Source organism: Maribacter sp. UBA3344, assembly GCF_002362375.1.
In the GTDB taxonomy this organism is placed as follows: domain Bacteria; phylum Bacteroidota; class Bacteroidia; order Flavobacteriales; family Flavobacteriaceae; genus Maribacter; species Maribacter dokdonensis.
In genome coordinates this window covers 57,672-140,058 of sequence record NZ_DERI01000011.1, presented here as the reverse complement: position 1 = coordinate 140,058, position 82,387 = coordinate 57,672, and the positions used below count along the sequence as shown (strand labels likewise).

Annotated in this window: 82 protein-coding genes and 3 tRNA genes (1 of these 85 running past the window's edge); 40 read left to right on the top strand and 45 right to left on the bottom strand. The window is 35.3% G+C overall.

Annotation, left to right across the window (positions count from 1 at the left end; all coding sequences use genetic code 11):
• The 5 genes from B2Z27_RS08250 to B2Z27_RS08230 form a co-directional block, all read right to left on the bottom strand.
• The coding region (locus B2Z27_RS08250; protein ID WP_286813309.1) for a DnaJ domain-containing protein at positions 1–215 on the bottom strand (215 nt) is incomplete at its 3' end.
• Between the two features lie 9 nt (positions 216–224).
• Positions 225–788, bottom strand: a complete 564-nt coding sequence (locus tag B2Z27_RS08245; protein WP_058103578.1) for a nucleotide exchange factor GrpE — start codon at positions 786–788, stop codon at positions 225–227.
• A gap of 137 nt (positions 789–925) precedes the next feature.
• The gene (locus tag B2Z27_RS08240) at positions 926–1,888 is read right to left on the bottom strand and encodes a TIGR01777 family oxidoreductase (protein WP_286813308.1); all 963 of its coding nucleotides are present in this window, start codon (positions 1,886–1,888) and stop codon (positions 926–928) included.
• 113 nt (positions 1,889–2,001) lie between these two features.
• A complete protein-coding gene (gene mnmD, locus B2Z27_RS08235) occupies positions 2,002–2,664 on the bottom strand; it encodes a tRNA (5-methylaminomethyl-2-thiouridine)(34)-methyltransferase MnmD (RefSeq protein ID WP_286813306.1) in 663 nt (220 codons plus the stop codon).
• On the bottom strand, positions 2,665–3,144 hold the full coding sequence (locus B2Z27_RS08230; RefSeq protein ID WP_286813305.1) for a DUF4920 domain-containing protein: 480 nt from the start codon (positions 3,142–3,144) through the stop codon (positions 2,665–2,667). It lies immediately after the preceding gene.
• Between the two features lie 108 nt (positions 3,145–3,252).
• Here B2Z27_RS08230 and B2Z27_RS08225 point away from each other — a divergent pair, with 108 nt between their 5' ends.
• Positions 3,253–4,323, top strand: coding sequence for a branched-chain amino acid aminotransferase (locus B2Z27_RS08225; RefSeq protein ID WP_286813303.1), 1,071 nt, complete (start codon positions 3,253–3,255; stop codon positions 4,321–4,323).
• Positions 4,324–4,365: 42 nt separating this feature from the next.
• Here the strand turns inward: B2Z27_RS08225 and B2Z27_RS08220 are convergent, their stop codons facing one another.
• Positions 4,366–4,752 (bottom strand): nucleoside triphosphate pyrophosphohydrolase family protein, encoded by a 387-nt coding sequence (locus B2Z27_RS08220; protein WP_286813301.1) that lies wholly within the window; start codon positions 4,750–4,752, stop codon positions 4,366–4,368.
• Positions 4,753–5,302: 550 nt separating this feature from the next.
• Between B2Z27_RS08220 and crcB the strand changes: the two genes are divergently transcribed.
• From crcB to B2Z27_RS08195, 4 genes are all read left to right on the top strand, one after another.
• On the top strand, positions 5,303–5,674 hold the full coding sequence (crcB, locus tag B2Z27_RS08210) for a fluoride efflux transporter CrcB (protein ID WP_286813299.1): 372 nt from the start codon (positions 5,303–5,305) through the stop codon (positions 5,672–5,674).
• A 291-nt stretch (positions 5,675–5,965) separates the two neighbouring features.
• Positions 5,966–6,304 carry a P-II family nitrogen regulator gene (locus tag B2Z27_RS08205; protein WP_058104293.1) on the top strand — a complete coding sequence of 113 codons (339 nt, stop codon included), beginning with the start codon at positions 5,966–5,968 and terminating at the stop codon, positions 6,302–6,304.
• Between the two features lie 30 nt (positions 6,305–6,334).
• On the top strand, positions 6,335–7,573 hold the full coding sequence (locus B2Z27_RS08200) for an ammonium transporter (RefSeq protein WP_074672620.1): 1,239 nt from the start codon (positions 6,335–6,337) through the stop codon (positions 7,571–7,573).
• A 100-nt stretch (positions 7,574–7,673) separates the two neighbouring features.
• Complete coding sequence (locus tag B2Z27_RS08195) at positions 7,674–8,720, top strand: outer membrane beta-barrel protein (RefSeq protein WP_286813298.1); 1,047 nt, start codon at positions 7,674–7,676, stop codon at positions 8,718–8,720.
• Positions 8,721–8,803: 83 nt separating this feature from the next.
• Here B2Z27_RS08195 and B2Z27_RS08190 read toward each other — a convergent pair whose 3' ends face one another.
• On the bottom strand, positions 8,804–9,454 hold the full coding sequence (locus B2Z27_RS08190; RefSeq protein WP_339631823.1) for a DUF1684 domain-containing protein: 651 nt from the start codon (positions 9,452–9,454) through the stop codon (positions 8,804–8,806).
• 81 nt (positions 9,455–9,535) lie between these two features.
• Here B2Z27_RS08190 and B2Z27_RS08185 point away from each other — a divergent pair, with 81 nt between their 5' ends.
• Complete coding sequence (locus tag B2Z27_RS08185) at positions 9,536–10,276, top strand: DJ-1/PfpI family protein (RefSeq protein WP_286813297.1); 741 nt, start codon at positions 9,536–9,538, stop codon at positions 10,274–10,276.
• On the opposite strand, the gene B2Z27_RS08180 is transcribed toward B2Z27_RS08185, so the two are convergent.
• Together B2Z27_RS08180 and B2Z27_RS08175 are read right to left on the bottom strand one after the other, a co-directional pair.
• Complete coding sequence (locus B2Z27_RS08180) at positions 10,263–11,675, bottom strand: alpha/beta hydrolase (protein WP_286813296.1); 1,413 nt, start codon at positions 11,673–11,675, stop codon at positions 10,263–10,265. The two genes, B2Z27_RS08185 and B2Z27_RS08180, sit on opposite strands and share 14 nt — an antisense overlap.
• Positions 11,676–11,804: 129 nt before the next feature.
• Positions 11,805–12,254: an Lrp/AsnC family transcriptional regulator gene (locus B2Z27_RS08175; protein ID WP_058103590.1), complete on the bottom strand. Its 450-nt coding sequence runs from the start codon at positions 12,252–12,254 to the stop codon at positions 11,805–11,807.
• A gap of 118 nt (positions 12,255–12,372) precedes the next feature.
• Here B2Z27_RS08175 and B2Z27_RS08170 point away from each other — a divergent pair, with 118 nt between their 5' ends.
• The 3 genes from B2Z27_RS08170 to B2Z27_RS08160 all read left to right on the top strand — a co-directional run bounded on the left by B2Z27_RS08170 (position 12,373) and on the right by B2Z27_RS08160 (position 14,450).
• Positions 12,373–12,762 carry a hypothetical protein gene (locus B2Z27_RS08170; protein WP_058103591.1) on the top strand — a complete coding sequence of 130 codons (390 nt, stop codon included), beginning with the start codon at positions 12,373–12,375 and terminating at the stop codon, positions 12,760–12,762.
• An 85-nt stretch (positions 12,763–12,847) separates the two neighbouring features.
• A complete protein-coding gene (gene purU / locus B2Z27_RS08165; protein WP_286813295.1) occupies positions 12,848–13,699 on the top strand; it encodes a formyltetrahydrofolate deformylase in 852 nt (283 codons plus the stop codon).
• Between the two features lie 34 nt (positions 13,700–13,733).
• Complete coding sequence (locus B2Z27_RS08160; RefSeq protein WP_058103593.1) at positions 13,734–14,450, top strand: DUF4197 domain-containing protein; 717 nt, start codon at positions 13,734–13,736, stop codon at positions 14,448–14,450.
• 194 nt (positions 14,451–14,644) lie between these two features.
• Here the strand turns inward: B2Z27_RS08160 and B2Z27_RS08155 are convergent, their stop codons facing one another.
• Positions 14,645–15,433 (bottom strand): alpha/beta fold hydrolase, encoded by a 789-nt coding sequence (locus tag B2Z27_RS08155; RefSeq protein WP_286813294.1) that lies wholly within the window; start codon positions 15,431–15,433, stop codon positions 14,645–14,647.
• A 223-nt stretch (positions 15,434–15,656) separates the two neighbouring features.
• On the opposite strand from B2Z27_RS08155, the gene B2Z27_RS08150 reads away from it, so the two are divergent.
• On the top strand, positions 15,657–15,848 hold the full coding sequence (locus tag B2Z27_RS08150; RefSeq protein WP_058103594.1) for a hypothetical protein: 192 nt from the start codon (positions 15,657–15,659) through the stop codon (positions 15,846–15,848).
• On the opposite strand, the gene pyrF is transcribed toward B2Z27_RS08150, so the two are convergent.
• The 6 genes from pyrF to B2Z27_RS08120 all read right to left on the bottom strand — a co-directional run bounded on the left by pyrF (position 15,840) and on the right by B2Z27_RS08120 (position 22,882).
• A complete protein-coding gene (gene pyrF / locus B2Z27_RS08145) occupies positions 15,840–16,661 on the bottom strand; it encodes an orotidine-5'-phosphate decarboxylase (protein WP_286813293.1) in 822 nt (273 codons plus the stop codon). The genes B2Z27_RS08150 and pyrF overlap by 9 nt on opposite strands.
• 3 nt (positions 16,662–16,664) lie before the next feature.
• Positions 16,665–17,741, bottom strand: coding sequence for a peptide chain release factor 1 (gene prfA / locus B2Z27_RS08140; protein ID WP_058103596.1), 1,077 nt, complete (start codon positions 17,739–17,741; stop codon positions 16,665–16,667).
• Positions 17,742–17,850: 109 nt separating this feature from the next.
• Complete coding sequence (locus B2Z27_RS08135; protein WP_074672605.1) at positions 17,851–18,807, bottom strand: FAD:protein FMN transferase; 957 nt, start codon at positions 18,805–18,807, stop codon at positions 17,851–17,853.
• Between the two features lie 117 nt (positions 18,808–18,924).
• A complete protein-coding gene (locus B2Z27_RS08130; protein WP_058103598.1) occupies positions 18,925–19,368 on the bottom strand; it encodes a ubiquinol-cytochrome c reductase iron-sulfur subunit in 444 nt (147 codons plus the stop codon).
• Between the two features lie 52 nt (positions 19,369–19,420).
• Entirely contained in the window at positions 19,421–20,599 is a 1,179-nt protein-coding gene (locus B2Z27_RS08125) for an AIR synthase related protein (RefSeq protein ID WP_286813292.1), read from the bottom strand.
• A 96-nt stretch (positions 20,600–20,695) separates the two neighbouring features.
• Positions 20,696–22,882, bottom strand: coding sequence for a glutamine synthetase III (locus tag B2Z27_RS08120; protein WP_210706324.1), 2,187 nt, complete (start codon positions 22,880–22,882; stop codon positions 20,696–20,698).
• Positions 22,883–23,070: 188 nt separating this feature from the next.
• Between B2Z27_RS08120 and B2Z27_RS08115 the strand changes: the two genes are divergently transcribed.
• Positions 23,071–24,087 (top strand): glutamine synthetase beta-grasp domain-containing protein, encoded by a 1,017-nt coding sequence (locus tag B2Z27_RS08115; protein ID WP_058103600.1) that lies wholly within the window; start codon positions 23,071–23,073, stop codon positions 24,085–24,087.
• 82 nt (positions 24,088–24,169) lie between these two features.
• Here the strand turns inward: B2Z27_RS08115 and B2Z27_RS08110 are convergent, their stop codons facing one another.
• The gene (locus tag B2Z27_RS08110; protein WP_215996349.1) at positions 24,170–25,108 is read right to left on the bottom strand and encodes a calcium/sodium antiporter; all 939 of its coding nucleotides are present in this window, start codon (positions 25,106–25,108) and stop codon (positions 24,170–24,172) included.
• A gap of 149 nt (positions 25,109–25,257) precedes the next feature.
• Between B2Z27_RS08110 and B2Z27_RS08105 the strand changes: the two genes are divergently transcribed.
• The 3 genes from B2Z27_RS08105 to B2Z27_RS08095 all read left to right on the top strand — a co-directional run bounded on the left by B2Z27_RS08105 (position 25,258) and on the right by B2Z27_RS08095 (position 27,753).
• Positions 25,258–25,617 carry a BlaI/MecI/CopY family transcriptional regulator gene (locus tag B2Z27_RS08105; RefSeq protein WP_058103602.1) on the top strand — a complete coding sequence of 120 codons (360 nt, stop codon included), beginning with the start codon at positions 25,258–25,260 and terminating at the stop codon, positions 25,615–25,617.
• Between the two features lie 433 nt (positions 25,618–26,050).
• Positions 26,051–27,097, top strand: coding sequence for a M56 family metallopeptidase (locus B2Z27_RS08100; protein ID WP_286813436.1), 1,047 nt, complete (start codon positions 26,051–26,053; stop codon positions 27,095–27,097).
• A gap of 503 nt (positions 27,098–27,600) precedes the next feature.
• Complete coding sequence (locus B2Z27_RS08095; protein ID WP_058103604.1) at positions 27,601–27,753, top strand: hypothetical protein; 153 nt, start codon at positions 27,601–27,603, stop codon at positions 27,751–27,753.
• On the opposite strand, the gene B2Z27_RS08090 is transcribed toward B2Z27_RS08095, so the two are convergent.
• Positions 27,750–28,262, bottom strand: coding sequence for an adenine phosphoribosyltransferase (locus tag B2Z27_RS08090; protein WP_286813290.1), 513 nt, complete (start codon positions 28,260–28,262; stop codon positions 27,750–27,752). The two genes, B2Z27_RS08095 and B2Z27_RS08090, sit on opposite strands and share 4 nt — an antisense overlap.
• Before the next feature lie 75 nt (positions 28,263–28,337).
• On the opposite strand from B2Z27_RS08090, the gene B2Z27_RS08085 reads away from it, so the two are divergent.
• A tRNA-Arg gene (locus B2Z27_RS08085) sits at positions 28,338–28,411 on the top strand.
• 31 nt (positions 28,412–28,442) lie between these two features.
• Here the strand turns inward: B2Z27_RS08085 and B2Z27_RS08080 are convergent.
• Complete coding sequence (locus B2Z27_RS08080) at positions 28,443–29,666, bottom strand: glycoside hydrolase family 88 protein (RefSeq protein WP_286813289.1); 1,224 nt, start codon at positions 29,664–29,666, stop codon at positions 28,443–28,445.
• A 234-nt stretch (positions 29,667–29,900) separates the two neighbouring features.
• Here B2Z27_RS08080 and B2Z27_RS08075 point away from each other — a divergent pair, with 234 nt between their 5' ends.
• The 3 genes from B2Z27_RS08075 to uxuA are packed head-to-tail and all read left to right on the top strand — an operon-like array spanning position 29,901 to position 33,864.
• Positions 29,901–31,289: a 3-keto-disaccharide hydrolase gene (locus B2Z27_RS08075; protein WP_286813288.1), complete on the top strand. Its 1,389-nt coding sequence runs from the start codon at positions 29,901–29,903 to the stop codon at positions 31,287–31,289.
• A gap of 5 nt (positions 31,290–31,294) precedes the next feature.
• Complete coding sequence (locus B2Z27_RS08070; protein WP_286813287.1) at positions 31,295–32,650, top strand: Gfo/Idh/MocA family protein; 1,356 nt, start codon at positions 31,295–31,297, stop codon at positions 32,648–32,650.
• 35 nt (positions 32,651–32,685) lie between these two features.
• Complete coding sequence (gene uxuA / locus B2Z27_RS08065; RefSeq protein ID WP_286813286.1) at positions 32,686–33,864, top strand: mannonate dehydratase; 1,179 nt, start codon at positions 32,686–32,688, stop codon at positions 33,862–33,864.
• A 2-nt stretch (positions 33,865–33,866) separates the two neighbouring features.
• Here the strand turns inward: uxuA and B2Z27_RS08060 are convergent, their stop codons facing one another.
• The gene (locus tag B2Z27_RS08060; RefSeq protein ID WP_286813285.1) at positions 33,867–36,104 is read right to left on the bottom strand and encodes a DUF7133 domain-containing protein; all 2,238 of its coding nucleotides are present in this window, start codon (positions 36,102–36,104) and stop codon (positions 33,867–33,869) included.
• A 60-nt stretch (positions 36,105–36,164) separates the two neighbouring features.
• The gene (locus B2Z27_RS08055; RefSeq protein ID WP_286813284.1) at positions 36,165–36,983 is read right to left on the bottom strand and encodes an SDR family oxidoreductase; all 819 of its coding nucleotides are present in this window, start codon (positions 36,981–36,983) and stop codon (positions 36,165–36,167) included.
• A gap of 392 nt (positions 36,984–37,375) precedes the next feature.
• Here B2Z27_RS08055 and B2Z27_RS08050 point away from each other — a divergent pair, with 392 nt between their 5' ends.
• Positions 37,376–38,206: a DMT family transporter gene (locus B2Z27_RS08050; protein ID WP_286813283.1), complete on the top strand. Its 831-nt coding sequence runs from the start codon at positions 37,376–37,378 to the stop codon at positions 38,204–38,206.
• A gap of 59 nt (positions 38,207–38,265) precedes the next feature.
• Here B2Z27_RS08050 and B2Z27_RS08045 read toward each other — a convergent pair whose 3' ends face one another.
• A complete protein-coding gene (locus B2Z27_RS08045; RefSeq protein WP_286813282.1) occupies positions 38,266–38,457 on the bottom strand; it encodes a hypothetical protein in 192 nt (63 codons plus the stop codon).
• A gap of 275 nt (positions 38,458–38,732) precedes the next feature.
• Here B2Z27_RS08045 and B2Z27_RS08040 point away from each other — a divergent pair, with 275 nt between their 5' ends.
• The 8 genes from B2Z27_RS08040 (at position 38,733) to B2Z27_RS08005 (ending at position 46,036) form a co-directional block, all read left to right on the top strand.
• Entirely contained in the window at positions 38,733–39,269 is a 537-nt protein-coding gene (locus tag B2Z27_RS08040) for a lipid-binding SYLF domain-containing protein (RefSeq protein ID WP_286813281.1), read from the top strand.
• Positions 39,270–39,745: 476 nt separating this feature from the next.
• Positions 39,746–40,900, top strand: coding sequence for a hypothetical protein (locus tag B2Z27_RS08035; protein WP_286813280.1), 1,155 nt, complete (start codon positions 39,746–39,748; stop codon positions 40,898–40,900).
• 79 nt (positions 40,901–40,979) lie between these two features.
• Entirely contained in the window at positions 40,980–41,504 is a 525-nt protein-coding gene (locus B2Z27_RS08030; RefSeq protein ID WP_286813279.1) for a hypothetical protein, read from the top strand.
• Between the two features lie 14 nt (positions 41,505–41,518).
• Positions 41,519–41,917 (top strand): curli-like amyloid fiber formation chaperone CsgH, encoded by a 399-nt coding sequence (gene csgH / locus B2Z27_RS08025; protein ID WP_286813278.1) that lies wholly within the window; start codon positions 41,519–41,521, stop codon positions 41,915–41,917.
• An 8-nt stretch (positions 41,918–41,925) separates the two neighbouring features.
• Entirely contained in the window at positions 41,926–42,696 is a 771-nt protein-coding gene (locus B2Z27_RS08020; protein ID WP_286813276.1) for a CsgE family curli-type amyloid fiber assembly protein, read from the top strand.
• 2 nt (positions 42,697–42,698) lie between these two features.
• Positions 42,699–43,097: a curli production assembly/transport component CsgF gene (locus B2Z27_RS08015; RefSeq protein WP_286813275.1), complete on the top strand. Its 399-nt coding sequence runs from the start codon at positions 42,699–42,701 to the stop codon at positions 43,095–43,097.
• A 10-nt stretch (positions 43,098–43,107) separates the two neighbouring features.
• Complete coding sequence (locus B2Z27_RS08010; protein ID WP_286813274.1) at positions 43,108–44,487, top strand: CsgG/HfaB family protein; 1,380 nt, start codon at positions 43,108–43,110, stop codon at positions 44,485–44,487.
• Between the two features lie 19 nt (positions 44,488–44,506).
• On the top strand, positions 44,507–46,036 hold the full coding sequence (locus B2Z27_RS08005) for a carboxypeptidase-like regulatory domain-containing protein (RefSeq protein ID WP_286813273.1): 1,530 nt from the start codon (positions 44,507–44,509) through the stop codon (positions 46,034–46,036).
• Between the two features lie 67 nt (positions 46,037–46,103).
• Here B2Z27_RS08005 and B2Z27_RS08000 read toward each other — a convergent pair whose 3' ends face one another.
• The 3 genes from B2Z27_RS08000 to B2Z27_RS07990 all read right to left on the bottom strand — a co-directional run bounded on the left by B2Z27_RS08000 (position 46,104) and on the right by B2Z27_RS07990 (position 49,756).
• A complete protein-coding gene (locus B2Z27_RS08000; protein ID WP_286813272.1) occupies positions 46,104–46,922 on the bottom strand; it encodes an SDR family oxidoreductase in 819 nt (272 codons plus the stop codon).
• Positions 46,923–47,066: 144 nt separating this feature from the next.
• A complete protein-coding gene (locus tag B2Z27_RS07995) occupies positions 47,067–48,686 on the bottom strand; it encodes a sodium:solute symporter (protein WP_286813271.1) in 1,620 nt (539 codons plus the stop codon).
• An 8-nt stretch (positions 48,687–48,694) separates the two neighbouring features.
• Positions 48,695–49,756: an aldose epimerase family protein gene (locus B2Z27_RS07990; RefSeq protein ID WP_339631852.1), complete on the bottom strand. Its 1,062-nt coding sequence runs from the start codon at positions 49,754–49,756 to the stop codon at positions 48,695–48,697.
• 470 nt (positions 49,757–50,226) lie between these two features.
• Between B2Z27_RS07990 and B2Z27_RS07985 the strand changes: the two genes are divergently transcribed.
• Together B2Z27_RS07985 and B2Z27_RS07980 are read left to right on the top strand one after the other, a co-directional pair.
• Entirely contained in the window at positions 50,227–50,919 is a 693-nt protein-coding gene (locus B2Z27_RS07985) for an NUDIX hydrolase (protein ID WP_215996379.1), read from the top strand.
• Between the two features lie 74 nt (positions 50,920–50,993).
• On the top strand, positions 50,994–52,013 hold the full coding sequence (locus B2Z27_RS07980) for a LacI family DNA-binding transcriptional regulator (protein ID WP_286813269.1): 1,020 nt from the start codon (positions 50,994–50,996) through the stop codon (positions 52,011–52,013).
• Positions 52,014–52,092: 79 nt separating this feature from the next.
• Here the strand turns inward: B2Z27_RS07980 and B2Z27_RS07975 are convergent, their stop codons facing one another.
• From B2Z27_RS07975 to uxaC, 4 genes are read right to left on the bottom strand one after another with little or no spacing between them, the layout of a single operon-like run.
• Entirely contained in the window at positions 52,093–53,388 is a 1,296-nt protein-coding gene (locus B2Z27_RS07975; protein WP_058104300.1) for a TRAP transporter large permease, read from the bottom strand.
• A complete protein-coding gene (locus B2Z27_RS07970) occupies positions 53,388–53,846 on the bottom strand; it encodes a TRAP transporter small permease (protein ID WP_058103630.1) in 459 nt (152 codons plus the stop codon). Before B2Z27_RS07970 ends, B2Z27_RS07975 begins: the two co-directional genes overlap by 1 nt.
• A gap of 6 nt (positions 53,847–53,852) precedes the next feature.
• Complete coding sequence (locus B2Z27_RS07965; protein WP_286813267.1) at positions 53,853–54,830, bottom strand: TRAP transporter substrate-binding protein; 978 nt, start codon at positions 54,828–54,830, stop codon at positions 53,853–53,855.
• Positions 54,831–54,872: 42 nt separating this feature from the next.
• A complete protein-coding gene (uxaC, locus tag B2Z27_RS07960) occupies positions 54,873–56,279 on the bottom strand; it encodes a glucuronate isomerase (RefSeq protein WP_286813266.1) in 1,407 nt (468 codons plus the stop codon).
• A gap of 468 nt (positions 56,280–56,747) precedes the next feature.
• On the opposite strand from uxaC, the gene B2Z27_RS07955 reads away from it, so the two are divergent.
• Positions 56,748–56,969 carry a hypothetical protein gene (locus B2Z27_RS07955; protein WP_058104301.1) on the top strand — a complete coding sequence of 74 codons (222 nt, stop codon included), beginning with the start codon at positions 56,748–56,750 and terminating at the stop codon, positions 56,967–56,969.
• A gap of 119 nt (positions 56,970–57,088) precedes the next feature.
• On the opposite strand, the gene B2Z27_RS07950 is transcribed toward B2Z27_RS07955, so the two are convergent.
• From B2Z27_RS07950 to B2Z27_RS07930, 5 genes are read right to left on the bottom strand one after another with little or no spacing between them, the layout of a single operon-like run.
• Positions 57,089–57,364, bottom strand: a complete 276-nt coding sequence (locus tag B2Z27_RS07950) for an ATP-dependent Clp protease adaptor ClpS (RefSeq protein ID WP_027064640.1) — start codon at positions 57,362–57,364, stop codon at positions 57,089–57,091.
• Positions 57,365–57,385: 21 nt separating this feature from the next.
• Entirely contained in the window at positions 57,386–58,222 is an 837-nt protein-coding gene (gene prmA / locus B2Z27_RS07945) for a 50S ribosomal protein L11 methyltransferase (RefSeq protein WP_286813265.1), read from the bottom strand.
• Positions 58,223–58,237: 15 nt separating this feature from the next.
• Complete coding sequence (tpiA, locus tag B2Z27_RS07940; protein ID WP_286813264.1) at positions 58,238–58,987, bottom strand: triose-phosphate isomerase; 750 nt, start codon at positions 58,985–58,987, stop codon at positions 58,238–58,240.
• Positions 58,988–59,022: 35 nt separating this feature from the next.
• Positions 59,023–60,120, bottom strand: a complete 1,098-nt coding sequence (locus B2Z27_RS07935) for a BT_3928 family protein (protein WP_286813263.1) — start codon at positions 60,118–60,120, stop codon at positions 59,023–59,025.
• A gap of 8 nt (positions 60,121–60,128) precedes the next feature.
• A complete protein-coding gene (locus tag B2Z27_RS07930; protein ID WP_058103636.1) occupies positions 60,129–60,677 on the bottom strand; it encodes a DUF1599 domain-containing protein in 549 nt (182 codons plus the stop codon).
• A gap of 103 nt (positions 60,678–60,780) precedes the next feature.
• Between B2Z27_RS07930 and folP the strand changes: the two genes are divergently transcribed.
• From folP to B2Z27_RS07915, 3 genes are read left to right on the top strand one after another with little or no spacing between them, the layout of a single operon-like run.
• Positions 60,781–61,605, top strand: coding sequence for a dihydropteroate synthase (folP, locus tag B2Z27_RS07925; protein WP_286813262.1), 825 nt, complete (start codon positions 60,781–60,783; stop codon positions 61,603–61,605).
• A gap of 39 nt (positions 61,606–61,644) precedes the next feature.
• Positions 61,645–62,433 carry a diadenylate cyclase gene (locus B2Z27_RS07920; protein ID WP_058103638.1) on the top strand — a complete coding sequence of 263 codons (789 nt, stop codon included), beginning with the start codon at positions 61,645–61,647 and terminating at the stop codon, positions 62,431–62,433.
• Entirely contained in the window at positions 62,430–63,227 is a 798-nt protein-coding gene (locus tag B2Z27_RS07915; RefSeq protein ID WP_286813261.1) for a DUF3667 domain-containing protein, read from the top strand. The genes B2Z27_RS07920 and B2Z27_RS07915 overlap by 4 nt, the downstream gene beginning before the upstream one ends.
• On the opposite strand, the gene B2Z27_RS07910 is transcribed toward B2Z27_RS07915, so the two are convergent.
• On the bottom strand, positions 63,228–64,994 hold the full coding sequence (locus B2Z27_RS07910; protein WP_058103640.1) for an ABC transporter ATP-binding protein: 1,767 nt from the start codon (positions 64,992–64,994) through the stop codon (positions 63,228–63,230).
• The gene (truA, locus tag B2Z27_RS07905; protein ID WP_286813260.1) at positions 64,987–65,736 is read right to left on the bottom strand and encodes a tRNA pseudouridine(38-40) synthase TruA; all 750 of its coding nucleotides are present in this window, start codon (positions 65,734–65,736) and stop codon (positions 64,987–64,989) included. Before truA ends, B2Z27_RS07910 begins: the two co-directional genes overlap by 8 nt.
• 146 nt (positions 65,737–65,882) lie before the next feature.
• On the opposite strand from truA, the gene B2Z27_RS07900 reads away from it, so the two are divergent.
• A complete protein-coding gene (locus tag B2Z27_RS07900) occupies positions 65,883–66,377 on the top strand; it encodes a metallophosphoesterase family protein (RefSeq protein WP_286813259.1) in 495 nt (164 codons plus the stop codon).
• A gap of 42 nt (positions 66,378–66,419) precedes the next feature.
• Here the strand turns inward: B2Z27_RS07900 and B2Z27_RS07895 are convergent, their stop codons facing one another.
• The 3 genes from B2Z27_RS07895 to B2Z27_RS07885 form a co-directional block, all read right to left on the bottom strand.
• A complete protein-coding gene (locus B2Z27_RS07895) occupies positions 66,420–67,280 on the bottom strand; it encodes a hypothetical protein (protein ID WP_071341507.1) in 861 nt (286 codons plus the stop codon).
• A gap of 119 nt (positions 67,281–67,399) precedes the next feature.
• Positions 67,400–67,897 (bottom strand): hypothetical protein, encoded by a 498-nt coding sequence (locus tag B2Z27_RS07890; RefSeq protein WP_058103644.1) that lies wholly within the window; start codon positions 67,895–67,897, stop codon positions 67,400–67,402.
• Between the two features lie 243 nt (positions 67,898–68,140).
• Positions 68,141–68,551: a DUF4293 domain-containing protein gene (locus B2Z27_RS07885; RefSeq protein WP_286813258.1), complete on the bottom strand. Its 411-nt coding sequence runs from the start codon at positions 68,549–68,551 to the stop codon at positions 68,141–68,143.
• A 202-nt stretch (positions 68,552–68,753) separates the two neighbouring features.
• Between B2Z27_RS07885 and rho the strand changes: the two genes are divergently transcribed.
• Both rho and B2Z27_RS07875 read left to right on the top strand, forming a co-directional pair.
• Positions 68,754–70,388, top strand: coding sequence for a transcription termination factor Rho (gene rho, locus B2Z27_RS07880; RefSeq protein ID WP_071341506.1), 1,635 nt, complete (start codon positions 68,754–68,756; stop codon positions 70,386–70,388).
• 203 nt (positions 70,389–70,591) lie between these two features.
• The gene (locus B2Z27_RS07875) at positions 70,592–71,296 is read left to right on the top strand and encodes a hypothetical protein (RefSeq protein WP_215996388.1); all 705 of its coding nucleotides are present in this window, start codon (positions 70,592–70,594) and stop codon (positions 71,294–71,296) included.
• A gap of 786 nt (positions 71,297–72,082) precedes the next feature.
• Here the strand turns inward: B2Z27_RS07875 and rpsT are convergent.
• From rpsT to proS, 4 genes are all read right to left on the bottom strand, one after another.
• Positions 72,083–72,334 (bottom strand): 30S ribosomal protein S20, encoded by a 252-nt coding sequence (gene rpsT / locus B2Z27_RS07870; RefSeq protein ID WP_036152561.1) that lies wholly within the window; start codon positions 72,332–72,334, stop codon positions 72,083–72,085.
• A 47-nt stretch (positions 72,335–72,381) separates the two neighbouring features.
• A tRNA-Glu gene (locus tag B2Z27_RS07865) sits at positions 72,382–72,453 on the bottom strand.
• A gap of 43 nt (positions 72,454–72,496) precedes the next feature.
• A tRNA-Glu gene (locus B2Z27_RS07860) sits at positions 72,497–72,568 on the bottom strand.
• A 78-nt stretch (positions 72,569–72,646) separates the two neighbouring features.
• On the bottom strand, positions 72,647–74,122 hold the full coding sequence (gene proS, locus B2Z27_RS07855) for a proline--tRNA ligase (protein WP_286813257.1): 1,476 nt from the start codon (positions 74,120–74,122) through the stop codon (positions 72,647–72,649).
• Between the two features lie 96 nt (positions 74,123–74,218).
• On the opposite strand from proS, the gene B2Z27_RS07850 reads away from it, so the two are divergent.
• Both B2Z27_RS07850 and B2Z27_RS07845 read left to right on the top strand, forming a co-directional pair.
• The gene (locus B2Z27_RS07850) at positions 74,219–75,538 is read left to right on the top strand and encodes a hypothetical protein (RefSeq protein WP_286813256.1); all 1,320 of its coding nucleotides are present in this window, start codon (positions 74,219–74,221) and stop codon (positions 75,536–75,538) included.
• A gap of 32 nt (positions 75,539–75,570) precedes the next feature.
• Positions 75,571–77,076 carry an OmpP1/FadL family transporter gene (locus tag B2Z27_RS07845; protein ID WP_286813255.1) on the top strand — a complete coding sequence of 502 codons (1,506 nt, stop codon included), beginning with the start codon at positions 75,571–75,573 and terminating at the stop codon, positions 77,074–77,076.
• 146 nt (positions 77,077–77,222) lie between these two features.
• Here the strand turns inward: B2Z27_RS07845 and B2Z27_RS07840 are convergent, their stop codons facing one another.
• Positions 77,223–78,659: a T9SS type B sorting domain-containing protein gene (locus B2Z27_RS07840; RefSeq protein WP_286813254.1), complete on the bottom strand. Its 1,437-nt coding sequence runs from the start codon at positions 78,657–78,659 to the stop codon at positions 77,223–77,225.
• 125 nt (positions 78,660–78,784) lie between these two features.
• Positions 78,785–80,587 (bottom strand): T9SS type B sorting domain-containing protein, encoded by a 1,803-nt coding sequence (locus B2Z27_RS07835; protein WP_286813253.1) that lies wholly within the window; start codon positions 80,585–80,587, stop codon positions 78,785–78,787.
• Positions 80,588–80,721: 134 nt separating this feature from the next.
• On the opposite strand from B2Z27_RS07835, the gene folE reads away from it, so the two are divergent.
• Both folE and cysS read left to right on the top strand, forming a co-directional pair.
• Positions 80,722–81,402 (top strand): GTP cyclohydrolase I FolE, encoded by a 681-nt coding sequence (folE, locus tag B2Z27_RS07830; RefSeq protein WP_058103653.1) that lies wholly within the window; start codon positions 80,722–80,724, stop codon positions 81,400–81,402.
• Between the two features lie 14 nt (positions 81,403–81,416).
• Positions 81,417–82,387, top strand: partial view of a cysteine--tRNA ligase gene (gene cysS, locus B2Z27_RS07825; RefSeq protein WP_099189388.1) — the 5' portion only. It continues 508 nt past the right edge of the window; 971 of the gene's 1,479 nt are visible here — the first part of the coding sequence; it begins with the start codon at positions 81,417–81,419; the stop codon falls past the right edge of the window.

The window sequence follows — 82,387 nt, the reverse complement described above, 5'->3', positions numbered from 1 at the left end:
GCTGCATGACCAAATTGATCATAACGCGCTTTCTTATCTGCATCGCTAAGCACTTCATAAGCTTCGGCAGATTTTTTAAACTTCTCTTCGGCAGAACTGTCACCAGGATTTTTATCCGGGTGATACTGTAATGCTTTTTTACGATAAGCTTTCTTTATCTCTGCAGCAGTAGCGTTTTTACTAATGCCCAATACTTCATAATAATCTTCCTTCATTCCAATTATTTAATTTCCTACTACTACTTTTGGATGCCTAATAATACGGTCACCTAACTTAAACCCTTTTTCGATGACGTCAATAACCTTTCCTTTCATCTTTTTGTCCGGAGCAGGTATTTGAGTAATGGCCTCGTGAATCTCTGCATCAAAAACATCACCTGCATTAACTTCAACCATCTCTAAACCTTTAGCTTTCAAGGTCTCTCTAAACTTGACATTTATTAACTCTACTCCTTTGAAAACCTCTTTATCGTCAGATTTAGCCAACTCTTTCATAGCTCTATCAAAATCATCCAACACAGGTAATAATGAAACTATAACTTCTTGACCTGCCGTTTTAAAAAGCTCCATACGCTCTTTAGAAGTACGTCTTTTATAATTTTCAAATTCAGCAAATAATCTTAAAAACTTATCCTTTTCTTTTGCAAGTTCTTCACTTAGCGTCTCTTCAACAGACTTTTCTTCCTCCACATTTTCCTTTTCATCTCCTGCCTTTTGTTCTTGTGTTTCGCCCTCTAAAAGCTCATCTTCCAAGAATTCTTCGTCCAAAGTGTTTTCTTTATCACTCATAATTAATTGTAATTTAAATCGCTGTTTAAAAGCAGGCAAAAGTACTGCCAATTCTTTAAAAATGTCAAAATGTCACAAAAGAATAAAAAAAAATCCGCCAAAAGCGGATTATCCATCTAGGTAAGAAACTATTTTATTTAAGAAACAAATTGCTTTGTCACATTACTTTTATCATCTACACACTTAGTACCACTATCATATATTGCACCTAGTGCTTGACATATATTCACATAATTAAACACAAAACCTTCTTCTTCAATTTTTTTACTACTAACCCGCTGACTAGCGAATAATATATATGCCATTTTACCTAACACGGTGTACATTACAAACTTGGGCACATTTGGCATAAACAAAGGTTGATCCAAAGCCTTTGCTATTTCTTTGATCATCTTGGCATTAGTAACCGGGTTGGGTGCCACTCCGTTATATACACCCTTTAACCTATACTTTATAATATGTATAAAAATACCTGCCAAATCTGCAACATGAATCCAAGACTGCCACTGCTCTCCTGTTCCAAATGCGGAACCTACATAATATTTAACCGGTTTTGCCATTTCTGGCAATGCACCGCCATCTTTAGACAACACCAAACCAATTCTAACTTTAGCAACCGTTAGTCCAAGAGATTTAAATTCGTTTGCCTTTTTCTCCCAAAGGCTAACCACTTCTCCTAAAAAACTATCATCAACATTAGTATTATCTTCTGTATAATAATGACTTAAAGAATCTTGATAAATACCTATAGCGGATGCGGACACCAAGAATTTTACCGTATGGCCTTCACGCTCCAATAATGTTTTCCTAAGAAGTTCTAAGGTATTGACCCTACTGTCAATAATTTCTTTCTTATAACTATTTGTCCACCTTTTAGAGATACTTGACCCTGCTAAATTGATAATGGTAGAAACACCATCTAAGCAGTTGGCATCTATTTCACCAGTAGTAGGATCCCAGAAATAACCTTGATAGTTTTGTTTTGAAACAATTTTATTTTTTCGAGTAGTTAGGTAATTAACGGCATAACCTTTTTCATGGCATTGAGATACCAACTCGCTACCTACTAAACCCGTTGCACCTGTAATCAATACTTTCATGGAATAAAGATATTGCTTTTGATGCTCGCTGATATGCAATTTAATTTCGATTTAACATAAATGCAGAACCTATTGAATTTAAAGGCGTTAAAGTTTTACTAACACCATATAAATTATTGTTTTTTTGCCCTTAACATTTCTCTTTTGCCAGGAGGTCCAGGTAACCTTTCTACCAAAAAACCAACTTCAAGCATGGCTCTTCTTACACTGCCTTTTGCTGCATATGTAACCAAATAACCACCACTTTTCATTGCTTTGAACATAATTTCAAAGATTTCAACCGTCCATAGTTCCGGCTGTACCCTAGCTCCAAATGCATCAAAATAAACCAAATCAAAAGCATTGCTTTTACTAATATCCTTGAAGAATTTTTGTTCCTTTATTAGGCTGAAGTCTGCGGTTACCTCAACCAACTTTTCCCATGGAGATGTGTGCATTGTAGCAAATTCATCTTTCAAGGAATTTGCTTTCAACTGGTCTAAATAGTTTAGCTGGCCAAGTTCATCTTTAGAAACAGGATACGCCTCTACACCAGTATAATTAATCTTTAGGTTTCTTTTTTTGAATTCAATTAAAGTAATCAGTGCATTTAAACCGGTACCAAATCCAATTTCCAAAATATCTACCGTTGTATTTTCAAATAAGTCTAAGCCAGAGTGTATAAATACATGATAAGCCTCTTGAATAGCACCGTGTTTTGAATGATACTGTTCTTGCCAATCTTTTATTTGAATGGTCGTAGAACCATCAGCCGTTGTAATAATTTCCCTTTTCAATTAATTTGGAACTAATACTCCAGAAGCCTCAAAACTGTAAGTTCTTTTTGGAGATGTTATTTGTGCTATCTCTTGAGCCGTTTTTCCGCCATCTTTAGCATAATGTCTTTGATCATCAACACTCATTTCCTCAACAAATGCCTTACCATTCAAAACCACTTCCTTTTCTAAAATATCAGCTGGCATAAAAAAACCGTAATCTTTAAAACGTACCATAGCTTGGTTTCCATCAGGCAGTTCAACGGTCATCCAACAGCCTTTAACTTTACACACTTCTTTTACCTTGGTTTTAAATTGTAGCTGTAAAGAATCTGAAATAGGCATGGTGGCAAATTGCCTCATAACTTCATCTTTTTTACTCAATGTAGTGACAGTAAACTCTTCACCGTAAAACTTTGAAGAAGTATTTGCATCATTTTGTTGTCCAAAACATGAAAAAATGCCAAATAAAAAGACAAGTAATATGTTAAATCCTTTCATAAATCTCAAAAATGTTGATATCCCTGCAAAACTGATCAATTTTAAAGAAAAAAAGAAGTGCTACTATGGATATTTGTTTAATTTTAATCAACTAAAGTTACGTATTTCATGAGTATTGCAACGAAAGATATCATAGTAGAAAAAGTTAAAACTTCAAAAATTGACCAAGTTGATTTTGACAATTTAACCTTTGGTTCTGTATTTACGGACCATATGTTGGTCTGCACATATAAGAACGGAGCATGGGAAACACCTACAATAACTCCATACCAACCTATAACACTTGACCCTTCTTCTAAAATTTTCCATTACGGACAATCTATATTCGAAGGTATGAAAGCATATAAGGACAAAAATGACGATGTCTTTTTATTTAGACCGTTAGACAACTTTAAACGCTTAAATATTTCTGCAGAGAGAATGTGCATACCGCAGATTCCCGAAGACTATTTCATGGAAGGTTTAACTACACTGTTAAACTTGGATAAAGAATTTATACCAACAAAAGAAGGAGGTTCTTTATACATTAGACCTTTTATGTTCGCTTCTGGCAACGGGTTTCATGCTTCCCCTGCAAATGAATATAAGTTTATTATTGCCTGTGCTCCTTCTGGCGCATATTTTTCAGGTAAAGTAAAAGTTCTTATCGAAGAAAAATATTCAAGATCAGCTAATGGAGGTGTTGGTTTCGCAAAAGCAGGTGGTAACTATGCAGGGCAATTTTACCCAACCCAATTGGCTATTGAAAAAGGATACAATCAGGTAATCTGGACAGATGACACCACTCACGAATATATAGAAGAGGCTGGTGCAATGAATATTTTCATTAGAATTAACGACACTTTATTGACCGCACCTACAAGTGATCGTATTTTAGATGGTATAACCAGAAAGAGTATTTTAGAAATTGCCAAAAACCAAGGTATAAAGATCGAGGTAAGAAAAATTACTGTAAAAGAAGTTGTTGAAGCAGCTAAAGACGGTTCATTAAAAGAAATGTTCGGTGCAGGTACTGCTGCAGTAATATCACCAATTGCTGGATTTGGGTTTAGAGATACAGATTATGATCTACCAGAATTAGATAATAGTTATGGTCAGCAATTAAAGAAAATCATTACTGATATCCAGTACAACAAGTCTGAGGACAAGTTTGGATGGCGTTTTAAAGTGAAAGCTTAAAAAATTAATTCACAATAAAAAGGGGGCAAATTGCCCCCTTTTTTATTTACTCAATATTTCATTAATATTAGGTTTAAAATAGTTAGGGCCTTTTAAAACCTTACCATCTTCCCGGTAAATTGGCTTACCATCTTCACCCAACTTACTCATATTACTACGCTGTATTTCATTGAACACCTCTTCAATTTTGTATTGCATGCCATGTTCTAGAATTGTACCACACAATATGTACAACATATCTCCTAGAGCGTCGGCAACTTCTACCAAATCATTATTTTGGGCAGCCTCTAAATACTCCTTATTCTCTTCGTCCATTAAATTAAAGCGCAACATATTCTTGGCTGGTCCTAAATCAGCAATCATTTTCTCAGAAACACCTAGACCAAAAGAATTATGAAATTCCTTTACTGCATTGATTTTGTTTTTCATTTTTATTTTACCGTTTTAGGTTAGCTTTGCGTAAAAATATAAAATATGTTTAGCACCGGACAAATCATTTTTGCAATCGCTTTTGCCGTGGTTTTTACGATCATAATCATTATTTCTTACAAAAAAGACCTTGATTTTCATCGTAAAAATTTTAAAGGTGTTAAATGGATTGGCATATCCTTTGCACTTTTCTTGATTTTACTACTATTTATAAAGTTTTTCCTAAAGGAATAGTTAATTTTTTTCCTACACCACAAAAATTAACGTTTTCACAACAAAACGGTCAATATCCTCGTTTAATATACCAAATACCGTAATTTTGCGTTATTCATCTATAAAGGTGTAATAAATTATGATGACATTTCTTACAATTTTTTTAGTATTAGTAGGTATTAACGTTGCCTTAGTTGTAGTTAGCTTAATAAGTGTTTCTCAAAAAACGAAAACTTCTTCTCAAAAGCTATCCAAACAACCAACTTCTGTTATTTACCCATTAGATTTACTTACAACCAGCTACAAGAAAGCCGTTTAGTTTTTACCTTTATAAGGTATGAAACAATTTATACTGGTTTTTTTAGGTGGGGGGTTCGGTAGTATATTAAGATATATTATATCTAAAAACCTTAACGCCTACTATTCAAATTTCTATTTAGGTACTTTTCTTGTCAACGTAATTGGTTGTCTAATAATAGGTATACTAATAGGACTCTCCTTAAAGAACAATTACATTTCTGAAAATCAGACTTTATTATTAGCCACCGGATTTTGCGGAGGCTTTACCACTTTCTCTACATTTGCTTTAGAAAGCAATATCCTTTTAAAAGAATCTTCTCTACTTCAAACTTCATTATATATGGGGTTTAGTGTCGTTATTGGTGTCTTAGCCATCTCATTAGGTCTTTGGATTTGCAAAATGTTATAGAATTAACATTCACTAAGCACTATTTTATTTTTGTTCATTTTTTTAGGTATTTGCTCATTTTTTAAACAATCGTTAGATAATCTCTCGTTTTTCTGACGATTATTCTACGCACAGGTTAATTTCATCAATTCCATTTCTAGATATTGTCAAAATATTTAACCATAAATAACATTACCCTAAAATTTATGGGGTATATATTAAGATACTCGTAAAAATTAAGCATGAACCCCTAATATTTTTAGGGTAACAATGTTTTTAACATATATTTGGCAATATCAAAAACTTATTCAAATGAAAAAAATCGAGGCAATTATTAGAAAATCAAAGTTTGACGATGTCAAAGAAGCGTTGCACAGTATTGAAGTAAATTTCTTCAGTTACTGGGATGTAACAGGTGTAGGTAATGAAAAAGAAGGTCACGTTTACCGTGGCATCTCTTACAGCACTACTGATATACAACGCAGGTACCTAACCATTGTAGTATCAGATGACTTTCTTGAAAAAACAGTTAATAAAATACTAGAGGCAGCTTACTCCGGTAATGTAGGTGACGGTAAAATATTTGTATCTGAAGTCCTTCAAGCATATAGAATAAGAACTAAAGAAGACGGTTTAGCCGGTATTAACTAAATAAAATAACTAACTAAAAAACTAAACGAAATGGACGCAGGATTATTTACAGCAAATAACGTATGGATGATGTTGGCTACCGCATTGGTATTCTTCATGCATACAGGTTTTGCCTTTTTAGAAATTGGCTTAACAAGACAAAAGAACACAATCAACATATTATTTAAGAACATATTCATTATTACAGGTGGTTTACTTCTTTATTATGCATGGGGATTCAATTTAATGTACCCAGGTTTTGAAGATGGAGATATGGGCTTATTAAAATTTGCAGGTTTTGGTATTGGTGCCCCTGAAGGCGGTATGACACCTGACTATGCAGATGGCGGCTACACGTGGTGGACAGATTTTCTTTTCCAAGGAATGTTCGCAGCAACAGCGGCTACTATTGTATCTGGTGCAGTAGCAGAACGTATGAAAATTGGAGCTTTCATGATATTTACAGTAATCTATGTTGGTTTGGTATACCCTATAGTAGGTGCTTGGAAATGGGGAGGCGGATTCTTGGATTCTTGGGGATTCTATGATTTTGCAGGTTCTACATTAGTACACTCAGTTGGTGGATGGGCAGCTTTAGTTGCAATATACCTTTTAGGTTCTAGAATTGGAAAATTCGGTAAAGATGGTAAGCCAAACGCTATACCGGGTCACAGCATACCAATGGCTACCGCAGGTGTATTGATATTATGGTTAGGATGGTTTGGGTTTAACGGTGGTTCAGTATTATCCGCAGATCCAGAATTGACATCTTTAGTATTGGTTACTACAAGTTTGGCTGCAGCCGCTGGTGGATTTGGAGCAATGATTACCTCTACTATTCTTTATAAGAACTTAGATTTAACTATGTTCTTAAACGGTATTCTTGGTGGATTGGTAGGTATTACCGCAGGAGCGGATTTAATGTCACCAAATGAAGCTGTAATCATTGGATTCATTGCCGGTATTATCATTGTTGGTGGTGTTGCCTTGGTAGACAAATTAAAATTAGATGACCCTGTAGGTGCTGTAGCAGTTCACTTGATCTGTGGTATCTGGGGAACATTGGTTGTAGGTATCTTCGGTAGCATGGCTAGTGGAGCTCAGTTCATGACACAATTATACGGTGTATTGATCGTAGGTGGGTTCTGTATAGTCACCTCTGGTATTATCTTAGGAGTACTTAAAGCAACAATTGGTCTTAGAGTTTCTAAAGAAGAAGAAGTTGAAGGTTTAGATCTTCATGAGCACGGAATGGATGCTTATGCTGATTTCAGAATGAACCAACACTAAAAAAATACGGAGCGTTTTGCAGAACGCTCCGTTACATAACCTTTTCAATAAATAAATTTCTCAAAATTAATTCATCCCATTAGGGATTAAATCAAAACTTATGAAAACGATTATAAATACAAAGTACGTAAAAAATATTTTCGCATCAGGTCTTATGCTTTTTGCAGCTGCCGGCGTTTTAGCTCAAGAAGAGCAAGAAGAGAAAAAATTCACTTTAAGCGGATCTATAGATGCTTACTGGAGAACAGCTTTTAAAGATGGCGGAGATGCAACCACGGCTACAGAAACTTCTTTTGCCAACCAAACAGGTTTTGCTTTAGGGATGGCAAATATCGTAGGTAGTTATGATATGGAAAATACCGGTGTGGTAGTAGATTTAGTTTTTGGACCTAGAGGAACAGAAGCTACTTTTGAGAACGATGTTTTAAACGGCGTAATAAACCAAGCATATGCTTACTGGAATGTATCTGACAAAGTAACACTTACCGCTGGTCGTTGGAATACATTTTTAGGTTACGAAGTAATAGCACCTGCTGCCAACTTTAACTATAGTGTTTCTTACTTATTTTCAAATGGACCATTTTCTCACTTAGGTGTAAAGGCTGATATAGCCTTATCCGATGATGTTAGCTTAATGTTATCCGTTTCTAATCCATGGGATGTTAACGATACAAGTAGTACAGGAGAGTATGCTTATGGAGCTCAATTAGGAGTTTCTGGACAGTATCTTAATTTATATTATGACAATGGCACTAGTGGTGGTCTAGGATTTGAAATAGATTATACTGGTGGATTTGATCTTTCTGAAGATTTTTTCTTTGGAATAAATGCGGCTTACAATGATAATTCAGAAACAGGAACTGGTTTTTACGGAGCAGCGATTTACCCACAACTAACCACTTCAGATAATTTTGCTATCGGCTTAAGAGGTGAATATATTGCATTTAGTGATGACTTACTAGATGATGATGTTCCCGTACTTGGTTTAACTCTTACAGGAAGCTACACAAAAGATAATTTGATTATTAAGCCAGAAATTAGATTGGATAGTTTTGGTAACGACTTTGAGCCGTTCATAGAGAGTGACGGCATTGGAACAACTAATAGCCTATCTACTTTTGCAGTAGCAGCTATCTACTCTTTCTAAGTTGTTGATATAATTAATGGTTGATTTTATAGTTTAAGTTTTAAAACCTCGGCAATACCTGCCGAGGTTTTTTATTTTCTCCATTAATGTTCAAAGGCTTTCACCCCTACTTTAATTTCTGTATCCAAATTATTGACCTTAGGCACAATTGGACAACTAAATTTTTTATTATAAGCGCAATAAGGATTATAGGCTTTATTGAAGTTCAAAATTATCTTATTTCCTTTAGGTATTCTTAAATCTAAATACCTACCACCGCCATACGTTTCTTCTCCGTTTGTATTATCTGTAAAAGGCAAAAACAAATAATCTTCATATTCGGCTTGCGTTATTAGCTCCGGCGATTGATAAATTTCCAATTCATGATCTTTTCCATTCAAGGTAAATTTAGCAATACCGTAAACCACCTCCGTTGATTCTCTACCTGTTGTTGTTGGCATTGAAAATGGTAAAGCTTCTGGCGTTCTTACAAGCTCCGCTTCTACTATGTAGTTGGTATCTGGCTCAAAAAATTCTAAAGACTCAAAATCAATTCTAAATCTATCGGGCAAAGGTGAAGATTCAGGATTTTTAAACTCAGCGTTCAGCTCTTCTTGAAACAGCAAAATATCAGCTAGCTTATCTGACTTTGTTATTGATTCAATGTTAGGTTTGGCATCATGATACTTTTTTTCTTGTCCGCAAGAAACCATTACACACAAAATCAATACTGCAATACTTATTCTCATATCCATTCATTTACATTTCAAAAATACAATATATTCATTGTAAGTTTTTCACATATAATCGTACTTTAGAAATCGAAAACAATTCATATGAAACTTAAATACCTTCTTATTCTTTTACCATTTATACTAGTTAGCTGCAATCAAAAGAAAGCTAAAAAAGAAACCACAGTGGTTAAAGAAACAAGACAATTACCAAAGCTAGAACCCAGTAATTATAATGTTGCTTTTCTAATAATGAACGGAACGTTCAATACTGAATTTACAGCCCCATTCGATATATTTCAACATACAAAATTTAGAAAAGGCATAAAGGCCATGAACACATTTACCGTAGCAAATACTTTAGAACCCATAACCACTTTTGAAGGTGTTCGCATTTTACCCGATTTTGACTACACAAAAGATGATTTACCTAAAATAGATATATTGGTAGTACCTAGTGCGGAACATTCTATGGATAGTGACTTAAAAGATGAAGTCATGATCAACTTTATTAAACAAATAGACAAGAGCGCGCTATATATGACCAGTCATTGTGACGGCGCCTTTCCCTTGGCAAAAGCTGGTATTTTAGATTCGGTAGCTTCAACAACTTTTCCCAGTGATATTGAAAATTACAAAGCCATGTTTCCTAATTTAGACATAAAGGACAATGTATTATTTGTTCATGACGGAAAATACATTACTTCTGCAGGAGGCGCAAAAAGTTTTGAAGCCGCTTTATATTTATGTGAAATACTATACGGAAAACATATTGCCAAATCATTGGCAAAAGGTCTGGTCATAGATTGGAAATTGGAAGATGTACCTCACATTACCGTTCAATAACATCATATCTGGCACCTTTTAAATATTTTTCAACCATTTCATTGAATTCCGGCATAATCCTGAACAATGCAGTGTGTTCCAAAGAATATAACCCGCTTTTATCCGTATAACCATTTTTAAGCAACTCTTCTAAGTAAAATAAGGCTGTACCGTAATCTTCCATTTTTGAACTAATTGAGATTACCTCTAAGTAAGCATTATAATCTTTTGGCGAAGTAATGGTCTTTAACATGTGTAATAAATTTAGTGCTTCATAATCTACCACATCTTCAGCTTCAATAAAATCAATATTATCTGACACCAGAGCATTAATATACCCTCTTAACCTACTTGACATTTGCCGCTCATATAAATTAGGACTTTTATCCAATTTATTTAATTCTTGCATTTGATAATTCCACCACCCAAGATTTGCATAATTATAGGTGATAATATCTTCTTCCAAATAGTAGTTATAATCTTCTTTTGTAAAAGATTCTTTCAAAAAATAACTGTTTTGACTTCTATTCGCCTGTCTATAATTAGAACTTCTTCTTAAAGTTTTCTGCGTAGCTTTTAGCGTATCTAAAACTACTAATGGATTAAAAATCTTTTCCATATCTAACAATTGATATGTAGCTAAAAGGGGTTTTTGTTTGGAAATGTTGGAATTTGCCAGAGTCAAGAATCGATCATACGAAGAAGCCACCAAACTGCTATCCTTTTCCAAATGACCTTTTGCCATACTAGTAAGCGTCAACATTCTAAATGCATTAGCAATTAAGTCACCTTCTGGCAGCATACGGTCTCCATCAAAGACTATTAATTCATTAGGAAACTTTAATTTATTGAGCAATTCCCTGCTATTCAACATCTCGGTAAAATTATAATCCTCCCTATTCACAAGCCCTACGAATTGAAAAGGTTGCTTTGGATTTAAAATCTCAACATTACCAACCGACGCACCTATAGAAATTACTCCATTGATATTACGTACAAATGTTGGCAAAATTGAAGCGAACATTGCACTACTACCAAAACCTGCAGTATACATACGATTTTTAGCTAAAGGGATGGTACTGATCACTGAATTGAACATTCTATTCGCAATTAAAACATTTTCAGAAATGGAAAGCGAATCACTTATATTATCTGAACTAGCCAAAACATAGCCTTCTTGCTCAGCTGCACCCAGCAACATTGAAACGGCAGCCTTACCCTTACCCTTTAAATCCATTACAAAGGCAACTGGCCAGGCTTTATTTACCTCAAAATTTGAAGGCAAATAGAGAGAGAAGGTTTCATTGACCGAATCATTAACAACTAAATTTTCTGAAATAGCACCTCTTAAAAGCCTTAATTCTTGAGAAAATATTGCCGTAGAGGTTAAAACGAACGTAAGAAGTAGTAATTTTTTCATTATTTAATTTCTATCAAAAATCTAGCCAAAATATCTTAGAACCATTAATCACTAACTAATTTACCAATGATCACCAATTCCAAAATTAAATATCCATTAATAAATTAATAAAAGAGATTAAGATATTTATCATTTAACTTTATGCATTGGGGCATTAGAAATTACTTGAGAAAGAACAATATGAGTCCTTGTTTCACCATATTGAATTAATTGGTCGATAAACTTTTCTAGGTGAAACTGATCTTTTAAAACAACTTCCATAACAATATTTTCGTTTCCGGTAATTCTGTAGCAATTAATAACCTCTTGCAAAGTAGGTACAACAGCTAAAAAAGGCTTCAATTTCCCCATAAATGCCCTTAGGGTTATAATCGCCTTTAATTGATGTCCGGTTAACGCGTGAGACACTGTAGCCTTATATCCATGTATGATACCAAGGTCCTCCATCTTCTTTACGCGCTCCGCCACTGCCGGTGCCGTGAGCCCAACCGTACGACCAATATTTGCAAATGATTCCCTTGCATTATCCTGCAATTGTTTTAGTATTTTCCAATTAAGCTCGTCTATCTTTGGATTCAAAAGAATATAGTTTTAATTATTTACTATCAAAGGTAAATTTACAAATTACATTTAAAATCGATAGAAAATAATCAAATAACTAACGTAATTTTATATAACACTAACAATACCCCACACAATGGCATATAGAAGTTTAAAACATTTGCCTATTTATAGAAAAGCACTGGAACTCTGCACCATGAGTAGAGAGATTGCGTCATATGTATCTTTCAACAAAGATTTGGTGCGCCTTTATGAATCAAAGAGCTTAAGAGACATCATGGCTAATTCTATTTTGACAGATGCCATTCTCATACCTCAAAAAATTGCACAAGTTGAATATTCTAATTGCAATAATGAACGTAAAGAAACCATTTCTTACATAAATATCATTATAAGAAACATCAACTCTTACTGTATGGGATTGGAAAAACATGGAGTAAAGGAGACTGAGTACATCAATCTATTAAGAAAAGAGATCAAAAGTTTTAGAAAATCGTACAAGGCTTGGAAAGCTGACCACCTATAATTATCCTAAAATTTATTTCTACAACATAATAAAATTACCACTTTAAGGATTATGGGCTATTTTTGACATTTAAAATAGCATATAATTGAAAGCAACTATATTAGTCCATTGTCCTGATCAAGCAGGTATCATAAGTACCGTAACTGGTTTTATCCATAGCAATAAAGGCAACATCGTATACCTTGATCAGCATGTTGATAAGCCTGCCAACGTATTTTTTATGCGTACGGTTGTTGAATTCCAAAATGACTTTTCAGATTTGGAACATTTTATAACGTTATTCCAAAATGAGTTAGCTATTAGTTACAATATGGAATGGAGTCTACATACCGATGACAAATTACCCAGGATGGCCATTTTCGTATCTAAATACAACCATTGTCTTTATGACCTATTAAGTAGATACCAATCTGGTGAGCTAGCCGTTGAGATTCCCTTTATACTCAGTAACCATAACGATTTAAGGTATATTGCAGAACAGTTTAGCATACCGTTCTATCACGTACCCTTTACTAAAGCCAATAGAGTTACGGCAGAGCAGGAGCAAATTGCAATACTTGAAAAACACGATGTAGATTTTATCGTTTTAGCTAGATACATGCAAATAGTCAGTGGCAACTTAATAGACAAATACCCTAACAAAATAATTAATATACACCATTCTTTCTTACCTGCCTTTGCCGGTGCTAAACCCTATCATGCAGCATTTAAAAGAGGTGTGAAAATTATCGGTGCCACCAGTCACTACGTAACTGAAGAATTGGATGCCGGACCAATTATTGAGCAAGATGTTACTACGGTAACCCATTCTCACACAATAGAAGACTTTATCACAAAAGGTAGAGACCTTGAGAAGATTGTACTTTCTAGAGGAGTAAAATTGCATATTGCACGCAAAACAATGGTCTACAACAATAAAACGGTCATATTCTCGTAAGTACTAAAGTAAAACCTATACAAATAATACAATAATGATTAAAAAAATTAGTTTGGCCTTTTGCATGATGCTCGCAATTTCATGCAATGAATTACAGCAAGTAGTAAATCAATTACCTACATCTACAGACACTGCTTTGAGCAATGAAACCATAGCAAATGGTCTAAAAGAAGCTTTAGATCAAGGTATAGAAAAACAGGTAAGCAAGTTAACCGCTACTGACGGTTTTTATAAAAATGAATTGGTCAAAATTCTATTACCAGAAGACCTACAAAAGGTAGATAAAACTTTACGCGATATAGGTTTAGGCAATTTGGCAGACGAAGGCTTAAAGGTTTTGAACCGTGCTGCCGAAGATGCTGTTGCAGAAGCTACACCTATTTTCGTAAATGCTGTAAAAGACATGTCGTTCGCAGACGCAAAAAATATTCTTCTTGGCGAAAACAATGCTGCTACTACTTATTTGGAAACAAAAACGAATACAGAGCTATATGCTAAATTCAATCCTGTAATCAACGAATCTTTTCAAAAAGTAGGTGCAGATAAAATTTGGAGTTCTATAATCACCAAATACAATTCAATCCCATTGACCAACAATGTAAACCCAGATTTAACAGATTATGTTACACAGGAGGCTTTATCAGGAGTTTATAAAATGATTGCTGTAGAGGAAGAAGAAATTAGAACAAAGTTCTCTTCAAGAACTACAGATGTCCTTAAAAAAGTATTTGCACTTCAAGATAAAAAATAGATTTTCAACAACTTAAACAATAACTCAAAAATATATGCGTTAAAATTAAACAAAAGAATATTAAAGCATTCATTTTCAATTTTTTGAGTTAGTTATTTTTTGAGTTAGTTAGTTAGCAAAAACCGGTGGGAGCATCGGTTTTTTTTATTTTAACACTTAAAGACGACATCTTTGTAAATCAATGTTAAAGCACTTTAGATTGTTTTTTGACCGCCCAAATATGCAATTACCTTCTCATTAAAAAATACTGGTCGTTCCACATTTACAACATGACCACAGTCTTCAACCACCACCAATTGCGAACTTTTATGCAAAGAAACAATTTTTCGAATGCTGGGAAGAAATAAATAATCTTCTTCTCCCATGACATATAATGTAGGTATGTTGATATCTGCAGACCTAAAAAAGCTTAATAATGGATTAATTTCCGAGGTTAGCTTAAACCATCTTATAAACTCTTTTTGATATAGCTTTTTTGCCTCACGTACAAAAAGCGACCTAGACTCCTTATGATTTTTATTTGGCATTATAATAAAAGCAAAGAACTTGTATAACCATAGATAAGGCACGATCGATTTAAATATGATACCAAGTTTTATCAATATTTGAGATCTAAGGTTCAATTTCATTATAGCACCGCCCATAACCATACTTTCTACCCGATCAGGATGGTTTTCCGCTAAATTCCGTATTAGAATAGTACCTAATGATATCCCTACAAAATGAGATTTTTCTATACCTTCTTGATCAATAACCTCAACAATATCGTTAGTAATAACATCAAAGGTGTACTTTTCATTAAAAACATTTTTTAAACTAGACTTAGAATTCCCATGCCCTCTTAAATCTAATAGCAATACGTTATAGTGTTTCTTAAATTCTCGTATTTGTTTGAACCATATTGAAGAACTACCTCCTGCGCCATGCACAAATGTCACCCATTCAGTAGCTGTTTTATGATGATACGTAATATAATGAAGCACAGGTTTGTATTTAAAAAAAGTTGTAATGTACAATGTATATATAGTTTTTCACAATCTGTTTAAGATTTTAAAAAATCACTTATAAAGGGCTATCTTTTAAATTATCACAGGTGTATTTGTTAAAAAAAAGACATATTACCTATAAATTAGATGTACAGCTACACATACACACATCCAAAACCTGAATCTGAACGTATATTTGTAAGAAACTAAAACCAGGATTATGGAAAAGCAATATTGCAAGGTAGGGACAGTAACACCAATGGAAGCTAATACAGACATTATAAGCTTATTGGAGTATCAATATCAGATGTTTTTAGACAAAGCTTCTAACATGCAAACCAATACCCAGTTGGGAGAATTTTTTGAATCTAAAGCCCAGAAAATCAAAAAAACTTTAGAAGACCTAGTTTAGTCTTTGGAGCTCTATTTTCATAGCTTCTTGTAACTCTTTAGCTTTTTTTCTAGCAGCATCTGCAAAATCCTCCTGGTCAGATGCATAGATAATTCCGCGTGAAGAATTAATAAGTAGTCCAACATCTTTTGTCATACCATATTCACAAACATCTACTAAACTACCGCCTTGGGCACCAACTCCAGGCACCAATAAGAAGCTATTAGGTATTATTTGACGAATTTCCTTCAGATATTCAGCCTTTGTGGCACCCACAACGTACATTAAATTCTCTGCCCCTCTGTAGGTAGTAGAAACCGATAATACCTCTTTATATAGCTCTCTATCTCCAATCTTTTTAGTTTGAAAATCAAAAGCACCACCATTTGACGTTAAAGCAAGTAAGATGGTATGTTTATCCTTGAACTCCAAAAAAGGTTCAACCGAATCTTTGCCCATATAAGGAGCAATTGTGATGGAATCAAAATTTAAATCTTCAAAAAATGCCTTCGCATATCTTGTAGACGTATTACCTATATCACCACGTTTAGCATCTGCAATGGTGAAAATTTCAGGATAATTCTTATTTAGATACTTTATCGTTTTTCGCAATGCAGACCACCCCTGTACGCCATACGCTTCATAAAATGCTATGTTAGGTTTATAAGCCACACATAAATCATGTGTGGCATCAATAATTGCTTTGTTAAACTCAAAAATAGAATCTTCTTCCTCCAACAAAAAAGGTGGAATTTTCTCTAAGTCGGTATCTAAACCTATACACAAAAAGGATTGTTTTTTATGAATTTGGGCAACCAATTCTTGGGTAGTCATATCTTAAAATATCTCAGAGGCTTCCCTCAATTTTTCGGTATTTTCTACAAAACTCAATTCATCTATTATTTTTTGGATATCTCCATCTATAATATTAGACAAATCATACAAGGTTAGACCAATACGATGATCGGTAACCCTACCTTGCGGGTAATTGTAAGTTCTAATTTTTGCAGAACGGTCACCACTACTTACTTGAGAGTTTCGCTTTGCAGCATCTTCTTCTTGTTTTTTTGCCAATTCTAAATCATATAACCTAGAACGCAAAACCCTAAAAGCTTTGTCCTTATTCTTGTGCTGCGATTTTTGATCCTGACATTGAGCCACTAAACCCGTTGGTATATGCGTTAAACGCACCGCAGAGTATGTAGTGTTTACAGATTGACCACCAGGACCTGACGAGCAGAAAAAATCTATACGTACATCTTTAGGATCTATTTGTACGTCAAAATCTTCAGCTTCGGGCAAAACCATAACCGTAGCGGCGCTGGTATGCACCCTACCCTGGGTTTCTGTCTGTGGCACCCTCTGTACACGGTGAACACCGGCTTCAAACTTTAAAGTTCCGTATACATCGGTACCAGATACTTCAAACTGAATTTCCTTATAACCACCACTAGTACCTTCACTAAGGTCAATTACATTTGTTTTCCAACCTCTACCCTCACAGTATTTAGTATACATTCTAAAAAGGTCACCAGCAAAGATACTAGCCTCATCACCACCAGTTCCTGCCCTGATTTCTACTACGACATCCTTAGCATCTTCAGGATCTTTTGGTATCAACATCAGTTTAATATCCTCTTCCAGCTTTGGCAGAGCCCCTTTGGCCTCTTCCATTTGCATCTTGGCCATTTCAAGCATTTCTTCATCACTACCATCGGCAATGATTTCCTCAGCTTCGGCAATATTATTGGTAAGCTCAAGATATTCTTCTCGCTTATCCATTAAGTCTTTAAGATCTTTATATTCTTTAGTAAGCTTTACATATTTATCTTGATCAGATATAATATTAGGTTGAATTATAAGGTCGGAAACCTCATCAAAACGTTGTTTTACTATGTTTAATTTTTCTATCATATGCTTACTTCACTTGTATGGCAAATTTACAATAAAATTACAGACACTTTAAAGTGATTATCGTGGGAAGAAATAATTAAAAAACGAGCACCTTGGTTTTTTGAAATACTTAGTTTAGCAGAATGCCATTACTTTTGTGCATTTTATTGGCGCTATCCACAATAATAACCTCTGTATCTCCAAGTTGATTTATAAGAGCCAAACCTGCATCTAGTCCCATTACAAAGATGGATGTTGCCAAGGCATCTGATAACTCCGCACTTTTTGCAAATACCGATACACTGTTGATACCCGTAGCGGGAAAACCTGTTTTAGGATCTAAAATATGGGTGTATTTTTTATTGCCGGACATGATAAAATTACCGTCACTGGCCGTTGTTGCCACAGATGACTCAAGAATTGGAATCCATGATGCAATACCACCTTTTAAATCTGGATTCATAACCCCGATCAACCATTTATCACCTGTAACTTTGGTACCCCAAGTGGTAATATCACCATTTAAATTTATAATACCGGCCTTAACATCTTTTGACACCAATAAAGCCTTTGCCTTATCTGCAGCAAACCCCTTTCCAATACCACCAAAAGAAATTTTCATTCCTTTCTTCTTTAAAAAAACAGTTTGATCCTTATTGTTCAAAACAATATTCTTATACCCTATTCTAGATTGCACCGCCTCTACGTTTGCCTTAGAAGGTAAAGACTGCATTGAACCATCTAATTTCCATACATCTTTAAGTGCAGTGAATGTTATATCAAATGCACCGTTGGTAATTTCAGAAATTTGAATAGACCGCTCTATGAGCTTGTATAGTTCCCAACTTACGTGAACCGGCTTAATACCGGCATTTCTATTAATCAAACTTGTTTCAGAGTCCTGGTCCCAGGAAGAGATCAACTTCTCAATTCTTTGAACTTCGGCCAAAGCTTCCTGTATATAAATGTAACCCAACTCCTCATCTACCGAAACTACCGTAATGTCAAAATCACCGCCCATTACCTCGTAAGACTTCTTTACGGTAACGTACTTTTTATCTTGACCATACGAAATGTAGGTCAACATAACTATTAATAAGGCACTGATATACTTCACTTACTTTCTCTAGTTGGGGGTCAATTTTATCATCAAAGAATAATAAGTTAGGTTGGTGTTGTTGGTTTTAGAATTATAGTTTGATCATTACTCAAAAACTCGTAAAATATCACCTTCAAGTGAAGTATTGTATATTTTTAAGGCTCTTGAAGTACTGTTAGGAATTTCATTTAAAGGAGTACCGGTCTGAGAAAACTTTGATCCGTGCACATCACAGTAAAAAATACCACCTTCTTGATTTACAAATCTTACCTGATCATATTGCTCATGACTGCAGATTTGCGTAGCGGCAACAAATTCACCTTCAAGATTTCTAACTACAACAACAAGATTTTTTAAAATAAATCCGCCATTATTTGCCAATTTAGCAGCCTCAGAAGAAGTAAGATCAATAGTGAAATCTACATTGGTTGGTGGCGTAACAATATCTCCTTCAACTTCATTGTCCTTGGAACAACTGCCCAAGCAAGGAAACGTTATTGCAAATGCAGCACCCGCACCCAGAGTTCGTAAAAATTCTTTTCTTTCCATAGCAAGATAGGTTTATACAAAAAGAACGATTTATTTACATTAATCGTATGTTCTAATACACAAAGGTGCCGTACTTACTGGAAATTGTTAATTTTTTAGAATCCGATGCCTCTACCTTACCTATAATTTTAGCATTTACGCCAAAACTCTTCGACATTTCAATAATATCACCTGCGATATCTTCAGGAAGATAAATCTCTAATCTATGACCACAATTGAAAACCTTATACATCTCTTTCCAATCTGTACCAGACTGTTCTTGAATTAATTGAAAAAGAGGTGGCACTTCAAATAAGTTATCCTTGATAATATGAAGCTCATCTACAAAATGAAGAATTTTGGTCTGTGCCCCACCGCTACAATGAATCATACCATGAATTTGCTCAGGGCTATATGTAGAAAGTATTTTTTTTACGATCGGTGCATATGTCCTTGTTGGTGACAACACTAATTTACCGGCATTAATTGGAGAATTCTCAACATCATCCGTTAATTTCACCTTTCCTGAATACACCAAATCTTCTGGCACCTCAGCGTCAAAGCTCTCAGGGAATTTTTCTGCCAAATAATTAGAGAACACATCATGGCGTGCAGAGGTGAGTCCGTTACTTCCCATACCGCCATTATACTCTTTCTCGTATGTTGCTTGACCAAAAGATTCTAGACCTACAATAACATCGCCTGCCTTAATATTGGCATTATCGATCACCTCACTTCTTTTCAATCTAGCAGTAACCGTAGAATCTACAATAATTGTTCTTACCAAATCCCCAACATCGGCAGTTTCACCACCGGTAGAATGAATAGTGATACCAAACTCACCCAAGTCGTTTATCAACTCTTCCGTTCCATTGATTATAGCTGAAAGCACCTCACCCGGAATCTTATTTTTATTTCTGCCAATAGTAGATGAAAGCATAATATTGTCAGTAGCCCCAACACAGATTAAATCATCTATGTTCATGATCAAGGCATCTTGCGCAATACCTTTCCAAACGGAAATATCTCCCGTTTCTTTCCAGTACATATATGCCAACGACGACTTTGTACCCGCCCCATCTGCATGCATGATCAAGCAATACTCTTTGTCTCCTGTCAAATAATCAGGAACTATTTTACAGAAAGCCTTAGGAAAAAGACCTTTATCAATATTCTTTATAGCATTGTGCACGTCTTCTTTAGAAGCTGACACGCCCCGTTGCTGATATCTTTCATTGCTAGGTGTTGACATAACTAAAATTTGAAACAAAAATAAGGGAATCATTAAAACTGCAACCTTAGTTCAGCTTAATAATTCCCCATTTTTTTTAATAATTAAAGACTAGGCTTATTCAATGAACAACAATTCCCTATACTTGGTCAATGGCCATAAGGTATTGTCCATTAATTTTTCCAACTTATCACTATGTGATCTAATTTCAGAAAAATATGGTTTTACATCAAAGCAATATGACTTTGCCTTCTTTTTTGTGTCTTTTAGAGCATTTGCCTTCTTTCTTGCATCTGCCATGGCATCAACCATTTTCTTAATGCTTACTACATGCTCTGCAATTTCTTCTATCATGGTCAATTGCCCTTCAGTGAATTTTTTATGTGCCGCTCCATAAATTTCCTTAAGTCCAGACACATTTTTAATCAGCTTATTTTGATATTCCAATGCTGACGGTAAAATATACCCGTAAACCAATTCATTATACACCCTACCCTCTATCTGTAGGTGCATAATATAATTCTCCAGATCCACTTCTTGGCGGGCGCCCACTTCAACCTCACTCATTACATCCATAGATTCAAAAAGTGCAATACTGTCTTTTGATGTCAAGACCTCTAGAGCTTCGGGAGTATTTTTATTGTTACTTAATTTTCTTCGTTTAGCTTCGTTTTCCCATTCAACACTATAGCCATCACCGTCAAAACGAATTCGTTTGGATGTTTTTATATATTCACGTAGTACATTAAAAACAGCTTCGTCTTTTTTAAGATTTTTCTTGTCTACCAGTGCATCTACCTCTTTCTTAAAATCTTTTAATTGCTTTGCAACAATGGTATTTAAAATGGTCATTGGCTTGGCACAATTGGTCTTGGAACCAACGCCACGCATTTCAAATTTATTACCTGTAAATGCAAAAGGTGAAGTTCTGTTTCGATCGGTATTATCCATCAATATTTCTGGAATTTTACCTACTACGTTCAGCTTAAGCTCTGTTTTTTCCTCTGGAGACAATTTTCCTTTGGATACCCCTTCAAGCTCATCTAAAACATTACTTAATTGAGTACCTACAAAAATTGAAAATATTGCTGGTGGAGCTTCGTTTGCCCCCAGCCTATGATCATTACTTGCCGAAGCTATTGAAGAACGCAAAAGTTCTTCATAAGTATCTACCGCTTTAATGGTGTTAATAAAAAAGGTCAAAAACTGTAAGTTCTTCATTGGTGTAGAACCAGGACTAAGAAGATTTACCCCGGTATTGGTCTGTAGAGACCAGTTGTTATGCTTACCCGACCCATTGATCCCAGCAAATGGCTTTTCATGGAACAGCACTTTAAAATGATGTTTATCCGCAATCTTATCCATCACATCCATCAATAGAAGATTATGGTCAATTGCCAAGTTTGCTTCTTCAAAAACAGGAGCCAGTTCAAACTGATTTGGGGCAACTTCATTGTGCCTGGTCTTTACAGGTATACCCAATTTTGTACATTCTTTTTCCAAATCACTCATAAAACTCAGCACACGACTAGGTATAACCCCAAAATAATGATCATCTAATTGTTGTCCTTTTGCAGGAGTTTCGCCCACCAAAGTACGACCGGTCATCATAATATCCGGTCTAGAATGGGCAAGAGCTTTATCGATCAAAAAATATTCTTGCTCCCAACCTAAAGTTGCGTTGACCTTGGTAACGGTTTTATCAAAATATTTAGCCACTGCGGTTGCCGCTTCATCCACTGCACCCAATGCTCTTAACAATGGAGCTTTATTATCTAAAGCTTCACCCGTATAAGAAACAAATATTGTAGGTATACATAAAGTAGTACCATATATGAATGCGGGTGAAGATGGGTCCCAAGCCGTGTAGCCCCTAGCCTCAAAAGTATTTCTAATGCCCCCACTTGGAAAACTAGATGCATCTGGTTCTTGCTGCACCAATTGACCACCACCAAACTTCTCTAAAGCCGTACCATCTGGCATAAGATCAAAGAAGGCATCATGTTTCTCTGCAGTTGAACCGGTTAAAGGCTGAAACCAGTGGGTATAATGAGTAGCTCCCATTGAAATTGCCCAACCCTTTATGGCCTCTGCGACCTGATCTGCAATTTTTCGGTCGATCTTAGAACCAGAATCCATAGCACCTTTCAATCCTTCAAAAGCATCTTTGGTTAGGTATTGCAACATCTTTTTTTCATTGAACACATTGATACCGAACAAGTCAGACCTTCTTCCATTTTCCTGAATAGCGATGGCATTTCTATTTTGACTTTCTTTTATTGCTGTAAATCTTGAGGACATCATACCTAAATTCATTATTAATTTCACAAAATTACGTTCTATAAATATAAATATGATAAAATACCCGACAAAAATTAGGGGTGGATAGAAATAAATTTAATTTTTACAGATTTACCCCCTTAAAAATTCATACAGATTGATAAAAAACATATTTTTGTTTGTAACTTATTTTAAATTATAACGAGCACATTATGAGCAAAACAAAATTAGAATACATCTGGTTAGATGGATATTTTCCAACCCAAAACATGAGAAGCAAGACCAAAGTGGTTAATGACTTTGGTGGTAAATTAGAAGATTGCCCAATGTGGTCTTTTGATGGAAGTTCAACGCGCCAGGCCGAAGGTGGTTCTTCTGACTGTTTGCTTAAACCAGTTGCAATCTACCCTGATCCAGCAAGAAAGGACGGATACTTGGTAATGACAGAAGTACTTAATGCAGATGGTACGCCTCACGTTTCTAATGGTAGAGCTACTATTGATGATGACGATAATGATTTCTGGTTCGGATTTGAGCAAGAATATTTCATCATGGATACTGCTACTGAATTACCTTTAGGTTTCCCAAGAGGTGGTTACCCAGCTCCACAGGGAATGTACTACTGTTCAGTTGGTGGTAAAAACACGCACGGCAGACATATTGTAGAGGAGCACGCAGATCTTTGTATTGCTGCTGGTCTTAACTTTGAAGGTATTAACCAAGAAGTTGCTTGTGGTCAATGGGAGTTTCAATTGTTCGCTAAAGGTGCAAAATTAGCCGGTGATGAATTATGGGTAGCACGTTACTTATTGGACAGACTTACAGAGTCTTACGGATACTATATTGAATATCACCCAAAACCATTAGGTAAAGATATGGACTGGAACGGTTCTGGTATGCACGCAAACTTCTCTAACACTACGTTAAGAACTTGTGGAGACCAGGCAACTTACGAAAAAATATGTGAGGCATTTAGACCAGTAGTTAAAGAACATATCTCTGTATATGGTGAGTTTAACGATCAACGTTTAACAGGTTTACACGAAACTGCTGCTATTACAGATTTCAGCTTCGGTATTTCTGATAGAGGAGCTTCTATACGTATTCCTATCGCAACGGTAGAAAGCGGATGGAAAGGATGGTTAGAAGATAGAAGACCGGCATCTAATGGTGATCCATATAAAATTGCAGGTGTTATCGTTAAAACGGTAAAATCAGCTAAGGTTTAATACCAAATTAATTGTAGATTATATATTAAAAATGCCCTGAACATGTTCAGGGCGTTTTTTTTTGCTTTCTCCGAGTTAGAAACTATCCTATGGTAAAATAGACAAAAGCAAGATATACGCCTAAAAGTACTACTCCATCTCGCCAACCCAATCTCAATCCTTTAGGAATAAAAACCAAAGGAAGGACAAGAAAGGAAATACCCAACAACCAAAAAATGTCATTGGTCAACAATCCTTGATCCATAACGGAAATAGGCGTAATTATAGAAGTAATACCTAACACGGCCAAGAGGTTAAAAATATTGGAACCTATTAAATTCCCTAAGGAAATTGCTTTTTCTTTTTTGATAATAGCTATGATCGATGCCGCTAACTCAGGTATACTTGTACCTACAGAAACTATCGTAATTGCTATTACACGTTCACTAACTCCAAATGCTGTAGCCATACCTACTGCTCCACTGATTAGCAGCTCAGAACCGCCCCAAAGTGCCCCACCACCTAATCCTAAGAACAAGGCTGTCTTATAGGTTGGTAACATTACATCTGGCTCATCTTCCGCATCGATAACAGCAGGTTTTTGAAATCGTAATAAATACACCAAGAATACAAATAGGAAAATTACCATGACCACCCCTTCGTATTGCTGAAGAACTCCATCAAAATAGATAAAGAAAAAGAATAGTAAGGAAGCCAACATCATTACCGGCCAATCTGTAGTATAAAAGCTTTTGCTAACATCTATAGGTCCTAATAAAATAGTAATTGCAAGTACCAAACCTAAATTTGCGATATTAGATCCCACAACATTACCTAAGGCCAAATCAGGAAAACCATCTAAAGCTGCATTAATACTTACAATTAGCTCAGGTGCAGAGGTTGCGAAAGACACAACCGTCATACCTATTACTATTTTCGGAATTTTTAATTTTAACGATAGATCTACCGCCGCCTTCAGCAACCAATTACCTCCAGCTATCAACAAAACTAGTCCGGCAACAATAAATAAGAAATCTTGCATGTAAAGAATTTTAACAAATATAGATAGAACATTTTTTTGGACATATGATAATTGACATCAATTGAAAACTAAAAATTTCGTTAAATAACTATTTTTATAGTTGTATAACTAAAAAAATAGTTTAATTTGGATCTATCAAAAGATAGGCAATGGAAAAACTTACAAATAAGGAAGAAGAGATCATGAAAATTCTTTGGCGCTTAAAAAAAGCGTTTGTCAAGGAAATTATGCAAGAAATAACGGAAAATAAGCCACATTACAATACCCTCTCTACTATTGTAAGAAACCTGGAAGAAAAGAAATTCGTAGGATTTACTGCCTATGGAAAAACACATCAATACCATCCTATCATAACCAAAGAAGCCTACTACAAGGCATATGTAAATGAAGACATGGTTGAATATTTTGACAATTCTTACAAGAACATTGTTTCTTTCTTTGCCAAAGAAGAAAAAATATCGGTAGACGAATTAAAAGAAATTATCAACCTTATTGAAAATGGAAAATAGATGGAAGCTTTTTGTTACTATTTGCTAAAGTCCGGATTAGTACTTGGTCTATTTTTTCTTTGCTATCAATTTTTGTTAAGCAGGGAAACCTTTTATACATTCAATAGATCTTTTCTGCTGTTAGGTTTGTTTACTTCTGTATTCTTTCCATTAATCTATATTATAAATACCATTACCCTACCCGTACAACACATAAGTGAGGCCACAAACAACATCATCTTGCCAAATGAACAAAACAATTTTATTGGCAACTCCCCATTTAATATTGCCCTAGCAATTTATGGTATAGGAGCCAGCTTATTTTTAACGAAATTCCTACTTCAAATTTATAAGCTTAGAAAGTTAATACAAAACGGAAATAAGAAGCATATTGATAGCATTAGCCATATTGTCACAACAGATAATGTAACTCCTTTTTTCCTTCTTTAATGCTATTGTTTACAATCCTAGTTTACACGATAAAAGCGAACTTAAAAGCATTATTTCGCATGAAGTGGTCCATGCTCAACAAAAACATTCATATGATGTAATATTCATGGAGATTTTCTTAGCACTGCAATGGTTTAATCCTTTTGCATGGTATTATAGAATTGCAATAAAACAAAACTTAGAATTTCTAGCCGATACCGACAACACTGAAATAAAGCTCAATAAAAAAGATTACCAATACATACTGTTGAAACAGGCTGTTGGTCAGCAAAATTTATCAATCATAAATCCATTTTTTAATTCATTAATCAAAAAGCGAATAGTCATGATCAATCAACAAAAATCAAAAAAAGTAAATGCAATTAAAAGTTTATTCATTCTACCTATGCTTGCATTATTTCTCATCAGTTTTAATACCAAAGAGGTGTATACCACCAATGAAAAAAATATTTCTGACAATACTATAGAAATACTTATAGACAAGAATACTACGGATAATCAGCTGGTAAAAATCAAAAACGACTTGATCAAAGAAGGCTTTGATTTTTCTTTTACCACGGTAAGAAATAAAAATTCAGAGATTCAAAATATATCTATAGAGATAAATGGTGGAAACAAAAGCAAAGGTGAAGTCAGTAGTCGATTTAATTCAGCATCTGATAATGACACTATTGATAAAATTCATATCATTATAGATACCGATAAAAACAGCATATTTATTAGTCATGTAGATGTAGCCCATAAGGTTACTTCAGCTAAGAAAACTAGTAACAGTAATAATAATCAGCAAATTTCAATTTCCACATCTTCATCTGGCGAATATGATTTAAAAGTCTCTGAAGAAACCGATAATGGCTTCAAGTTCATATCTGGCAATGATAACAAAGAACCATTATTTTTTGTTGACGGAAAAAAATGGGAGTCGAAAGACGTATCAAATTTAGACCCGAGTAAAATTGCTTCAATGAATGTTATTAAAGGGCTAAGTGCTCAAGAGAAATATGGTGAAGATGGAAAAAACGGAGTTGTTGAAATTACACTGAAAAAGTAAAATCTGCGAATGCGTCTCTAATTAAAATCTAAAATCCGAAGAACTATTTACTTCGGATTTTTTTTGACACATAATGAAAGTATTCAAAATTTGAATTTTCATCTACTTTTTCGTCTACAAAATAATCTTTCGATTAAAACCGCCCCTTTATTTATTACAATTATAAATTAAATAACACTATATGTTAACAATTTAAATATATCATGTAGACATATTATTTAAATTTAAAACAACATCCATCATTTAACTTATAAATACATAGTCAATTGTATTAAATTAAGATCAAATTCTTGTTTAGGGAAATAGACTATAATATCTTGGTTGAACATTCAATAACCAACTAAATAATCAAAATCATGATAGCCTTAATTAAACTTATAATCATCTTTATTTTCAGCTTAATTATAAATATGGTATTCTTATAACCTGTAAGTTAAGATGTAAGCACAAGTGAGTTTTCTACCTTGTAGCATAATTATGTATTTTAGCATAAAACAGAAACCTTGAAAAATAAGTTCTATAAATTTATTGCCAAACTTAATAAAGCATTGCTACCATCTTATAGTAAACAACGACTAGATTTATCTAAGGCCAGTAAGTTACAGATGGCAATCATTGGTTGGCGCTATTTTATTACCACCAAAGCACTAGATTAATATTTAAGTAAAGATTTTGCCTCATAGTCCTCTATTTTAGAAATACCTTCAAGAAAGGTTATCTCTATCAAGAAATTACACTGTACAATAGTACCTCCAAGTTTTTCTACCAATTTGCATGCAGCACTTGCCGTACCACCTGTTGCAAGAACATCATCATGAATCAATACCATATCACCTTTCTGTATACTATCCGTATGAATTTCCAGAGTATCCGTACCATATTCTAAATCATAAGTTTCACTCAAGGTTGTAGAAGGTAATTTCCCTGGTTTACGAATTGGCACAAATCCTGCATTTAATCTACTTGCTAGCAATGGACCAAAAATAAACCCTCTACTCTCCATCCCTACTACCTTGTCAATCTTTTGACCGTTTACCAGTTGTACCAATGCCTCAGTAGTTTTATTGAGCATTTCCGGGCTCTGCAACAGCGGAGTTATGTCCTTAAAAATGATTCCGTCTTTTGGAAAATTAGGTACATCTCTTATAAAGCTTTTAAAATCCATTTAATATTCTCTTCTTAATTTTGTGGTAAATGTAAAAAGAAATATATTTGCACCCCGTTAAGGGAAACAAATAACGGCCTCGTGGCGCAACTGAATAGCGCATCTGATTACGGCTCAGAAGGTTACAGGTTTGAATCCTGTCGAGGTCACTACAAAAAGCTCCATTCTCATGGAGCTTTTTTATTTTTTGTTCTTAATCCTAAGCATCAATTCTAAAAAGTAGTAATCTGCGTAGTTGATAGACACATCTATCTCATCATTTTTAGGCCAATTGCCCGTACTATGTTTTAAGATAAAAGGAGCTTCTATTTCAGATGGCAAAAGATATGCTTCACTTTTTAAAGTTTTCAACACCTTTTTTGAATATTCCAAATAAGCTTTTTCATTAGTAAAATTTCCTAATTCTACCAATGCAGAAGCTACAATGGTTGCAGCGGAAACATCCTTAATAGTATTTGGTATACTTGGATCATTAAAATCCCAAAACGGAATTCCGTCCTCCGGTAAATTACTATGTTTTAAATAGAATTCCGCCGATTTCCTTGCCAACTCTAAATAAACCAGATTGCCTGTATATCTATAGCACATTGTAAAGCCATAGATACCCCACGCCTGCCCCCTAGCCCATGAAGAATTATCATTAAAACCTTGGTGCGTAACTTTATCTTTAACCCTACCGGTAACGGTATCATAGACTACAACGTGAAAACTGCTATTGTCTTCCCTAAAATGATTTTTTAAAGTGGTATTGGCATGCTGCACAGCAATTTTATGAAATGTGCTATCACCCGATATTTTAGTAGCCTCAAACAACAATTCTAGGTTCATCATATTATCAATAATGACGGGATACTCCCAAATATCCTTATTAAAATCCCATGAACGTATACTTCCTACTTTTTTATTAAACCTAGTGCTCAAAGTAGTTGCACTTTGTATTAAAACAGATTTATAATGGTCATTTTTTGTTACTTCAAAACCTTCTCCAAAACTACAATACATTTTAAACCCCATATCATGGGTACCATCATTATATTTTTCTTGTTCAATATAATCCGTTGACTCCATTGCCTTGGATTTAAAGGCTGTCTTACCGGTTAATTTATACAATTGCCAGAGATTACCTGGGTAGAACCCACTTGTCCAGTCTTTTGAAGCCACTTTGAAAACCTTTTTGGTTTTAGGGTCATAACTTCTTGGGATGGAAATGGAATCTACGGCATAATCTAAAAATTTCTGATATCGAATTTGCAGAAGAGAATCTGCCGATATACGTAGTATACCTTCTTTTTTGTGAGGTATTTCTTTGCAAGAAGTAACACTTACAATTAAGATAAGAATAATTAAATAGCGATATCCACTTAATGAAAAGTACAACTGTTTACAATAATTGTTTTTTCTCAATTTTAAAGTTTATAAAGGGTTAAACCTAAACTATGCATACGCATCATGAATCCATCATTTATCTGAAATCAAAATTTCTAAACCTTAAAAGAAATCCGCCCACTATTAATTTCTAAAATATACATAAATTAAATTGTTAATTATTTAATAATTGATGCAAAAAACAATATTTTTAATTTATGATATCGATTACATAATATATATTTCGCATTAAATCGCACAATTATACCAAAAATGAAAAATCACTTATTAAAAACCAAATTATTACTTGCGACAACAGCTACATTTCTAATTAGTTGCGCCGAAACTCCTAAAGACGATGCACCGTGGGTGGATCTTTTTGATGGAGAAACTTTAAAAGGATGGCATAAATTAGGAGGAGATGCAACCTATGCCGTTAAAGAAGGTGCCATAGTAGGAACCACAACCCACAACACTCCTAACACATTTTTAACTACCGATGAAATGTATAGCGATTTCATATTAGAATTAGACTATAAGGTAGATTCTACCATGAATTCGGGAATTCAAATTAGAAGTAATAGTATACCAACATATAGAGATGGAAGGGTACATGGATATCAAGTTGAAATAGACCCTTCTGAAAGAGCCTGGAGCGGTGGTATTTATGATGAATCAAGGCGTGGTTGGTTAAACCCTATGACCAATAATCCAGCTGCACAAAAAGCTTTTAAGCAAAACGACTGGAACCATTATAGAATTGAAGCTATAGGTGATACGATTAAAACTTGGGTAAATGACGTACCTGCCGCATATCTTATAGATGATAAAACCGCAAAAGGTTTTATATGCCTACAGGTGCATAGCATTAATAGAGATCAAAAAGCAGGAACAGATATTATTTGGAAAAATGTAAGAATTATAACCGATAGTGTTTCTAAATACTCAAGAAATTCTCCTTTAACTCCTATTATTACCAAAAATCAACTGACCATAGATGAAAAGAAAGACGGCTGGAAACTTCTCTGGGACGGAAAAACCACTGATGGTTGGAGAGGTGCCAAGTTAGAGGAATTCCCTGAAAAAGGATGGAAAATTGAAGATGGCGTTCTAAGCGTACTTTCTTCTGGTGGGGAAGAGTCTGCCGCAGGTGGTGATATTGTAACCAAAGAACTTTATGGAGATTTTGAATTGAAAGTTGATTTTAAATTAACCCCAGGAGCCAACAGTGGCATTAAATATTATGTTGACACTGAGATCAATAAAGGTGAAGGCTCTTCTATTGGCCTGGAATATCAAATATTGGATGACAACCTTCACCCCGATGCAAAAAAAGGAAACCATGAAGGCAGCAGAACTGTTAGCTCTCTTTACGATTTAATTCAAGCAGATGTAAACAAACCCATTAAACCTATAGGTGAATGGAATACAGCCTATATCATATCTAAAGACAACCATGTAGAACATTGGCTAAACGGGACCAAAGTTCTTGAATATGAAAGAAAAAGTGATGCATATAGAAAATTGGTTTCTGAAAGTAAATATGCCAAGTGGCCCAATTTCGGGGAATTGGATAAGGGTCAAATACTACTACAGGACCATGGAGATTTAGTATCGTTCAAAAATGTAAAAATCCGAGCTATAAATAATACAAAAGAATAAATACGATGAGTTCAAACAGAAGAAATTTTATTAAGAAAACAGCTTTGGGTGCAGTTGGGGCTACGATAGCCAGTGGTACCGCAAATGCGATGACAGCAAAGAGCTATTCTAAAATAATAGGTGCAAACGATAGAATTCATGTAGCTATTCAAGGTTTAGGTAGAAGGTATGGTGCCTATATACCTGCTATAGCACACAAAAAAAATAATGTTGAGCTTACCTATTTATGTGATGTAATGAAAAGTCAGCGAGACAAAGCTGCCACAGAAGTAGCCTCTAAAATTAGCAGCAAACCAAAATTGGAGAACGACATCAGAAAAATATTGGACGATAAAAATGTTGATGCCATATTTATGTCCACGCCAGATCATTGGCATGCACCAGGTGCCTGTATGGCAATGCAGGCCGGCAAACACGTTTATTTAGAAAAACCTTGTAGCCATAACCCGCGCGAAGGTGAGTTGGTGGTTGCCTATCAAAAGAAATTTGATAAAGTAGTGCAAATGGGCAACCAGCAAAGATCTGCCCTAGAATCTCAAGAAATTATAAGAGATATACACAACGGCGTTATTGGTGATGTTTATAAGGCAACCGCATTCTATATTAGTGCAAGAGGTCGTGTACCCCACCAAACCAAGGCAAACCCGCCAGAAGGTTTAGATTGGGAACTTTTTCAAGGACCGGCTCCAAGAAGAGCGTACACGGACAACACTTGGGATTATAATTGGCATTGGTACGGATGGGATTATGGTACCGCAGAAATGGGCAACAATGCCACCCATGAACTTGACATTGCAAGGTGGGCATTGGGTGTTACCTATCCGGAACACGTATCTGTAGATGCTGGCAAGTATCATTATAAAGATGATGGATGGGAAATGTATGACACAATGGAAGCAACTTTTAAATTCGCTGGAAACAAAACTATTAAGTGGGATGGAAATAGTAGAACCGGATATCATAAATTTGGCAATAAATATGGTAGAGGCACCATAGTTTCAGGTTCAGAAGGTACTGCATATATTGATCGCGGCGGTTATAAGTTATTTGACCAAAAAGGAAATTTCATTAAAGAAAACCTTTCTTCCGGTGAAGAAGCAGGTACTGCACTAGGTGGTGGTGGCGATATGTCAACTTTACACACTGTCAACTTCTTTGATGCCATTAGGGGAAAAGCCGAATTAACCTCTCCTATAGATGAGGGTGCTATTAGCCAAATGCTAACACATTATGCAAACATAGCTACTAGAATAGATGATTCATTTGAAGTTGATGAAGCTACAGGTCGTATTTTTAATAGAGAAGCCATGAAATTATGGTCTAGAACCTATGAGCCAGGTTGGGAAATAAAAGATGTGTAATTCTAATATATTATCTTAGAAACTTATTTAAAAGAATGGAACAAACATGGCGTTGGTACGGACCAAATGATCCAGTATCGTTATCAGATATAAAACAAGCAGGTGCAACAGGAATTGTTAGCGCATTACACCATATTCCCAACGGAGTTATATGGTCCGTAGATGAAATAATGAAGCGAAAAAACACTATTGAAGCTGCCGGCTTAACGTGGTCGGTCGTAGAAAGTGTTCCAATTCATGAGCAAATAAAGACTCAAAGAGGAGATTATATAACTTATTACGACAACTACAAACAAACTATTACCAATCTTGGACAATGTGGCATAGATACGGTTTGCTACAATTTTATGCCCGTTTTAGATTGGACACGTACCAATTTAGATTACGAAGTGGCAGATGGCTCTACCGCGCTTCGGTTTGAAGCTAATGCCTTTGCTGCCTTTGAATTATATCTGTTAAAAAGACCCGGAGCGGAAAACACCTATACCGAGACACAAAAAAATGCTGCCAAAGCCTATTTTCAAACGCTTTCAGAAGCGGACAAAAAAAAGCTTATCAGTAACATAATAGCCGGTTTACCTGGCGCTGAAGAAGGGTACACATTAAAAGAATTCAATGAAATTTTAGCAACCTATGATGCCATAGGGCCTAAAGAATTGAAAAAAAATCTATTTGATTTTTTATCTGAAATTATTCCGGTAGCCGAAGCATCGGGTATTCGTATGTGTATTCATCCAGACGACCCGCCTTTTCCTATCTTAGGTTTACCACGAGTGGTAAGTACGGAACAAGATATCGTTGATCTTTATAAAGCCGTAGACAGCCCTAATAACGGATTAACATTTTGTACAGGATCTTTTGGTGTGAGACCAGACAATGATTTACCGGGCATGGTAGACCGTTTAGGAGACCGAATTCACTTTATTCATTTACGTAGTACACAGCGCGATGCCGATGGTAATTTTCATGAAGCGAATCATTTAGAAGGTGATGTTGATATGTACTCGGTAATGAAAGCGTTGATCAATGAGCAAAATAAAAGAAAAGCCGCTGGTCGTAATGACACTAGAATGCCCTTACGCCCCGATCACGGCCATAAAATGTTAGACGACCTTAGAAAGAAAACCAATCCGGGGTATTCTGGCATTGGTAGACTTAGAGGTTTAGCGGAATTAAGAGGTTTGGAAATGGGAATTAGAAAAAGCTTAAAATAGTTCTATTTTTTATCTAAAGCTTGTAATTCCGGTTCGGTAAACTCCATCCCCGTAGAGGATTTTACGTTTCGCAACTCACTAATTCGCTTGTTGCTTAAACTTCTGGATCGATCAGAAAAAGCATTGGTTACATATGATATAATATTGGCAATATCTTGATCGCTTATAGATTCATTTCTAATAAGTCCGGGCATTGCCAAATTTATATCATAACGTTCTCCATTTACATGAACAGGACCTTCCAGCCCGTGTAATATAATCAATGCCAAACGCTCTGTATTCTTAACATGCTCAGATCCCATAAGTGGTGGTGCCAAACCATCTATACCTTTACCATCTGCACCGTGACACGAGGCGCAAATTTGAAAAAACATTTTAGATCCACTAGTACGCGTATCTTCACGTACTACTTCAAGTGTATAGATATCATTCTTCTTATCAGATTTTCTATTGGTAATGGCATTTTCAAGTTTACTGAGGAAAGGGGTGTTTTTGAGGTTGTTCTTTATGACCGAATCATTATATAAAACGGTATCTACCTTTTCCAACCCACTGATTGCAGCATCTATTACAGTGGTATTCATCTCCCTTCGCTTTAAGATTTTGGTCAACAAAGGCTGAAATCGATGATTATTAATTTTAACCCAGTGACCTAGAACATTGGCTAGGTATGCATCTAAACCTAATTCATTCCTATCTAAAGCACTCTTAAAAATATGACTTGCCTGTTCAATTGCCTTTTCTGAAATAAAATCCTTTGAAATCACCAAAGCATGAGAAGCTACATCACTATTACTTTCTTCAATAACACTTACAAGAAAATCGAAGGACAAGGCATTCCAGCCTTCCAAAACGTAAAGTGCATGTAGTTGACCTAAAGGATTCTTTTTGTTCAATGCAAGGTCTTTAACATCGTCAATAACCGTTTTCAGCTCCTTAAAGATTAAAAAATGCTGGGCACGATCACGAATCCATCCATTATCACTTTGTAGCAAAGAGACCAATTCACTAGCATTTAAGGAATCAAAATCCGTTAAACTATTACTAGTTGCATTATTATGAGATACCTTAAAAATCCTTCCGAAGTTAACAATGGTATCCAACTCTTTAGCCTTTGCTTTATCCCGTAGATACGGACTCATATATGCATGATGCCCAATCATACCTCTATGCATATCTACCACATACATGCTACCATTGGGACCGTTCTTTAAGCTTACCGGTCTAAACCCTTCATCTAAAGAGGTTATAAATTCCTTATTCTGCCAAACTTGTTCTGCTTTGGTAGCATCTCCCATAAAGTTTAAACGCAAACGCTTTATCAAATTCCCTTCAGGAATACATACGAAAACATTCTCGGAATAAGATTGAGTAAAGCTCCCTCCTCTATAAACCAATGGACTACAAGCTGCCGTAGCATTGACGAGTAAGCTATCTGCATTCAAAACTCCCTTTGCATACCCTCTATTTACAGACCCCGCAAAAGCAGGATACACCCTTTGATCATTGGTCAATAGTTTATCTACGCTAGCTTTAGGTGTATAATATGGGTTATCTATCAGCGTATTTGGCAACACATAATCTCCCAATAAAATTCTAGAATTATCATTATAGTAAAGTCGGCCAAAATTATCGTGGGTAATGCCCCATTGCCCTCTAAAGGTAGTGGGTTCTTTTTTCCAAACACCATCAATTCTTCGATATCTAAAATTGGACTTTGCATTATATATCCAATTATCAATATTCAGTTCCAATCCGTTTGGCTGATGTTCCGGGTTGCCTTCAACCGCATAAATTGAATCAACCATAACTTTGTTTACCGGCTTATCATTTTCAATATCCACAAACCATAAATATGGAGGTTCTACATACAGTAAACCACCATAAACGTGCGCCAAGGCCCGAGGCATTACCAAACTATCCATAAATATTTTAGAATGATCTGCGACACCGTCTTTATCCAAGTCTTCAAGAATAACAATACTGCCGGAAGGTTCCTCTTCACCAGACCCTTGAAGATCGTTCATATACCCAGGCATTTGCGCTACCCAAATTCTACCTTTAGCATCAAAATCTATGGCAACAGGAGCTTTGAGAAGTGGTTCTGCCGCCAAAACCTTTAAGTTGAAACCGTCCTCTACAACATATGAATCTAAAGACACTTCTGTTTCATCATAACCTGAATTACAAGAGATTAAAAGACAGAAGAAAACAAGTAAACTATAAAAAATTAAGCGCATGAAAATTAATGGTAAATTAGGTAATCGATTACAAGAATAGCCAAACTTTAAAAATTGCATTTACACTCCAGAAAAGGAAGTAAAGCCACCATCCACATCAAAAATACTACCGGTTACAAAACTAGATGCATCACTAAGCAAGTAATGAACCATACCATTTAACTCAGACGCATCGCCAAATCTACCCATTGGAGTATTTTTAATAATACTGTTACCTCTTTCGGTAAAAGAACCGTCCTCATTGGTCAATAGACGTCTATTTTGATTGCCTATAAAAAACCCTGGCGCAACGGCGTTTACCCTAATTTTATCTCCATGTTTGGAAGCCAGTTCATTGGCCATCCATTTGGTGAAAATATCCACTGCACTCTTGGCCATTGAATACCCAAGAACTCTAGAAATAGTTTGTTTTGCAGCCATTGAAGAAATATTAACAATTGAGCCATAGCGCTGCTCTACCATTAATTCACTTAAAATTACAGTTGGTATAACCGTACCGAATAAATTGATATCGACAACCTTTCTAGTATCACCCATAGAAATATCCCTAATTGTTTGGTCTGGCTTTAAGGTTGCTCCCGGAATATTACCGCCAGCTAGGTTTACTAGTCCGTCAAGATGTTTAAAATCAGCTTTTATTTTATTTTTCAGCTTAACAAGTTCAGACTCGTCCATGACATCGACCTTAAAAACGAATGTACTATTTGGTACCAGCGCATTCAGCTCGTTCTGCTTATCCTTTAATTTATCTTCTGATCTTCCTAACAATAAAACTTTAGCACCATTTTCAACTAAATATTGAGCAATGGATCCACCTAAGGTTCCTGTTCCACCTGAAAGTGCATAATTTTTATCTTTTAAGGATAATAATTCGTTCATTTTATCTGTATTTGTATAATTGAAATTAAGTTTTTATTATTCATCAGTACTAGCTACAATGTATCTGCATTCTACCGCCAAGTTAAGGGAATTATCAAAAACTTCCCTACCATTGTGGCTATTATAACAATTACCATAAAATAATTCTGTCAAATTTCAAGACCTTTAAAATTAAAACTTCCCTTAATTAATTTGAAGGACATTAAAATGTCAAGAAATGATCGGTTTTATTCTTAGTTTAATGAAGAAACTACTCTAATTCTATAGAACAACTTCTTTCAAGTATGTTATATTATCAAAGTGATAAAACTTTAATTAGAAATGTAATTATCAGCGTTTAACTAGAAGATTTCAAATACAGGCATTTACCTTTGTACTGATAATTTTGAACTGTGAAGAAGGCCATTTTGTTTATGATCATTAGTACGTTTTCATTTAGTTTAATGAACTCGTTCGTAAAATACCTAAGCCATTTTCCCACCTTTGAAATTGTATTCTTCAGAACCATTGGCTCTTTAATTTTAGGAACATCATACATAATAATCAAGAAAATCCCAATATTGGGTAACAATCGTAGGTTCATGATATTTAGAGCTCTTGCGGGATTAACCGCTATGAGCTTGTTTTTTATGTCTTTACAATATTTACCTGTTGGCACAGCAGTATCGTTAAGATATCTTGCACCTATTTATGCCGCTATTTTTGCAGTATTATTACTTAAAGAGAAACTAAAACCTATTCAGTGGTTGTTATTTCTTTTTGCTTTTGGCGGAGTTTTAGTCCTTAAAGGTTTTGACAACACTATTAATTCAACAGGTTTACTTTTGGTTTTGGCAGCGTCCGTATTTAGTGGTCTGGTTTATGTACTTATTAGAAAAATTGGAAACAATGACCACCCAATGGTCATTGTAAATTACTTTATGTTTACAGGTACCGTAATAGGCGGGTTGTTAAGTATAAACAATTGGATTACCCCAACAGGAATAGACTGGCTTTTATTATTAAGTTTAGGGATTTTTGGATTCTTTGGACAAGTTTTCATGACCAAAGCATTTCAAATTGCACAAACAAATTTAGTGGCACCATTAAAATATATTGAAGTTATCTTCACTATTATGGTTGGCATATTTTGGTTTGGAGATATTTATTCTATTTGGAGCCTTATAGGAATACTTATGATTATAGCTGCGCTGGTTGCAAATGTCATAATTGGCAAAAAATAGGCAATAAAAAAAGCTACAGATTATTCACCTGTAGCTTTGGTAATGGTCAGAAATTACAATTATTTTCTAGTTGTCTCTTGTTCAGCCAAGCTATTACTAACATCTTTAAGAGAGGATACAATTACTGTATTTACCTCTTCTTCAATTTCCTTAGCATTACTTATGTAATAAGCAGCTGATAAAAGTAATGCCAGAGCTATTAAAAGGTTAGCTATCATTTTAGAATCAAAAAAATATTCTTGCTTTTCCATTATTATCTCCTTTTAATATGTCATGAATATAAAACCAAAACTTTAAATTAACAAATATTTAAGAAATATTGAAAGCATTTAAAATGCTGTGCACAAATCATTTAGCTACTTCAAAATAAATAAAATCTCAATTTTTAACTTATAATTAACTGATTCACAAATATTTAACATGCATTTGAATCAATATTTATGTGGATAACAACAAACAATACCTGCCTTTCAAATTAACTTTGTGGTATAGAAACAATTCTAATTAATTTATAAAACTAGAACAGATGAAAATTTTAAAATCTATAACATTAGCAGCTATTTTATTTGTAGCCGTTGGAGTAAATGCACAAAGCAGTAAGGACAAAAAAGTAATTAAAGATGCCGAAAATGCAAAGGAAAAATTAATGACAATGGATGTTGGCTTAGACCAGTTCTTTAATAACTCTGCAGGATATGTAGTTTTTCCTAACGTTGGAAAAGGAGGTTTCATAATTGGTGGAGCATCGGGGAATGGTGTCGTATATGAAAATGGCGAAAAAGTTGGTATGGCCGACCTAAAAAAATTAAGTGTAGGTCTACAAGCAGGCGGACAAGCAATTACGGAAGTAATCTTTTTTGAAACCGCTGAAGATTTAGCCGAGTTTAAAGAAGGAGACTTTGAGTTTTCTGCTGAAGCTTCTGCAGTTGCACTTAAATCTGGTGTTGCTGTAAATGCAAAATACAGAGATGGTGTTGCCGTTTTTGCTTTACCAAAGGCCGGTTTAATGGCAGATGCATCTGTAGGTGGGCAAAAATTTGATTACAAGCCATTGATGAAATAATATTTCTTTCTTGAGAAAATTGAAAACCACCCATACTGGGTGGTTTTTTTGTTTTAAGTACGTTGACGACAGTTTTAACAATTTGACAATTATTTAAAATTATAATAACTTTAATTTATTATCCAATTTTAAGTCTAAATTTTATGATTTCAACAAAAAATCAATACAAATGTTGTTTATCTGTTAATCTTGCGTTTTATCGATTATTTTAACAAATAATCGTTGAAACCAATAAACTTGCTATCAGAATTGATAAGCAACTGAAATTTAAAATAATTAGTTAATTATTTTTTATTGCACGAGTTTATCCCCCGTAAAGCTTTCCCCCCGTACTTTTAAAATTACCTAATGACTTTTAGTTTCATCTAAAAAGGCATACCCCCCTTGCTTTATTAGTTTTTGTTTAATTCTTATTTCTACTAGTTAGAAATACCCACAAAGAGTTTAACCAATAATTAATATTAAAATCAAATTTTATGAAAAAAGTAGTCTTAAGTGCCATGGCACTAGCAATGGGGTCATTTGTAATGGCTCAGAACAACAACAGTAATGTTAGTCAAAATGGGGCCGACAACAACTCCAATGTTGAGCAACGAGGGCAAGATCAAAGAAGTGTAGTTAGAGTTTATGGTGATTTGAATAATACCAAAGTTCTTCAAAATGGTACATCTAACAATCAAGTAACTGAAGTAGCTGGTTTAAGTGCCACTTCAAATCGTACAAATGTTAATCAAAGAGGTACAACTAACAATGCAACTTTAGATATAGCAGGTGATGAAAACATCGTTAATGTAAATCAGAGAGGAACAGATAACAATAATGGTCCAAATTCTGGGCATATATGGTCTGGTGACCCTAATGCTGTAGAAATTTCTGGCAATAGTAACAGAGCAAATATTGATCAAAATGGTAATCTTAACGAAGGTTTTATTTTAACCGAGGGAGATAACAATAGAGCTGACATTGACCAACGAGGTAATGAAAATCTTTCTTACATAACCACAACAGGTACAGCGATAAATAATGTTGCAGAATCTTTCCAAGATGGGACATCTAACAGTTCCGAGATAAATCAAACTGCAACAGGAACATTCGCTGATTCCACACCTGATAGCAATACTGCATTCGTCAGTCAAATTGGTAGTACCAATACCAGTACAATTGAACAAACAAGATTTGATGCATATGCCAATGTTGATCAGGTGGGAAGTGATCACTTAAGTGATATTTCTCAAGAGTCTTTTGGGAACGATAGAGCAAATATTACCCAAAGAGGAATGACTCAAACTAGTTATGTTGTTCAAGTTTCTGGATTAGAAAATAGGGCAAATGTAAATCAATATGGACAAGATCACAGCAGTTTGGTAATTCAGAGTGGTGAGTATGATAGAGCCAATGTAACTCAAAGAGGATCTGCAAGTACAAGTACTATTGATCAAGATACATCAGGAGGTATAGCAAATGCTAGTGTAGCAAATGTAACTCAAACAGGAATGGGTCACTTAAGTGAAATCATTCAAAGAGGTACAGGTGCTCATAGAGCTAATGTAACTCAAACAGGAATGGGTCAAATAAGTAATATTAACCAAACTGGTATGGGGAATATTTCTAATATAACACAAGGAAATTAATCTCACCAAATAGTTTGTTAAAAGAATAGCTACGAAACAAGTTATTAAGTTTCGTAGCTGTTTTAAAACATATTTGCATATGAAAATTCGTCAATCATTGCCTATAATTTTAATATTTTCCTTTTTTAATTTAAGTCACGCTCAAGGCATTATTAAAAACAGATCTAACGACTTACAACTCATAGTAAACAATAGTCAATATTTAGATTACTTTTCAGAGCAATCTATTGAAGCCATGACTTCGTCTAATCATAAAATTTCAAATTCTGGAATTTTCATTCAGCAAATTGGTAACAACAATTACTCTGAAATATCCACGCAATCGACAGTAAGTGATGTTCAGTTAAATCAATTTGGTAATAACAACAATATTGATTTAAAACTAAAAGCTGAGATAATAGATTATTCTGTAACTCAGATGGGGAACAATAACACACTTATAGAATACAATACCTTTAATAACAAACAACTTTTAGAAAGAACTATTGAACAAAACGGCAATGGTCAAAATCTGGTTATTGAAGGAAGCAATAGCATAGTCGATAAAATGAGAATCACAATGGATAATGGTTCACAAAGTTTAATCATCAGAAATGTAAACTAAAATCTTAACCAACAATGCCCCAAAAATTATACGTTTTATCTCTGCTATTATTTTCATTGAATTTTGGTACCGCCCAAGAAAATGACAATATAACCACTGACATAAAACTTAGAACACAACAGAATAATTTGGTTTCAATTAGTGGGGTTTGCCATAACAACACTTCAGAAATTCAAAACTTGAACTACTCTTTAAATGTTCAAAAAATAAGTAATACAGGAAGCAAAAGTAATAACAGTCAAAGCGGAACTTTTACTATTAAACCTAATGAAATAAAAACACTATCTACTACAACCTTAAATTTTGAAGGAAAAGACCAAACCAGGGTTGTTTTAACCGTTTTCAACTCTATGAAAATTCAAGTAGCACAGCAACAAAAACTATTGACCATTAAGGACATTATTAAAAACTAACTATAGCATTGAATAAAAAATCCCTCATTTTCACAGTAGCATTTATTGCTCTACCGTTTTTACTACTAGCTCAGTTTAACAGGGAGGTGGAAGCACAAATAACTATTACCAATGAAAATGTACTAACAAACATCACCTTTTCCGCTTATAATAAAACAACCTTAAAGAAGAGTTTGAGTTATAAAGCCTTAATCACCAAAAACAAAAAATTAAACTCATCAATAACCCAATTTGAAGACGAACAATACTTTGTTATTGAACCTGGAGAACAAAAAAACATTAGTACTGCAAGTCTAGACCTTAGTCAGGGTGATCGCACAATTATCTTTATTTTAATTTATGAAGATGAAAAAGTTATAGGCAAAGACCGTATGGTAATCAATGGTTTTGAAGGAGAAGATGAAATGAAGCCCAAGGTAATTGGTAAGGAAAAATCCACCGAGCAACAAGAAAGTCAACAAGCGCAAGATATTGATTTACTTACCGGTTTAGTATTCGAGAATACCAAAACTAAACCTGGCAGAGATTTTTACCAAATGTTCTATTTAGCATATAACACTAATAACATAAAGGGCAATAAAATAGTAAAAGTTGATGAGGTACTGGCCATTGGGGGTAATACGCAGATTCAAATTTTTGCAGGAGATGACTTGGTCGTTCAATTCTTTTTAAACCCACGAAGTTCATATATCAAAGAAATGGTAGATCAATCCATAGCAAGGGTCAATTACTATTTTCAGCAAAATAAAGCCATTATGCAGAATACAATCCAATATTAATTATGAAGAATACCATATTTATAATACTATTTTTAGGTGTAGCAGGGTGTTGCTATTCACAACAATTTGTATATACTCCCAAAAATCCCAATTTTGGAGGAGAAACCTTTAATTATCAGTGGTTACTGAGTTCGGCAAATGCCCAAAATTCCTTTACAGCCGATAACAATTTTAATAATGACAGTTCTGAGTTAGAAGATTTTCAAGAGAGTCTAAATAGACAACTACTCAGCCAACTTACCCGTTCCGTATTCGATTCTGAACTTGGTGATGGACTTGAACCCGGAACTTTCAATGTGGGCAGTTTATTACTTGAAGTATTTGAATCTGGCGAAGGTCTTGTTATTAACATTTTAGATACTTCTACCGGTGAGCAAACACAAATTATCGTACCCAATTAACCAAACTTTCATGACATTAATGCGAAAATTCTATATCATAGCTTCACTTACTCTTTTAAGCAGTTGTGGAGCATATTACAACCAACCGGTTGCACCAAGTACCTCAAGAATTGGAGAGACCACAACAGAATCTGCTTCATTAAAAAATCTGCCCTTACCCAATGAACCAATAGTTGTAGGTGTTTATAATTTTAAAGATCAAACTGGCCAATATAAAAGTGTAGAAAACGCGAGTACCTTTAGTACAGCAGTACCACAAGGAGCTACCACAATGCTTATAAAAGCATTGGAAGATTCTAAATGGTTTACACCTATTGAAAGGGAAAACCTCTCAAACCTCTTGAACGAACGAAATATCATTAGGTCTACCAGGCAAGAATATACAGGTGATCAAAGCAACAAACCCAATTTACCTCCATTACTATATGCCGGTATTTTATTAGAAGGTGGCATAATTTCTTATGACACCAATATCATCACCGGTGGATATGGAGCCCGCTACTTTGGTGTTGGTGGATCTACTCAATACAGACAAGACAGAATTACAATTTACTTAAGGGCAGTATCTACCTCTAACGGTAAAATACTAAAAACAGTTTATGTATCTAAAACCATACTATCCCAAGCTATTGACGCTAGCCTTTTTAAGTATGTAAAATTTCAACGTTTATTGGAAGTTGAAACCGGAATCACCAAAAATGAACCTATTCAATTAGCTATACAAAATGCTATTGAAAACGCCGTGGAATCCTTAATTATAGAGGGCGTAGAAGATAATCTTTGGAGCACTGCAGAAGGAACGGTTAAAAATGATTCTTTAGTTTCAACATACAATTTAAGAAAGCAGGAAGAAGAATCAACACTTTTATATAATCGTACGCAAGCAAACGAAGTATTAAAATCTGGAATTAACGTAAAAGGGAATGCTCCAATATTCAACGGAGATTTTACCAATAAATCATTTGGTTTTGGGGGTGGCTTTCAATACAGTCATTACTTATCTCCAAAATTGGACATTGGTCTAAAGGGCGACTACTTTTATTTTAGGGGCGGTCAAGATTTTTATAAAGAATATATGAGCGGGAATGTAACCTTGGGTTACACTTTTCTTCCACTAGACAAATTAACACCATACATCTATGCTGGTGCTGGTGGTATTTTTGATATAAGATCACCAGATCCAAATCTTACTGAAGACAGTTCAGGAATTAACTTACAATATGGTCTTGCCCTCAAATACAACATAAACCCAAAGGTTTCCTTTTTTATTAGTGCTGAAAACAATCATACCACTAGTGATACCATTGATGACATTGTTAATGGAAAACGTGATGATTTCTATTACAATTTTAGCATAGGAATGGAATTTAGAATTGGAAAAAAACTTTAACAATCAAATTGCGCAACTGATGACTCATTTTAAGAACATATACTATTATACAGCACTTTGCTTCTCATTATTGTTTTTGTCATGTGAAGAAGACACTTTAGGGGACCAAACATTTGGATCACTAGATGGCAAAGTGGTTACCAATGGTGTTAACGCACCACTTGAAAATGTAAAAATTACTACCAACCCAGCTTCTACCACTGTATTTACTGATAGTGAAGGAAATTTTAAGATTGAAGACATATTAGTTGGCGACTATTCAGTACAAGCTGAAAAGGATAATTTTGAAACCTCTTTTGAAGCAGCCAGCATATTTATTGACAAGTCAACAACCATAATTTTTGAAATGGATAGTACATCATCATCAAATTTACAACCCTTAGTACCTGAGTTGTATTACCCGGCAGATCATCAAATAAAAGTTCCTGATCCTGTTGAATTTATATGGTCTTCGGCAAGTAATGATAATGATGATATCAACTATACCCTAGAACTACGAAACGGAAGTACAGGTGAAACTCAAATTTACAGTACCGTTACAGACACCACTTTAGTTGTTGAGAATTTGGCGATCGGTGCTACTTATTTTTGGCAGGTGACCGCAAGTGATAATATTACAACACCAGTACAAAGTAAAATCAGCAACTTTCAGTTAGAAGGTGTTGAATCTAATAGGTTTCTATTTGTAAGAAACATAAACGGAAATAATGTAATATTTTCAGGCGGCGAGCCAGTAGGTGTTAACGATCAAGATATTAATCAGAATGAAATTCAATTAACAACTGACAATTTAAACTCATATAGACCCAAAGCTAATAGATTAGCGGAAAAAGTTGCATTTATTAGAACTACTGGTGGTGAATCTCACTTGTTTACCATGAATTTAGATGGAACCAACCAAAAACAATTAACGCAAGAAATACCGATTGCCGGATTTAGACAAGATGAAATGGAGTACGCATGGCACAATAATGGCGGGTCAATTTATTATTCCAATTTCAATAGATTATATACCATTAACATTGATGGATCTGGAAATAGAATGGTGTATGAAGCTCTAAACGAAGAATTTATTACAGAAGTCGCTACCAATCCGGCAAATGAACAAATTGTATTAAAACTTAACAATTCTGATGGGTACAATGCGCAGTTGAGAATCGTAAACCCTAATTCCGGTCTTGGCACCCAAACCATATTAACAGGAATTACAGGTGCCCTAGGCGGAGTTGATTATTCTTTGGATGGAAATAAGATTTTATACACAAGAGATGTTTCAAATACGGAAAATGCACAATACCGTCAGCTAGATTCAAGAATTTTTGAGTATGACTTAACAACAAGTACGTCCACAGAATTAGATACACAAAAACCAACAGGGTTCAATAACCTAGATGCCAAATATGCACCAAATGGTGGTTATGTTATTTTCACATATACTTCCAACGACGGAATTTCAGAGAAAAGCATTGTTCGTAAACAGTTAGATGTTATTGATATTTTAGATAATGAAATTTTATTTACCAATGGATACATGCCCAATTGGGAATAATTAAAAAAATCTCATATCAATTAAATCAAAAAGCCAAGGAAATGTACTTGGCTTTTTGATCTATATGTTACCCATTAGCTGTAAAACCTGGATAACAGGTCATACCCCCATCGACGAAAATGGTAGTTCCGTTTATATATTCAGATTCATCTGATGCCAACCAGCTTGCTACACTTCCTATATCATCGGGCACTCCAATTTGCTTATAAGGTATTAATTTTAACATGCCATCTCTACCTTCTTGGGTACTCCATACGTCCTTATTGATATCTGTTTTAATAGCACCGGGTGCAATGGAGTTACAACGTATCTTATCCGGTCCGTATTCCTGACAAATAGTTTGCATTAGCATGACCAAACCACCTTTACTTGCTGCATAATTAGCATGACCGGCCCATGGTATTACTTCATGTACAGAACTCATATGAATTAATTTCCCCAATGAATTGGAAATATCAGGTCGCATTCCCCTTCTCTTAAATTCTATTATAGCCTCTTTTGCGCAAAGAAATTGACCGGTAAGGTTTACATCTATCACTCGCTGCCAATCAGATAATGGCATTTCATGCAATGGGTGATCTAATTGTAAACCAGCATTGGCTACACATACATCAACAGTACCAAATTTTGATATCGTTTTTTTAAACATACTCTGCACCTCATCCTCCTTGCTAACATCACATTTAACCACAATGGCATCACCACATTCAGAATTTTCACTGATCCAATGTGCAACCTCTTCAGCTTCCACTTTACTACTATGATAATTAACAACAATATTGGCTCCTTCCATTCCCATTGCTTTGGCAACCGCTTCACCAATACCATCACTAGAACCGGTGATGATACAGGTTTGTCCTACGAGTCTTTTATTTGGTTTTTGCATGTGTATTTTTTTTAGTGCTTTAAAATTAATTTTCTAAAAATCAATTCTTTATCTCTATTGCAATTATTTATAATGCACATCTATTTTTTAAAAAAAAGTGCCACCTAAAATAGGGGCCACTTTCTATACTAGTAAACCAAGTTGTTATTTTCCGTTGAAGAACACCATAATACCTATTACGATCAATACAATAGAAATAGAAACGGCAATATCGATCCAATTATAGCTATTCTTATTTTTATTCTTTTCTTCCTCGGTTATAGTACCAAATGTTAGGTTGACTATTTGCTCTTTATCAGGCGATTTCGTTAATAAACTAACTACTACCAAAAAGATTAAACAGAATAAAAAGAACCAAGCACCAAAAGTCAAGAAATTCATATCCCCCAGATAATATAATATCCCATCGGAATCAAAATTATCTTTAAGCAACTCTAACGCAATTCTAAAAAAGGCTACTAGAATCCCCATGATAAGGGTTGCAAAAGCTCCCGTAGCATTAATTCGCTTATAAAAAATCCCCAATAAGAACACAGCAGTAATGGGTGGTGCAATATAAGATTGTACACTTTGTAAGTATTCATATAACACTCCTGAAATATTTGCCATTATCGGAATCCAAATAATACCTATAATCACCACAAAAACAGTAGCTATTTGTCCTGTTCTCACCAGTTTTTTCTCTGGTGTATTAGGACGTAATTTCTTATATACATCAACTGTAAACAAGGTAGAACATGAATTAAATACCGAAGCCAAAGAACTCATTAAAGCTGCCAATAACCCTGCGGCCACAAGACCTCTAAGGCCTGATGGCAACAAATTACTCATTAACACCGGAAATGCTTCATCTGCACTCTCCCAATGTAATTCTCCTCGCATTTTCAACGTCAATGCAATAACTCCTGGTATCAAAAACAAAAAAACAGGTAATAATTTTAACAATGCTCCAAATATGGTACCTCTCCTTCCTTCTTTTATGTTCTTTGCCGTTAATGTGCGCTGTACAATATATTGGTCTGTACACCAATACCATATACCGACTATAGTACTTGTAATGAACAATGAAGGCCAAGGAAAATCCGGATCGGTCGCCGGTCTCCACATATTAAAATATTCTGGTCCCAAGGTTTCTACCATACTTCCCCATCCACCAACTTTATCTAACCCAATGAACGTTAATACAGCAGCGCCAACCACTAATAAAATTGCCTGTAACGTTTCTGTATATACCACTGCCCGCATACCGCCCAAAACAGTATAAAGTCCTGTTAATATGACCGTAGCTATGGCTCCCGTCCAAAAATCTATACCCAATAATGCAGAAACTACCACACCACCTGCATAAATGGTCACCGATATTTTTGTTAGCACATATGCAACAATAGAGAAAACAGATAATACCCATCTAGATCTAGCATCAAAACGTTTCTCTAAAAATTCTGGCATAGTAAACACGCCACTCCTAGCATAAAATGGTAAAAACACCCAACCCAGCATTAATACAACCCAGGCATGTATCTCATAAATAAGCAAGGGCAATTTATTACTTGCTCCCGTGCCAGCTAAACCGACGACATGTTCTGAGCCAATGTTTGATGCGAATATTGAAGCACCTACTACAAACCAGCCAACGTTTCTGCCGGCTAAAAAGTAATCTTCCGTATTATCTTCTTTTTTTCTGATTACCCATATGGCTACACCTACAAGTAATAAAAAGTAGAGTGAAATACTGATCCAATCTAAATGGTCTAACTGTTGCATGGTATGGTTTATTTAACTGTGAATTTGAAGGTGGTTTTTGTCAGGTATTTTTCTTCCGGAGTTAGTACTACAGAAGGAAAACTTGGTTGATTTGGTGCATCTGGAAAATGTTGGGTTTCAAAACAAAAGCCACTTCTTTTTGCGTAAAAACCCCCGTTTGGTCTTGGTAGCTTACCATCTAAAAAATTTCCTGTATAAAATTGCATACCTGGTTGATCCGTAATTACTTCAACACCTCTGCCCGATTCTGGGTGATATGCCTTTGCTACACGCCTATACCTTTTATCAGAATTGTTCAACACCCAGCAATGATCAAAACCACCACCTAAAGTAATTTGATTGTTGTTCATGTTTATAGCTTCACTCACCAATTTTGGTATTCTAAAATCGAACGGTGTACCATCCACAGCTGCCAACTCACCTGTAGGAATCAGCGAAGCATTCACTGGCACAAACTTGTCTGCATTGATATCCACAACATGATCAATTATAGGTTGAGAGAAATCGCCCGAAAGATTAAAATAGGAATGTTGTGTAAGGTTTACAATGGTAGTTTTATCTGTAGTTGCTTCGTATAAAACATCAAGACTGTTATCAGAATTAAGCGTGTAGGTGACCGTTGTTTTTAAATTACCGGGAAAACCCTCTTCCATATCTTTACTATAGTAACTAAGTTTTAAAGAAGCCGAGGTTTTATTTTCCTGAATATCTTCAACTTTCCAAACCACTTTATCAAAACCTACCACACCACCATGTAGACTATTTTCACCATTATTTTTTGCTAGTTGATATTCGTAATTGTTTAAGATGAATTTCCCTTTTGCAATACGATTTCCATATCTTCCAACAAGAGCTCCAAAATATGGGTTAGGTTTTTCGTACTGCTCCAAGTTTTTGAAACCTAAAACAACATTCTTAATATTTCCATCTTTATCAGGAGTTTCAACAGCTGTTATTCTTCCTCCAAAAGTTATAATGCTTACTTGAATTCCGTTCAAATTATACAGTTTGTATAACTCTACCTTCTCCTTATTTACCGTAACACCATAATTACTTTTTTTAATCCTCATTGAAATTTTATCATTTTGCCAAATCCCCTTAACATATTCCATGTTGAAATCTAAATATATTGTCAAAATAGCAATAATCAACACCAAATACTTAGATATATTAATCAATTTCATAATAATATGTGACAAATATTCATAAATTAATGAAAACGAACTTCTTACAATAATTAGGGAGACTTGTTTTTATTTTTTAAATCGAACTAATTTTAAATGATTCTAAATAAAAAAATACAAACATCAGATTAACATTTTCAGGTTTTATTCCAAAATTAGTTCTCCCTGCGTTTTTCACTTGCTCCCGTAATATTATCTAGATATAAAAAACCATTTGCAAGGCAAATTAAAGCCTTTAAAAAACAACTAACACATTTATTAATAGCCAACTATAGAAAAAACTATAGACCTTTTCTACCAAAAACGTGGTTCAGTTCAATTGAAACTCATTAATTTAGGTTCGCAAAAAATGAATAATGGTTTTGAATAATTATCGCAAAGAGGACAAAGTACTACTTGCTATAGATTGTATAATTTTTGGATTTTATCAAGAAGAATTAAAAATTTTGCTCGTTGAACGAGACTTTAAACCAGCTAAAGGAGAATGGTCACTTATTGGTGGTTTTCTTAAAATGCAAGAAAACCTAGAAGAAGCAGCTGCCCGTGTATTAAAGAACTTAACAGGCTTGAATAATGTATATATGGAACAGGTTCATTGTTATTCTAAAATAGACCGTGATCCGAAAGAAAGAACCATTTCGGTAACCTATTTTGCCCTTATAAATATAGAACACCATTGTAAAGAATTACTGAGGCAAAATCCGATTAAATGGTTTGACATAAAAGATATACCTACATTGATTTTTGACCATAATATTATGGTCAAAGAAGCATTGACTCTTTTAAGAAATAGAATAAGTTGTAAGCCTATTGGGTTTGAACTTTTACCAGAAAAATTTACGATGCGACAGCTCCAAAAGCTTTACGAAGCTATTTTGGATACCGAACTGGATAAGCGAAACTTCATTAACAAATTCAACTCATTGGATCTATTGACAAAGTTGAAAGAGAAAGATATGAGCTCCTCTAAAAAAGGTGCTTTTCTATTTGAATTCGATCAAAATAAATATCATAAAAAAGTAGAGAAAGGCTTTAGTTTTAAAATTTAAACACCCTTCTATTTTAAGACATTTTTGAGCACGGTAAGTTATTCAATCTTCGTAAATTTATCATACATTTTTCTATGAGCAAAAAGGCTACCATTTACGACATTGCAAAAGAATTGAACATTACCGCTGCAACGGTATCAAGGGCTTTGAACAATAATCCTAAAATAAGCGAAAAAACACGCAATCTTGTACTAGCTACCGCTACCAAATTAAACTACAAACAGAATAGGCTTGCATTAGCACTTAAAAGTGGTAAAAGTAAAAATGTTGGGGTCGTAGTACCTTTCATCAATAAAAATTTCTTTGCCTCTGTAATTCGTGGTATAGAAGATGAACTATATCCAAAAGGTTTTCATGTAATTATATCGCAAACCTATGAGGATAGAAACCGGGAGAAGAAAATTATACAGAACCTGTTAAATGCGCAGGTAGATGGTATATTATTATCTACATCTTTTACCGAGCAGAATAAAGATGAATTCAAGGAGACCGTTAAAAAAAGTACTCCTTTTATACTATTTGATAGGGTTTTAAGGTTCAATGAAATAAGCACTGTTACCATTGATGATTATCAAGGTGGTTTTGTTGCAACGGAGCATTTAATTACACAAGGCTGTAAAAAAATTGCGCACTTTGACGTTGACCAAAGTATTGAACTTTACCAACATAGATTTAAGGGATATAAAGATGCACTGGCAAAACATAACATACCCTTTAGAAAGGAATATGTAATTTCCTTGCAAAGTAATATGGAGGCAGGTAAAGATGCGGCAAAAACACTTATGAATTTACCAGAACCACCAGATGCCATATTTTCATCTACAGACAACGGATTGTTAGGTGCAGTCAAATACTTACAAAGTAAATCTATTAAAATACCAGAAGATTTAAGCGTTGTAGGTTTTAGTAACGAACCCTTTACGCAATTTATGGAACCATCAATTAGCTCTGTAGATCAGTCACCATTGGAAATGGGAAAAATGGCGGCAAAGGTCTTTTTAGAACAAATTGAAAATGATTCAAATGAAAAAGTTCAGAACAATGTGGTGCTGCCAGCAAAATTAATTGTCAGAAAATCATCCAGCAAAACATAAAGATTATTGGACTATTTCTCTAGAAGTATTCTTTTTAGCTTCAACAATACCCACATAATCAATAAGACCTTCTTTAATCCTACAAATCAAATAAACTTGGTAACCATAAGCTCAATTGTGGAATATAAGTGACCAAGAACAGTGCAATGATCATTGCAATAAACAAAGGCAATAATGGTTTAAACACTTTTTCAATAGTAGTTTTAGCCACACCTACTCCAACGAACAGTACCGAGCCTACGGGCGGTGTACATAAACCTATACAAAGGTTCAAAACCATAATAATACCGAAGTGAACGGGATCAAGTCCTAACTTGGTCACCACAGGTAAAAATATCGGTGTAAAGATCAGAACGGCGGGAGTCATATCCATAAAAATTCCCACAAAGAGCAATAGTAAGTTTATGATCAAAAGAATCACAATTTTATTCTCACTTAAGCTTAATAGTCCAGAGCTGATATCTTGCGGAATATTTTCATAGGACAAAGCCCATGACATGCACATAGATGAACCTATCAATAACATAACAATAGCCGTAGTGGCAGAAGAATCCAATAAAATCTGTGGTAGTTTAGGCAAGGTAATTTCCTTATATATAAAACCTAAAATTAAACTGTACAGCACGGCTATGGCGGAGGCTTCAGTAGCGGTAAAAATTCCCGTTACAATACCGCCAATTACTACCACAAGCATAAAAAGACTTGGCAAAGCATCTATGAATGTTTTACCTACTTGTTTAAAACTACTACGTTTACCTACCTTATATTTTTTCTTTTTTGCCCAAAAAGCTGCCACGATCATTAAAAAAAGCCCGGTCATAATTCCCGGAACGTATCCAGCCAAGAACAGGGCAGCTATAGATGCTCCCCCACTTGCCAATGAATAAACGATCAACACATTACTAGGCGGAATTATTAAACCAGTTGTAGCGGATGTAATATTGACCGCTGCGCCAAATTCTTTTGAATAGCCTTCTTTTTCCATTTCAGGTCCAAGTATACTACCCATTGCTGATGCAGAAGCCATAGCAGACCCTGCAATAGCACCCATTAACATTGCGGCTATGACATTTATTAAAGCTAAACCACCGGGAAAGGCACCAACTAAAGTTTTGGCAAAGGCGATAAGCCTATGGGCTATACCACCTTTATTCATAAGTTCGCCCGAAAGCACAAAAAACGGAATTGCCAAGAGGGCAAAACTATCAAGCCCCGTAGCCATCCGTTGAGATACCGTTGTAAATGCAGGCATTGCGGGTATACTTACCAGCATGGTCAACAATGAAGAAATAGCGATACTCCATGCTACCGGCGTACCAATGGATAGCAAACATATGAAGCTCAGCACTAGTACTAGAATAGGTAAATGCTCCATCATGATTTCATATTTTTAAGGTCAGAAATTTTGTAATACATAATCAGTAATCCGCTAATGGGAATTATGATATAAACCAATGCCAGAGGTACTTGCAATGCAGGTGATTGTTGCCCCAGTACATATGAGATGTAAACCAAACGAGACCCTCCGATCACAAAAGCGAACAATACAAATAGTATTACCAGAATGGTTACAATTATCTTTAACTTTTTCTGTGTTTTCTCATTTTGCCTAAGTGGTAAAATATCAATGGCAACATGAAGATTACGACCCGACACATATGCCGCACCTAGAACGCCGATCCATATCATTAAATAACGAGCAAGCTCATCTGTAAATGAACTGGGGTTACCGGTAACATATCTTGTAAAAACTTGCCATAGTACGTTAATTACCATAACCGACATAATCAGCACCAAGGTTTTGCCTAAAACGGCGTCTATTTTATTTCGCATAGCAGACTATTTTGTTTCTTGAATTTGTTTGATAAGCGGATATATATCCTGATCATCCTTATATCCTTCATAGATATCTTTTACCTTTTCCGAAAAAAGTGATTTATCTGGTCGAATAATTTCAACACCAGCTTTTTGAACTTCACGTAAAGCTTCCTCTTCTGCCTCTGCCCATAAAACACGCTGATATTTTACAGATTCTTTTACCGATGCACTCAACCATTTTTGCTCTTGCTCATTCAATTTATTCCATACATAAGTACCAATTAACAGAACATCTGGCAGCACCGTATGCTCATCTAATGAGTAGTACTTACAAACCTCATAATGCCTTGACAGGTAAAAACTAGGAGGATTATTCTCGGCGCCATCAACAACACCTTGTTGTAAAGAAGTATAAAGTTCACCCCAAGAAATAGGAGTTGGCGATCCCCCAAGAGCCTTGACCATGTTCACTGCCGTTGCACTTTCCATTACCCGTATTTTTTCACCCACCAGATCTTCTGGTTTTTCTATTGGCTTGTTCATGGTATAGAAACTGCGACTGCCGGCATCATAATAGCCCAAACCTTTTAACCAATATTGCTCCCCTTCGTTCAATAATTGCTCGCCTATAGGTCCATCAAGTACACTGAAAGAATGTTGACGATCTCTAAACAAAAAGGGAAGACCCAATACCTTCATTTTCGGTGCAAAATTCTCCAATACCCCTACAGAAACTTTTGTCATATCTAAGCTACCTATTTGCAAAAGCTCCAAACACTCTCTTTCCGTTCCTAATTGTTGACTAGGGTATATTTCAAGTTTAAGTTTACCACCGGAACGCTCCAAGAGATCTTCACCCATTTTAACCATTGCCTTATGTACCGAATGGCTTACATCTAAACCATGCCCCAGCCTTAACGTCTTTGCTTCATTCTGTATATCACAACCCAAAAAGGTAATGACCAAACTTAGTAGCGATAGCAATTGTATACTTTTCATTGTATGGTTTTAAACGGTTTAAAGGAACCAGATTATTAATATTTAAAATTTGAAGTACTCTTTAGCATTATAATAACTTATATCTTGAATGATTTTACCTACCAAATCAAAATCTTGAGGCAGCTCTCCCCTCTCCATTTCTTGACCAAATAGATTACAAACAATTCTTCTGAAATACTCATGTCTGGGATACGAAAGAAAACTACGGGAATCTGTCAACATACCAATAAAACAACTAATTAGCCCCATATTGGATAATGCATTGAGCTGCTTGGTCATTCCGTCTTTTTGATCCAGAAACCACCAACCAGAACCAAACTGCATTTTCCCCTTAACGGTACCATCATTATAATTACCGATCATAGTGGCCAGTACTTCATTATCCGCTGGATTAAGGTTATATAAAATGGTTTTGGTAAGCTTATCCTTAGAGTCCAATCTATTTAAAAATTTTGAAAGTGTCTCTGCCTGTGAATAGTCGCCTATAGAATCCCAACCAGTATCAGGACCAAGAATTCTAGTCATTCTAGCATTATTATTCCGTAACGCTCCAAGATGAAATTGCTGAATCCATCCACGGGAGTGATATTGCTCACACAAAAACAACAATATAGAAGTCTGAAATTTTTCAGACTCTTCTAATGTCAACTGTATTTTAGCCCTTCTTTTCTGAAAAATATCTTCTATTTCCGTATCGGTAAAATTTCTAAAAGGCACATGGCTTAAGCCATGATCCGATAAGGTACACCCATTAGCTTCAAAATAATCTAAACGCACGCTTAGCGCATCGCACAAAGATTTATAGGAATCGATGGACACATTACTTACTTCAGATAACTTATTAATATATTCCAGATAGTTTTCATTAAATATTACAATTGCTTTATCTGGTCTAAAAGCAGTGGACACTTTCACATTAAAACCGCTATTTTTAATTTTAACATGATGATCTAAACTATCAATTGGATCTTCTGTTGTACAAATAACCTCAACATTCATTTTGGTTATTAGATTATGACAACTGAAATCTGTTGTTTGCAGCTTTGAGGAAGCCTCATCAAAGATTTCACTAGCTGTATTCTCATTCAATAATATGTCAATATCAAAATAACGTTGCAGCTCAAGGTGAGTCCAATGGTACAACGGATTTCTTAAAGTGTAGGGAACGGTTCCGCCCCATTGGGTAAATTTCTCTTTTGCCGAGGCATCACCGGTGATATATTTTTCTTCAACACCAAAAGTTCGCATGGCACGCCATTTATAATGATCCCCATCTAACCAAATTTTAGTCAAGTTTTCAAATTGACGGTTATTGGCAATATCAATTGGTGGTAAATGACAATGGTAATCTATGATCGGCATTTGCGAAGCATAATCATGAAATAATCTTTGTGAAAATTTATTTTCTAATAAAAAATCTTCCTTAATAAATGACTTGCTAGCTACCAATGTTATACGTTTTACTTTTAGTTACATTGTCAAAAATAGAAGTTGATCAATACACTTAATTACCTCGTATTTCTAAATGAATACTTTCTTGGAATGCTCTAAATCTATAAATAACTCAATTTAATGCAATCGATTACAAAAATATATCTTTTTTTAAAGATTTAGCAAATATTTTCGTTTAAAAATAAGATAAGGATTTTTTAAAGCACAACTTATTAACTGATTCTTAATTTTTGAATTAATTACCCCAAATTATTCATATTTCGTCAACTAAAAAGTGATTATAAACTGTTGGTATTTTTCTTCTGTCATAAAAATTGCATTTCAACCCTGAAAAAAAGACGTTAAACTGACCATTTTCGTTAAATTGTTCATAAATACTATTATCTAATAGCCTCATAACTATATACAATCGACAAAGAATTGCGTAATTTGAATATTATGTTAACTTTGAAAAAAAAGCATCACATGGAGTTACTTGAAAAAGCTCAGGAATTTGAGAGTCGAAAAATGAGCAATATGTCCACTAGTGACCGAGTAGAAGCATCAAGAGAGGCAAAAGCACTTATCTTAAGCATCAACGAAGTTTATAAAGAAACTAAGGATCCTAGTTTAATGGACGTAATGAAAAGATTAACCGAGAAAAAGAAGAAGATTGAAAAAAGATTGAATGGCGTGCCATTGGTATAATTTCGATCTAAACTTATATTTTATTTATTTTTTAGATTAATCAATAAAAAGACCCCTTATAGAAATAAGGGGTCTTTTTACGTTTATTCATTTTAAACTTTCATTTTACCGAACTAAACTTAAGTAATTTCTGCACTAAGTCCTGCTTGTAGTAATTTTGAACATTGCGGTTTAAGTTCTTCATATTCTCCAGTTTTAACCGTGCATTTTCCTTTGTAATGTACAATTAAAGAACATTGCTCCGCCTGTTCAGGAGAATGTTCGCAAACTGAAATCAATGTATTTATTACATGATCAAATGTATTCACCTCATCATTAAAAAGAACGATTTCATTTTGCTGAACCGTCTCTTCTTCAAGGAGTAGTTCTTCGTAAATTTCTTCTTTTGTGCTCATATGAATCTCAATTAATACTAACTAATTTACATATTTTGCTGCAACCCAATTATTTCGTTCAAGGTTTTTTTCAAACTTTAACTCTAATTCGGTACATTTTTGCGAAATCATTTCTAAATCTTCGGTATAAAAACCACTTAATAATAAAACACCACCTTTATTTAAACATTTCGCATAGCTAGGTAAATCGGCCAACAAAATGTTTCTATTGATGTTCGCAATGATCAAATCATACTTTTTATCCTTTAGCAAAGTAACATCACCTTCATAAACCGATATAAAATCCATATTATTTCGTGCCACGTTTTCTTTAGCATTTAGATAGCACCAATTATCAATATCTATTGCATCAATATTCGTAGCGCCACGCATACCGGCCAAAAGGGCTAGAACCCCTGTACCACTACCCATGTCCAAAACGGTTTTATTCTCTACATCTAACTGTAAAATATGCTGTAACATCATGTGTGTAGTTTCATGATGCCCGGTTCCAAAACTCATTTTTGGCTCAATTACAATATCATAATCTACCTGAATCTTCTCATGAAAAGGTGCTCTGATCATGCACACATCATCTACGATAATGGGCTGAAAGTTTTGCTCCCACGTAGCGTTCCAGTTTTCTTGCGCAATCTCTTTATACTGGTAAGTTATCTCAAAATTGGAATTTCCAAAAATATAAATGTCATCCAAAATATCAGAAGACCAATCTGTTTTTTGAATATATGCCAAAACATCATCCTCTTCCTCTACAAAACTTTCAAAACCGGCTTCACCCAATTCTGCAATGAGAATGTCTGAAGCCGGTTCTTTTGGTTTTACCGTAAAACGGTATTCAATGTATACGATATCGCTCATTATAGTTTAGTAAACTTAAATAGCATTTATAATCGCTATGAAATCATCTGCTACCAAAGATGCCCCGCCTATTAAGCCACCATCAACATCTGGTTTAGAGAAAATTTCTTCCGCATTACCCGGTTTTACACTACCACCATAAAGAATGGTAACATTATTTGCAATGGTTGCATCAAATGCCTCAGAAATAGTTTTACGAATAAATGCGTGCATTTCTTGTGCTTGATCTGGAGAAGCCGTTTCACCTGTACCAATTGCCCAAACTGGCTCATAAGCCAAAACAATATTAGACCACGCAGATGGCTCTAAATTAAAAAGCACGTTTTTCAATTGGCTTTCTACCAATTTAAAATGGTTGCCTGATTTACGATCTTCTAGCTCTTCACCAAAACAGAACATTACGCGAATGCCTTTTTGTAAAGCTGTTATTACCTTTTTTGAGAGTATTGCATCACTTTCTGCAAAATAGGCTCTTCTTTCTGAGTGGCCAATTATGGCGGTATCAACACCAATATTCAATAACATATCTGCAGATATCTCACCTGTAAAAGCTCCACTTTCTGCAAAGTGCATGTTCTGCGCTATAACCTCAATCTTAGAGTTTTCTAAAGTACGCACGGCGCTTGCTAAATTCACATAGGTTGGTGCTACCATTACTTCTGCATTCGTATCTGGTAATTTTGCAGATAACTCAGCCAAAAGTGTTTCTGTTTCCGCCAAATTTTTGTTCATTTTCCAGTTACCTGCTACTATCTTTGCTCTCATATTTTTGTTTCTAGTTGTTCAGTTTCAGTTTATATTTATTCGAAAATCAAATTTTCTAAATCATTGTAATGTAATTTTTGCACTATGGTTCCTTTCTCCAATACTAAAACTCCCGGGTTAGATCTAACAATAGTTTTAAGTGTTGTTTCATCTGTAAAGTAAAAATCAAACGCCAGGTTGTTTTCTTTTTTCAACGCATCTGTTTGATCAGGACCGGAAGCAGACATACCTATAACTTTATAACCCGCTTTTAACGCCTTATCCGTCACAGCTTTTATTTCTTTGAAAACCTCAAGATTGGACTTACGCAAATCGTATGCTATGACCATTACCAATTTAGGCTCTTGCAATAATGATGCTGCAAAATCTTCTCCGTTTTGCTCTATAGTGAAATCATGAACAGGTGGCTCATACCCTGCTTGAATTTCTTCAGTTTCCACATCTATAAATTCCCCGTCTACCGTTGGGTAATCTCCGTTGGTGATATAAATTTCCTCATTGCCATTGACATTAAACTTCCATTTATATTCAAACACCGCTTTTGGAGCATCTGCAGGAGTGTTCATACCTTCCTCTATATTCTTGCCAATTTCATAGGGTCTAAAATCAATAACCGGTAAATGGTTCAACACATAATACACATACCCTACACAAGCAATAAAAGAAACGTATAGTACAGACATCAAGGTCTTAGAATTCACTAAAGGAGTTATATATTTTCTACCAACATATATAATTAAAATCAACACCAACAGTACCACGTCTTTTGTAAAAGACTCCCAAGGTGTCAATTTAATTGCGTCGCCAAAGCAACCGCAATCAGTTACTTTATTAAAATATGCAGAATAAAATGTAAGGAACGTGAAGAAAATTATCATTGCCAATAAGGTCCACACAGTAAGTTTACGTTTGTAGCCTAGAATTAGCATTACCCCAACCATTACCTCTACGATTACCACAAGTATAGAAATGGCCAATGCGAACGGAGTTAAAAAAGGAAGGTCCAATACACCTTGGCTGAAATACTCTTCTAGTTTAAATGAAAAACCAACGGGATCGTTCAGTTTTATAAATCCGCTAATAATAAAAAGTATTCCAACAAAAATTCTAACGACACCTACTAAATACTTCATTCTTAATTTTATTTTTCTGATTCTGAACCTAAATGTATTAATGCAAAGACCGCATAATTGATCATATCTTGATAATTGGCATCTATACCCTCACTAACCAATGTTTTACCTTTATTATCCTCTATTTGTTTTACGCGAAGTAATTTCTGTAAAATAAGATCTGTAAGTGAACTTACCCTCATATCTCTCCAAGCTTCTCCATAATCATGGTTCTTGTTCAACATAAGTTCTTTCGTAATTTTAATATGCTTGGCATATAACTCCACAGCCTCTTCAGTAGAAAGATCAGGCTGATCAGCTACACCTAATTCTAGCTGAATTAGTGCCATTACCGAGTAATTAATGATACCTATGAATTCTGAGCGTTCACCTTCATCGACCTTACGAACTTCATTTTCTTGAAGACTACGTATACGTTGCGCTTTTATAAAAATTTGATCCGTAAGCGAAGGCAATCTTAAAATTCTCCAAGCACTGCCGTAATCTGACATTTTTTTCTGGTATAGATTAATACAAATCTCAATTACCTCATCGTATTCCTTTGCCGTATCTAGCATGTAATTCTATCTAATTTGTGTAAATTTCGCTTAAAAAATTGTAACCATCAAGATAGATGGTTTAAACTTGGAAAATGCCACAAATTCCTTTTAATTAATGATAATGACCATAAACTGTAACGGCAAACTTATTTCTCTTGAACGACCCAAAATAATGGGCATTTTAAATGTTACCCCAGATTCTTTTTTTGATGGCGGTAAATATAAGGATGAAGCAAGTGTACTGAACCAAGTTGATAAAATGCTAAATGAAGGCGCAACATTTATTGATGTAGGAGCCTACAGTAGCAGACCAGGTGCCAAAGAGGTTGGTGAGGACACAGAATTAAAACGAATTACACCAATTGTAAGTTTAATAATCAATAAATTTCCAGATGTTATTCTTTCAATAGACACTTTTAGAAGTAATGTCGCTAAAGCATGCATTGAAAATGGTGCCGCTATAGTAAATGACATTTCCGCGGGATTACATGATAATAATATGTTGAGCACTGTAGCCAAACTAAATGTACCATACATTATGATGCACATGCGCGGTACACCCAAAAACATGCAGCAACAAACAGATTATAAGGATATTTTAAAGGAAGTACTTTTTTATTTTTCAGAAAGACTTTCCGCCGCAAAAGCATTAGGTGTTAAAGATATTATTATTGATCCAGGATTTGGTTTTGCAAAAAACCTGGAACAAAATTTTGAGCTTTTAAAACAAATGGAAGTAATGAGCATCATTGAACACCCTTTACTAGCAGGTATTAGCAGAAAATCAATGATTTACAAGACATTAGACGTAACTGCGGACCAAGCTTTAAACGGCACCACAGCATTGCATATGGCGTGCTTACAAAAGGGAACGAAAATTCTAAGGGTGCATGATGTTAAAGAAGCTGTAGAGTGCACAAAACTATATGAACAATTAAATGCCTAAGTTTATACTGATTTCTTAATTTTACTAAAACGGACCTGATTGGATTTTTTAAATTTTATTGATTTTAAGATTACCGATGTTTTAGACATCATCTTTGTTGCCGTGCTCTTATACTACATTTATAAGCTGGTAAGAGGCTCTGTTGCTATTAATATTTTTATCGGAATTGTCATTGTTTGGGCATTTTGGAAATTGACCGAGTTGTTAGACATGCAAATGATCAGTAGCATGGTAGGTGCATTTATGCAAGTTGGATTAATTGCTTTGATCATTGTTTTTCAACAAGAGATCAGAAAGTTCTTGCTAATGATTGGGTCAACCAATTTTGCCAACAAAAGAAACTTTGTAAAACACTTTAAATTTTTAAAGCAAGAAGGGATTTCTACAGAAACCGATGTAGACGCTATAATTAAAGCTTGTGAAAAAATGGCTAGTACCAAAACCGGGGCCATCTTAGTTATAGAACGTAGCAACTCTTTAGATTTCATTAAAAGTTCTGGAGATCGTATGAATATTGAAATCAACCAACCCATTCTAGAAAGTATCTTCTATAAAAACAGCACATTGCATGATGGTGCCGCAGTTATTGTTGGTAATTATATTGTTGCAACAAGAGTAATTTTACCAGTGTCAAACGAGCGAAACATCCCCCTTCGTTTTGGGTTACGACACAGAGCTGCAGTCGGTATTAGCGAAAAAACAGACGCCCTAAGTATAGTGGTCAGTGAAGAAACAGGACTAATCTCCTATATTAAAAACGGGGAATTTGTTTTGTATGATTCTATCACCCAATTAACTAATATGCTGAAGCAAGATTTGGTGCAATGAATTGTAAGAACTGCCAGAACAACTTAAGAACGAATTATAGTTATTGTCCCCATTGTGGCGCTAAGGTAATTAGAAACAGACTTACAGTAAAGAATTTATGGCATGATGCTACCGAGCGATTTTTTAACATTGACAATACCTTTCTTATAACATTTAAGCACCTTTTTACTAAACCTGATGAAGTTATTGGAGGATACATTAGCGGTGTTAGAAAGAAGTACTTAAACCCTATTAGCTATTTTACAATAGCCATTACTTTTGGAGGATTATTTGTATATGTATGCACTGAGTTTTTCCCTAATGCTTTAGACTTTGATTTTCTATATCAAAGTGGAGAGTCTATGACCGAAGCAGAAAAAATGGGTCAGGATTTTCAAAAACAATGGAATACTTATCTGTTTAAATATCAAAGTTTGGTATATATAGCCATGCTTCCATTTCTAGCATTGATATCCAGACTTGTATTTTTCAACAAAAAACAATTTAATCTGAGCGAACATTTTGTAATCAACATCTATGCATACTCTCAAATGTCTATTCTCATCAACATCTTATACCTGTTGACTATTTGGAGTTCAAAAATGTTGTATTATGTCTCTTTTGGAAATATGATTTTCCAAATTTTATTTTTTACTTGGGTATTTTTCAAAATCTTTAATCTTACTATAAAACAGACCATAATAAAACTATTATTATTTCTAGTTTTATTAGGCGTTGTGTTTACGATTTTTATTATCGGAATATCAGTTTATTTGGCTTTTTTCACGGACACATTTCAGCAAATGACTCCTTGATCAAGCAACCTCCTCAGCTAAGAACTGAGCCTCATACAGATTACTATAATAACCACCTTTTTTAAGAAGTTCTTTATGTGTGCCTGTCTCAACTATGTTACCGGCATCCATTACAATAATTTTATCCGCTTTTTTAATAGTAGCTAATCTGTGTGCAATTACGATAGAAGTTCTCCCTTGGGTAATCTTATCCGTAGCCAATTGGATCAATTGTTCAGAATACGTATCTACGGACGATGTAGCTTCATCCAATATTAAGATACTAGGATTACTTACATATGCACGTAAAAAAGCAATTAGCTGGCGTTGACCACTAGAAAGCATGGTACCGCGCTCTTTCACATTATAGTGATAGCCACCTGGTAGGCTAGAAATAAATTCATCTACCCCAATAGCCTTGGCCGCTTTTTCTATATCATCAACAGATATACTTTCATCCTTTAAAGAAATGTTATTTGCAATGGTATCGGCAAAAAGAAACACATCTTGTAATACTACGGCAATATGGGATCTTAATGAAGATAATTTATAGTCTTGAATATCAACACCATCAACCTTAATTGAACCTGAGTTAATTTCGTAAAATCTGTTCAATAAATTAATGATCGTACTTTTTCCGGCTCCTGTAGCACCAACAATAGCTACTGTTTCTCCTGCTTTAACATCAAAGGAAATACCATGTAACACCTCTTCATCTTCCAAATATCCAAAATGAACGTTTTCAAAAGAAATATCACCACTTACCACTTCTTTCTCATAAGAACCTACATTTTGTATGTGACTATCGGTATCTAAAATTTTAAAAACTCTATTAGCCGCAACCATACCCATTTGCAAGGTGTTGAACTTGTCCGCAATTTGGCGCAATGGTCTAAACAACAAATCTATCAACATAATAAAAGCAAATAACGTACCTGCAATATCAGTTGAAATATTCGCTACATTCTGTAAGCCACCGTACCAAACAATTAACCCTACCGTTAAAGAAGAAACAATTTCAGCAATAGGGAAAAAGATAGAATTATACCATACAGTTTTCAACCAAGCTTTTTTATGCTTTTCGTTTATTTCCCTAAACTTGGCGCTTTCAATTTTCTCTCTGGTAAAAAGTTGAACGATTTTCATTCCTGTAATTCGCTCCTGCACAAAGGAATTTAAATTTGAAACCTCTGCCCTTACCTCGGTAAACGCTACTTTCATCGCTTTTTGAAACCATCTAGTAGCATATACTATAATTGGCAATAACGCAAATACGATTAATGATAACTTCCAATTAATAAACAACATGACCATTGCCGCAACGACCATTTTCAATAAATCGGCCACAATGACAAAAAAACCTTGACTAAAAATCTCTCCAATTCGTTGCATATCTGCAACAGCCCTAGTTACCAAAACACCCAATGAGGAATTATCAAAATAGGTCATTTTAAAAGAAAGCATTTTCTTGAAAAGACTTATCCTAACATCTTTGATCACAGATTCTCCTAACCAGTTAGCGTAATAATTGAACGCCAGTTGAAAAATTACCTGACCAAGCAAAACCACCAACATAGCAACCGTTAAATACAATAGCATTTCTTTATTGCTGCCCTTAATGGCCTCATCAATAATTTTTTTTACAATCAAAGGGGTTAGAATAGCAAAACCAGACAATAATATGGCAGACAATGCAACGCCATAAAATGTAATTTTGTACGGTTTTGTATAGGCTAGTAAGCGTTTAAAAAGACGAGTGTCAAATGCTTTGCCAGAATCCTTATCCATTCTTTAAAATAGTATTGGGGTAAACAATAGAGGTCAAATATAGTCCTTTTGCCGGAACAGAAACGCCTGCCATTGTCCTATCCTTGCTTTTTAATATGGTATTAACATAGTCAGGTGAATATTTCCCCAATCCAACATTAATTAGCGTACCAACGATAGCCCTAACCATATTTCTTAAAAACCGATCTGCCGTAATGGTAAATACAAGCTTATTATTTTCTAGCTTCCATTGTGCTTCTCTTAGGTCACAGATATTGGTAAAAACATCTGTATTGGATTTAGAAAAACATTCAAAATCTTTTTTGCCCAACAATAGTTCAGCTGCATCGTTCATTAGTTGAATATCTAGATCTTTTTTTACGAAATATGCAAGGTCCGTAGAAAAAGGGTCCTTGCTTTTTGCAATATGATATTCATATGTTCTGGAAGTAGCATGAAAACGTGCATGTGCATCATCTTCTACTTCAAAAATACGTTCTACCGCAATGTCATTTGGCAAATAAGAATTAAGTCTGAACACATATTCAGGAATATCACCCAAGCTATCAACATCAAAATGGGCATACATCATTTTGGCATGAACACCAGTATCTGTACGTCCTGCACCCATTAATGCAACCGGACTGTTTAAAAGTTTGGACATCGCTTTTTCCAGCACTTCTTGCACTGTAATGGCATTTGGCTGATTTTGCCAACCGTGATACGCTTTACCGAAGTATGAAAATTGAATGAAGAATCTCAAAAGGATATACTAGTTTTGTATTTGACAAAGGTATTAAAAACCATACGTTTTAACATTCCTGGCACCCACAGTAAATGGGAAAACTTAAACGTTGGTTATTTTCATTTTTCATGGAAAGTCAATAAATATAAAATTCAGCAATAATAATGACCAAAATTCTTCTTCTTTCCGATACACATTCTTACATGGACAACGCCATATTAAAACATGCAAGATGGGCAGACGAAGTATGGCATGCAGGGGATATTGGGAACTTAAAAGTAACCGATGCACTTGCAAAACTTAAACCACTAAGAGGTGTACATGGCAATATTGACGATCATATCATTCAAAAAGAATTTCCTGAAAACAATAGATTTTTCTGTGAGGGAGTTGATGTTCTTATTACCCACATTGGAGGGTATCCACCTAAATACAATAGTAGAACACGCGATATTATTAAAGAAAATCCGCCTAAACTTTTCATTTGTGGTCACTCTCACATTTTAAAAGTAATGATGGACAAAAAGTTAGGGGTACTACATATGAACCCTGGGGCCTGTGGAAAACATGGGTTTCATCAAGTACGCACCATGTTACGTTTTGTTATCGACGGAGACAATATTAAAGATCTTGAAGTAATTGAGCTTGGAAAAAGATAAAAACAGGGCGTCACTTAACACTTACACCCTGTATTTAGCTAATTAATATTCAAATGAAACTCCCAAAGAAATGGTACCACCATCGTAGACATTTTTTCTATCTACCAGAAAACCGGCATAATCGGAGTATTGCGCAACCAAATTAAAATGATCTGTAATCTTATACATTGACGTAATTCCGTAATTTGTAAATGTAGTACCCTCACCAAATAAGAAAGAGCCACTTTGTACATTGTTCTCAGAAGATAATCTTTCTTGAATTTTCAATTTTCCAATAAGATATAGCTTATTAAAGAACAAATGTCCTAACTCAACCCCGGCTTGAAATTGGTTACTGAATCCTTCAGTTCTAAAATTTACACTTGAAAATGCCGATGCATATGTTTTACCGTTTTTAAAACCATGGGATGCGGCCAAGGTTGTCCATATATTAAATTCACCATCAGAAACAGGTAAATTTATTTCATCAAATTGACCAAAGGCATTTGGCTCGTTAGATCTTGCAAAGTTAGTACCATCATTAGTAGGTATATCCAAAGCAACCTGTAAAGACAAAGGAAAGCTTTTAAGTAGCTTATACTTAACTCCCAATTGTATATTACCTACACCAGCAACAGTTTCTGTAGTGCTAAAACTATTTAAACGAACAATTGGCAAATCTACTATTGCCGTAAACCTATCGGAGATACCGTATTCACCGTAAAGCAAGAGTCCGCTGGTTCTAAAATCGCTTCCTTGATCAGCCAATCTACCCTCTGTTGTATAATAATTATTAGAAGAGAAATATGATGCCGAAGCTTGAAGATAGAATCCCTTTGCCTCCCTTGTCCATCCGCTTTGCGCCTGCAGACCAACAGTAAGCAAGCAAAAGCAAATACCTAAGAAGATTTTTATTTTTTCCATAATTCTGTTTTTTCAAATTATAGGCCACAACATTGAAAACCTATAAAAAAAGCCTTTGGGAGACATAGAAAAACAGAATCAGGTGTCTCTATTCCCAAAGGCAATCAATATTCTATTTTTTAGTTTAATGCTACATTTCCAAAAGGAATATTAGCCGTAGCACACCAAAGAATAATGTGTGTGTATTTAGCATCAGGCATTGCATCTAACTTTATGAACATTTCACCATTACCGGCAACGTTACCAATAAGCATTAGATCTGGGTTACCGTTAGCTGGATCGGCAGTGAAAGTGTCTGAGGTAGAAAAGAAAATACCTACGGTACCAGTACCTAATTCAGTTGTAAAATCATCTCCAAAATGCACAAAATAAGAACTTTCGGTATCTACACCCAATTCAACCAAACCTTGGGTAGGCGTGCCACTTTCTGCTACCAAATTACCGCTTAATGAAACGGTTAGGTCACCAACTGGCATTGAAGAATCTACTTCAACCGTTTCTGTTTCAACCACAGTTTCCGTAACGGTTACTGTTTCTACATCATCATCTGAGCAGCTAACAAAGAATGTTGTTACGGCACTAAGTAATAATACAAGTGTAAATTTTCTGTTTTTCATAATCGTAAATTTTTAAAATTGTTTTAGTTTAAAACAGGATATTAACGACTATCGCTAACCTTGCTGTTTCTTGAGGACAAACATAAAACCACGATATCACGAAGAATTCAAGAAAAAGTAAACAGTTTATCACATATGATTGAAATACTGCAATATTTCTGTGATATTTAAGAAAGTGGAGACATAAAAAAACCCGGTAACTACCCCGGGTTTTAACGCACTAATACTACTAAGATTACAGGCTTAACGTAAGCGATCAACAGATTTTACAAGATCTTCATCCTTTTTTATTGCCCTATTTGCAAGGACCAAAAAAATGATAGAAAATACTGGAATCAGCATCCCAATACCCTTCTCAGAAACCGAAGTTTCTCCGGATAAGTTTAGTGATCGGTAAACGAAAAATCCTAATAAAAAAACGTTCAATATCATGTTCAGCCTGTTTATTACAAACTGAGATTTTCTATTTTTAAATTGTACCATAGACCAAATAGCCAAAACGGCACTTGCGTAAAATGCGATAGAAATGAGCAATTCATTGTTTGCAAAAACTTCTATACCATCTACATCAATCCACAGATTAAAGAAGAACGGAAGTATACCCGTAAGTATTGCAACAATTACTAAAAAAAGGCTCTGAATTCTTTGAATCATAAATCTAATATCGCTTTCTAATTGCAAAAATACAGGTCTTTTCAGAAAATATAACCATTTTATTCAAAATAATTTGTAATATTGCTACGTTATCACGTCATAACACCTACCAGTTAAGGAATAACTTTCCTTATAGATTATCCAAATAAAATTATTTACTTCTTACAATACAAACTACTTATATAATTTATTCTATTACTTAATGTTTGAGATTTCAGATTTAAAATCGAAAAAGCTACCTGAGCTTCAGGAAATTGCTAAAGGACTTAAGGTTCCTAAATTCAAAACCTTGAAAAAACTAGATTTAGTTTATCAAATTTTGGACCTACAAGCTGCCAACCCAAAAGTTGCCGCAGCTATTGCCCCCACAACCACTGAAGAGGCACCTAAGCCTACAGAAGAAAAACCGAAGCCTAAACCTAGACCTAGGACACGTGTTGCACAAAACACCAAAAAGGATGCTAGTACAGACGCTAAACCGGCTACGGCAAAAGAGACTCCCGTAAAAAAGGAAGCTCCGCAAGAAAATGAGGTTAAAGAAGTTACTGAACAAAAAAGACCTAGACCAAGACCTAAGTCTTCAAATCAGTCAAACAATAACAATAATAAGAATTCGCAACAGAATAATAATCACAAGAAGAAACCTAACCCAAGGACTCCTCATGACAAAAGTAATTTTGACAAAGACCTTAAAAACAGGTACAAGGAGCCGGAATATGAGTTTGATTCCATAATAGCCAGTGAAGGTGTGTTGGATATCATGCAAGACGGATACGGTTTTTTACGTTCTTCCGATTATAACTACCTATCATCACCTGATGATATCTATGTTTCTCAGTCGCAAATTCGTCTTTTTGGCCTTAAAACAGGTGATACCGTTTTAGGTAACGTTAGACCGCCAAAAGAAGGTGAAAAGTATTTCCCTCTTATTAAGGTAAATAAAATTAACGGCATAGACCCTCAGATCGTACGCGATCGTGTATCATTTGAGCATTTAACTCCGTTATTCCCACAAGAAAAATTCAATTTGGCAGAACGCCAAAGTACAATATCTACCCGTATTATTGATTTGTTCTCACCTATTGGTAAAGGGCAAAGAGGTATGATCGTATCGCAACCTAAGTCTGGTAAAACCATGTTACTTAAAGATATTGCGAACGGTATTGCTGCAAACCATCCTGAAGTTTACCAAATTATTTTACTTATCGATGAAAGGCCAGAAGAGGTTACGGATATGCAACGTAATGTTCGTGGTGAAGTTGTAGCATCTACTTTTGACAAAGAACCGACTGAGCACGTAAGAGTTGCTAATATTGTTTTGGAAAAAGCAAAGAGATTAGTAGAATGTGGTCATGACGTAGTAATCCTTTTAGATTCCATTACACGTTTGGCAAGAGCCTACAATACTGTTCAACCAGCTTCTGGTAAGGTATTAAGTGGTGGTGTTGATGCTAATGCATTACATAAGCCAAAAAGATTCTTTGGTGCTGCACGTAATATTGAAGGTGGTGGTTCACTGTCTATCATTGCAACAGCCTTAACTGAAACTGGATCTAAAATGGACGAAGTTATTTTTGAGGAATTTAAAGGAACCGGTAACATGGAACTTCAATTGGATCGTAAGATTGCAAATAGAAGAATTTTCCCTGCTATTGACCTTACTTCTTCAAGCACACGTAGAGATGACATGCTACTTGATGAAAACACCCTACAACGTATGTGGATAATGCGCAAGTACCTTGCAGATATGAATCCTGTAGAAGCCATGGAGTTTATTGAGCAACGTTTTAAACAAACCAAAAACAATGAAGAATTCTTGATGACAATGAATCAGTAATTCTTTTTAATTATAATTTTAAATCCCGATTTCTTAATGAAATCGGGATTTTTTATTTTGTAGCATGCTCACCATCATAAACTACCCTAATAATAACATCAAAAATTAAAGCTGCTATTTTTTTGATATCTTTATAAAATCAGAAAGAACTATCCCCCAGTCTTTTAGCATTTTTCTTTAGTAAACACTTAAAATCTCAGAAAATGAAAAGACCATCTATCCTAATCAGTAAAATCTTATGCGCCATTATCATCTCTGCTTTTATGAGCTGTAATGATCAACCCAAAGAGCAAGACCCAAAGGAACCGGTAAAACCAGTGGTATTAGCTCCTCAAGAAATAGTACCTATTTCACAGGCAAAAAATATGTATGACTCCTATGAAAAAAGGCGGGTACCATTAATACAACGTTATGAAGACTCTATAAATAAAATAACCAAAAGAGATGAAGAGTTTCATGTTGGCAGATTTGTTTACTACGATTATAAAACCATCAAGCAATATTTAGAATATATTGAACAAGAAGCTGCCGATGCCGGAGTTGAAATTTCCACATTAAGACTTTACTACTCCAACTACCCAAATGAGGAATATTTCCCTCAAAGCAAAGAACCGATCAAACACCCAAGACAGAACAGCATTATGCTCTCCCCTACTTATAATGACGGTAAGCGTGATTATCTTTTTTATATAGCTCAAGGAGCAAAGGGCAAACAAGCCGTACCTATGAACAATAGCTTTGAACCAATAAATGAAGGTTATGGCAATAATAATGACCCCAATACAAAAGCATATGCTTCATTTGCACCAACAACAAGTACACCAAAAGCTGTACCGGCAATATTACAAGGTCAAGAAAGTCTAACTTTGAATAGAGGCACAGGTGTACCGCCGCCAAAAAACCAATAAACATTTCACAGTCAAATAGCCCGTTAAACCATGTTGGAGTATATTTTAAATAATTACTACATCTGTTTCTATTTCATAGCACTGGTTTTATCCATTACCAAGTATAGGCTATACTACGATACCATCTTAAAATATTTACCCATAATATTAAGCTACGTTTTATTATCAGAAATACTAGGTGCTATCGTTAGGGATGTAGATGATATACAATTAGTTTATATACCTGAATATTATAATTACAACACTATAATTTTCAATATATTCGACATTGTATTCTATCTATATTTCTTTTATATTTTCTATCAATTAATTGAAAACAAAAGAAGTAGAATTCTCATTAAATATGGTGGTGTATTATTTTTATTGACCTGTATAGTCAATTTGTTTTTACAAGACTTTTACACCGAACCTCAGAACTATGCAATTATTGCGGGTGCAATAGTATTAATATTTGCGTGCCTAACTTATCTATACAAGATATTTACAGAAGAACAGAAATTTATACCTAGAAAAAACTTGCTATTTTGGATCAGTTTAGGATTACTTATGTTTTACATCTGCTACCCTATTTCCATGTATATATTGTCTTTTGATTATCAACTGTACACTACATACAATCTCTCTAAGTATCATTATATTTCAATAGCGACAATGTACCTCTGCTTCATCATAGGTTTTCTATCAATGAGAAGACTAAGGTTACCAATGAGGCAGACAAACTAAAATTTAGCCCATAAAAAAAGCCTCCCAGTTTTGGAAGGCTTTTTAATTTCTTAAGGCAATATCTTACAAAGCGGCAACGTGCTTTGCCAACTTACTTTTTAAGTTAGCAGCTTTGTTATCATGAATAATGTTACGCTTAGCTAAACGATCGATCATACTAACAACACTTGGAAAAAGAGCCTCTGCATCTTTCTTAGATTCTTCTGCACGCAATCTCTTAATAGCATTACGTGTAGTTTTATGCTGATATCTGTTACGTAAACGAACTGCTTCGTTTCTTCTAATTCTCTTTAATGCCGACTTGTGATTTGCCATTTTATTCTCTGTTATAATTTCTTCGGATTTTCATCCATTTAATTTTGTAGTCCGTAGGGGAATCGAACCCCTGTTACCAGGATGAAAACCTGGCGTCCTAACCCCTAGACGAACGGACCATTATGTCACTGCTTTGGAAAATTATCCAAAAATTTAATTTTGTAGTCCGTAGGGGAATCGAACCCCTGTTACCAGGATGAAAACCTGGCGTCCTAACCCCTAGACGAACGGACCATACTTTGTGTAATTGCGGATGCAAAAATACAAATATTTTTCACTATCGCAACACCTGAATATAATTTTTTAAAAAAATTAATATGCTTTTGCAAATAACACCCTTTTTTGAGACGGTTTACCGCTAACCATACACACACCTTCTTCACTCTTTGCATCAATAGGAATGCAACGTATAGTGGCTTTTGTCTCCTCTTTCACTAGTTCTTCCGTTTCTTTACTTCCATCCCAATGAGCAGAAATAAATCCTCCTTTTTCTTCTAAAACTTTTTTGAATTCATCATAAGAATTCACTTCGGTTATATGATTATTTCTGTAATCAAGTGCTTTCTGGTACATATTCTTTTGAATATCGTCCATTAAGAACTCTATTTTTTCAACTACATCTGTAGCATTTACCGTTTCTTTTTCCAAGGTATCTCTTCTTGCCACTTCATAAGTACCATTTTCCATATCTCTTGGTCCAATAGCTAAACGTACAGGCACCCCCCTTAATTCATATTCATTGAACTTAAACCCTGGTTTGTGCGTATCTCTATTATCAAATTTCACAGAAATACCTTTACCCCTTAGTTCTTTCACTAACGGATTAACAGTTTCCGAAATTTGGTCCAATTGATCAATTCCTTTGTAAATAGGTACAATAACAACTTGTATAGGTGCTAATTTTGGAGGAATAACTAAACCATTATCATCACTATGAGTCATTACCAAAGCACCCATTAACCTTGTAGATACCCCCCAAGAAGTAGCCCATACATGCTCTTTACCGCCTTCCTTGGTCGCAAATTTAACATCAAAAGCCTTAGCGAAATTCTGGCCCAAAAAGTGAGATGTACCTGCCTGCAAAGCTTTACCATCTTGCATTAAAGCCTCTATACAATATGTCTCAATTGCTCCTGCAAATCTTTCACTTTCGGTCTTAGTTCCCTTAATTACAGGCACCGCCATATGATTTTCAACAAAATCAGCATACACGTTCATCATTTGCTCTGCCTCTTCTATGGCTTCTTTTTCCGTAGCATGGGCCGTATGACCTTCTTGCCATAAAAATTCTGCCGTTCTCAAGAACAATCTTGTACGCATCTCCCAACGAACCACATTTGCCCATTGGTTAATTAATAATGGTAAATCTCTGTAGGACTGTATCCATTTTCTATAAGTATCCCATATAATAGTTTCAGAAGTAGGTCTAACAATAAGCTCTTCCTCTAGTTTAGCTTCTGGATCTACGATTATACCACTTCCGTCTTCGGCGTTTTTTAACCTATAATGTGTTACAACAGCACATTCTTTTGCAAAACCTTCTACGTGACTTGCTTCTTTACTTAAATATGATTTTGGAATAAACAATGGAAAATAGGCGTTCTCATGTCCGGTCTCCTTGAACATTTTATCCAAACCAGCTTGCATCTTCTCCCAAATACCAAAACCATATGGTTTTATGACCATACAACCTCTAACACCGGAGTTTTCGGCTAGATCGGCCTTAACTACCAATTCATTATACCACTTGGAATAATCCTCGCTTCTCTTTGTCAAATTTTTACTCATTATCTAGACTTTGGCACAAATTTTGTGATTCTTTGTATGTAATAATTGGGTAAAACTAGTTATTTTTAATATGTTCAACAATATAATTTTGATCCGATGATATATTCCTTACCCCACAACAAACTTCGCAACATTACAATGTTGGTAACCCTGGCAGTTTTTGCTGCTTCTTGCGGTACCTACCAACAATCTTCATATTATGACAATGACGGTATTTATTCAGACGACGTTGTAAGAACGGTAGAAAGAAGACCTGAACAAAGAAACTACAATCAAAATACTTCAGAAAACGATACCTATTCATCTTATTTTGGTGAAAAGGCGGATCAATATGATCAAATTTTGGATAGCGAGATCTTTACCGATGTCGATTCTTATTCAAGTAATAATTTAGACGAAGAAATTCCTGAAGGCCAACTGACCGATTATTATGCCAATTCTAACGACTATGAAGGTTATGGTAGCTGGGGCAGCAACAATTCCGATGTAAGCATCTATATTCACAATAATGGATGGAACAATTGGGGCTACGGAGGATTCTACGGATGGAACGACCCATATTGGGGCTGGAACAACTGGGGTTGGAACAATTGGGGCTACGGAGGTTACTACGGTTATGGATGGAATAGACCATGGGGATGGAATAGATGGAACAATTGGGGTTATGGCGGATTTGGATTTGGCTACGCAGGTATTGGTTTCGGCTGGAACCGTCCTTTCTACGGTTATGGATACGGTTATGGTTATGGCAACGGGTATTACAATCGAAATCGTGGATTTTCCAATAGAAGCTATGCAGTTAACAACTCAAGAAGAGGCAATTACAATAGAAACACAACAAATAATAGCGGATTATCTTCTACAGCGGCTAGAGGTCGTTCTAATGTAAACACCAGAGGTGACTCACCTAGGTATAGAAGCACCACTTCTAGAGCGACAACTTCTAGAAGCTCTGCAAACACACGTAGTTCAAGAACGTATTCTGGCAACTCTTCTACAAGAAGAACTGTTGGTGTGGACCAAAACAGAGCATACAGAACAAGCAGAAGCACTAGAGCAACACCAAGATATAGCAGTTCCTCTAGAAACTACAGCAGCAGATACAGTAGCAGCCCAAGAACATACAGTTCTAGCTCATCTAGATCAAGCAGTAGGGTTAGCGTTCCCAGAACGTCTACCTATAGAAACTCCGGTAGTAGCTCAAGAAGTTATTCTTCGGGCAGAAGCTCAGGAAGTTCTAGCAGATCTTACCGTAGTTCCGGTAGCAGTTCTAGAAGCAGTAGTTACAGTTCTGGAAGAAGCAGTTCTAGTGGCAACTCTTACAGAAGCTCTGGAAGCAGCTCTAGGAGTTCAAGCAGTGGATCCTCTTCTAGATCGTCTGGTTCTTCAAGAAGCAGCAGCAGTAGAAGAAACTAAAATCTAACATTTATCAACATTTAAATATTGCTATGAAAAGATATTTGACTTTCGTAATACTAATGGCATGTGCCATTAGTAGCGCTCAAAATATAAACGAAGCCTTACGTTACGGTACAGAAAACCTACAAGGTACCGCTCGCTTTCAAGCTATGGGCGGTGCATTTGGGGCTTTAGGTGGCGACTTATCCTCCTTAAACATAAACCCTGCCGGTTCAGCGGTATTCAACAATAGCCTTTTCACCATCTCGGGGTCCAATTACAATACCAATAATGAAGCACGTTATTTTGGTGACACCAACATAACAAAAGACAATACTATTGAATTAAATCAAATTGGTGGCGCCTTTGTTTTCAGGAATACCGACTCCAATTCCGATTGGCAGAAATTTACCTTGGCTTTCAATTATGATTTGGTGAACAATTTTGATAATGAATACTATGTTTCAGGAAGTAGCACACAAGGTATAGACACGTATTTCTCCGAATATGCCCAAGGCACACCTTTTGGCTCCATTCTTGTACAAGATGGTGAATTTTTAGAGGAAGCTTATTTAGACATCGGTTCAGCACAAGGCTTTAGGGATCAACAAGCATTTTTAGGGTATTATGGCGGTATTGTTGACCCAGAAACTGAAGATGACGCAAATACTAATTATGTAAGCAACACGCTTTATGATTTTGTGGAGCAAGATTTCATAAGAAGAACAACCGGGTACAATAGCAAGTTTACCATCAATGTAGCTTCACAGTACAAAGAAAACATATATCTGGGTGCTTCATTAAACTTCCACAGTGTACTCTATACGCAGTTTGATCAATTTACCGAGAGTGGTTACGAGCCTAATTCTGAAATAACCAGAACTACTTTTGATAATTATTTAGAAACGGAGGGTAATGGTTTTTCTTTCAGCCTAGGTGCTATTGCGAAATTAAACGATAATGTACGTCTGGGCGGTAGCTACCAATCACCAACCTGGTATCGTTTAGAGGATAACACTTCTCAACGCATTAATTCTGACCTTGCAGATGCTGATATTAATTTTATCAATTTTAATATTATTAATCTTTTTGAAAGCTATACAGTTAAAACACCAAGTAAACTTACCGGTAGTTTAGCCGTAATATTTGCAAAAGATGGGCTTTTGAGTTTTGATTATGGTTACCAAGATTTCTCACAATCTGAACTCCGCCCTACCAACGACCCAAGTTTTCAGACGGTAAATTCACAAATTGCGAGTGACTTAGGCACTGTTTCAACCTTTAGACTTGGTGGTGAATATAGAATTCAACAAGTAAGTTTAAGGGCGGGCTATCGCTTTGAACAAAGTCCATATTCAAATGGCAATACTATAGGTGATTTAAACGCTATTTCTGGTGGTATAGGCTATAACTTCGGCGGCAGTAAGCTAGACTTTTCTCTAAGCCGTTCCCAACAAGACGTTAGCGAAAGACTTTTCAATGCAGGTATTACAACACCGGCTATGATAGATAGAGGTATTACCAATGCAACCTTAAGCTATACGATAAACTTTTAGAGGAAATGGAATTCAATAAAAAAGGGGAGCAAATTGCTCCCCTTTTTTATTTTATTGGCACCGCCTAAGGGCATAATACCCCAAGGCTTGCCTAGAATTTAAAAGTTTGTTTCCTTTAAATGCCTCATGAGCCTGTCCTGAGGGTTTTACCTTTTTAGTGAAAAATGAGTTTTTCGGGTTTTGGCAACTAATAAGGCATCTTCTTGTTCACCATATTCAAAGCGAAACCAATAATCTGTAGATGGCATTTGCTGTCCATTGTAATTTCCGTCCCAAGCATCTGTTGAACCCAATTGCTTTAGAAGCTTACCATACCTATCAAAAATAAACACAACAGGATCACTTAACGTCTCTATTCCCTCTACATTCCAGTCATCATTAATACCATCCCCATTAGGGGTGAAAAACTTTGGATACCCGACGACCAAAAATTCTAAGGGATCAGTAATACCGCAACCATTTTTATCATTAATAATAACCGTGTTAACACCAGGTGGAACATTCATAAAAACAGGACTATCTTGAAATACGCCGTCATTGATCGCATATTCATAGTCCCCATCACCCTCAACAAAAAATTCGATATTATTTTGATCTGGATCAATTGAGAGATTGGTATCCAATGTTTCCACTCTTTCCAAAATAGGTGTGCCATAAAACGTAACCAACACCCCACTATCATCGCTTACCGTTGGCGGAGATCCCGATGCCGTTGTAATACTTGCAAAATAACGTCCTGTATTTGGGCTAACAATAACCAATTCCGCTCCAAAATCTCCTGAACCCGTTAATGTATCATCAATAATACCGTCGTCTTCATAATCTACCGTCCATTCAACGCTGGCGATATCCGCACCCGCTGGGGAATTCAACGCACTAATGGTGATAGGGTCATCACCTTCGCAAGCAACAATATCCAATCCTAAAAATTCATCCCTTAAGGTACAATCTAAGGCAGTATCTTGATCAGCACTAACAGAACTACCTGTAAAAGTTAACATAAATGGCTCTGGGTCACCCGTAAAATTGTCTGCAAAATTGTTGATCAAAATATAATAAATCTCACCTGGCAACACATCTAAATACTCATCATATGTATTTTGATTACCTGTTAACGATGCCTGACCTTCTTGACCACTATCGGGATTTATACCAAGACCGGTAAAGTTTGTATCGTTCACTTCGTAATTACAACGAATTGGCTGTGCCGTTCCATTGCTAATAGCTGCACAATCCACATCTGGTCCATAAACTGCAAAATCCCATTCTGCCGTAGGTGTAGAACCAGTTGAAGGCAACGCCTCAATATCAAAACCAACCTGACCGCCGGTACCTGCCCTAAAAACAAACCAAGATGTATTGAATTCAATATTGGCCGAAGTTAGACTTCCTTTCTCTAGACACCCTGTTTCTCTTATAACTTCCGGATCAAAATCATCTACGTCACCAGAACCACCGGCTATGCCCATTATAGGTTGATCGGCACAAACAGGTATAGCCGTTCTACAATCGGCTGAATTTTGTGCGCTTACTTTATAACAGAAAAGAAACAAACAACAAATAGAACAAATGAGTATTCTCATAAAAAGTGTAACTATTTAGTATACGTGATGTATATTATAACTACACATGACCTGCTTTAGTATCTTACAGCGAAGATTCTGGCATTTAATCGATAAAATACACTACTCACTGCCAATTATTACCTTTAACGCTTTAAAGTGAAGTGGTTATTAATATATGATGCGTTGGTATTCTCCCCTAAAGAATTGGTGTAAGAAAGTTTAAACCAGTAATCGGATTCCGGCAATAACTGCCCATTGAAAGAACCATTCCAACCACTGGAATCTTCGAATATCTGATATAACAACTTACCATAACGGTCGTAAATAGTGATCACCGGATCTTCTAATGCAGATAGACCATCTACTTTCCAAACATCGTTAACATTATCACCGTTTGGGGTAAAAAACTTTGGAAAGCCCACTACTACAATATCTCTGGTATCAGAACCACAGCCATTGGGGTCACGTACCGTTATTGTATGTTCTCCTGGAAATAAATTATTGAATACACTACTATTTTGCGGTGCTTGATCATCTACCTGATATTCAAAATCACCATTCTCTTCTAAATAAACATTTACCATGTTTGATGCATCATCCTCATATTCAATAGTAATATCGGATATAACGGGCGGACTAGAGAAAACAACGGTAACCGATCTTACGGTAATACATTGTATCAACCCTTGCGTATTGGTCACCGATAAGGTATAAACACCTGGTTCTGCCACTGTAATTAAAGAACTTGTTTGACCTGAACTCCACTCATACGTAAAACTAGCATCAGGTATACGTTGACCAATGGTGACTACCGGCTCATCTCCGCAGATATAAACCTCAGTATCAAAATCTAAAACGGGCAATTCTATTCCTTCCACCTCAAAAGACTCAGAAGCATCAAAACACATAGAATTTTCTATAGAAGTTGTTCTAACATATATAGTTTGGGAAACTTGTGTAGGCACAAACTCTTTAGAAAGCGCATTGGCACCATTAAAAGCGTCTTCAAAACTTTCATGGTAAGATACACGAAAATCTAGGGGACTTTGCCCGCCCAATGCTTCAGCATCTTTTTCATTAAAATCAATGACCGTACCATCTAAACATGCCGTTTCATCTTCTAGTTCATAAGTTTCTGGAGAAGGGGCATATGCCACCTGTGTTTCACTTATTAAATTATTCCCTAAAGGTCTCACAACCAAAACGCGGTACATTCCAGAAACCGCCACTGATAATTCTGGATCACTTTCACCAGGTATACGTTGATAGCCTGTACCTGCATCTAAATACCATTCATAGGTTATAGCATCGGTCGTTGTAGCATCTAATACTACCGTTTCATTATCACATGCTATAATAGGCGGGCCTAGCAAATTGTCTATAATATCACAGTCCAAAGCTGAATTAGGATACTCAACAAAAATAGTCCCTGAAAACTGAATGGAAAATCCGGAGTTATTATTACTAAAGTTATTGATCATTAAGAGGTATTCTTCACCCGGCTCTACCAATAACCAATCATCATACTGTATATTTTCTATGCCTGTAGGGTCTTCGCCCACCCCTATATAACTGCTATCATCAGAATTATCAAAATAGTTACATCTCACCGGATCTCCCAGTGCATTACAATCGTTAGTTCTGTAAAGTGCGAAATCCCAATCTTCGTTTGAATCGAACCCAATATTAAACCCCAATTGCCCTACTTCTCCAATTTTGAAGGTATACCAAGCGGAGTTCGTTTCAATCGTACCACTACCTTGAGTAATACAACCAGAAATTGACGCACCATTATAATCATCAATTCCATAACCATTTGTACCTCCATTGACCGGAGTATTATAACAAATAGGAACCGCATTGGCGCAATCTGCCGACACTTGCGCAAAGCAAGTGAATATGCCAAAAAAACAAATTAATAAAATAGATATACCATACTTGGTCATAGGGGCCTCTTGATTTGGAAAAATAAAATTAACGAGACCTTAACGTTATGGCTAATTTATGTTGTGTAATGCCCGCATTTGGTTATAAAGTGTCACATATTGTATATCTTTGCAGCTTGTAAAAGAAAGATAAAATGAAAATTGAGGATACACTGGAAAATCAATTTGACGAAATAGGAAACGATCATATTTCTACGTCAGAAGATACTCCTTTACGTTCAGACGCTTTTGATTTGGACGATGCCGAAAAAATTGAACGTATTCGCAATAACGTACGTGAAATCATGCATACTTTAGGTTTAGATTTAAACGATGACAGTTTAAAAGGTACGCCTAATAGAGTTGCAAAAATGTATGTCAATGAAATTTTTGGTGGTTTAAACCCTAGTAGAAGACCAAAGGCATCTACTTTTGACAACAAGTACAAGTATGGTGAAATGCTGGTGGAAAAGAATATTACTTTGTACTCCACTTGTGAACATCATTTATTACCTATTGTTGGTCGTGCTCACGTAGCCTATATTTCTAACGGTACCGTAGTTGGGCTTTCAAAAATGAATCGTATCGTTGATTACTATGCCAAGAGACCTCAAGTTCAAGAACGTTTAAATATTCAAATCGTAAGAGAATTACAAAAAGCGTTAGGTACGGAAGACGTAGCATGTGTAATTGATGCCAAGCACCTTTGTGTAAACTCAAGAGGCATACGTGACATAGACAGTAGCACGGTAACAGCTGAATATGGTGGAAAATTCAAGGAAGAATTGGTACGCCGCGAGTTTTTGAACTACCTTAATTTAGACACCCATTTTTAATAGCATACAGCTTTATGCAATTGTACGAAAGTCAAGAAATCAAAGTATACAATTCCCTTACCGGAAAAAAAGAAGTTTTTAAACCCATAAACACAGGCCATATTGGCATGTATGTTTGTGGACCTACGGTGTATAGCAATGTACACTTAGGAAACTGTAGAACTTTTATGTCCTTTGACATGATTTTCAGATACTTTAAACATCTTGGCTATAAAGTACGTTATGTGCGCAATATTACCGATGCAGGTCATTTGGTAGATGACGCTGAAGACGGTGAAGACAAAATTGCAAAAAAGGCACGGTTAGAAAAATTGGAGCCAATGGAAGTTGTACAGCGCTATACTGTAGATTTTCATAATATATTGGAAAAATTCAATTTTTTACCACCAAGTATTGAGCCTACCGCTACAGGACATATCATAGAACAAATTGAAATCATTAAGGATATTCTTGAAAAGGGATTTGCCTATGAAACCAATGGTTCTGTATATTTTGATGTTGCAAAATTTAATCAAGAACATGAGTATGGTAAATTAAGCGGGCGCAAGCTTGAAGATATGATTGCCAATACACGTGATCTTGCTGCCCAAGATGACAAACACAACCCTCAAGATTTTGCTTTGTGGAAAAAAGCGGAGCCACAGCATATTATGAGATGGCCATCACCTTGGGGAGATGGTTTTCCAGGCTGGCATTTAGAATGTACAGCCATGAGCACCAAATACTTAGGAGAAACATTTGACATTCACGGGGGCGGTATGGATTTGAAATTCCCACACCATGAATGCGAAATTGCCCAAGCTGAAGCATGCAATGGCCAAAGTCCGGTCAATTATTGGTTACATGCAAATATGTTGACCCTGAACGGCAGAAAAATGGCAAAATCTACAGGAAACAGCATTCTCCCTGGTGAAATTTTTTCTGGCGAAAATGATATTTTAAGCAAGCCCTTTTCCCCGTCCATGGTAAGGTTTTTTATGATGCA

Excerpts from the sequence above, each read along its gene's own strand:
- B2Z27_RS08070 (WP_286813287.1), top strand. The coding sequence starts at position 31,295 with ATGAGTTCAAACAGAAGAAATTTTATTAAGAAAACAGCTTTGGGTGCA.
- B2Z27_RS08120 (WP_210706324.1), bottom strand. The coding sequence starts at position 22,882 with ATGATGTCCTCAAGATTTACAGCAATAAAAGAAAGTCAAAATAGAAAT.
- B2Z27_RS08045 (WP_286813282.1), bottom strand. The coding sequence starts at position 38,457 with ATGGAAAAGCAAGAATATTTTTTTGATTCTAAAATGATAGCTAACCTT.
- proS (WP_286813257.1), bottom strand. The coding sequence starts at position 74,122 with ATGAGTAAAAATTTGACAAAGAGAAGCGAGGATTATTCCAAGTGGTAT.
- pyrF (WP_286813293.1), bottom strand. The coding sequence starts at position 16,661 with ATGACTACCCAAGAATTGGTTGCCCAAATTCATAAAAAACAATCCTTT.
- B2Z27_RS08010 (WP_286813274.1), top strand. The coding sequence starts at position 43,108 with ATGACATTAATGCGAAAATTCTATATCATAGCTTCACTTACTCTTTTA.
- B2Z27_RS08205 (WP_058104293.1), top strand. The coding sequence starts at position 5,966 with ATGAAAAAAATCGAGGCAATTATTAGAAAATCAAAGTTTGACGATGTC.
- B2Z27_RS07915 (WP_286813261.1), top strand. The coding sequence starts at position 62,430 with ATGAATTGTAAGAACTGCCAGAACAACTTAAGAACGAATTATAGTTAT.
- B2Z27_RS08015 (WP_286813275.1), top strand. The coding sequence starts at position 42,699 with ATGAAGAATACCATATTTATAATACTATTTTTAGGTGTAGCAGGGTGT.
- prfA (WP_058103596.1), bottom strand. The coding sequence starts at position 17,741 with ATGATAGAAAAATTAAACATAGTAAAACAACGTTTTGATGAGGTTTCC.
- B2Z27_RS08195 (WP_286813298.1), top strand. The coding sequence starts at position 7,674 with ATGAAAACGATTATAAATACAAAGTACGTAAAAAATATTTTCGCATCA.
- B2Z27_RS08115 (WP_058103600.1), top strand. The coding sequence starts at position 23,071 with ATGAGCAAAACAAAATTAGAATACATCTGGTTAGATGGATATTTTCCA.
- B2Z27_RS07890 (WP_058103644.1), bottom strand. The coding sequence starts at position 67,897 with ATGAAAAACAGAAAATTTACACTTGTATTATTACTTAGTGCCGTAACA.
- uxuA (WP_286813286.1), top strand. The coding sequence starts at position 32,686 with ATGGAACAAACATGGCGTTGGTACGGACCAAATGATCCAGTATCGTTA.
- B2Z27_RS08060 (WP_286813285.1), bottom strand. The coding sequence starts at position 36,104 with ATGCGCTTAATTTTTTATAGTTTACTTGTTTTCTTCTGTCTTTTAATC.
- B2Z27_RS07970 (WP_058103630.1), bottom strand. The coding sequence starts at position 53,846 with ATGCGAAATAAAATAGACGCCGTTTTAGGCAAAACCTTGGTGCTGATT.
- B2Z27_RS07840 (WP_286813254.1), bottom strand. The coding sequence starts at position 78,659 with ATGAGAATACTCATTTGTTCTATTTGTTGTTTGTTTCTTTTCTGTTAT.
- B2Z27_RS07935 (WP_286813263.1), bottom strand. The coding sequence starts at position 60,120 with ATGAAGTATTTAGTAGGTGTCGTTAGAATTTTTGTTGGAATACTTTTT.
- B2Z27_RS07985 (WP_215996379.1), top strand. The coding sequence starts at position 50,227 with ATGGTTTTGAATAATTATCGCAAAGAGGACAAAGTACTACTTGCTATA.
- B2Z27_RS07900 (WP_286813259.1), top strand. The coding sequence starts at position 65,883 with ATGACCAAAATTCTTCTTCTTTCCGATACACATTCTTACATGGACAAC.
- B2Z27_RS07965 (WP_286813267.1), bottom strand. The coding sequence starts at position 54,830 with ATGAAAAGTATACAATTGCTATCGCTACTAAGTTTGGTCATTACCTTT.
- B2Z27_RS07995 (WP_286813271.1), bottom strand. The coding sequence starts at position 48,686 with ATGCAACAGTTAGACCATTTAGATTGGATCAGTATTTCACTCTACTTT.
- csgH (WP_286813278.1), top strand. The coding sequence starts at position 41,519 with ATGCCCCAAAAATTATACGTTTTATCTCTGCTATTATTTTCATTGAAT.
- B2Z27_RS08105 (WP_058103602.1), top strand. The coding sequence starts at position 25,258 with ATGGAAAAACTTACAAATAAGGAAGAAGAGATCATGAAAATTCTTTGG.
- B2Z27_RS07850 (WP_286813256.1), top strand. The coding sequence starts at position 74,219 with ATGATATATTCCTTACCCCACAACAAACTTCGCAACATTACAATGTTG.
- B2Z27_RS08180 (WP_286813296.1), bottom strand. The coding sequence starts at position 11,675 with ATGAAAAAATTACTACTTCTTACGTTCGTTTTAACCTCTACGGCAATA.
- tpiA (WP_286813264.1), bottom strand. The coding sequence starts at position 58,987 with ATGAGAGCAAAGATAGTAGCAGGTAACTGGAAAATGAACAAAAATTTG.
- B2Z27_RS08005 (WP_286813273.1), top strand. The coding sequence starts at position 44,507 with ATGACTCATTTTAAGAACATATACTATTATACAGCACTTTGCTTCTCA.
- B2Z27_RS08040 (WP_286813281.1), top strand. The coding sequence starts at position 38,733 with ATGAAAATTTTAAAATCTATAACATTAGCAGCTATTTTATTTGTAGCC.
- B2Z27_RS07835 (WP_286813253.1), bottom strand. The coding sequence starts at position 80,587 with ATGACCAAGTATGGTATATCTATTTTATTAATTTGTTTTTTTGGCATA.
- B2Z27_RS08150 (WP_058103594.1), top strand. The coding sequence starts at position 15,657 with ATGGAAAAGCAATATTGCAAGGTAGGGACAGTAACACCAATGGAAGCT.
- B2Z27_RS08240 (WP_286813308.1), bottom strand. The coding sequence starts at position 1,888 with ATGAAAGTATTGATTACAGGTGCAACGGGTTTAGTAGGTAGCGAGTTG.
- crcB (WP_286813299.1), top strand. The coding sequence starts at position 5,303 with ATGAAACAATTTATACTGGTTTTTTTAGGTGGGGGGTTCGGTAGTATA.
- B2Z27_RS08090 (WP_286813290.1), bottom strand. The coding sequence starts at position 28,262 with ATGGATTTTAAAAGCTTTATAAGAGATGTACCTAATTTTCCAAAAGAC.
- B2Z27_RS08000 (WP_286813272.1), bottom strand. The coding sequence starts at position 46,922 with ATGCAAAAACCAAATAAAAGACTCGTAGGACAAACCTGTATCATCACC.
- B2Z27_RS08125 (WP_286813292.1), bottom strand. The coding sequence starts at position 20,599 with ATGTCAACACCTAGCAATGAAAGATATCAGCAACGGGGCGTGTCAGCT.
- B2Z27_RS08225 (WP_286813303.1), top strand. The coding sequence starts at position 3,253 with ATGAGTATTGCAACGAAAGATATCATAGTAGAAAAAGTTAAAACTTCA.
- rho (WP_071341506.1), top strand. The coding sequence starts at position 68,754 with ATGTTTGAGATTTCAGATTTAAAATCGAAAAAGCTACCTGAGCTTCAG.
- B2Z27_RS08185 (WP_286813297.1), top strand. The coding sequence starts at position 9,536 with ATGAAACTTAAATACCTTCTTATTCTTTTACCATTTATACTAGTTAGC.
- B2Z27_RS07885 (WP_286813258.1), bottom strand. The coding sequence starts at position 68,551 with ATGATTCAAAGAATTCAGAGCCTTTTTTTAGTAATTGTTGCAATACTT.
- B2Z27_RS08075 (WP_286813288.1), top strand. The coding sequence starts at position 29,901 with ATGAAAAATCACTTATTAAAAACCAAATTATTACTTGCGACAACAGCT.
- folP (WP_286813262.1), top strand. The coding sequence starts at position 60,781 with ATGACCATAAACTGTAACGGCAAACTTATTTCTCTTGAACGACCCAAA.
- B2Z27_RS08035 (WP_286813280.1), top strand. The coding sequence starts at position 39,746 with ATGAAAAAAGTAGTCTTAAGTGCCATGGCACTAGCAATGGGGTCATTT.
- B2Z27_RS07910 (WP_058103640.1), bottom strand. The coding sequence starts at position 64,994 with ATGGATAAGGATTCTGGCAAAGCATTTGACACTCGTCTTTTTAAACGC.
- B2Z27_RS07845 (WP_286813255.1), top strand. The coding sequence starts at position 75,571 with ATGAAAAGATATTTGACTTTCGTAATACTAATGGCATGTGCCATTAGT.
- B2Z27_RS08030 (WP_286813279.1), top strand. The coding sequence starts at position 40,980 with ATGAAAATTCGTCAATCATTGCCTATAATTTTAATATTTTCCTTTTTT.
- rpsT (WP_036152561.1), bottom strand. The coding sequence starts at position 72,334 with ATGGCAAATCACAAGTCGGCATTAAAGAGAATTAGAAGAAACGAAGCA.
- B2Z27_RS08230 (WP_286813305.1), bottom strand. The coding sequence starts at position 3,144 with ATGAAAGGATTTAACATATTACTTGTCTTTTTATTTGGCATTTTTTCA.
- B2Z27_RS08170 (WP_058103591.1), top strand. The coding sequence starts at position 12,373 with ATGGCATATAGAAGTTTAAAACATTTGCCTATTTATAGAAAAGCACTG.
- B2Z27_RS07895 (WP_071341507.1), bottom strand. The coding sequence starts at position 67,280 with ATGGAAAAAATAAAAATCTTCTTAGGTATTTGCTTTTGCTTGCTTACT.
- B2Z27_RS08220 (WP_286813301.1), bottom strand. The coding sequence starts at position 4,752 with ATGAAAAACAAAATCAATGCAGTAAAGGAATTTCATAATTCTTTTGGT.
- B2Z27_RS07955 (WP_058104301.1), top strand. The coding sequence starts at position 56,748 with ATGGAGTTACTTGAAAAAGCTCAGGAATTTGAGAGTCGAAAAATGAGC.
- B2Z27_RS07990 (WP_339631852.1), bottom strand. The coding sequence starts at position 49,756 with ATGAGGATTAAAAAAAGTAATTATGGTGTTACGGTAAATAAGGAGAAG.
- B2Z27_RS07875 (WP_215996388.1), top strand. The coding sequence starts at position 70,592 with ATGAAAAGACCATCTATCCTAATCAGTAAAATCTTATGCGCCATTATC.
- B2Z27_RS07930 (WP_058103636.1), bottom strand. The coding sequence starts at position 60,677 with ATGCTAGATACGGCAAAGGAATACGATGAGGTAATTGAGATTTGTATT.
- B2Z27_RS08200 (WP_074672620.1), top strand. The coding sequence starts at position 6,335 with ATGGACGCAGGATTATTTACAGCAAATAACGTATGGATGATGTTGGCT.
- B2Z27_RS07975 (WP_058104300.1), bottom strand. The coding sequence starts at position 53,388 with ATGGAGCATTTACCTATTCTAGTACTAGTGCTGAGCTTCATATGTTTG.
- B2Z27_RS08245 (WP_058103578.1), bottom strand. The coding sequence starts at position 788 with ATGAGTGATAAAGAAAACACTTTGGACGAAGAATTCTTGGAAGATGAG.
- B2Z27_RS08055 (WP_286813284.1), bottom strand. The coding sequence starts at position 36,983 with ATGAACGAATTATTATCCTTAAAAGATAAAAATTATGCACTTTCAGGT.
- B2Z27_RS08130 (WP_058103598.1), bottom strand. The coding sequence starts at position 19,368 with ATGGAAAGAAAAGAATTTTTACGAACTCTGGGTGCGGGTGCTGCATTT.
- B2Z27_RS08190 (WP_339631823.1), bottom strand. The coding sequence starts at position 9,454 with ATGGATATGAGAATAAGTATTGCAGTATTGATTTTGTGTGTAATGGTT.
- B2Z27_RS08160 (WP_058103593.1), top strand. The coding sequence starts at position 13,734 with ATGATTAAAAAAATTAGTTTGGCCTTTTGCATGATGCTCGCAATTTCA.
- B2Z27_RS07980 (WP_286813269.1), top strand. The coding sequence starts at position 50,994 with ATGAGCAAAAAGGCTACCATTTACGACATTGCAAAAGAATTGAACATT.
- folE (WP_058103653.1), top strand. The coding sequence starts at position 80,722 with ATGAAAATTGAGGATACACTGGAAAATCAATTTGACGAAATAGGAAAC.
- B2Z27_RS07950 (WP_027064640.1), bottom strand. The coding sequence starts at position 57,364 with ATGAGCACAAAAGAAGAAATTTACGAAGAACTACTCCTTGAAGAAGAG.
- prmA (WP_286813265.1), bottom strand. The coding sequence starts at position 58,222 with ATGAGCGATATCGTATACATTGAATACCGTTTTACGGTAAAACCAAAA.
- B2Z27_RS08135 (WP_074672605.1), bottom strand. The coding sequence starts at position 18,807 with ATGTTGACCTACATTTCGTATGGTCAAGATAAAAAGTACGTTACCGTA.
- B2Z27_RS08110 (WP_215996349.1), bottom strand. The coding sequence starts at position 25,108 with ATGCAAGATTTCTTATTTATTGTTGCCGGACTAGTTTTGTTGATAGCT.